This is a genomic window from Streptomyces sp. NPDC054786 (assembly GCF_053611685.1).
The window spans coordinates 1-111,498 of sequence record NZ_JBSHAW010000022.1 but is presented as its reverse complement, the minus strand read 5'-3'; the positions used below and the strand labels follow the sequence as shown (position 1 = coordinate 111,498).

The following is a 111,498-nucleotide window of genomic DNA, read 5'->3' as shown; positions in this document are numbered from 1 at the left end:
GTCGGCGGCCAGCAGCGTCTCATGCGTCCCGCGCTCCGCGATCTGTCCGCCCTCGACGACCAGGATCAGATCAGCGGCCCTCACGGTCGACAGCCGGTGGGCGATGACCAGTGCGGTACGGCCGTCCAGCGCCTCGGTGAGCGCCTCCTGCACCGCCGCCTCGGACGTGTTGTCCAGATGGGCGGTGGCCTCGTCCAGGATCACCACCCGGGGGTGGGCGAGCAGCAGCCGGGCGATGGTCAGCCGCTGCCGTTCGCCGCCCGAGAGGCGGTAGCCCCGCTCGCCGACGACGGTGTCCAGACCGTCGGGGAGCCCGGCGATCAGGTCTTCCAGACGCGCCCGGCGCAGCGCGTCCCACAGCTCCTCCTCGGTCGCCTCCGGCTTGGCCAGCAGCAGGTTCTCGCGGATCGAGTCATGGAAGAGGTGTCCGTCCTGGGTGACCATCCCCAGGACGTCGCGCAGCGAGGCGGCGGTCAGATCGCGGACATCCACCCCGGACAGTCGGACCGCACCGGCGTCGGTGTCGTACAGCCGCGGCAACAGCTGGGCCACGGTCGACTTGCCGGCGCCCGAGGAGCCGACCAGGGCGACCATCTGGCCCGGTTCGGCACGGAAGGAGATGCCGTGCAGGACCTCTTCGCCGCCCCGGGTGTCGAGGGTGGCCACCTCCTCCAGGGAGGCCAGCGAGACCTTGTCGGCGGACGGGTAGCCGAAGCGGACGGAGTCGAACTCCACGGACACCGGGCCCTCGGGGACGGCACGGGCATCCGGCTTCTCGGTGATCAACGGCTTGAGGTCGAGCACCTCGAAGACCCGCTCGAAACTGACCAGCGCGCTCATCACCTCGATGTGGGCGCCCGACAGCGCGGTCAGCGGGGCGTAGAGCCGGGTGAGGAGCAGGGCCAGCGAGACGATCGCGCCGGGCTCCAGCTGTCCGCGCAGGGCGAGGAACCCGCCCAGGCCGTAGACGACGGCCAGCGCCAGGGCGGAGACCAGGGTGAGGGCGGTGACGAAGTACGTCTGGACCATGGCTGAGCGGACCCCGATGTCGCGCACCCGGCGGGCCCGGGCGGCGAATTCGGCGGACTCCCGCACCGGGCGGCCCATCAGCTTGACGAGGGTGGCGCCCGGCGCGGAGAACCGCTCGGTCATCTGGGTGCCCATCGCCGCGTTGTGGTCGGCGCCCTCCCGGCGCAGATCCGCCAGCCGCCGGCCGACCCGGCGGGCGGGCAGCACGAACACCGGCAGCAGTACCAGTGCGATCAGGGTGATCTGCCAGGACAGACTGAGCATCACCACGAGGGTGAGCAGCAGCGTCACGATATTGCTGACGACCCCGGACAGGGTGTCGCTGAAGGCCCGCTGGGCGCCGATCACATCGTTGTTGAGCCGGCTGACCAGCGCTCCGGTGCGGGTGCGGGTGAAGAAGGCGATGGGCATCCGCTGGACGTGGTCGTACACGGTCGTCCGCAGATCCAGGATCAGCCCCTCACCGATGCTCGCCGACAGCCAGCGGGTCAGCAGCCCCAGCCCCGCCTCGGCGACCGCGATCACGGCGATCAGCCCGGACAGTTCGATGACGATGGACGCCGAGTCGCCGCCCACGATCGCGTCCACCACCCGGCCGGCGAGCAGCGGGGTGGCCACCGCCAGCATCGCGGTCACCGTGCTCAGCACGAGGAACCACACCAGGTGGCGGCGGTGCGGGCGGGCAAATGCCGTGATGCGGCGCAGGGTGCCGCGGGAGAAGCGGCGCCTGCCCTGCTGAGCGGTCATGCTGCTGTGCAGCGCATGCCAGGCGGTGACTTCCATGTCCATCGTGGCCTCCTGTGTGCCGGGGTCGTCACGGGATCGCCGTGCGTGCCCGGCGACATACAAGGAACGTAGGACCTCAACCAATGTTGAGGTCAAGTGATTCCGGCGCGATCACCCGCCCGGGCGTGCGGTGCACGGTCCGCACCACCCGTCGCGCGACGACGACCGGGCGGCGCACAGGGCATGGCTGTGGCGAGGAGGGGGCGCACCGATCTCCCGCCGTACGGCCGTATCGTCGGCACCCTGGCGGACATCGAAGCCAACGCGGCCCGGGCGGGCGGACGTTACCCGAGCGGCCCGGGACCCGCACTGGAGGCCGTGTTGCGCGCCGACGGCGGCGTGGCGTGTCCGGCGGTCCGGGATCTGCCGTTCGTCCGACCGGTGACCGGTGACCGGCCCGGCCCGGCCGGTGACCGCGCCCTACGGCCCGGGTCGTAAGGCGCTCAGGCTCCGGGCCCGCCGTGGAGCGGACGCTCCCAGGTCACGGGCCGGTCAGCGCTGTCCGGGCAGGTCACGGTCAGCCGTATCACCGGCCGACGCCCGGGGAGCGGGACGGTGAGGTCCACGGCGATCTCCACGCGGGTCGGCTGCGGCTGTGCCGACGCCGAGGCGGTCACTGCCGCCAGCGCCTCGCCGAGTGCGGCCAGCAGCTCACGGGCGCTGATGTCGTCGACCCGGGTATCGACCGGGCCGGTGAACTGGACCGACGGGCGGGTGCCGAGCGCCGCGGTGGCCGTGCCGGCCTTCCGCAGCACGCGGGTGCGCAGCCCGGCCGGCGCCTCGGGCGGTCCGGACAGTCCAATTCGCCCGAAAGGGTGTTATTGGGGCGCCCCCCTGGGTTGGGTCCGACCGAGGTATCCGGGAGGCGGTCGGCGGGCCGGTTGCTCCAGGGCACCCCGGCGCGCCGCAGCGGCCGACTCGCCGACGACGACATCGAGGCCGTGGTCTGCTGTGCGCCGGCCCGCCGGGGAGCAAGCCCGTGGCTACCTATCTCGGCCACGCGCGCAAGGGGCGACTTTGAGACAACCTGAAGCTCTGGCGTGCGCCGGGACTTTGAGGGCGCGGGCTGCGGGTAAGCCGTAGGCAACTACGGGTACAGCAGCAGAAACACAGGGGCACAGACGACACACCACGGCACTACCGACGACCCGGAAACGGGCCGACCCGCCCGGATCGCGCCGGGCGCCCCCCACACCTTCCGAACATCTCCGCCGCAGACGCGTGGCCGTATCCCGCGCCTCGGCACGAAAGTGGGCCGGGTCGATGGATGAAGGTCAGTACTACCCGAGACTCGTGGGGCCCAGCCGCGCGGCGGGCGGCACGACCGTACTGGAACTCCGCGGTGAGCTGGACATTCTCGCCGTGTCGGTGCTGTCCGACCGGCTGGACGAAATCACCGGCACCCAGGGCACCGACCTCGTGGTCGACGTGCGGGCGGTCACGTTCATCGACTGCGCCGGACTGTCCCTGCTCAGCCGCGCCCGCTACCGGACGCGGCAGCGGGGCGGCCGGCTGCGGCTGACCGGTGTCTCCGGCGGCGGGAGCGTCGCGCGACTGCTGCGGATGACCGGGCTGACCGGCACCTTCGAGATCGTGTCCGACGAGACCGGCGGCGACGACGCGGACGGCGCCGCCGGATCGGCCGGGGTCACGGACACCGCCGGCACCGCCGTCGCCTGACCGGCGCTCCCGCGCCGTCGCCTGACCGGCGCTCCCGCGCCGTCTGCCGCGCGCCTCTCGCGCCGTCTGCCGCGCGCCTCTCGCGCCGTCTGCCGCGCGCCTCTCGCGCCGTCTGCCGCGCGCCTCTCGCGCCGTCTGCCGCGCGCCTCGCAGGCGCCGCACGACTGCACCCCGCCCACCGGCCCGGCGGCAGGGCGCCGGGGCTCAGGCCGGCAGGGCCGCCTCGATGGCGGTGACCAGCTCCTCGGCCTCCGGCTCGGTGCGCGGCCGGAAGCGGCCCGCGACCTGGCCCTGGGGATCGATCAGGAACTTCTCGAAGTTCCACTGGACGTCACCGGACGCCCCTTCGGCGTCCTCGGTGCCGGTCAGTGCCGCATACAGCGGGTGCCGGTCCTCGCCGTTGACGTCTGCCTTCTCGAACAGCGGGAAGCTCACGCCGTACGTCGCCGAGCAGAAGGTGGCGATCTCCTCGGCGGTGCCGGGCTCCTGGCCCGCGAACTGGTTGCTGGGGAAGCCCAGCACACTGAAGCCACGGTCCGCGAAGCGCTGCTGAAGCCGCTCCAGACCCGAATACTGCGGGGTCAGCCCGCATTTGGACGCCACATTCACCACCAGCAGGGCCTTGCCCCGGTAGTCGGCGAGTGAAGCGGGCTCACCGGTCAGGGTGCGCAGTGGGATGTCGTACAGGCTCACGGTCATGCTCCTCGTCACGGGTCCGCGGATACGGACGGCCATCATCCGTCCCAACAGCGGTACCCGCCCTGATCTTCCCCGGATCGTCGACCGGCCAGGACACCACCGGCCGGATCTCCCCCGAGCGCCACTCCTTGAGCAGCTGGTCGAAGATCGGTGTCTCCTCCTCGGCCGGGCGGCGCGCCTGCGGGGCGGGAGGCGGCAGCGCCGGCGGCTGGTGGGGGAGGGAGATGCGCTGAAAGGGGTGCGAGGCGGGCTTCTTGGCGTCCATGCCCGGACTCAACCGGAAATCGGTCCCCGAGTTGCGGGACGCGGCCGGGGCGGTCCCGAGATGCCCCTGCGGTGGTGACGGGCAGAAGATACGTTCGCGCGCCGGAGGGGCCGGCGGATGTCCCACCGGTCCCTCCGTAATCAGCAGCCCCGTGCGTCTCTCACCCTGTCCCGGCCGTTCGAACGGCCGCGGGCGGTCCGGACGGGGTCAGCTCCGGCACAGCAGCGCTTCGAGGACCTCCCGGAGCGCCGCCTCGGGATCGGCCACCCGTCCCTCGGCCCGCCACGCCACGAATCCGTCGGGGCGCACCAGCACCGCGCCCTCGGACGTCGTCCCGTGCTTCTCCGCCCAGTCGGCGCCGTCCTCCGGAGCCAGATCGTCGTCCGGCCCGGTACCGATCAGGTAGCAGTCCAGCCCGAGGGAGAACTGCTCGTTGGCGCCCTTGGCCGCGGTGCGCCACATCTCGCCCTCGGAGCCGGTCAGCAGGACGAAGGACTTCTCGTACAGATCGAGGGTCGAGCGCCGTTCACCGCCGGCCTGCAGCCACATGTGCGGGGCCCGGGTGCCCGGTTCGCCGGTCAGCCGCATCTGGTCGGGCACCACCGGCAGCTCCGGGTCGGCGCCGACGACGGCGCCCTGCGGATAGCAGTACCCCAGGGCGACGGTGAGCACCCCGCGCTGCTTGCCGCCGCCCGCGCCGGGAGCCGGCGCATACCCAGGGTGGCTGTGCTCGGCCGAGCGCGCCGAGGCGCGGGCGCTGGTCTCCCGCGCCACCGGCTGCCGTTCCGCCTCGTACGTCGCCAGCAGCTCGGGGCCCGCCGAGCCGTTCAGCACCGCGGCGAGCTTCCAGGCCAGGTTGTGGGCGTCCTGGATACCGGTGTTGGAGCCGAACGCACCGGTGGGGGACATCTCGTGGGCCGAGTCGCCGGCGAGGAAGACCCGGCCGGCCGCGTACCGCTCCACGACCCGCTCGGCGGCGTGCCACGGGGCCTTGCCGGTGATCTCAACGTCCATATCCGGTACGCCCGTTGCCCGGCGGATGTGGTCGATGCAGCGCTCGTCGGTGAAGTCCTCCAGGGTCTCGCCCCGGTCGGGGTGCCAGGGGGCGTGGAAGACCCAGTCCGCCTGGTTGTCCACCGGCAGCAGGGCGCCGTCGGCCTCGGGGTTGGTCAAGTAGCAGGCGATGAAGCGACGGTCGCCCACGACGTCCGCGAGCTGCGGCGCGCGGAAGGTGATGCTCACGTTGTGGAACAGGTCGCCGGGCCCGGTCTGCCCGAAGCCCAGCCGCTCCCGGACCGGGCTGCGGGGGCCGTCGGCGGCGATGAGGTAGTCCGCGTGCACGGTGGTGAGCTCGCCGGTCTCCCGGTTCTTGAGGGTCGCCCGGACCCCCTGCGCATCCTGTTCGAAGGAGCTCAGCTCGGTGGAGAACCGCAGGTCACCGCCGTGCTCGCGGGCACAGCGCACCAGCACCGGCTCCAGGTCGTTCTGGCTGCACAGACACCAGGCGGACGGGCTGATACGGGCCAGCCCGCCGCCCGGGTCGATCTCCTTGAACAGCCACTCCTGGTCGTCGCCGGTGAGCGAACGGGCCTGCAGGATCCCGTGGTTGTCGGCCAGCACCGACGCGGCCTCGCGGATCCGCTGCTCCGCACCGGCCACCCGGAACAGCTCCATCGTGCGGACGTTGTTCCCCCGCCCGCGCGGGTGGCGGGAGGTGTCCGAGTGCTTCTCGACCAGCAGATGTCTGACACCCAGGCGTCCCAGGAACAGCGACGCGGACAGGCCGACCAGGGACCCGCCCACGACGAGTACCGGAACCCGGTCTTCGGCGGTGGGATTCATTGCGTGCTCCAGCTCCAGGGACGCTTACGGCAGATGGAGCACGAATGCCCGGCTGAGCCCGTGTTCGATCACGGTTCACCTGCATGGCTCACAGATCTCGCGCCACCCGTGCGTCCCGGCCACGATCGAATCCGGGACGCCCCCCGCGACACCGGGCAGGCCGCCCCCACCATCCGGCTCAGTCCCCCGGATCGCACCGGAACTGACGACGCACCACTGGGGCCATCGGGCCCCGAAGGAGATGCGTAGACGATGACAACGCTGTCGGAACGAATATCCCAGTCGGCCTTCGACGGCTCCCGGCTGCGGGTCGTGCTGCTTCTGGACCTCCACGACGGGGCCCAGCAGGACTTCCTCGAAGCCTACGAGCACCTGCGCAACCAGGTCGCGTCCGTCCCCGGACACATCACCGACCAGCTGTGCCAGTCCATCGAGAACCCCTCCCAGTGGCTCATCACCAGCGAATGGGAGAGCGCACCGCCGTTCCTGGCCTGGGTCAACAGCGAGGAACACGTGAAGATGGTCCAGCCGCTGCACGGCTGTGTCCGTGACACCCGGTCGCTGCGCTTCAGCGTCCTTCGCGAGACCTCGAACATCGCCAGCCTCGCGCCCGAGCCTCCCAAGGGCCGCCTGCAGGCCAACCCCCGCGTCGGCGACGGGGTGGTCCGGCACGCGCTGACCTTCACCGTGAAGCCGGGCAGCGAATCGATGGTCGCGGACATCCTCGCCGGCTACACCTCCCCGGAGGCCCGGGTCGACGACACCACCCGGCTCCGCCGCACCTCTCTCTTCATGCACGGCAACCGCGTCGTGCGCGCGGTCGAGGTACAGGGCGACCTCGTCGCGGCGCTGCGGCACATCTCCCAGCAGCCCGAGGTCCGGGCCGTCGAGGAAGCCGTCAACCCGTATCTGGAGCAGGACCGCGACCTCAGCGATCCGAACTCCGCCCGGGTGTTCTTCACCCGGGCCGCACTGCCCGCGGTGCACCACGTCGCGGCGGGCGGCGAGCAGCCCGACGGCATCAAGCGGCATGCGCTGTTCTACCCGGCCAAGGAAGGGTGCGGCATGACGCTGGCCCAGATGCTCGCCCGCCAGGACGAGCTGGCCGCGGACGATCCGGCCTGCCCCATCGCCGGCAGCACCATCTTCCAGCGCGACGACGTGGTCGTGCGGCTCATCGATCTCCGGATCCCGATCGACAGCGATCCCATGCTGGCGCTCGGCGTACGCGGCGCCCGTAAGACGGCCGTACTGCGGCGGCTGCTCGACACCGAACTGGCCGGCGGTCTGTCCAACGACCGAGAGCTCGCGCATTTCCTGGAGCGCGCCGACATGGCCCTCATCACCGATCGCCGGGCACCGGGCGTCTGACTGCGCCCGGTCGCAGCAGGTCTCTCACTCTCATTCAACCCCGGCCTCACGCCCCTGGAGGAAGCAGCCATGACCACGCACCGCCCACGCATCGTGGACCTCAGTGAGACCCAGCCCAACCGCCGGCGCGGAGGTGATCTGCGCGCCATGCTGACACCCAGCGCGGTGGGCGCCACGAGCGGCTTCATGGGCATGGCACTCGTGCAGCCCGGCGAGCGCATCGGCGAGCACTACCACCCGTACTCCGAGGAGTTCGTGTACGTCGTCCAAGGCGCGCTCGAAGTGGACCTCGACGGGGAACCGCACCCGCTGCGCCCGGACCAGGGGCTGCTGATCCCGCCGTACATGCGGCACCGCTTCCGCAATGTCGGAGACGTGGAGGCCCGTATGGTCTTCCACCTCGGCCCGCTGGCCCCGCGCCCGGAGCTCGGGCACGTCGACACCGAGGGCACGGAAGAGAGCACACCGGTCGCACCACCGGAACGCACGGAGCCGGTGTCATGACCCGCCGTGTGGCGGTCACCGGCGTCGGGATCGTCGCTCCGGGCGGTGTGGGCGTGGCCGCCTTCTGGGACCTGCTGTCCGCAGGCCGCACGGCGACCCGTGGCATCACCCTCTTCGACCCGGAGGGGTTCCGCTCACGTATCGCCGCCGAGTGCGACTTCGATCCCGCGGCCCACGGGCTGAGCGAGGAGCAGGTGGCCCGCTCGGACCGGTACATCCAGTTCGCGCTGGTCGCCGCGGACGAGGCGCTGCGCAACGCAGGCCTGGACACGGAGACCCAGGACCCCTGGCGTATCGGGGTGTCCCTGGGCACCGCGGTCGGCGGTACCACGCGCCTGGAGCACGACTATGTCGCCGTCAGCAACCACGGTGAACGGTGGGACGTCGACCACCGGCCGGCCGGCCGCCATCTGGAGCGGGCGTTCTCCCCGAGTTCGCTCGCCTCCGCGGTGGCGGAACAGATCGGCGCCCACGGCCCGGTGCAGACCGTCTCCACGGGCTGCACCTCCGGCCTCGACGCCATCGGTTACGCCTTCCACTCCATCGAGGAGGGCCGGGTCGATGTGTGCATCGCCGGCGCGTCCGACTCACCGATCTCCCCGATCACCGTGGCCTGCTTCGACGCGATCAAGGCCACGTCCGCGAACAATGACGATCCCGCTCACGCCTCCAAGCCGTTCGACGCCCATCGCGACGGATTCGTGATGGGCGAGGGCGGCGCCGTACTCGTCCTGGAAGAGCTGGAACACGCCCGCGCCCGCGGCGCGACGATCCACTGTGAGATCCGTGGTTACGCCACCTTCGGCAACGCGTACCACATGACCGGTCTCACCCAGGAAGGCCTGGAGATGGCCGAGGCGATCAACCGCGCACTCGGCCACGCCAGGATCGACGCCACCCAGGTGGACTACGTCAACGCGCACGGCTCGGGCACCCAGCAGAACGACCGGCACGAGACGGCCGCGGTCAAGCGGTCGCTCGGCGCACACGCCCGCAAGGTGCCGATGAGTTCCATCAAATCCATGGTGGGCCATTCACTCGGGGCCATCGGCGCGATCGAGATCGTGGCCTGTGTGCTGGCACTCACCCACCAGGTGGTGCCGCCCACGGCCAACTACGAGACTCCGGACCCGGAGTGCGACCTCGACTATGTGCCCAAGACGGCACGGGAGCTGCCGCTGCGTTCGGTGCTCTCGGTCGGCAGCGGCTTCGGTGGATTCCAGTCAGCGGTAGTACTGACCCGACAGGGTGGGAGGGCATCATGAGCTCCCCGAAGGAACGTCGTTCCGTCGTCACCGGTATCGGTGTCATCGCCCCCAACGGGGTGAGCACCGAGACCTTCTGGAAGGCGACCGTGGAGGGCATCAGTGTCCTCGACCACGTCACCCGTGACGGGTGTGAGCATCTTCCGCTCAAGGTCGCCGGCGAGGTCCGCGGGTTCGACCCGGCGGATCTGATCGAGGAGCGCTACCTCGTCCAGACCGACCGGTTCACCCACTTCGCCATGGCGGCGGCCAACCTCGCGCTGGACGACGCCCGTCTCGGCCGTGCCGACTACAACGACTCACCGTTCGCGGTGGGAGTCGTCACGGCCGCCGGATCGGGCGGCGGTGAGTTCGGCCAGCGGGAGCTGCAACGGCTCTGGGGTCAGGGCTCGCGCCATGTCGGCCCGTACCAGTCGATCGCCTGGTTCTACGCGGCGAGCACCGGACAGATCTCCATCCGCGGCGGTTTCAAGGGGCCGTGCGGAGTCGTGGCCAGCGACGAGGCGGGCGGTCTGGACGCCCTGGCGCATGCCTGCCGCACCATCCGGCGCGGCACCGATGCCGTCGTCGTGGGTGCCGCCGAGGCGCCTCTGGCCCCCTACTCGGTCGTCTGCCAGCTCGGCTACGACGATCTGAGCAAGCTCGACGATCCGGTCCGCGCCTACCGCCCGTTCACCAGCGGCGCATGCGGATTCGTGCCCGCCGAGGGCGGCGCGATGCTGATCGTCGAGGAAGAGGCGGCGGCCGTGAACCGTGGGGCGAGCGTCCGGGCCGAGTTGTCCGGGCACGCCGCGACCTTCACCGGAGCCTCCCTGTGGGAGGAGTCCCGGGACGGGCTCGCGCATGCGATCCGCGGCGCACTGGAGGATGCGCGGTGCGCCCCGGAGGAGATCGATGTGGTGTTCGCGGATGCGCTCGGCGTCCCTGCGGCCGACCGGGCCGAGGCGCTGGCGATCGCGGACGCCCTGGGCCGGCACGCCTCGCAGGTCCCGGTGACCGCACCCAAGACCGGCACCGGCCGGGCGTACTGCGGCGCCCCCGTCCTGGACACCGCGGCTGCGGTGCTCTCCATGGAGCAGGGCGTCGTGCCGCCCACCCCCAACGTCGTCGACGTCTGCCACGACCTTGACGTGGTGACCGGCAGGGCCCGCCCCGCCGAGTTGCGGACGGCGCTGGTGCTGAGCCGGGGACTGATGGGCTCGAACGCGGCGCTGGTGCTGCGGAAGGGCTCCCCGTCCCCCTCGTGAGAAGGAGAACCGCACATGAACGCTCAACTGACGCTCAATGAGCTGGCCGCGCTGATGAAGTCTGCCGCCGGGCTCACCGTCGACCCGAAGGAGTTGGCGAACCGGCCCGACGCGACCTTCACCGAGTTCGGCCTGGACTCGCTCGGCCTCCTCGGCATCGTGGGCGAGCTGGAGAACCGGCAGGGCCGGCCGATGCCGACCGACGCGGAGCGCTGCAAGACGCCGCGCGACTTCCTCGCCCTCGTCAACACCGCTCAAATCGCCCAAACAGCCCAAGATAACGTGTCTACGACAGGAGCCTGACATGCCTGGCCACACCGAGAACGACATCACCATCGCGGCGCCCCTCGACCTCGTCTGGGACATCACCAACGACATCGAGAACTGGCCGCAGCTGTTCAGCGAGTACGCCTCGGTCGAGGTGCTGTCCAGGGAAGGCGACAAGACCACCTTCCGGCTGACGATGCACCCGGACGACAACGGCACGGTCTGGAGCTGGGTCTCCGAGCGGGTCGTCGACCGCCGGAACCGCACCGTCCGCGCCCGCCGGGTCGAGACCGGTCCCTTCGCGCACATGGACATCCACTGGAAGTACGCCGAGATCCCGGGCGGCACCTCCATGCACTGGACCCAGGACTTCGCGATGAAGCCCGAGGCCCCGGTCGACGACAAGGGCATGACCGAGCTCATCAACCGCAACTCCCGGATCCAGATGGAGCTCATCCGGGACCGGATCGAACAGCGTGACCGCGAGCTCCGGTCCGCCGCCGTCAACTGACGGCCCGCCAGGTCGCGTTCGGACCGCCGCTCGGCGGCAACGAAGGGATCCCCCCGATGCATCATGCTCTGATCGTCGCTCGTATGGCGCCCGGTTCGGCTCCGGACATCGCCGAGGTCTTCAAGGCCTCCGACCGTACGGAACTGCCGCATCTGGTCGGCGTCTCGCGACGGACCCTCTTCCAGTTCGGTGACGTGTATCTGCACCTCATCGAATCCGACCGGCCGCCCGGCCCGGAGATCGCCAAGGTGACGGAACACCCCGAGTTCCGCGCCGTCAGCGACAAGCTGTCCACCTTCGTCAGCGCGTACGACCCGGAGACCTGGCGAAGCCCCAAGGACGCGATGGCCCAGCAGTTCTACAGCTGGCAGCGCGACGGCAGTGGCTGACGCGTACGCGGAGCCGAGGTGATCCCCTGGCTCCCGCGCCGTCCCGGACAAGGGCAAGGTCGCCCGGTGAGGAACAGTCTCCTCACCGGGCGACCTGCCGTGCCGGGTCCTTCTCATTCGGGGACGGTGCACTCGAACGCGTGCAGATACGGATTGACGACCAGGAGCTCGCCGACCTTAAGACCGGCTTCCGCCATGCGGCTGACCAGGCTCGCCTTGGTGTGCTTCGCGCCGCCGACGTTGAGGAGCAGCAGCAGGTCCATGGCGGTGGTGAACTTCATCGAGGGACTGTCGTCGACGAGATTCTCGATGATCACGACGCGGGCGCCCGGCCGGGCGGCCTTGACGACGTTGTGCAGCGTTCTGCGGGTGCTCTCGTCGTCCCATTCCAGGATGTTCTTGATGATGTAGACATCGGCCTGGACGGGGATGTCCTCGCGGCAGTCGCCGGGCACGATCCGTACCCGCGGGGCGAGCGGGCCGCCGTCGCGCAGCCGGGGATCCGAGTTCGCCACGACGGTGGGCAGATCGAGCAGCGTGCCTTCGAGAGCGGGGTACTTCTCCAGCAGGCTGGCCAGCACATGCCCCTGGCCGCCGCCGATGTCCGCCACCGACGACGCACCGGTCAGATCGAGCAGCTGCGCGATGTCCTGCGCCGACTGCTTGCTGGAGGTGGTCATCGCCCGGTTGAAGACCTCGGCCGAGTCCCCTGCGTCCTGGTGCAGGTACTCGAAGAACCCCTTGCCGTACAGGTCGTCGAAGACGCTGCGGCCGGAGCGGACCGCATCGTCGAGCCGCGGCCAGGCTTCCCAGGTCCACGGCTCCGTGCACCACAGCGAGATGTACCGCAGGCTGTTCGGGGTGTCCTCCCGCAGCAGCCGCGACATGTCCGTGTGGACGTACTTCCCGTCGTCGGTCTCCGCGAAGATCCCGTAGCAGGACAGGGCGCGCAGCAGCCGTTCCAACGGCCGAGGCTCGCTCCCCACCGCGGAGGCCAGTTCCTCCGCGGTGGTGGGCCGGTCGCCGAGTGCGTCGGCGACGCCGAGGCGCGCCGCCGCCCGTACGGCCGCCGCACAGGCAGCTCCGAAGACGAGCTCCCGGAGCCGCATGGCCGGCTGGGGGGTGGAGCTTACGGTGGTCATTCCGCCTCTATTCTCCGGTTGAAGGGTGCACCCCGTGCACCTCGTACCGTCGGCACAGACCGGCTGGCTTCGAGGTCCGGCACACGTTGTGGACGAATCGGTTTCCCTTGCCCTTGGGGTCCCGGTTGGCCAGGTCCACCGGCTTGTTGTGCAGCACGACGTTGTCGATGACGAGATTGCGCTCGCTGAGCGCCTTCACGAAGCTGGGGAAGAGGACGACGCCGCCGGAGAGCGGGGATTTGCCGACGTTGTCGCGGATCAGATTGCGTCGCACCAGCGTCTTCTCGGCGCCGGTGAGGACGATGCCGGACCCTTGGATGAACGGCAGGCGGCTGTTGCCGGCGCAGTACTTGTTGTTCTTGACGATGGTGTTGTTCCGGACCGTCAGCGCTCCCGCCCGGGGGCGGGATTCGTCGCCGACGATGAACACTCCGCCGCAGTTCCCGGTGATGGTGTTGTTGGCGACCGTCAGGTTTCTGACGCGCCGTACGGTGATGCCGATGCGGTTCTTCGCGAGATGGTTCTCGGTGACCGTGGCCCCGCGGGTGTTGGTGGCCCCGCCCTCCTCCTTGACCGTGTTCGCCAGGAAGATGCCCGAGTCGCCGTTGCCGGTGACGACGTTGTCCCGGATCAGCGCGCGGGTGGACCTCTCCTGGGCGATGCCCCACACGCCGTTGTGCCGGGCCGCCACGTGGTGCACGGTCAGCCGGTCGGTGCCGGAAGCCCAGATGCCGGACTTCTTGAAGCCCCGGACGGTCAGCGAACGGATGCTGACGTCCCGCAGCGGCCTGCCCGCCGTGCCGGTGACGCAGATGCCGTTGCCGCTGTGCCCGCAGGCGTTCTCGGCCCGCTTGCCGGACGGACTGATCACCGTCTTCCGGCCCGCACCGACGAGGTGCAGCCGCGACTTGCGGATCAGTACGCTCTCCCGGTAGTGGCCGGGCCGGATGATGACGGTGTCGCCCGGCCTCGCTCTGTCCACCGCCTGTTGGATCGACTCACCTGGGTGGACGACATGCCGTTCCCTTGCGTCGCACGGCGATGCCGCGCCGAGGCCGCCGATCATCATCGCGGCGACGCAGCTCATGTATTTCATCTGTCGTAGCGCCATGAGGCGAAGCTATGGGCGATCACTCCCGCTCGCCACATGTGGTGACCCGGCGATGACGGTGTGTGCACCCGCCAGCTTTCGACACGCCGTCAAGTCCGCTGCCCGGCAGTGCACCGGACTGCCGATCAGGGCCGGTCACAGGGCTTCTCCCGGTCCTCGTCGACGGCGCCGGCCGGGCCGGTGCACGGCCGGCAATCGGCCGGGCCGGAATCAGCTGACCGGGTATCGGACGGGGTGCCGGGCTGAGCGTCGGGCCGGATATCCGACGGGTCATCAGCCGGCCCGTCCGGCCACACCTCGGTCAGGAACGCCGCGAGGCTGGTCGGCAGAAACCACGGGCGGGCGCGGGGAACGGTCACGGAAGACCAACGCGCCAGGCCCGGCCGACGACACCCGCTCAGGGCGGCGAGCGCATTTGATCACCCCAACGGCCGCGGGGAGGCGGCCGCTGAACGGGCGTCGGCCGCCCCCCTCAGCGGCCGCGGCGGATCGCGCAGGGCTGAGGCCCGCGGGATCAGCCCGCCCGCTCGGCCGCGCTGCGCTCCACACAGAACTCGTTGCCCTCGATATCGGCCAGCGTCGCCCACCCGGTCCCGTCGGCCCGCCGATGGTCGGCCACCAGGGCCGCGCCGAGCGCCAGCAGCCGCTCGACCTCCTCGTCGCGGCTGCGGTCCTGTGGCTGCAGATCCAGATGCACCCGGTTCTTCCCGGCCTTGGCGTCGGGCACCGTGACGAACAACAGGGCGCCACCCGCGGCCGTGACCGTGGCCTCCGGGTCGCCCGGCAGATCGTCCTCGGCCAGCGTGCCGTCCAGTACCTGTGCCCAGAAGCTCGCCAGCCGGTAGGCGTCGGTGCAGTCGATCGTGGTGTGACGTACCAGTGAAGTCATGGGCGTCACTATGCGGTTGGGGGGCAGGGGGTTGTCCACCCACATCCGGTGTACGGGGCGGTGCCCGCGGTTCCGGCCCCGCGACCGGCGCCGGTACCGGACGTCCCGTCATCGGCGGCCCCCTGCCGGCCCCTACGGCAACTGTGTCCGTCCGCCGGGGAGTTCGTGACAAAACCGGCACCACGGTCCGGCGGCGGGCGGCGCGGTCCGGCGGGCCGTCGGCAGCGGGACGGGCGCGTGGGATGACCGCGCCCTGCATGCCCCCGGTTTGTCCGGCACACCCATTCAAGTCGCCCGCCCCGGTCGTCTACAGTTGCAGAATTCCGCAATTCAACAGATGACGCGATGGCCGGTCGGCCTGAACGCGGAGGACATGCGTGGGCGGTTTCGCCGAATCGGTACGGAAACGGGTGCGCGCGGCGCGGTCCGCGCCCGGTCCCGGGAGCGGGGCGCGGAGATGAACGGCGCCTGGGTTCCGCTCTGTCAGGCCAAGGCCGACTTCTTCCGGATGCTGGGTCATCCGGTCCGTATCCGGGTGCTGGAACTGCTCCAGAGCGGGCCGATGCCGGTACGGGGTCTGCTCTCCGCGATCGAGGTGGAGCCGTCCGCGCTCTCCCAGCAGCTGGCGGTGCTGCGCCGCTCGGGCATGGTGACGGCCACCCGCAGCGGCTCCACCGTCGTCTACGAGCTGGCCGGAGGCGAGGTCGCGGAGCTGTTGGGCGCCGCCCGCCGGGTCCTCACCGAGGTGCTCGCCGGGCAGCATGCGCTGCTCACCGAGCTGCGGCAGGCGGAGGCCGGCGTACTGCCGGCGGCCGACGGGGTGGGGGCGGTCTCGTGATCCGCCCACTGCGCCCCGCGGACGCCGGCCGGCCGGGCACGGACCGCTCGTTCACGACCGGAAAAGGGTGACGCTGATGTCCGGCGCACCGAGGCGTAAGGGGCCGCCGCCGTGGCGGGCGGTCCGCTCACGTACCTGCATACCCACGCCCTCCGGGCCGGGGACCGTACGGCCCTGCCGCGGGCGACCCCCCGGACGAGGACCGCTCCGCACCGCTCGCGGACACGGCCGTGCGTGCCCGGAGAACGCCGCCCGCCACCGCACCTCACCGCGCTGCGGCGTCCGGCGGGCCCGTACGACCGCGGTGCGCCCCGGGACACAGCTGGCCCGGCTGCCCGGTGCGGTACTGCTCACCCAACGGGCTCCACGGCGCAGCCTGTGGCGGCAGGTGCTGCTCTCCATCGTCGTGACCAATCTGCTGCTGGTCTTCCTGGCGCTGGTCATCTATCTGGGCCGGCACGCCGGGACGTGACGCGGAGGCCGGCGAGCGGGCCGACGTCCACCACCGGCGTCCTGCTCACCCCGCCCCCGGTCCGCCACAGCCACGCGACATCCCGTCCGAAGGACCACACGAGGAGCCCCAGCGCCACGGCCACCGCGGTGACCGCCGATGCCTGCGGCAGGATCCCGGTACCGGCCACGACCAGTACGACACCCTGCAGCGCCGCCACGGTCTTCCGGGCCGTGCTGGGCGGCAGGGCGCCGCGCAGCCACGGGAGCACCCAGGACGCCGCGACGAAGGCGTACCGCATGAGGCCGATGCTCAGCACCCAGCCGCCCAGCGGTACCGCGACATGGACACAGAGCACCAGGATCAAGAAGGCGTCGACCTCCATGTCGAAGCGCGCACCCAGTGGCGTCGCCGTTCCGGTGCGCCGGGCCACCTGCCCGTCGACCGCGTCCAGGACCAGCGCCACGGCGGCGAACGCGATCAGCACCGTGACCGGTACCCGCCGGGCGAAGGAGTCCGCGACCAGCGCGGTCACCCCGCCGACGAGAATGGTGCGGGCCAGAGTGACGCGGTTGGCCGGTCCGAACGACGTGGTCCACGTCCGGCGCAACGCGACGGTCAGCACGGCCCAGGTGGCCACGGCGAAGACGCAACCCGTGAGCCACCCCACGGTGCCCAGGCCGGCCACCCGGCACAGCACTTCCAGAACCAGCAGTTGCACACCCATACCGGCCGTAATGTCCGGTCCGAACGGCCTTGTGTCGTAGCGCTCTTGTACGGCCACCCTGCCTCCCGGGATGTGTAGCGGAGTCGATGGGCGCCGCGTAGGGTGACGGCGTCCTCATGATCCCCAGCATCGATGAACCATCGCCGTAGCGTCCAGGAGGATCCCGATGCCGCGCGTCGCTTGTGCCTTTTGGCTAAGCGCTCCAGGTCAGGGCGAGATCCGGACGGTACCCCTTCCGGAGCCCGCCGCCGACGAGGTCCTGGTGCGCACGATCTGCTCCGGAGTGAGCCGCGGAACGGAGACCCTGGTCTTCCGTGGCGGCGTCCCCGAGAGCCAGCACACCGTGATGCGGGCGCCGTTCCAGGAAGGCACCTTCCCTGCACCGGTCAAGTACGGCTACCTCAATGTAGGTGTCGTCGAGGAAGGCCCGCACGACCTGCTGGGCCGTACGGTCTTCAGCCTGTATCCGCACCAGACGCACTTCGTCGTCCCGGTGAGCGCCGTCACTCCGGTACCGGACAATGTCCCCGCCGCGCGTGCCGTGCTGGCGGGCACGGTGGAGACCGCGGTGAACGCCCTGTGGGACGCCGCGCCGCTGGTCGGCGACCGGATCGCGGTGGTCGGCGCGGGCATGGTCGGCTGCAGCGTCGCCGCGGTCCTGGCCCGTTTCCCCGGGGTCCGGGTGCAGTTGGTCGACGCCGACCCCGCGCGCGCCGCCACCGCCCGCGCACTGGGGGTGGACTTCGCGCTGCCCGCGGCCGCGCTGGGCGACTGCGACCTGGTCGTGCACGCCAGCGCCACCGAGCAGGGGCTCGCGCGCTCGCTCGAACTGCTCGTCCCGGAAGGCACCGTGATCGAGCTGAGCTGGTACGGAGACCGGCAGGTCAGCCTGCCGCTGGGGGAGGCCTTCCACTCCCGCCGGCTGGTCGTCCGCAGCAGCCAGGTGGGCACGGTCTCCCCGGCCCGGCCCCGCCGTACCTACGCCGACCGGCTCGCGCTCGCCCTCGACCTGCTCGCCGACCCCGCCTTCGATGCGCTGATCACCGGAGAGTCGGCCTTCGAGGACCTGCCGCGGGTGCTGCCCGAGCTCGCCTCCGGCGATCTGCCGACGCTGTGCCACCGCATCCGGTACGGGCCGGCGGACGACGGCTAGCAGTCCCGGGACCGCCCGGAATTCGCCCCCCGACGACACCGTCACTGAGACCGACATCACACCGGAGGAACGGCCTTGTTCAGCATCACCGTCCGCGATCACCTCATGGTCGCCCACAGCTTCCGTGGCGCGGTCTTCGGACCCGCGCAGCGTCTGCACGGCGCGACCTTCATCGTGGACGCGACCTTCCGCCGCGCGGAGCTCGACGCCGACAACATCGTCGTCGACATCGGCCTGGCCACCCAGGAACTCGGCGCCGTCGTCGGGGAGCTGAACTACCGCAACCTCGACGACGAGCCCGCCTTCGCCGGCATCAACACCTCCACGGAGGCCCTGGCCAAGGTCATCGCCGACCGGCTCGCCGACCGCATCCAGGCGGGCAACTTCGGCGAAGGCGCCCTCGAACTGGCGGGGATATCGATCACCCTGCACGAGTCCCATATCGCCTGGGCGACGTACGAGCGCACCCTGTGACCCCTACGGGCGCCACCGCGGCGACGGAGCGTGTGGTGCACTTCGTCCTCCCCGGTGACGTCGACGATCCGGCGGTACCCAGCGGCGGCAACACCTACGACCGCCGGGTGTGCCGCGACCTTCCGGCGGCGGGCTGGCAGGTGCGCCCGTATGCGGTGCCGGGAAGCGGGCCGCAGCCGGATGCCGCGGCCCGCGCGGGGCTGGAGCGGTATGTGGCGGCGCTGCCGGACGGCGCCGTGGTCCTCCTCGACGGGCTGGTCGCCTGCGGCGTCCCCGAGATCCTGGTTCCCGAGGCGGATCGGCTGCGGCTCGCCGTACTGGTCCATCTGCCGCTGGCCGACGAGACCGGGCTCGACCCCGCACTGGCGGCCGAGCTGGACGCCCTCGAACGCCGCACCCTGCACGCCGTGGGAGCCGTGGTCGCCACCAGCGAGTGGGCCGCCCGCAGGCTCGTCGCCCACCACGGGCTGGCGGCGGAGCGGGTCCATGTCGCCAGGCCAGGAGCCGATACCGCCCCCCTCGCACCGGGCACCGACGGCGCCACCGGGCTGCTGTGCGTCGCCGCGGTCACCCCGCGCAAGGGGCAGCACCTCCTGGTGGAGGCCCTCGCCGCCGTCACCGAGCTGCCCTGGAGCTGCACCTGCGTCGGAGGGCTCGACCGCGACCCCCGTTACGTCGCCCAACTGCGGCACCGCGTCACGGAGTCCGGCCTCGACGGCCGGATCGCCCTCACCGGACCGCAGGGGGGTGCCGACCTGGAAGCGCGCTATGCCGCCGCTGACCTGCTGGTACTCACCTCGTACGCCGAGACCTACGGCATGGTCGTCACCGAGGCGCTGGCACGTGGGGTTCCGGTGCTGGCGACGGAGGTTGACGGCGTTCCGGAAGCGGTCGGGCGGGCTCCCGACGGCAGTGTGCCCGGTCTGCTCGTGCCGCCCGGCCGGCCGTCGGCGGTTGCCGAGGCGCTGCGTGGCTGGCTGGGCGATCCGCAACTGCGTGACCGGTTGAAGAATTCGGCACGCGGACGGCGTGCCATGCTGGAGGGGTGGGAGATGACGTCGCACAGTCTGGCCGGAGCGCTGGAACGGCTTCGGAACGAGATCCGGAGCATACGGTGAACGTGACCGGCAGGCCCCGATTCGCCCCGCGGTGGCTGGAGTTGCGGGAGCGCGCCGATGCCGCCGCTCGCGCACCCGAGCTGCTGCATCCGCTGCTCGACCGGTTGTCCGCGCAGCCGGCGCCGGCCGGCCCGCCCGGGAGCCCCCGCGGTCTGGTGATCCGTGATCTCGGGTGTGGCACCGGCTCGATGGGGCGCTGGCTCGCCGTCCGGCTACCCGGCCCCCAGCACTGGATCCTGCACGACCACGATCCCCTGCTGCTCGAACACGCCGGTGCGCGGATGCCCGTGACGGCCGCCGACGGCACGCCCGTTGACGCCACGACCGAGCGCGGCGATCTGGCTGCCCTGAGCGCCGACGACCTGGCCGGCACCTCGCTGGTGACCGCCTCCGCGCTGCTCGATCTGCTCACCCGCGACGAGGTGGAGGCGCTCGCCGAGGCCTGTGTGGGCGCGGGCTGCCCGGCGCTGCTGGCGCTCTCCGTCGCCGGACGGGTCGAGCTGACCCCGTCCGATCCGTTCGACGCCGAGCTCGCCGACGCCTTTGACGACCATCAGCGGCGCACGGACCAGGGCCGCGGCCTGCTCGGGCCGGACGCCGTCGCGGCGGCGGTCGCGGCGTTCGAGCGGCGCGGGGCGACCGTGGTGGTGCGGCCCAGCCCGTGGCGGCTCGGCTCGGCGGAATCCGGGCTGATCGCCGAATGGCTGCGCGGCTGGGTCGGTGCCGCGCACGCCCAGCGGCCGGAGCTGGCCCCCGAAGCGGTGGCCTATCTGCGCCGGCGGCTGGAGGAGTGCGCGGCGGGGGAGTTGACCGTCGCGGTGCACCACACCGATCTGCTGGCGCTGCCCGGCCCCTCGTCCAGGAGCGCGGGATGAACCGGTCCCGCTGGGCGGCGTGGCTCAGGCTGCTCGCGGGAGTGGGCATCCTGGTGGCGCTGGTGTGGCATCTGGGATCCGACGCCTTCCTGGACGGTCTGCGCAGGATCGATGCCGCCACGCTGCCGGCCGCCCTCGCCATCGGCCTGCTCACCACGGTGTTCAGCGCCTGGCGGTGGTGTCTGGTGGCCCGCGGCCTCGGCCTGCGGCTGCCGCTGGGCGGAGCCGTGGCGGACTACTACCGGGCGCTGTTCCTGAACGCGGCGCTGCCCGGTGGCGTCCTGGGCGATGTACACCGCGCCGTACGCCACGGCCGTCACTCCGGTGACCTCGGCCGGGGCGTGCGCGCGGTGGTCCTGGAACGCACCGCCGGCCAGTTCGTCCTGCTCGTCGCAGGAGTGGTGGTGCTGCTCGCCCGGCCGTCGCCGGTGCTGGCGCCGGTCGCCCGCTTTCTGACCTCGCCCGGTGTCGCACTGGCCGCGGCCGCGGTGGGTGTGCTGCTGCTGGCGGTCGCCGTCCGGCTGCGCCGGCGCCGCGGTGCCTCGCGCGCCGAACGCGCCCTGCGCACCCTGCTGGCCGAAGCGCGCCAGGGCCTGCTCGGCCGCGGTGTCTGGCCCGGCGTCGCGCTCTCCTCGGTGGCGGTCCTGGCGGGCTACCTCGGGATGTTCGTGCTGGCCGCAAGGGTTGCGGGAGTCACCGCGCCGACAGCCGAACTGGTGCCGCTCGTGGTGCTGGCGCTGCTCGCGATGGCGCTGCCATTGAACGTCGGCGGCTGGGGCCCGCGGGAGGGCGTCGCCGCCTGGGCCTTCGGCGCGGCCGGGCTAGGCGCGGCGCAGGGACTCACCACTGCCGTGATCTACGGCGTGCTCGCCTTCGTCGCGAGCCTCCCGGGCGCCGCGGTGCTGCTCGTCCGCCGGTCCGCCGGACGGCGCACCGAACGCCCGCAGTTCGAGTTCGAAGAGCGTGTCCTCGCCGAGCGGGGCGCGACGCAGCGGCGGGCGTAGCGCCTCCCGCATCACCGGCGTGCCGGGAAACCGCAGACCGGGGATGCCGTCGCCGAGCAGGACCGGTGCGACGGTGACATACAGCCGGTGCAGCGCCCGCTCCTGCACAAACCGCGACACGGTGACTCCGCCGCCTTCGACCAGCACCCGGCCCAGGCCACGCCGCGCCAGCGCCGCCAGCAGGCGCTCCGGAGCGAACGCGTCCCGATCCGGCAGCACCATCACGTCGACGTCCGCGCCGCGGGGCACAGCCGCGACATCCGGCCCCACCACCCACAGCGTCGGCGCGGCACCGTCGGTGAACACCCCGCTGTGCAGCGGCACCCGGCCCCGGGGATCGACCACCACCCGCACCGGGTTGTCGCCCGTACAGGCCCGCACGGTCAGCCGCGGATCGTCCGCCACGGCGGTACCGGCCCCGACGACCACCGCATCGGCCAGCGCGCGCAGCCGGTGCAGATGGCAGCGGTCCTCCGCACCGGTGACATAGTCGGCATCGCCGGTACGGGTCGCGATGAAGCCGTCCAGACTCTGCCCGAGCTGCGCGAACGCGACCCGGGGCCCGGCCAGGCACAGCGGCAGATAGCGTCCCGCGAGCTCCACCGCCTCGGGTGTGGCGGGCCGCTCCCAGCACAGCCCGCCGTCCCCGTCCGTCACCATTCCGGCGGCCCGCGCCTCGTCCGCCGTACGGATCGTCCGCAGCCGCTCCCAGGCTGCTGTCGTGTCGAACACCTCAGCCATGGGCTTCCGTCCGTGCGCCGAACAGCGCGGCGTATTCGTCGAATGCCTCGACCAGGCCGGCCAGCAATTCCTTCCCCTTCCGGGCGGACGCCAGCGACGGCCGCCCGATGACCCCGGATTCGGTATACCCCGACATGCCGAGCGTCAGCAGGTGCTTCCGGTCATCGGCGACGCAATCCGCCGATTCATAGCCTTCCTTGACCAATTCGGGATGGGCATACAGGAGAATGGACGTCTCGGCCTCTCCCGCATGCATATCGGTGTGCCCGGACGTCTGCACCCCGGCGCGGGCGCGCGCCGCGTCCCAGTCGGCCGATCCGGGGAAGAGCGCCATCCGCACGCCGCTTCCGGCGGATTCCTGAACGACATTGCGCAGCACGTAATTTCCACCGTGCCCGTTGACCAGAATCAGGGTGCCGATACCGGACTTGCGGAGCGAATCAGCGATGTCCGTGACGACCGCATGCAGGGTAGGCGCCGAAATGCTGACGGTCCCCGGCCATGCGGCATGTTCGTGCGAACAGGACACGGTCAGCGGCGGCAGCAGCTGGACGGGACGGCCGGCCGCCACCTCCCGGGCGATGGTGCAGGCGATGACGGTATCGGTGCTCAACGGCAGGTGAGCACCATGTTGTTCGAAGCTGCCGATGGGCAGCACGGCCATCGTCGGCTGCCGTGCCCGTACGTCCTCGGTGGTGTCCGCCGGCAGCAGGCCGGGCGCCGAAGTCGGGTGTCCCGAAGCGGTCATCGTGTGCTGCGGCCTTTCGTCGCTGACTCACCGAGTCATGGTTGTCGCAGCATACTTGTTGTGTTCTGAGTGAGTCCCGGCGATCCATTCCTCCCGCGGGTACCATCGCGCCATGATGGACGCCGACGACGATGCCTGCCCCGACCTCCGTGTCGCAATCGATGATGCCCTCGGCCACAAACCGGGCGTGGAACAGGTGGTGACGGTCAGGCTGCCCACCACATATGGTGAATTTCTCGCCGTCGGCTATCTGGACCGGCGTAGCGGGATCGAGCAAGTGGCTCTGGTCCACGGCGATGTCGTGGGAGAGCCCGTGCTGACCCGGGTGCATTCGGAATGCCTCACCGGCGATGTCTTCGCCTCCTCCCACTGCGAATGCGGCGATCAATTGTCCGCCGCGCTGCGCGCGATCGTGGCGGAAGGACGCGGCATTCTCGTCTATCTCCAGGGCCATGAGGGCCGGGGGATCGGGCTGTTGGCCAAGCTCCGGGCGATGAAGCTGCAGGAGGGCGGGCTGGACACGGTCGAGGCGAATATCGCGCTCGGGCTGCCCGTCGACGCCCGTGAATACGGCGTCGCGGCGGAGATGCTGCTGGACCTCGGCGTCCGGTCGGTGCGGCTGCTGTCGAACAACCCGCGCAAGCGCGAGGCGCTGCTGCGGCACGGCGTCGCCGTCGCCGAACAGGTCCCGCTGCTGATGACCCCCCGTGCGGAGAACATCCGCTACCTCCGCGCCAAACGGGAGCGCCTCGACCACGATCTGCCGCATCTGGACGGTATCCCCGGTCTGTCCTGACGTGGGCGGGACGGCCCGCGAGGGCAGCCCCCGTACCACGAGGGAGGGCTCGCGACGCCGTACGTCGCGAGCCCTCCCTCGGTGGGCCGGGTCAGGAGGCGGCGGGCGCCGCCTCGGCCGCGGTGGCCTCCGACCGGGTCGGGACGACGCGCTCCGCGAGATGACCGAAGGCCAGCCCGAAGGCGGTCCACAGCACCAGTTGGATGGCGATCGCCGACAGCCGGAACTGCCAGAGCAGCGTGGGCGAGAAGCCGTGCGGCACCTCGTCGATGGCCGGCAGGAACGCATAGGCGAGGCCGATGGCGACCACGAACGCGGCGACGGCCGTGACCGTGGCGTACCAGTTGCCCAGCTTCGGAGCCAGCCGCCGCCCGAGGATCGTGGCGGCGACGGCCAGCAGGATGCCGAGCAGCATCATCAGGAAGTACAGGGCGGTGCGTTTGCCGATGGTGTCGGGGTCGCCGACGGACGGCGGGTTGGCCGGGTACTTCAAGAACGGTACGAGGTAGACGGCCAGCAGCGCCGCGCCGGAGAGCAGCGCGGCCGTGGCGCGGGCACCGAACCGGCCGATCCGCCCGAGGGCGAAGCAGAAGGCCAGCGCGGCGATACCGCCCAGCGCGACGCCGTAGACCAGTACGCCGGTGGCCAGCCCCGCTGTGGACTGCACACCGCGGCTGACGACCTCCATCTCGTGTTCGTGGCTGTGTGCTTCCTCGAACGCGATGGCGGCGTCCACCCGCGGTTCGCCCAGCAGATAGGCGACGACGAGGGCCAGGACGCCTGCGGCCAGACCGGCGAGCATCCCGCGCACCAGGAGGGCTCTGATGGTGACGGAGTTCATGGGTGCGCAGTCCGATCAGTGGCAGGGGAAGCCGAGGAGGTGGCGCCCGTCGTGGACCCACTCGTGGACCTCCGTGCCCGAAAGCACTGAGGTGGCGCCCTGCTCCGCGCCGATGAAGTACAGGAGAACGAGCATCAGGACGCCGAAGAACAGCGCCCACGGGGCAATTGCCTTGAGGGGGAGCGGGGCCGGGGTGACGGCGCCGGTGGCCGGGGGTGCGATGGTCTGGGCCATGGCAGAACCTCCTGTGCGGGGAACTCGCGTCCCTGGTCGTGGGAGTGCGTAACGACATGCCGGGTCTGGCTCGCCCGGTTCCGGCCCTGGCTGGGCTGGTAAAAACCGGACATACAGTGGCGCGACCGCGCCGGGATCCCACCGGCTTCCGTCATGTCGTCGTCAATATCATCGGGAAGGTACCGCGAACCGACCCCCGGGCCAAGGCCGCGAAGGGGGCGGAGAGGCGCAGGACCGGGCGCGTGGGCCGGACAACTCCCTTGTAAAAGTGAGGCGTTGCCGGTGCCGGCGATGAGGGGGAGAAGAGGGCATGACAACTCGGGTGATGTTGGTCTCACCGGCCGCGGGCGACGCCCAGCGCGAGGTGCGCTTCGACGACGACGGTCCGCTGAGCGAGGCCGGGCTGCGTCGCGTCCGGGCCGCGGCCGGAGCGCTGCCGGCCGCCGACCGGACCTTTGTCTCGCCCTCCGTTCGGTGCCGGAGCACTGCCGGGGAACTCGGGCTGTCGGCCCGCTCGATGCAGGAGCTGGCGGGCTGTGCGATGGGCGGCTGGCGCGGCCGGACGCTGGCCGAGGTCGCCGATACCGAGCCGGTCGCGGTGTCCGCCTGGCTCTCGGACCCGGACTTCGTGGGGCACGGCGGGGAGTCGCTGCGGCAGCTCTGCGACCGGGTCGAGGCCTGGCTGACGCGGATGGCCCTGGACGCGGGCCGGGTGCTGGCCGTCGTCGAGCCGGATGTCGTACGTGCGGCGGCGGTCTGTGCCCTCGGCGTTCCCGTGGAGGCGTTCTGGCGGCTGGATGTGCCGCCGCTGACGGTGACCGAGCTGAGCGGCCGCGGCGGCCGCTGGAATCTGGGCCTGGGGCGGGCGCCGGACCGCAGGTGACAGCGGTGCGGCGGTTTTACGGCGAAATTCACTTGCCACTTCATCTACACATAAAGGCGACATAAGCGCAGAATAAAGGTGCGTGGTTCGATGCCGCGCGGAACGGCCGGAATGCGAGCGAAGGAGGCGAGTCGCATGGCCGACGTCTCACACCACAGGGGAGATCTCGCAGGTCACCCCGATGCTTCTGAGATGCAGGCTCGATATGAGCGGGTGCTCGGCGGGCGTGACGTGGTACTCGTCGACGGTCCGGTGCTACTGGTCGGCCTGTACTGCGCCGTCTCACCATGGATCCTCCACTTCACCGCCGCACAGCCGGCGCTCGTGACGCACAACCTCATCCTCGGTATCGCGATCGCCCTCCTGGCGGTCGGATTCACCGTGACCCCTGAGCGGATGTACGGCCTGAGCGGCGCGATGTGCGCGATCGGCGCATGGATGATCATCTCCCCCTGGATCGTCGGCAGCGGCCCGGACGCCGGCGTCATCTGGAACAACGTCGTCATCGGTGCCCTGACGTTCCTGCTGGGCGCCATGTGTGTCGCCGCAGCGTCGAGGAGTCGCCGCGGCACGTGATGCGCTCTCCCTGCGGGGGAGTGAAAGCCGCTGACCGCCTGCCCTCCTGTGAGGGCGCGCCGGTTGGCGGCTGCGTGTGAGGGGGTACGGCGGTCGGTGCTCCGGCTGCTAACGGCGCGGGGCGCCGCCACCCGTGAAGGGCTGCCGCAGCAGCCCGGCCAGTACCAGCCCGCCCGCGAGCAGCAGTCCGTCGGCCAGCGCGATACCGGCGGCCAGACTGCCGACCGCGGCCGCCGGCGCCAGCCAGGCGAAACCGCGGTGGTACGGGCGTAACCGGACCCGGTGGCCGGCTGTCGGGGTGCGGGGGCGGGCGCCGGGGCCGGGGCCGGCGCCGTGCCGGAACGCTTCGGTGAGCTCGCCGAACGGGCCGTCGTCGTACGGGGGCAGCGTCGTCCCTCCTCCGGGTCGTGCGGACGACCGCGCCGTAGTGGCAGGGCGACGGCGGGCGGGGCATTGCTCCGGCGATCGCGCCTGGTTAGGGTTGCCTAACTAAGGCAGCGGGGATGGCGCCGTACAACGTCTTCGGCATTGTTGTGCCCTGCCCGGCCTTGTCCGTAACGCCGTTGACGAGAGGTGCCGCATCATGCCGCGCGAGAACCACCCCTCGCACAAGGACCGGGACACGCTGGTCCGGATCGCCTACGGTGCGATGGCCACGCACACGATGGGCGCCGCCGCCCGTCTGCGGATCGCCGATCTGATCGGCGACGGCGAGTGCACGGCCGACGAGCTGGCGGCCAAGTGCACGGCGCAGCCCCAGGCCATGGGCAGGTTATTGCGGGCGCTGACCGGTCTCGGGCTGCTCGACGAGCGGTCCCCGGGCGTCTTCGCCCTCACCCCGGTCGGCGCCCTGCTGCGCACCGACGAACCCGAGTCGCTGCACTCCTTCGTCCGGATGTTCAGCGATCCCACCCTGCTCAGGGCCTGGGAGCGGCTGGACGACAGCGTGCGCACCGGCGAGACCTCCTTCGACGCGGTCTTCGGCAAGGATTTCTTCGGCCACCTCGCCGAACGGCCGGACAGGTCCGCCGACTTCAACGCCGCGATGAGCCAGGCCACCCGCGACACCGCGGCCCTGCTGCCGTCGGCGTTCGACTTCGGCCGCTTCACGACGGTGGCCGATATCGGCGGCGGTGACGGCACCCTGCTCGCCGCGGTCCTGCGGGCCTTCCCGTCGCTCGACGGCATCCTCTTCGACAGCGCCGAGGGCCTGGCCCAGGCCGGTGCGAAGCTGGCGCGCGACGGACTGGACGGCCGCTGTTCCCTGGTGCCCGGGGACTTCTTCGCCACCGCTCCCGAAGGTGCCGATCTGTATCTCCTCAAGAGCGTGATCCATGACTGGAGCGACGCCCGGTGCGCGGACATCCTGGGCCACTGTCGGCGAGTGATCCCCGACGATGGCCGGCTGCTGCTGGTCGAGCCGGTGCTGCCGCCGGTCGTCGATCCGGCGGCGGCCGGTGTCGTCTACCTCAGTGACCTCAACATGCTGGTCAACGTCGGTGGCCGGGAGCGCACCCGGGACGACTTCGAGCGGCTGTGCCGCGCTGCGGGCTTCGCCGTCCGTACGGTCACCCGGCTCCCGAAGCCCAACCGCTTCAGCGTCATCGAGGCCGAGCCGGTGTGAGGCGGGCGACGAGGCGGACGGGGGCGGGCGACACCCGTGGACCCCGGGGGACGGATGCCTGCACGCATGCGATAACCGGGCAAATTCGGTTAAATCGGTTGCATGGGTCCGCCGACTGTGGCCCGCCGCCCCGGAGAGGGAGCGTTCCGTGACCGCTGCACCCGTGGATGACCACCAAGACTTCGCCGACGCCGACCGTGGCTTCATCGCCGCGCTCGACCCGCCCCAGGTCACCGCGGACGACGGCCGGGTCATCTGGGACGCCGAGGCCTACGGCTTCCTGGCCGGAAACTGCCCCGACACCGCGAGCGAGAGCCTGTGGCGGCAGGGCCGGCTGGTGAGCCGGCAGGGCCTGTACGAGGTCACGGAGGGCATCTACCAGGCCCGGGGTTTGGACCTGTCCAACATGACGCTGGTCGAGGGCGACCACGGCGTCATCGTCGTCGACCCGCTCGTCTCCGCCGAGACCGGCGCCGCGGCCCTGGAGCTCTACCGCAAATACCGCGGTGACCGGCCGGTCACCGGCCTGATCTACACCCACTCGCACGGCGAGCACTTCGGCGGCGGGCGGGGCGTACTGCCGCACGACCACCACCCCGTCCCGGTGCTCGCGCCGGCCGGCTTCCTCCGGCACGCGGGGCGCGAGGACGTCTACGCGGGTACCGCCATGACCCGGCGCTCCGTCTACATGTACGGAACCCGGCTGCCCAAGGGACCCGACGGCCAGATCGGCTGCGGCCTGGGTACCACCCGCTCCACCGGCACCATGACCCTCATCCCGCCGACCGTGGACATCACCCGCACCGGCCAGGAGGAGATCGTCGACGGCGTCCGCATCGTCTTCCAGCTCACCCCGGGCACCGAGGCACCCGCCGAGATGAACTTCTGCCTCCCGGCGCACCAGGCCCTCTGCCTGGCCGAGAACGCCACCCACACCATGCACACCGTCCTGCCGCTGCGCGGTGCCCCCGTCCGTGACGCCCGGGCCTGGTCCCGCTACCTGGGCGAGGCGCTCGCCCTGTTCGGCGACGAGGCGGAGGTCGCCTTCGCCTCCCACCACTGGCCCACCTGGGGCAAGGACCGCGTCAAGACCCTGCTGGCCCACCAGCGTGACCTCTACGCCTATCTGCACGACCAGACGCTGCGGCTGCTCAACGAGGGGCTCACCGGCACCGAGATCGCCGAGGAGCTCCGGCTGCCGCCTGCCCTGGAGCGGGACCCGTCCCTCCACGGCTACTACGGTGCGCTCAGCAACAACGTCAAGGCGATCTACCAGCGCTACCTGGGCTGGTTCGACGGCAACCCTGCCCACCTGTGGGAACACCCGCCGGTCGAGCAGTCCCGACGCTATGTGGACACCATGGGCGGCGTCGAGGCCACGGTGGACGCGGGCAAGCGGTACGCCGCCGACGGCGATCTGCGGTTCGCGGCCACGCTGCTCAACCATGCCGTCTTCGCGGACCCCCACAACCTCCGTGCCCGGCGCGAACTGGCCCTCGTCTACGAACGGCTGGGCCACGGCTGCGAGAACGGCACCTGGCGGAACTTCTACCTCACCGGCGCCATGGAGCTGCGCGGCACCCTCGCCGAGGCCCGCCCGGACACCGCGGACCCCGAACTCGCCCTGGCCCTGACCGTCGACCAGCTCCTCGACTCGCTCGCCATCCGCATCGACGGCCCCCGGGCCTGGTCCACCGCGCTCACCCTCGACCTCTACCTCCCCGACGAGGACCGGACCTGGCAGCTGACGCTCTCCCACGGAGCCCTCACCCACCTCAGCGCACCCGGCGCCCCCACTCCGTCCGGGGAACGCACCCCGGACCTCACGCTCACCCTCACCAAACCCCAGCTGCTCGACCTGCTCGCCGGCCGCGGTCCGGGCGACGCCGCACAGCACGGCGAGCCCGGGGCACTGAACCGGCTGCTGAGCCTCGTCCGCGCGCCGAATCCCACCTTCCCGGTCGTCACGCCCTGACGAGGACCGTCCGCCCGGCCGGCGGCCGTCAACCTCGCGCCCCGGACCGCTTCACCGGACGCCTGCCGACACCGCGGCTGGGGCAAACTGGGCCGGTGGCGAGCAACATTCCCGAGGAGTCGACCAGTTTCATCGGCCGACGAGCCGAACTGCGCGGGATCGACGACGAGTTGACGGAGCATCGGCTGATCACTCTGACCGGGCCCGGTGGTGTGGGCAAGACCCGGATCGCGATGCGGGCCGCACGCGCGGCGGCGGCGCGGTTCCCCGACGGGGTCTGCTGGGCCGATCTGTGGCCCCTGCACGACGCGGGGCGGCTGGTGGCCAGCGTCTGCGATGCCGTAGGGCTGGCCGACCACACGGCGCGGACACCGGTAGCGGTGTTGTGCGAGGGGCTCGCCGGCAAACGGCTGCTGCTGGTACTGGACTCCTGCGAGCATCTGGTCGATGCCTGCCGTGACCTGCTCGGGGACCTGCTGACCGCCGCCCCGGGCATGACCGTGCTGGTCACCAGCAGACAGCCGCTGGACATCGTCGGAGAATGGACCACCGAGATCGGCCCGCTGCCCTGCACCGGCGACAACGACGCGCTGGCCCTGTTCACCGCACGGGCCGGGGCCGCGGCCCCCGGGCTGCGGCTCACCACCCCACCGCATGCGACGGCCGCCGACGTCATCTGCCGCCGGCTCGAAGGCATCCCCCTGGCCCTGGAGCTGGCCGGCGCCCAGCTGGCGAACAGCTCCGTCGAGCAGATCGCCGAGCGGCTCACCTCCCGCTTCGACACCCTCGACGGCGACGGGCCCGTACGGCTGCCGCGGCACCGGACGCTGCGCTGCGCCATCGGCTGGAGCCATGAGCTGTGCGCACCGCTGGAACGGCTGCTGTGGGCCCGGCTGTCCGTCTTCCGCGGCACCTTCGACGAGGAGTCCGCGAGTGCCGTGTGCGCCGGTGGACCGCTCACCGGACCGGGGGTGCGCACCACGCTGGCCGCGCTGGCCGCCAAATCGGTGCTCACCCGCGAGGGCGCGCGCTACCGCATGCTCGACACGCTGCGCGAGTACGGCCGGATGTGGCTGGCCGAACTCGACGAGACGACGGCGCTCGCGGACCGGCACGCCGCACACTTCACCGCCTTCGGCCGCCGCGCCGAACTGGGCTGGCTGGGCCCCGAACAGGTCGGCTGGTACGACAGGGTCGCCGAGGCCCACGTCGACCTGTGCACCGCACTGGACCACCTGCTGGCCACCGACCCGGAGCGGGCCCAGGAACTCAGCGCCTCGATCGGCTTCTTCTGGAACTGCTGCGGCCATCTGCACGAGGCCCGCGACTACGTGGCCCGCGCCCTGGCCGCCCACCAGGACCCGGGCCCGGCACGCACCCGGGCGCTGTGGGCGCTCGGCGTCGCCGTACTGCTCCAGGGCGATCTGGCGCTGGCCGACTCCCTGGGCCTGGAGTGCTCCCGCGCCGCGCGGGCGTCCGACGACGCGGAGGCGGTACTCCAGGCCGGCTATCTCACCGGCCTCACCCATCTGATGGCCGGCCGCCCGAGGTCCGCGCACACCGTCGCGGAACAGGTGCTCGGCCCCGCGCCGTACACCCCCTTCGCCTCTCCCGGACGGCTGCGCTGCCATCTCGTACAGCTCTTCGCGCTCACCGGCCTGGGCAAGCTCACCGAGGCCCGCACCGAGGCGAGCGCGCTGCGCCGCGGGTGTGTGCAGCGCGGCGAATACTGGACCCGGTCCTATATCGATTACCAGCTCTCGCTGATCTCGCTGTTCCAGGGCCGGCCCGAGGAGTCGGCGGACCACGCCCGCGCGATGCTCGCGGCCAAGCAGGGCATCGGCGACAAGTTCGGTATCGCGCTCGGCCTGGACCTGCTCGCGGCCGCGGTGGCGGCCCAGGGCCACGGCGCGGCCGCCGCCCGCGTCTACGGAAGTGGCCAGGCCATCTGGCGGACCGTCGGGCACCCGCAGCGCGGCACCCCGGAGCTGCGCGCGGTACGCGAGGAGTGCGAGCAGCGGGCCCGCGCGGCGATCGGCGACGAGGCGTACGCGGACCTCTTCCGGCGGGCCAGCGAGGAGCGGCCCGGGACCTCGCTCGCCCGGATCCTGGCGGGCGACCTGTGACCGGCGGCGGTCACCGGCTCAGGCGGAGGAATCACCGGCCAGCGCGTACAGCAGCTCATAGGCGGTGGTGATCATCCGGCAGGTGCGGCCGCGGCGGGTGGCCAGTGCGGCCAGCCCGGTGTGCGACGCCGGGTGGTAGCCGAGGAACGCCTGCTGGCCGAAGGTCGCCCCGACGTGGAAGAGCAACGGCCCGCGCGGAGCCGGATGTTGATACCACGTCAGGGTGTGGGTGTGGCGTTTCCGCCAGCCGCGGCGCAGCAGCGGCACCTGGACGTCGCGCAGCGGCCGGGCCAGCGGCGTGTCGCCGGGGGAGAGGTGCGCCTCGAGGTAGCTGAGCAGATCGGCGGGGGTGGCACGGACCGACCCGGCGGCGACGAAGGCGCCCATGTCGGCGCTGTCCACCGGCGTCACCCCGTTCGTACGGTGGCCGATGGCGTCGGTGCCGGTGGTGCCGGGGCCCAATGTGGTGTCCGCCAGCCCGAGGGGCCGCAGCACCCGGTCGGTGAGCAGCGCGGGGTAACCGGCGCCCGCGGCCCGGGACATGGCCGGGCCGAGCAGCGCCAGCCCGAAGTTGGAGTACCGCCAGCGGGTGCCGGGACGGTGCCGCGGCCGGGTATGGCCGAAGGTGTGCAGCAGCCGCTCGGTGTCGTAACGGGCATAGCCGTTGGCGTACGGGTGCACCAGCGCGCCGGCGATCAGGTCGGCGGGGATCCGCGGCAGCCCGGAGGTGTGGGTGGCCAGATGCCGCAAGGTGATCAGGCGCGAGTACGGGTGCCGCAGCGGCAGCTCCGGCAGACGGTCGGCGAGCGGATCGTCCAGGGACAGCACATCGGCCCTGGCCAGTTCGGCGAGCAGCAGCACGGTGAAGGTCTTGGACAGCGACCCCAGCTCGTAGCGCAGCGCATGGCGGGGGGTGGGCGGTGCCAGCGCCGAGCCGCCGGTCATCACGGTCCGCCGGCCGTGCCGGGTGACCGCCAGCACGACGTCCGGCGCGTCGATCAGGGTGACCGCGTCCGCGAGACGGTCACCGAGCGCCGGTCCGGGGTCCTCGGGGGTCATCCGACGGCGGACAGGGCCCGGGAGGTGGCCATCGCGGAGGCGAACGCGGCGACCAGGGTGGGGTGGTGGACCAGATCGAAGACCCGCGCCGCGTCGCCCTGCGGCATCCGGCGCTGGATGGGCATCGCGCCGGTGGGCGTCTGCGCGGCGGCGTACCGTTCCCACAGCTCCGCGTCGAGCGTGGGCCGCGGCAGGCAGGCGTCGACGACGAGGAGTTCGCCGAGCAGATCCCAGTGTTCGAGGTCCGCCCAGTCCTCCATCCACGCGGGCAGGTACCGCGTGAGGTAGTCGGCGAGCGCCGGCGGGATGCGCTCTGGGGCCTCGCCCCAGTTGGTGAGGTGGAAGACGGTGTGGGTGAGGTCGTAGGCGATGTGCAGCTGCACCGTCCACGGTTCGGGCAGCTGCCCCAGCCAGGTGCGGCCCACGGCCTGGTCGAAGTCGCTGCTGGGCGGCAGACCGAGCTTGCGTTCCGCGTTGAGCACGCCGAGCCGCCGGTTGGGCATCATCTCCAGCGCCGTCCAGCTCGTGGTGCGCCGGCAGATCTCCAGCGCGGCCTCCAGTCCCGGGTGGCGGTGGCCGAGTTCGTGGAAGGTCGCATAGACCTCCAGCGGCACCGGGGAGAGCGGCTCGTCGTGCTGCAGCCGGGCCAGCACATTGCCGCCGTCCAGCAGCTCCCGCCAGGCGAAGTCCAGCAGCTGCCCGGCGCGGGCCTTCTGCCGGGACCCGGCCACACCCTCCCGGAACAGCACCTGCATATTGAGCGCCAGCTCCCCGATGGGCTTGAGCCGCTCGACGACCGCGCCGTTGCTGGCGAGGTCGTCGGGGGTCAGCCGGAAGTGCTCGCGGTGGTCGTCGAGCCAGCTCAGGGCCCGGTCGCCGACAGCGTGCAGCAGGGCGGGGGATGCGGCCGTCACGGTCACGGGGCTGTCTCGCTTTCGCAGGAGGTCCGCCCGCCCGCCGTCGCCGTATCACCGGCCGGGGGACCGGCCTCGGCCTCGTCGGAGGCGATACGGGCGAGGGTGGCGGCGAACGCGGTCACCAGGGTGGAGTGGTAGCAGGCGGTGAACGCCGCGGCCCGGTCGCCGGTGGCCGGCGCGGCACCGATCTCGGGCACGCTGCCGTCGGCCGTCTGGGCGCCGGCCAGCCGCTGCCAGGCATCCGGATCGTACGGGGCGCCGGGCAGGCAGGCCGTCACGGCCAGCAACTCGCCGGCCAGGTCCCACAGCTCTTCCTCCAGCCAGTTCTCCAGCCAGGAGGGGAGCCACAGCCGCAGATAGCCGGCGAGTTCGGGGGAGAGTCGTTGCCGGTTGCGCCCCCAGTCGGTGAGATGGAAGACGTCATGGGTCACGCCGTACGCCGTCTTGCGGTCCAGCGCCCAGGGCTCCGGCAGTCCGCCGAGGCCGGTCTGTGCCAGGACGGCGCCGAAGTCGGCGTGCTGCCGCAGCCCGATCCGCCGCTCCGCGTTCAGCACGCCGAGCGTACGGGTGTGATCCTCGCGCGCCACCCGCCAGCCACGCAGCCGCGTCGTGGTGTGCACCAGCTCGTCGACCTCGGCATGGCGCAGCCCGGCCTGGGCGAACACCCCGTACAGCTCGACCGGATAGGTGGCGAAGGGCTCGCCGCGGACCAGCTCGGCGAACAGCTCGCCGTCGCGGGTCTCGTTCCAGGCGAAGGCGAAGAGCCCGCGGGCCGTCTGCCGGATCTCTTCCCGCGGGTGCAACAGCCCGATCAACTGGGTCAGTTCGGCGAGTTCGCCCAGCGGTTTGAGCGTCAGGTTGGGGTCGGCGTCCGTGGTGACGTTCGGGGGCAGGCGGAAGAAGTCGCGCGCCTCCTCCAGCCACCCCAGGCCGCCCCGGACCATCCGGTCCAGGAGCCCGGGGTCGCCCCGGCCGCCGGTCACCAACCCCGTCCGTGGAATCGTCGGGCGGCCTCGGCATGCAGCGTCACCCGTGGGTCGCCGCCGCCCATCTGACGGACGAACGCCAGCCCGTTGTCGAGCCCCAAGGTCTGCGGTACGTCGGGCAGCCGGGCCAGCCAACGGCCCAGGCCCGCCGCCTGCAGCCAGTCCCGGCGGCGTACCGCCCGGACGAAACCGCGGGCCAGATCGTCGGTGCGTGCCGACAGCTGCTCGGCGAGGCCGGGCGCCAGCCCGGGCAGCGCGAGCGCGGCAAGCTGTGACACGCGATGGGAGAGCTTCGGCCAGGGGTCGGCCGTGACCCAACCGGCCGCGGCCGCCGGTGGTCGTGGCCAGTGCTGTGCGCTTCCGGGCAGAAACGCGTGCGAGGCCTCGACCAGGCCCCGGTAGGTCCACACCGACACCTCCGAGGCATCGGCTCCCGGCGGATAGGCCGTGAGCGCTTGCCGGACGACCTCCGTGTCGTCCGCGCCGACGGGCGTCCCGAGGCGGTCCATTGCGTACGGTGCGAGCGCATCGGCGCCGAGCACCCGGATGGCGGCCGGAGCCAGTGCATCGCTCTGCCGCAAGATGGCCGACAACGCATAAGGGTCGCCCTCACCCCGCAGGGCGAGGGCGACCCCGGTTGCGGCATCGGCAATCACAGCGCTCAGCGGGACTGCTCCCTGCGTCTGTTCAGCCAACGCTTTCCCCTCAGCCTTAGCGGACGTCAGTCTTGGGCCGGGGGGTGGGCGGCGAGATCAGGAGCAGCGCGGCCAGCAGCAGCGCACCTCCACACTCGCGGGTATCGCGGAAAACGCCGTCGGCCTCGGCGGGTTCAAGCAGTCCCTCGACCTCGGCGGCCAGGGTGGCCGTCTCGACCGGCGCTGTGCGATCCGTAACCATGCGATCAACTCCTTCGACGAATGGGATCTCAGATTCACATCGGCATATTTATGGCGCAAGGGGAAAGAAGCGACAAACATCAATCTTTCGGGTGGTGGTGATGGCCTCTCAGCGAGTTCCCTGAACGCCAACTGCCGTGTTCCGCACGGCCGATGGTGTTTCCTCCAGCGCGGCAGGCAGGTGTACCGCGCGATTGCTCCAAGGAGGACGGAGCCGCACCGATGGGGGATCGGACTGCTCTGTTCGGATGCACCGGGCGCGCAGAGGCCACGCGGCGCGCAGGCGCCGAAGGGAACGCCCCCGGGGCCGGAGCGCGAGCACGGCAAGCGGCACCACGGTCCGCACTGGCCGGTCCCCGCGCGGAGAGTTAGATTGGTTGATGTCAAGCAAGTAAATATCCCGGTGGGAGTGAGTGCCCCGTGGGAAGTACTGCTGCTGATTCCGGCGACCGCGCCGCTGCGGGCCCGCGGCCGCGCTCCGCGCCGGGCCCGGGCTACAAATGGGTCGCCCTGTCGAACACGACCCTGGGCGTGCTGATCGCGTCCATCAATATGTCGATCATGCTCATCGCGCTGCCCGACATCTTCCGGGGCATCGGTGTGGACCCGCTGCAGCCCGGAAATACGGGACTGCTGCTGTGGCTGATCATGAGCTACCTGGTCGTCACCGCCGTGCTGGTGGTCAGCTTCGGCAGGCTCGGCGACATGTACGGCCGGACCCGGATGTACAACCTGGGCTTCGCCGTCTTCACCGTCTTCTCCGTACTGCTGTCGGTGACCTGGCAGCACGGCACGGCCGGCGCCCTCTGGCTGATCGCCATGCGGGTCCTGCAGGGCGTCGGCGGCGCGATGCTGATGGCGAACTCCAACGCGATCCTCACCGACGCCTTCCCCGCCCACCGGCGTGGCCTCGCCCTCGGCCTGAACCAGGTCGCGGGCATCACCGGATCGTTCGTCGGGCTGGTGCTCGGCGGGCTGCTGGGCCCCGTCAACTGGCGGCTGGTCTTTCTGGTGTCGGTGCCGTTCGGGGTGTTCGGCACCGTCTGGGCGTATCTGAAGCTGCGGGACACCGGCATCCGCACCCCGGCCCGGCCCGACTGGTGGGGCAACCTCACCTTCGCGGCCGGCCTGATCGCCCTGCTGGCCGGGATCACCTACGGCATCCAGCCGTACGGCGGACACACCATGGGCTGGAGCAACCCCGCCGTGCTCGCCGCGATGGCGGGCGGGGTGCTGCTGCTGGTCGTCTTCTGCGTGGTCGAGACCAAGGTGGCGGCGCCGATGTTCCGGCTCGGGCTGTTCCGGATCCGCGCGTTCACCGCGGGGAACCTCGCCAGCCTGCTCGCCTCGCTCGGCCGCGGCGGCCTGATGTTCATCCTCATCATCTGGCTGCAGGGGATCTGGCTGCCCCGGCACGGCTACGGATTCACCGAGACACCGCTGTGGGCCGGTATCTACATGCTGCCGCTGACGCTGGGCTTCCTGGTGGCCGGGCCGGTCTCCGGATGGGCGTCGGACCGGTTCGGGGCGCGGACCTTCGCCACCGGCGGGATGCTGCTCGCGGCCGGGACCTTCGTGGCGCTGCAAGCCCTGCCGGTCGACTTCGGCTACCCGGGCTTTGCGCTGATCCTGCTGCTCAACGGCATCGGCATGGGCCTGTTCGCGGCCCCCAACCGGGCCGCCATCATGAACAGCCTGCCGCCCGACCAGCGCGGGGTGGGCGCCGGCATCAGCACCACCTTCCAGAACTCGGCCATGGTGCTGTCCATCGGCATCTTCTTCTCGCTGATGATCGCGGGCCTGGCCGGGTCCCTCCCACGGGCCCTCACCAGCGGTCTGACCGCCCAGGGCGTCCCCGCGGCCGACGCCGCCAAGGTCGCGGCGCTGCCGCCGGTGGGCGTGCTGTTCGCCTCCCTCCTGGGCTACAACCCGATCCGGACCCTCCTCGGGCCGCAGGTGCTCGACGCTCTTCCGCCCGGCCGTGCCGCGTACCTGACCGGCCGGGAATTCTTCCCGCAGTTGATCTCCCAGCCGTTCTCCGACGGGCTCGCCGTCGCCTTCGACTTCGCCATCGCCGCCTGTCTGATCGCCGCGGTCGCCTCGCTGCTGCGCGGCGGACGGTATGTCCACGACGAGGACCGGTTCCGTCACCAAACGGACGGGACGCCGACGCCGGTGACGGTCGCCGTGGCCGAAACGCCCGGGCCCGCCTCCGCGCCCGGCACCGGTACGGCCCCCGGCTCCGGTGCCTCCCCCCACACGGGTCCGCCCCCGCCCACGCCGCCCCCCAGGAGCCCGTGATGGAGCAGTCCGACGCCTCGACCGAGCATCCGTCGCCGCCTGGGACCGAACCGGCGGAGCTGGCCGGGCGGCTGCGCGCGGTGATCCAGCAACTGCTGCCGCTGCTCCGCGGCCAGAGCCGGCACCGCGATCTCACCCCCAGCCGTACGGCCGCCCTCGCGGCCCTCGCCGCCCACGGCCCGCTGCGCATCAGCGACCTCGCCGCGCGGATGAACATCGCGCTGTCCACCACCTCCCGCATGGTGGATCTGCTCGACAGCTTCGGCTGGATCGCCCGCCGCCCCGACCCCGCGGACCAGCGGGCCAGCCTGATCAGCCTCAACGACGACGGGCTGGCGCTGCTGCGTGCCGTACGCCGGGAGACCACCGGCGTGCTCTGCGAACGGATCGACCGGCTTGCCCCCGACCGGCAGCGGCTGCTGCAGGAGGCGCTCCCCGCGCTGGAGGAGCTGGTGGAGGGGGACAACTCTTAGGGGGTGTGACGACCCCTTAGAGTGCCAGCGTGCCGACATACAGCATTGGTCAGGCAGCTGGGCTGCTGGGCGTGAGTTCGGAGACCGTCCGTCGCTGGGCCGATGGCGGGCAGCTGGGGATGGACCGGGACGGCGTGGGAAACCGTGTGATCGACGGGGTGAGCCTGGCGGCGTTCGCCAAGGAGCGGGCCGAGGGCCTGCATCCGGTGCCGGGCGACGTGCTGACCTCGGTACGGAATTCCTTCGCCGGGATCGTCACCAAGGTGACCCTCGACGACGTGATCGCCCAGGTCGAGATCCAGTCCGGGCCGCACCGGCTGGTGTCGGTGGTCAGCCGGGAGGCGGTCGAGGAACTGGGGATCGAGGTCGGGGTGCGGGCCACCGCCCGGGTGAAGTCCACCAATGTGCACATCGACCGGGCGGGCGACCGGAGTTGAGCCGTACTTCCGGCCGGTCCCCGGTGCCCGCGGCCGGCCCAGGCGTTCCTCAGCGGCAGAGCAGCGCCGCCTGCAGATCCAGCTTGTGATCGAGCCGGGACAGATCGCGGCCGGTGAGCGTCTCGATGCGCTGGATGCGGTAGTGCACCGTGTTCACATGCAGATGCAGCGTCTCGGCGGTCCGCGCCCATGACCCGTGGTGGGCGAGGAAGGCCTCCAGCGTCTCCAGGAGCATCCGGTGCGAGGCGCTTCCGGCGCGCGCCAGCGGGCCCAGCACCCGGCTGCTGAAGGCCGCCCGGACATCACCGGGAACCCCGGCGAGCAGAGCGCCCAGAGTGCTCAGGTCCCCGACGGAGGTCGCCCGGGCACCGTCCGGGCGCTCGGCGCGCGCCGCCGCCGGTGCGTAACGTGCCTGGTCCAGCGCGGATTTGAGGCCCTCGGCGGCCGGTACCGGGCCGCTGACCCCGGCGTGCAGCGGAGTCTGCGGCCGGCAGGCGTGCACCAGGGGCCACAGTTCGCCGAGCGGGAGGTGGTCCTCGGTGTCGGGGTGGGCACGGACGACGGCGACCGCCTCGCCGCCGGGGAGCCGGCCCGCCGCGAACGGCACACCGGGGGAGTGCCGCAGCGCCTCCGCCAGCGCGCTCACCACCTGGCCGCCGTCCTCGCCGCCCGATGCGGCCACCACCCGGTACGGCCCGGTCGCCGGCAGCCCGCAGGCGTGCAGCGCCGCCTCCAGCGCGGCACCGTCCGTCGACCCGGACCCGGCGCGCGCGATCAGCTCGTCCGCCGCCCGCCGTTCGGCCGCCTGCCGGAGCCCGCCGATGATCTCGCTGACCGCCGCGCTCGACGGCAGCGTGCTGCTCCAGGCGCAGGACGGCTCGCTGCGCCGCACCAAGGCCGCGGACTTCGTCACCGGCGCGGGACGCAAGGACCTCGGCGAGGGCGAACTGCTCCGCTCGGTCACCCTGCCCGCCCGGTCCCTGGCGTGCCGTACGGCCTTCCGGCAGGCCTCCCTGTACGGCCTCGGCCGCTCCGGCGCACTCGTCATCGGCACCCTCGACCCGCTGGACGGATCGCTGGCCGTCACCCTCGCCGCCGCCACCGTACGGCCCTTCCGCCTCTGGTTCTCGCTGCCGCCGGACGTCGGCGCACTGCACGACACGATCGAGCGGACCGTCGCCGAGGGCGACCGGTTCGACGACGTGCACGGACTGCCGGTCTGGCGCCGGCACATGGCGCTGCGGCTGTCCGAGGAGATCCGCAGCGAACTGACCCAGGAGGTCGGGCAATGAGCTTTCAGATCCGTGTCAACGACAAGGCCTTCGACGCCGATCCCCGGCCGGGGCAGTGCCTTCGCACCTACCTCCGTGACCGCGGCTGGTTCGGTGTGAAGAAGGGCTGTGACGCCGGGGACTGCGGGGCGTGCACCGTCCATGTCGACGGTGAACCCGTCCACAGCTGCCTGTATCCGGCCGTGCGTGCCGAGGGGCGCTCGGTGACCACGGTGGAGGGGCTGGCCGACGCGAACGGCGAACTGCACCCCGTGCAGCAGAAGTTCCTGGACGCACAGGGCTTCCAGTGCGGTTTCTGCACGGCCGGATTCCTGATGACCACCTCGAAACTGGACGACGGCCAACTGGCGGACCTGCCGCGGGCCCTCAAGGGCAACCTCTGCCGCTGCACCGGCTACCGGGCGATCGAGGACGCCATACGTGGCGTCCGGCATGTCGAGGAGCCCTCGTCGATGACGGCGGCAAGGTCCTCACCCCCGCGTTCCGGCGCTACCGGCTGCCGGCCTACGCCGATGTACCGCGCACCGAGGTGCACTTCATGCAGACCTCGGACGCCATCGGGCCGCTGGGCGCCAAGTCGATGAGCGAGAGCCCGTTCAACCCTGTGGCACCCGCCTTCGCCAACGCCCTGCGCGATGCCACCGGGGTGCGGTTCACGGAGCTTCCGCTGCTGCGCGACCGGGTGTGGCTGGTTCTTGAGGAGCACCGCGCGGGCGGGGCGGTGCCGGGCCGGCCGACCGGGCGGCATCCGTCCCGCGAGGGTTCGGTGTGAGGCGGACCGTACGGCGACGGACCGTGCCTGGCAGGTTCCCGCCTCAGGACATGCCGCCCGCATGGCCCCTTTTGCCTCACATCAGCGAGGTAAAGATGCGGAGTTGGCTCGCATCCGTGGTTCAGAGGTGGGCCGGTCGGGCATCACAGGGAGGCAGCCGCCGCGCGGATCGCCTCAAGGGGGTCTCGAATGAGCCGACTCGGCCCGCCGTCCCGCACCACCGCCGTACGCCTGACGCCCGAGGATGTCGTACCTCCCGACCCCCGGCGCTTCCTGATCCGCGGTCAACTGCGGCGTCCGCTCGCGCTGACCGTCGCGGAGCTGCGGGAGCGGTGGCCGCAGCGGCGGGCCGAGGTGGTCTTCGACTGCGCCACGAACGGGCCGCAGCACCACACCTTCGAGGGGCCGCTGCTGCGGGAGGTCATCGACACGGCGGGACCGGCCTTCGACGCCCGGCGGCGCAAGGACCGCTCCCGCTACGTACTGGCGGTCGCCGGCCGGGACGGGCACCACACGGTGCTGTCCTGGGCGGAACTCGACGCCGACTTCGGCGATGCGCCGATCCTGCTGGCCACGGCCATGGACGGGCGGGCGCTCGACGCGGCGGGCAGCCAGCTCGTGGTCCCGTCCGACCGCTGCGGGGCCCGTTACATCAGCGCCATCACCGGCATCTGGTTCGGGACCTGCGCTCCGCCCGAGGCGGCGGGGGGCGGGTCCGGCGGGCCGGGGCCGGCCGCGTCCTGACCACCGCGGGAGAGTCCGAAGTCCCCCATGGTCCGGGGGACTTCGGCGGGGGACCGCGCTCAGACTGCGGCGAGCGCGACCTCGGTCGACTTGACCAGCGCCGTGACCTCGGCACCGGCGGCCAGGCGCAGGTCCTCGACCGCGTCCTTGGTGATCGCGGCGGTCAGCTCCCCGCCCGCGACGGCGACCTTGACGCCGGCCATCGCGCCGCCGGTGGTGACATCGGTGACGGTGCCGGGGATCCGGTTACGGATGCTGAGGCCCTCCACCGCGCCGGTGGCGAGCGCGACCTCGGTGGACTTGATCAGCGTGCGCACCGCGGAGCCCTCCTCGATGCCCAGCTCCTTCACCGCCTCCAGGGTGATCGCGGCGGTGATCTCCTGGCCGCCGTCCAGACGCACCTTGACGGTCGCCATGACCTCGCCGGGGGTGACGGAGAGAACGGTGCCGGAAATCTGGTTACGGATGCTCAGGCTCATGGAAATGCCTCACCGGGGGAGTGGAAAGCCGAGGATGGAATGTCGCTTTTTCCCTGCTCTGTCATCTGCAGCCTAGCCACACCCCACGCGGTCGGCCGGGCGTGCAGGGCAGCCGTCAGGGGGAAATGCGAATGCGTCCGCCGCGGCGAGGGCGGGGGGATTCGCTTTCGGTATTCGGGGCTGCGGCGGGCCGGGCGGCGGCCTTTCGTTCCTTCCTCCAGGGCGCCTGGCATCTGCCATATAGCTTCGACTGATGAATTGCAAATGCGAGCTGATACTGCATATCTTGTCGCACATGCAGTCCTATACGATCGGCCAGGCGGCGCGGCTGCTGGGCGTCAGCCCGGACACCGCCCGCCGCTGGGCGGACGCCGGCAAGGTCGCGACCCATCGCGACGACAGCGGCCGCCGCCTCATCGACGGCCGCGATCTGGCCGCCTTCTCCATCGAGGTGGCGCAGAGCGGCACCGGTGAGGACGACGCCTCGTACACCTCCGCACGCAATGCCTTCCCGGGCATCGTCACCGCCGTCAAGCTCGGCGATGTCGCCGCCCAGGTCGAGATCCAGGCCGGCCCGCACCGCCTGGTGTCCCTGCTGACCCGGGAAGCGGTGGAGGAACTGGGCCTGGAGGTCGGCATGCAGGCCACCGCCCGCGTGAAGTCCACCAGTGTGCACATCGACCGCACCTGACCCACCGCGGTAGCACCACAGCCGATCCGCAACCACCGTCCCCCACCGGCCGGCTGCCTCACACCAGCGGCGTCGCCCGTCCACGGCGCGGCTTTTCCCATCCGCTCGGACGACACCCGTCGTCCCGCGTTCCAAGGAGTCCCGCCCCATGTCCCAGCTCTTCACCGGGCGCCGCGCCGCCGCCGCGATCGTGACCGCCGCCCTCCTCGTACCGCTCGCCGCCTGCGGCAGCAACGACGACAGCAAGAAGGAGGGGGGCGCCGAGAAGTCCGGCAGCAGTTCCGCCCCGAAGGCGGACCTCACCGTGCTCGCCGCCTCGTCGCTGACCGATGTCTTCAAGAAGGCCGGTGCGGTGTACGAGAAGGAGCACCCCGGCACCAAGGTGAACTTCTCCTTCGCCGGTTCGCAGGAACTGGCCGCCCAGGTCAAGGAGGGCGCCCCCGCCGATGCCGTGGTCACCGCCGACACCAAGACCATGGACGGGCTGAAGGCCGACGTCGGTACGCCCACCGTCATCGCCAAGAACCGCCTGGTCATCGCGACCGGCGAGGGTAACCCGAAGAAGATCGACAACCTCAAGGCGCTCACCGACAGCAAGCTGAAGGTCGTCCTCGCCGCCTCCGAGGTGCCGGTCGGCCGCTACAGCAAGCAGGTCCTGGACGCCCAGAAGCTGAAGGTCAAGCCGGTCTCGCAGGAGCCCAACGTCCGCGCGGTGCTCAGCAAGGTCGAGCTCGGCGAGGCCGATGCCGGCATCGTCTACAAGACGGACGCCGCCACCGCACCGAAGAAGGTCGACGCCGTCGACATCCCCGACGCCCAGAACGCCGTCGCCTCCTACCCGGCCGCGACCCTGAAGGCCTCTCAGCACACGGCCGCCGCGGCCGCCTTCGTGAAGTGGCTGAGCACCCCCGAGGCGCAGAAGCTCCTGCAGCAGGCCGGCTTCCAGAAGCCGTGACCCGGCGCGGCGCGCACGGACCGGCCGGCTCGGAGAGCGGTGCGGACCGTGCGCGCCGCCGTACACCGGCCCGGCCCGCCCCGATCCCAGGAACCCGATGAGACGCCCCCGCACCCTCGCCCGGCCCCCGGGCAGGTTCCGCGCGCCCGGCAGCCGGACCCCCGTCGCGCTGGCCGTGCCCGCGCTGGTCGCCATCGCCTTCCTGCTGATGCCGCTGGCCGGCATCCTCGCCCGCACCACCTGGAGCGACCTCGGCACCCATCTGACCAGCCCGGGCGTCCTGGAAGCGCTCCGGCTGTCGCTGCTGGTTTCGTTCTGTGCGCTGGGGCTCTCGCTGCTGCTGGGGGTACCGCTGGCCTGGCTGCTGGCCCGGGTCAGCTTCCCCGGCAAGGCGCTGGTCCGCTCGCTGGTGCTGCTGCCGATGGTGCTGCCGCCGACCGTCGGCGGTGTCGCACTGCTCCTCGGCTTCGGCCGCCGTGGACTGCTCGGCCCCTGGCTGGAGGACACCTTCGGCATCGTGCTGCCGTTCCACACCTCCGGCGCGGTGGTCGCCGCCACCTTCGTCGCGATGCCGTTCCTCGTCATCAGCCTGGAGGGCACGCTCGCCGGACTGCGCCCGAGCTACGAGGAGACCGCCGCCTCCCTCGGCGCCTCTCCCGTACGGGTCTTCCGCACCGTCACCCTCCCGATGGTCGCCCCCGGCCTCGCCGCCGGCGCCGCGCTGACCTGGGCCCGCGCGCTCGGTGAATTCGGCGCGACGATCACCTTCGCCGGCAATCTGCCCGGCACCACCCAGACCCTGCCGCTCCAGGTCTATCTGCTGCTCCAGGGGTCCCCGGAGGCCGCCACCTCGGTCTCGCTGCTGCTGCTCGTCATCGCCATGGGCGTGCTGATCTGTCTGCGCGGCCGCTGGACCGGCGCCACCACCGCCCGCGCCGCCCGCACCGTGCCTGCCACCGACGACACCGACCTGGCGTCGCCGCCCGCCACCCGCATCGAGGAGCCCGTCACGACGCCGACGGCGCCCCGGGAGCGCTGGCCGCTGCACGCCGACGTCACCGGCTTCAACCAGCTGACCCTGGACGCCGATCCGGGCACCACCATCGCCGTCGTCGGCCCCAACGGCGCGGGCAAGACCACCCTGCTGCGTGCCCTGCTCGGCCTCACCCCGCGCGCCCGCGCCACGCTGCGCCTCGGCGACACCGACGTCACCACATTGCCCCCGCACCGCCGCGGCGTCGCCTGGGTCCCCCAGGACGGCGCGCTCTTCCCGCATCTGACGGCCCTGAGCAACACCGCCTACGGGCTGCGCGCCCATGGCACCTCTCGTGCCGAGGCCCGGCGCGCGGCACAGCTCTGGCTCGACCGGCTCGGCGTCGGCCCGCTCGCGCACCGCAAGCCCGCCCAGCTCTCCGGAGGCCAGAACCAACGGGTGGCCCTGGCAAGGGCGTTGGCCGCCCGCCCCCGCCTGCTGCTGCTCGACGAACCGCTCGCCGCGCTCGACCAGACCACTCGCGCCCATGTGCGGCACACACTGCGCGGCCATCTCGCCGGCTTCGGCGGCGTCTGTCTGATCGTCACCCATGACCCCGTCGAGGCGGTCTCACTCGCGGACCGGGTCCTCGTCCTCGACGACGGCCGCGCCCTCCAGGACGCCCCGCCCGCCGAGGTCACCCGGCACCCCCGCTCGCCCTGGGTGGCCCGGATGCTCGGCCGTAACGCCTGGCCGGCCATCGCCACCGGCGACGGCCTCGCCCTCACCGACGGCGGTCGTCTCGTCGCCGCCGACCGGCTCCCCGACGGCGCCCGGGCGCTGGCGATCATCGCCCCCGAGGCCGTGTCCCTGCACCTCGACAAGCCCACGGGCAGCCCACGCAACGTCTGGCCGGGCACCGTCCGGGAAATCACCTCGGCGGGCAGCCGGCTGCGGATCCTCGTCACCTCGCCCGAGGCCCCCGACCTGGTGGCCGAAATCACCCCGTCGGCGGCCCTCGAACTCGGCCTCGCGGACGGCGTGTCCGTGTGGACCAGCGTCAAGGCCACTGAGGTCTCCCTGGTGACGCTCTGAGCGTCACCAGGGCCCGGTGTCAGTGCGCCGTGGCCGCCGGCTCCAGGACGAACACCGGGATCTGGCGGTCCGTCTTCTTCTGGTAGTCGTCGTAATCGGGGTACGCCGCGACAGCGCGGCCCCACCACACGGCCTTCTCCTCGCCCGTGACCTCACGGGCCGTCATGTCCTGGCGCACCGGGCCGTCCTGCAGTTCCACCCGCGGGTCGGCCACGAGGTTGTGGTACCAGACCGGGTGCCGGGGTGCGCCGCCCATGGAGGCCACCACGGCGTACGTCCCCTCGTGCTCCACCCGCATCAGCGGGCTCTTGCGGATCTTTCCGCTCTTCGCGCCCCGGGTGGTGAGGACCACGACCGGCAGGTTCCGGATCGTCGTGCCTTCCGTACCGCCGGAGCCTTCGTACTGCTCGACCTGATCGCGTACCCACTGCTCCGGGCTCGGCTCGTACTCACCCTGAAGAGGCATGGTGTCCGTCCCCTCGACGTCGACAAGCGTGGTCGGCCGCACCCGGGCATCCGTGCAGCCCACGGCCGACATGACCTTCGCTGAACAACCGCAGCGGGGGTAATCTTCCCGGCTCCGCCGCCCGGTCGCCCGGTGCGGTCCGGCGGACGGGTGACACCGCGCCGGCCACCGGCGGCTGCCCGGTCGCCTCCTGGCGGAGGCCGGAACAGCCGGATCCGGTGGCCGACGCGCTCGGTCGGTTCCGGGCCGCACACCGGCAGTCCGGCGGGCGGCCCGGTCGTCAGGACACCAGCTCCGCCGCCCGCAGGCTACGGCGGTGCTGCTCGGCCCAGTTCGTCAGCGCGGCGCCACAGGCGTGGTCGAGATGGCGCAGCCCGCTCAGGTCGAGCTCCACATCCCGGTCGGCGGGCAGCGCTTCGAGCTGGTCGAGGATCTTGGGCAGTCGCAGGAAGGTGGCGTTGCCGACGGCATGTACCCGCACCGGCTCGTCCCCGTCCTCCGGGGTGTGGATGTCGAGGTGGACATGGGAGGTCTCCCAGGCCGTTTTCGCGACCGCCATCAGCAGACCGATGAGGACGCCCTCGAACATATTGACCGTCACGATCGCGAGGGCGGTGACCAGGAGCACCACGGCCTCACCGCGGTGCTCGCGCCACAGCGGCCGCAGCTCGCGCAGCGGGATGAGCTTCCCGCCCGCATGGACCAGTACGCCCGCCAGCGCGGCCACCGGCACCACACCCAGCGCGGCCGGGAACGCCGCGGCGAACACCAGCAGCCACACGCCGTGCAGCACCCGCGAGACCTTGGTCCGCGCGCCCGCCTGGACGTTGGCCGCGCTACGGACGATGACGGCGGTCATCGGCAGGGCACCGAGGATGCCGCACACGGCGTTGCCCGCGCCCTGGGCCATCAGCTCCTTGTCGTAGTCCGTGCGCGGCCCGTCGTGCAGCCGGTCGACCGCGGCGGCGCTGAAGAGGGACTCCGCCGACGCGATCAGCGCGAAGGCGAGGACCGTGCCGAGCACACCGATCTCGGTGAGCCGGCCGAGGTCGGCGAGGCCGGGCGGCTGGATCGCGTCCAGCAGCCCGTTGACCTCGACGCGTGCGACGGGCAGATCCAGCGCCCACACCGTGCAGGTGGCGAGCGCCACCGCGGCGAGCGGTGCGGGCAGGATCCGCGCGGCGCGCCGCCAGCGCGGCCACAGCACCAGGACGGCGATGGTGCCGGCACCGATGGCGAGCGCGGCCAGAGCCGTCCCCGACCCCGCGGTGGCGGTCACCAGGCCGGGCATACCGCCGAGGTTGGCGAGTCCGCCGCCCGGCGCCTTGGCGTCCGCGAGGGCGTAGAGCTGTCCGGCGATCAGGACCAGGCCGATGCCGGCCAGCATGCCCTGGACCACGGCGACCGAAATGGCCCGGAACCAACGCCCCAACTTCAGCGCTCCCATGGCCAGTTGCAGTGCGCCGGCCGCCAGTACCAGCGCGCCGAGCGCGCCGATGCCGTACTCCTTGACGGCTTCGAAGACCAGCACCGTCAGACCGGCGGCGGGCCCGCTGACCTGAAGGCTGCTCCCCGGGAGCAGGCCGGTGAGCAGTCCGCCGACCACGCCGGTGACGAGCCCCAGCTCGGCCGGGACCCCGGAGGCGACGGCCACCCCGACACACAGCGGGACGGCCACGAGAAACACGACGATGGAGGCGGTGAAGTCCGCCCGGAAGGAGGTGAATCGCTTCATGAGGTGCAGGCCCGCCTTCACAGAGGGAGGAACAGGTCGGAAGCCGGGTGGTGCGCGGCCACCATGCCGGTGTGCACTTCGTAGAACCACCCGTGCAGATTCACCTCGCCGGCGGCCAGCCGCTCCTGTACACAGGGGTAGCCGCGCAGCCGGTCGAGTTGTTCGCGCACATGCTGCTGGACCGCGGCGGCGACCGTCGGCTCCTCGTCCCTGGGCAGTTCGTCGGACAGTTGCTGCGCCAGCCAGTCCCGTACGGCGGGGGCGCCGGCCAGGTCCTCACCGCGGGCCTTGGCGCCGACCGCGCCGCAGTGCGAGTGACCGCACACCACGATGTCGGCCACGCCCAGGACGCGCATCGCGTACTCGATGGTGGCCGCTTCCGCGCAGGCCGCCATGTCCTCGCGGTAGACCGGTACGGCGTTGCCGGCGGTCCGCAGTTCGAAGAGTTCGCCGGGCCGCGCCCCGGTGATCAGGGACGGGACGACCCGCGAGTCGGAGCAGGTGATGAACAGGGCGAGGGGGGACTGTCCGGCCGCGAGCCGGCCGTAGGTCTCCTGTTCGTCCCGCCGGTCGGCGATACGGGCCGTCAGGCCCCGGGCATGCTGGATGAAGGTCTCCACGAGGAGGTCTCCTGCTGATGAGTGGTGCCACTGTGGGGTGGTGGCGGAAACGTGCATGGTGCGGGGGTGGGGCAGGCCACCACGCCGCTCTCAGCAGCGGAAGACGCAGTGCAGGACGGGGATTCCGGCCGGTCTGGACGCGGCCTTGGTGGAGCTGCCGGGCGACGGGACACCGGATGCCTGCGTCGCGGCGGGTGCCACGGCGCTGGCGCTGAACGGCGGTAGCGGCCGGCCGGCGTGCTGGGGAACGCCCACGGAGGTCCGGGCGGTGCGCCGGGGCTGGCCGCGTTCGGCCTCGCGCTTGGTCTTTTCCTCGTTGCTGTCGTAGCCGGGCTTGGCGGCCGGCGGGGCGCTCGCGGACTTCGCGGCGGACGAGGCGGTGAACGCGGCCTTCGCCGCACCGGGCGCCGTCGCCACTCCGCCCAGCAGGAACGCCAGGACCACCAGCAGGGCGGTCAGCGACATACGGCACAGGCGCAGCACGGTGATGCCCGGTACGCAGCTGTCCTTCCGCATCATCGCCCCCCGTGGTTCGTCCTCACGGCTCCACCTTCCCCTCACAGTGCAGCATCCAGGTTTCGGGCGGGATAACGAGAAATGACGCCAAGTTTCAAGATTTCCCGGAATCGGTGCCGGGAACATCCGTCCGGCGAAGGGGTGTTCATGCCTGCTCCGTTTCCGCAGGGGCAGCCGCGGGTGCGGTGACGGTGTGCGGTCGGCGGGCCGCCCACGCGAGGACGGGCACGACCGCCAGCGCGAGGATCCCGCCGGCCAGCGCCAGCGTCGGGTAGCCGCCGAGGACGACGACCAGACCCGAGGACATGCCCCCGGCGGCACCCGCGAGGGCGATGCCGACGTCCACCAGCCCCTGCGCCGACGCGCGGCGGGCGGGCGGCAGCGCGTCGGTGACCAGGGCGGTGCCGCTGACCAGCCCGAGGTTCCAGCCGATGCCGAGCAGTACCAGTGCCGTGGCGAGCGCGGGAACGGAGTGCGGTGCCGTGGCGGCGACCGCCCCGGCGGCCAGCAGGACCGGACCGGACGCGCCGGCGACCCACCGCCGGCCGACCCGGTCGACCAGCAGACCGGTGAGCGGGGAGGGCAGAAACATCGCTCCGACATGGAGGGCGATGACCCAGCCGGCCGCCTGCGTGCCATGGCCGTGCGCCCGCATGTGTACGGGCGTCATCGTCATGATGGCGATCATCACGAGCTGGGTGAGGACCATGACCGTGGTGCCGGTGACCACCCCGCGCCGGTCCGGCCGGGCATCCGGCAGCCCGCCGGCCTCGTCCGCGGGGCTCCCGGCCGCCACCTCGGCCCGTGCCGCGGCCAGCGTCTCGGCCAGCCGCAGCGGATCGGGCCGCAGCAGACCGGTCAGGACCACCGAGGCCGCCCCGAACGCGGCGACGGCCAGCAGAAACGGCCCGGCGAGACGGGGGATGCCCCAGGAGTGCGCGACCTCTCCCGTCAGCGTCACCAGGTTGGGGCCGATCACCACGCCGAGCGTGGTGGCGAAGAGCACGGTGCTCACGGCCCGTCCGCGCCGTGCGGGCGAGGCCAGATCCGCACCCGCGTATCGCGCCATCAGATTCGTCGCGGTGCCGGCTCCGTAGACCACCAGGGCCACGAACAGCAGCACCGCACTGCCGAGGGCGGCCGCCACCACGACCCCGAGGCTGCCGAGCGCCCCGACGGCGTACCCCAGCGCAAGACCGGGGCGCCGGCCGCGGCGCCGGCAGATCTGGCCGATGCCGACGGCGCCGAGCGCGGCCCCGGCGGTGAACAGCGCACTGGGCACGCCCGCCAGGCCGGTCGAGCCGAGCATCTCTTCGGCGAGCAGCGCACCGACGGTGATCCCCGCGGCGAGGCCCGCGCCGCTGAGGATCTGGGAGAGGACCAGGACAGCCAGGATCCGCCGCTGTTCCGGCGCTTCGCCCTCGGCCGGGGCGGCGTGGTGAGCCCTCATGATTCCTCTCCGTTCGAGCCGTCGGTCGCTACGCGGTCGTCATCGGTTCCAGCGCCGCGATCTCCGCGAGCGACAGCCCCATCTGCTCGTGCAGGAAGCGCACGATGGTCCAGTGCGGCAGCGCACCCTCGTCGAACGGGCCGAATTCCCGGCAGTACAACGGAATCCAGCGCAGCGCCTCTTCGAGTGCCCGCTCGCGGCCCGGCTCCTGCTGGTATTCCTCGTAGGCGATGCTGCGGTGTTCGATGAAGAAGTGTCCCGGCAGCCGTTCCTCGCACAGCGCCCGGTATTCGCGGGTCTGCAGGATGAGGTAGTGCCAGATCTCGTCGATGTCCTGCTCGACGGGCAGGAACAGTCCGCCGAGCCGGTCGTGGTGCCGGGAGACGAGGTAGAGATAGCGCAGACACTCGGTGACCTGGCGCTCCACGAACTCCCGTGGCGCGGCGCTCCGGTCGTCGAAATGCGTCACCACCTCGGTGCGCAGCGCGTCACCGAGCAGGTCTTCGAGCGCGTCGGGGGATACCCGCGGCAAGGTGGTCATGCTTCTCCTGTCCGGGTGGGGAAGACGTCCCGGGTGGGTCAGAGGCCGGTCGTGAGCCAGGCGTACTTTCCCGACCTCCCGATCGGGATGTGCGGACGGTGCGCGAGCCGGCAGCGCCGGCCGGTCAGTTCACCGATGCTTTCCTCCAGCGCAGCGGCCTCCGTGGGGTCGACGGGGGCGCCGCCGAACGTCGTGTACACCAGCCGCGCCCCGGAGTCGCCGGTCAGCTGCAACTGGTACACGAAGACGTGTGAGGACGTCTCGCTGATGCACCGGTCGAGGTCGCCCTGGGCGACGGGTCCGTGCGGAGTGCTGAGCAATTCCTTGTGACGCCCGCAGAATTGGGAGATCCTGCCGGGGTCCGGGGTGCCGTCCAGGGTGCGTACGCAGTCGCCCGAGCGGTACCGGACCAGCGGCATATAGGGATTGCGCACACTGGTGACGATGAGCTGGTAGATCGTGCTGCCGTCGGCGACCGGGTGGAGTTCGACGCTCATTTTGTCGAGATGCGGCCAGTAGCTGCCGCGGCGGTCGCTGAAGTAGAGATAACCGAGTTCGGTGCTGCCGAACAGGTCGATGACCGGGCAGGCGAAGTGCTGGTGCAGAAAACGCCGGACGTTCACCGGGGTGTATTCGTAGGCGTGGATGATGCTGGCGGGCGGCGGGAAGTCGTCCCACAGCCCCCACTCGGCGACCTTCCGCAGCAGATGCGCCAGGTGATATCCGGAGCAGTCGAGGTGGTACCAGCCGCGCGGGTGCGCTCGCGCGGCGGCCCGGATCTCCTGGAGCATCCGCACCACCTCGTCGCGCTCCCACAGCGCCGGGTCGAGCCGCAGATTGAGATAGCAGGTACGCGAATCGAGCCGCCGGTCCGCGAGGGCGGGCACCGGCTCGGGCGCGGTACCGCGCCGTGCCGCATTGACCCGCGCCACATGTTCCGTCGCCAGCACCGTGGTCAGCGAGACCCGCCGGCAGCCCGATGCCCAGGTGTCGGCGATATCGGGGTGTTCGCCCCACAGCCGGTAGTAGGAGTGCAGCAGGAAGTACGGGGGCCGGATGATCTGCATCCGGGCGTGGTGGGTGCCGGTGGAGAGGACGAACTCCGCTTCTCCGGATTCGAGCGCCGTGGCCAGCCGGGGCGTCATCCAGTTGTCGGGGAAGCCGCGCGCGATCTCCGGCTTGTCGAGCAGGGGGAAGTGGCCCTTCGCCAGCGACTCACGGTAGATCGGAATGTCGCGGATCTGCTCGATGACCTCGGCGGTCGGCTGACCATCCATGGATTCCTCGTCCTTGGTCGGAATGCGGTGCCCCGCACGGGAATTCGGGGTGCGGTGCACGGAACGGGCCGGTGGCCGGGACCGGGTCGGAACCCGTTCCCGGTGTGCGCCGGCCCGTTCCGGGCCCCTGGGGGCGCGAGGGTCAGGAGATACAGCCGGCCTTGGGCGCGGCGCTGATGCAGCCCGACTTCGGCGCCGCGCTGATGCAGCCGTCCTTCGCCGCCTGCTGTGCGGAGTTGGCGGCGAGCCAGTTCCGCCAGACCTGGTCCTGGGACATCTTCTTGATGAGCTGCTCCATGGGAACCTCCGATGAGAGTGCGGAAGACGAACTGGGCATACGGCGCTGACCTGCGCTGATGCCGCACCATCGAAGGTAAAAGTATGACCAAGTGAATGTCAATTAACGGCAATGTCGCGGTCTGGGGAAGCATGCCGGGCGCGCCAACTTTGGCGGGATTCCGTCGAGATGATCTACAACCGGAACTAAGTGACGAGCTGTCAGACGGCGCCCTGGCGGTCATTGGGCCGCACGGCGGCCGTCGATCGGGTGACCCGTAGCGCGGGTCCGGCGCCGGACGGCCGCCCGTGGGGAACGATCACGACCAGTTACCGCTGACCGGTTCCAGCTCCAGGGGAGTCCGCTGTGCGCATTCTGCTCATCGCCGGCGCGTTCAACAGCCTGACGCAGCGCGTATACGCGGAACTCGGCGAAAGAGGGCACCACGTCAGCCTGGAGCTGGTGACACGGGAGACGCCGCTTCCCGAGGTCGTACGCCGTCATGGCCCGGACCTGATCGTGGCACCGATGCTCAAGACGGCCGTACCCCGCGAGGTGTGGTCGGCGTGCACCTGCCTGATCGTGCACCCCGGCCCCGTCGGTGACCGTGGCCCGTCGTCGGTGGACTGGGCGGTGCACCTGGGCGCCGGCCGGTGGGGGGTCACGGTCCTGCAGGCCAATGACGAGATGGACGCGGGCGACATCTGGGCCGCGGCCGACTGCCCCGTCCCCGACGTGGGCAAGAGCGACCTCTACCGCAACGAGATCGCCGATGCCGCGATCGAGGCGGTCCTGTCGGCCGTCGCCCGGGTGGCGTCCGGCACTCACCGGCCGCAGCCGCAGGCCGCCCTGCCCGACGCCGCGAAACCCGGTCGCCCCCGGCCGCCCTTCCGCCAGGACCTGCGCCGGATCGACTGGCGGTCCGACCCCACCGACACCGTCGTACGCAAGCTGCGCGCCGCCGACTCACAGCCCGGCGTACGCGATGAACTCCTCGGGAGCAGCTGGCATTTGCACGGCGGCAACCCCGAGGACACCCTGACGGGCCGGCCCGGTGAGCTGCTCGCCACCCGATGCGGCGCGATCTGCCGGGCGACCGTCGACGGCGCGGTATGGATCCCGGAACTGCGGGCGCCCCGCGCGCCGGGGCAGCCCGGCACCCTCAAGCTGCCCGCCACCCTGGCACTGGGGGACCGCCTCCCGCCGCTCCCGGAGGTCCCGGCCCCGCTCGACCCCGGCGAGGGCCCCCGCACCTGGTCCGACATCCGCTACCGCGAGGACGGCCCGGCCGGTTTCCTGGAGTTCTCCTTCCCCGGCGGCGCGATGAGCACCGGCCACTGCCGGCGCCTGCTCGCCGCCTACCGCCACGCCTGCGCCCGGCCGACCTCCGTGCTGGTCCTCGGCGGCCGCCGGGACTTCTTCTCCAACGGCATCCATCTCCATGTCATCGAGGCCGCCGCCGACCCCGCCGAGGAGTCCTGGGCCAACATCAACGCCATGGACGACCTGGTGCACGCCGTCCTGACCACCACCGACCGGCTGGTGGTCGCCGCGCTCGGCGGCAATGCCGCGGCGGGCGGGGCGATGCTGGCCCTCGCCGCCGACGAGGTGTGGTGCCGCGCGTCCGTGGTGCTCAACCCCCACTACCGGCTGATGGGGCTCTACGGTTCGGAGTACTGGACCTATACGCTGCCCGGCCGGGCGGGTCCCGAGGTGGCCGGGCAACTCACCGCCCGTGCCCTGCCGATGACCGCGGCGGCCGGGGCGCGGCTCGGCCTGGTCGACCGGATCATCGACTGCACCGCGCAGGATTTCGCCGCACGGACCGCCCCTCTCGCGGTCCGGCTGGCATCGGCGCCCGCGACCCAGGCCCGTATCGCCACGAAGAAGGCCTCCCGGGAGCGCGACGAGGCGGCGCGGCCGCTCGCCGCCTACCGGGAGCATGAACTGGCCCGGATGCACCGCACCTTCTTCGACCCGGACGCGCCGTATCACGCCCTGCGCCGGGCCTTCGTACGCAAGGAACCCGCGGCCGGAACCCCCTCGCACCTGAACACCTCACCCGCCTGAGGCGCTGTGCCCCGGCCCGTGCGGTGAGCGCCGGAACGGCCGGTGGGCGAGGCATCCCCCCGGGCCGGTGGCCGACATCCGTCGTCCACCGGCCCGCTGCCGTGTGTGCCCACCGCGGCCTTGGCGCGATCGCGGCTGCGCGTCAGCCGCGGCCGTCGGCCTGCGGGGCCGGCTGGTACTTGTAGCCGATACCGAAGACCGTGCTGATGGTGTCGCGCAGGCCTGGGCCCAGACGTCGGCGCAGACGGGCGATGTGGACATCGACGGTGCGGTTGCTGGACTGGCAGCTGGGCCAGACGGCCGCCATCAGTTGTTCCCGGGTGAAGGCGCGCCGGGGATGCAGTACGAGATGAGCGAGCAGATCGAATTCCAGCCGTGGCAGATCGAGTTGGCGTCCTCTGATGAAGACCGTCCGGGCCGCGGTATCGATACGGATCGGCTCCGGCCGTGTCTGGCCGGCCGGAGGCTCGTCGGGGCGGGACGGTTCCTCGCCCGGCGGCGCCAGAATGATGTGGACCTCGTCGGACGGCAGCCGGTGCACCGATACGGGTTCCAGGTCGTGCAGGGTCAATTGCCACTTTCCGTCGGGTAGCCGGTCGACCGCCAGGGGTGGCCCTTCGCCGGGCCCGGCCATCAGCGGCCGGACGACATCGGCGTCCGGCCGCAAAGCAAGCGGGGTCGTCGAGGAGTTCAGAAACATGATCTGGGCCCATTCCTCTTGCAAAGCAGGCGTGTACGGACAGACATGGCGGTGCTCGACGTTCAAGGGTGCTGAGGTGCTACGCAGCGATCACGAGGTGGTCCGGTGGTGAGGCGGGGCGGCGGCCAGACACTTGTGGTGCAGGTGCGCCCATCGGGGGCGATCGCTCCGCTCGTACCTCAGGAACGCTCGCGCCCGTGCCCGTACCCAGCCATGACGTGGTGTGAAGTCACGGCCTCCGGTCCAGTCGAACGCTACATGTGATCGCGTGGTTCCGGAAAGTAGCGTCCGCTAATTCGGTTGCTCTTGAGCCGACTTCGTGTTTGCGCGGCGTCCACTCGGGCGGCGCGTAGGCCGCTTGCCTCCGGGCGTCCACCGTTCCGTTTCGCGGGTGCGTCAGGAATTCATTGAATGTTGTCGGTTCGGGTTGCTCCCGCGGCCTCGCAAGGGCACGGTGGCGACTTCACCGGTGACGGTGTGGGCCGCGGGGAACGGCTCGCGCCCCTCGGGGTGTGGGGGCGGTGTTCACCGGGACCCGCGTGCCCGCCCTTCCGGGCCCCGACGCGACTCCCGACCGGCATGGCTGGAAAGGGGCCTCGAACTGGCCGAGAAGGGTGAGTTGTTGCGGGGCGGGCTCGTCAGGGAGCGAGAGTGTCGCGGGCGTATTTGCCCTTCTCCGCCGGGGGGTGGCGGGGGTATGTCGCCACCCGGCGGTCGACGTGCCGAGGATCCGTGGAAGCGATGGATACGGAGGGGTAATCAGCAATGATGTCCAGTTGTGAAGGCCCCGCGGGCATGTGAATATGCCAAATAAATGCCCGGTGGGTGAACGGGGGCTGCAAAGTCATGGGGGTCGGCAGGTCGCGCAAGAAGTTGTTTCCCTTTCAATCTCATCGAGACTAAAAGGTGCGGAACCAGATATTCCAGGCGACTTGTTTTCGCGATGAGTTGAGGGTGAGTAGGGTGTTCCCGCTGTCACTTGACCGGTGGCAGGGATCCGGCTGAATTCGGCGCAGCTGGAATGCGGTGTGGGGGATGACGCCTTCGTGACCGGGAGGGGACCATGGCAGCCGACTCTTTCGAAGGACAGTACGTGTGGAGTCCGGCTGCCAATGACCGGGCGCTGGCGCGCGCGTGTATGGACGTACGGACCGGACGGTACCTGAGTGCGCACGAAGTTCTGCGGGAAGCCCGGGGGGATTTCGAGGTACGCGCCCACCGCTCCCTGGTGCTGGCGTCCGTGGCGGCCGACTCGGACCTGGCGGAACGCTGGCTGGCCGAAGAGCCGGGACCGGAGGCGGCATTGCTCTGGGCCCGGGTGGCCATGCTCCGCGCCCTGCGCATGGCCGATGCCGGTGACCGGCGGCAGGGCGCCCTGGCGCGGATAGCGCGATCGGCATGTGAGCGGGCCGCGAAGCTGCTCCCCGAGGACCCCACGCCCTGGGTCGCGCAACTGGCACTGACGCGCCTCGACCGTCCGCAGGACCCGGCGCCGAAGGGGCTGCTGACCGCTCCGGCCGGGCCCTGGTACCTCTTCGCCCACATCCTCCGGATCGACCCCTGGCACCGCGAGGCGCACCACCGCTTCCTGTCGTTCTACTTCACCCGCTACGGCGGTTCGTCCAGCGCGAGCTGGGACGTTGCCGCGTTCCTGAGCCAGCGGGCCCCGGCCGCCTCACCGCTGCGGCTGCTGCCGCTGGTGGCGCTGGTCGAGGACTACAACCCGTCCGAGCTGCTCGCGGACCGCACATGGGAGCAACCCCAGTGGATCACCGCCGCCATGGGTATTTACCGGAACTGGCTTCCGGAGGTGGCGGGTTACCGTTTCACGCCGGTGCTGGATCTGGCGTATCTGGCCCATGCGCTGTTCATGGCGAAACGCGAATTCGAGGCACGGGAGGTCTTTACCGCCATGGGGCCGTATGCCTCGCGCATGCCCTGGAGTGCATTCGGTGATCCCGAGGATCAATTGACCAGGGCGAGACGCTCGTGCGGGCTCCCCGTTCCGCATGACGGCTGATTCGCGATGAGGCCCGAGTTCCGTCGGATTCGGCACCGTAAAAGGCCCACTCATTCCGCTCCACCCGTTCGATCAGCTCAACCCGATCCACTCTCCCCCCGGTTCCCCAGAAAGGTTACGGTTGTGTCCGAGCGTACGTCCCCAGCTCGCTCGAAAAACCCCCACGCGGCGGATTCCGTCACACTCGACGATGACGCCACGCTCCATGCCATGGGCTATCCGCGGAAACTCACTCGCAGATTCCGCGCGTTCGACAATTTCGCCATTTCCTTCACCATCATCAACATCATCTCCGGGATCTTCTCCTCCTTCGGCTTCGGTATGAACGCCGGCGGCCCGCGAATTCTGATCTTCGGCTGGATCGGCGTCTCGGTCATGGTGCTCTTCGTCGGCGCCGCGATGGGTGAGATCGCCTCCGCCTACCCGACCAGCGGTGCGCTCTACTTCTCGGCCGGCAAGCTGGCCAAGCGGCACAAGGGCGCCTGGTCCTGGTACACGGGCTGGCTGAACTTCGTGGGCCAGGTGGGCGGCACGGCCGCCACCAACTTCGCCGCCGCCACCTTCATCCAGGCGTTCATCGCCATGCAGTGGCCGTCCTACGAGTCGACGCCGCAGCAGACGGTGGGCATCACCGCGGCCATCCTTCTCGTCCAGGGGCTGGCCAACACGTATACAGTGCGGCTGGTTGCGGTGGTGAACCGCATTTCCGTGTGGTGGCTGCTGATCGGCATGGTCGTGATCGTCGGTGCGCTGACCGTGATACCCGACCATCACCAGTCGCCTTCGTTCGCGACGCACTTCGTCAACAACACCGGCTTCACCCATGCGATTTACGGCGGAATGCTGGGTCTGCTCGTCACCAGTTGGACCTTCACCGGGTTCGACGGCAGTTTCCACATGTCTGAAGAAACGGTGAAGGCCACCGTCAACGCGCCCCGGGGCATCATGCGGGCGATCAGTTACTCCGCGATCACCGGACTGATCCTCATGCTGGCGCTGGTGTACGCGATCCGTGACTATGGCCACGCCGCGAGCGCCGAGGCGCCGCCGGTGCAGATTCTCATCGACGCGCTCGGCCAAAGCACCGCCAAGTTCCTGCTGTTGATCGTTATCGGTGCCATGCTCTTCTGCGGCCTCGCCAACATGACCAGCAATACCCGGCAGATCTTTGCCTTCTCCCGTGACGGTGCGATGCCCGGCTCCCGTTGGTGGCATTCGGTGTCCGCGCGCACCCGTACCCCCGTCAAGGCCGTCTGGCTCGCCGCGGTGTGCCCTCTGGTGCTGGTGCTGCCCGGCTGGTGGTCCCACACCGCCTTCACGGCCGTGGTGAGCGTCAATGTCGTCGGCCTGTTCCTCGCCTACGCCGTGCCCATCTTCCTGCGGCTGCGGCTCGACGACTTCCAGGCCGGGCCGTGGAACCTCGGGCGCTACGGCAAGCCCGTCGCGGCGATCGCGGTGGCCTGGATCCTGATCAGCGATGTGCTGTTCATGCTGCCCCAGGCGTCCCCGATCACCCCCGCCTCGTTCAACTACGCGCCCATCGCGCTGGCGGCGGTACTGGTCATCGCCACCGTCTGGTGGTTCGCCACCGCCCGACGGCGCTTCCAGGGTCCGGTCAGTTACGGCCGTCCCGACGAGGTCGCCGCGATGGACCTGATCTAGGCAGGAGCGTCGTCGGACTCCCTGGGACGCGTCGCCCGGATCACCCCGGGACCGCGCGGGAGGTCCGGCCGGCCGTACCTCCCGCCGGCCGGACCTCCCCGCCCACCGTCACCGGCCCCGCCCCTGCCAGCTTGCCCCCTGCCCCCACCAGAAGGGACGAACACCCGGCATGCCCCCCATCGGCAACGCCCCGGACCACCGGTCCACCACCGGCGAACTCACCGTCTCCACCGCCTCGTTGGAGGACTGGCACCAAGTGGCCCGGTGGGCCGCCGACGAGGAGTGGAACCCCGGCCTCGGCGACACCGCCTGTTTCCACCCCACCGACCCGGCAGGCTTCTTCCTCGGACGCCGCGCCGGACGGACCGTCTCCGCGGTCTCGATCGTCAACTACTCGGACGCCTATGCGTTCCTCGGCTACTACCTGGTCCACCCCGGCCACCGCCGGCAGGGCCTCGGACCTGCCACGTGGCGTGCCGCCTTCCCGCACGCCGGCGCCCGGACCGTGGGCCTCGACGCCGTCCCCGCCCAGCAATCCACCTACCGGCGCGCCGGGTTCACCCCCGCGTACGACACCATCCGCTACGGCGGACGCCCCCTTCGCCCCGGTACCCCGCCGCCGGCGGGGATCGTCCCCGTCACCCCCGCCCACCTCGACGCCCTCGCCGACTACGACCGGCGCTGCTTCCCCGCCGACCGCCGCGCCTTCGTCACCCGCTGGCTGACGGCCCCCGGCCACACCGCTCTCGCCGCTCTGCGCGAGGGCGCGATCGCCGGGTACGGCGTGCTCCGACCGGCCCGCACCGGCCATCGCATCGGCCCGCTCTTCGCGGACACCACCGAAGCGGCCGAGGCGCTCTTCGACGCCCTCACCGCGTCCGTCGCCCCGGACGCCGAGGTCTTCCTCGATGTTCCCGGGCCGCGGCAGACCGCCCACACCCTGGTCACGTCCCGCGGGCTGACCCCGCAGTCGCACACCGTCCGGATGTACACCGGCCCGGTCCCGCCGACGGAGCAGGAGCGGACCTTCGCGGTCACCAGCCTGGAGCTCGGCTAGGGCGTGTCGTTTGGATCAGGGCGGATCAGGGAGCGGGGTCTGGTTCGTGCGATCGCAAGGCGGAGGAGGGAGTCGACGCGGAGCGTCGGCGAGTGACGACAACGCGGCGAGCGTGCGTGCCAGACCCCGCGAGCCCGCCATGATCCAAATGACACGCCTTAGGCCCCCGGCAGGTGTCCAGGCCCCCGGCCGATGGCGGCCGGGGGCCCGCTCACGGGCCGACCGTGCCGTCGATGGCCTCGCGGAGGAAGTCCGCATGGCCGTTGTGGCGGGCGTATTCGTGGATCAGGTGCAGCATCACCAGGCGCAGGGAGACATGCTCGCCCCAACGCGGCTGGTAGCCCGTGACGTCGAGCGATGCGGCCTGCTGCTCGATGCGACGGGCGTGTGCCACCTCTGTCCGCCAGGCGTCGAACGCCTCCGCGCGGGTGGCGCCGGTCGCGTCGTACGCCACCTGGTAGTCGCCCTCGGCCGACCAGACGAGCGGGATGTCCTCGCCGTTGATCACCCGGCGGAACCAGCTGCGCTCCACCTCTGCCATGTGCCGCACCAGGCCGAGCAGGGACAGCGTGGACGGCGGGCTCGACTGGCGCCTGAGCTCCTCGTCGGAGAGGCCGTCGGTCTTCATGGCGAGCGTGGCCCGGTGGAAGTCGAGGTAGGACCGCAGGGTCTCCCGCTCGCCTGCGCGTACGGGCGGGGAGGTGCGTTCGGTGGTCACAGCGGATTCCTTTCCGCGACGAGTCCCCGGGCAGGACTCGGCCGGTGTGCTGTCAAGGTGCTGAGCGGTGTCACGGTGCGAGCCGCCTGCGGGGCTCAAGGGTCCGGGAAGAGCGGCCCGCCCCTGGAGCGGGACGAGCTCCCTGCGCTCCCCGGAGCGTGCCGCCGAGGCGGCGCGGCCGCGGTCGAGGGGATCTTCCCGAGTGCCGCGGGCCGCGGCAAGCGGTTTATCGAAAGCCGCGGTGGCAGAGGGCCGCATCACGGCGCGGGATCAGGGCCCAACTCCGCGCGGCGGAAGGCCTGTTGCTGTCCCCCTCCGCACGGCCGAAGTCCTGCTTACGGCGAGAGCGGCGGTGAGGCGAGCGGCGGTGAGGCGAGCGGCGGTGACGGCGTACGGGCGCGCGCGACAGCCCGTCCGCGGGCCGTGCGGCTGCGCGCACCGGCCCGCGGAACGGGCCGCCCTCCGTGCTCCCGGCCCGCTTGCTCAGCCGGCGGCCGTCACGGCAGATACCGCTCGATGGCGGGGCCGGGCCCCTCCTCGGCCATCAGACGCCTGGCCCATTCCAGGGTCGACGGGGTCGGTTCGCGCCCGGAGACCCTCACCAGGTCCTCCGGGTCGTAGGGCCGCTCGCTGCCGGTGTACAGCTCGACCGGGTGCCGCTCGGCCGACTTGTCCCTGCCATTGGTCGTCACAGGTCCTCCTCTTTCCGCGCCCGCCGAGTCGCCGGGACCTCGCTTGGTTCCATCATGGGACCGCCTCCGAACGCCCGCACGATATGCGCCGGACCCATCCGTGCCGCACGTTCACAGGACGGTCAGCCGGCCGGGCGCGGGGCCCCGGGATCCAGGCGCGGGGCCCCGGGATAGTGCGGCGGAAACGCCTGTTCCGTCCAGATCGTCTTGCCCTCCGGCGTGTAGCGCGTGCCCCAGCGCTGCACCAGCTGCGCGACGATGAAAAGCCCCCGCCCGCCCTCGTCGTCGCTGGCGCTGTGCCGCAGATGGGGCGAGGTGTGGCCGGTGTCCGACACCTCGGTCAGCAGGGTCAGATCGCGCAGCAGCCGCAGATGCAGCGGGCCCGTGGCATGCCGGACGGCGTTGGTGACCAGCTCGCTGACCACGAGTTCCGTCGCATACGACAGCTCCTCCAGACCCCACTCCCGCAGCTGCCCGGTGGCCAGCTCACGGGCCTTGCCCACCGCGGCCGGCTCCGCGGGCAGCTCCCAGGCCGCCACCTGCCGGGGGCCCAGCTCACGGGTGCGCACCAGCAGCAGCGCCGAGTCATCGACGGCCGGGCCGTCCGGGAGCAGCTCGGCCAGCGCTTGGTCACACAGCTCGTCCAGCGGCCGGCGGTGCTCGCTCAGCACCCGGCCCAGGATGTCCAGCCCCTCGTCGACGTCCCGGTTACGGGCCTCGACCAGCCCGTCCGTGAACAGGGCGAGCAGGCTGCCGACCGGCAGCTCGATCTCCAGGGATTCGAACGGCAGGCCCCCGAGGCCCAGTGGTGGGCCGGCCGGCAGATCCGGGAAGTACAGGCCGCCGTCCGCGTCGACGACGGCCGGCGGCAGATGCCCGGCCCGCGCCATGGTGCAGCGCCGGGACACCGGGTCGTAGACCGCGTAGAGGCAGGTCACGCCGGTGGCCACATCGTCCGTGCCGGCCGTGGCCGGCTGATCCTCAGCGGTCTGGCCCACCAGGTCGTCCAGCCGGCTCAGCAGCTCGTCGGGGGACAGGTCCAGCCGGGCCAGGGCGCGTACGGTCGTCCGCAGCCGCCCCATGGTCGCCGCCGCCTGGAGGCCATGGCCGACCACGTCCCCGACGACCAGGCCGACCCGGGTACCCGAGAGGCCGATGACATCGAACCAGTCGCCGCCGACCCCGGCCCGGTCGTCGCTCGGCAGATAGCGATAGGCAAGATCGACGGCGGACTGGGCCGGGAGGTTCTGCGGCAGCAGATTGCGCTGCAGGGTCAGTGCGGCGGTGTGCTCCCGGGTGAAACGGCGGGCGTTGTCCAGGCACACCGCCGTCCGGATGACCAGCTCGTCGGCGAGCTCGATCTCTCCCTTGTCGAAGACCGACGGGGTGGCGCGGAGGAAGGTGACCAGCCCCATCAGGGTGCCGCCGGCCCGCAGCGGCACGACCATGGTGCTCTCTTCGCGCACCATGCCGCCGGAGGACAGACTGCGGTACTGCAGCGAGCCGGGCGGGTACTCGACGCGGTGCGGGCCGGGCGGCGGGCCGTCCGGTGTGTGATCGGCGGTGCGGGTGGCCACCCGCACCAGGGTCGGCAGGGTGCCGTCGACCGGTTCCGGCTCCTCACCCTCCAGTACGCTCCGCACGAGGTCGACGGTGACCACGGAGGCAAAATCCGGCACCGCCACCTCCGTGATCTCCCGCGCGGTGACGGTCATATCGAGCGTGGTGCCGATCCGGGTGCCCGCCTCCACCAGCAGGTTCAGCCGACGCTGTGCCTGGTAGCGGCCGCTGATGTCGAAGGCGTCCTCGCACACCCCGAGCACCCGGCCGTAGGCGTCCTGCAGCCGGTAGTAGGAGCAGGACCAGACGTGATCGGCCCCCGGGTCGGAGGGCTGCTCGCCGACGAAGTGCAGATCGAGGATCGGCTCGCCGGTGTCGAGGACGTGATGCATCACGGCGTCGAGGGTGCGCGGATACCCCTCGGTGACAAACTCGCCGTCCGGGTACAGCTCATCGGCCCGGGCGCCGAGGAACTCCTCCACCGGCAGTCCGATCTCCCGGGTATACGCGGTATTCGCCCAGGTCAGCCGGAGCTCGGTGTCGTAGATCCCCAGGCCCACCGGAGACTGGGTGGCCAGCCCGTGCAACATCGCCTGGCGGGACTCCCACATCCGGTGCTCGTCCAGCTCGGCCGCCACCAGGACACGGGCCGCCTCCGTACCGGCGTCCTCGGACGTCTGGGCGAGGGGGCAGGTCGTCACGGCCATCCGCAGCATCCGGCCGTCCCGGTGCCGCAGCGTGTGTGCCTGGCTGCCGCTCAGCGTGCCCTCCGGTGCGTGCGCGGCGCCCGCGGAACCGGCCGGCAGCAGCGTCTCCAGGGAGGACCCGATGATCTCCTGCGGGGTGTATCCGAGGAGTCGCTGGGCCGCCGGGCTCCACCCGATGATCCGGTCCTGGGCGTCCAGAACCGCTGTGGCCGCCCTGGTGACGTCGAGGGGACCACGGAAGTCGGCGCTCTCCGCCGCGTTCCATGCGTTCATGGCATCAACCCAGCCCGGTTCAGTATCTACAGCATCGAGCCTGATCAAGACCGGCACAACTGCGCTGCTGCCGGGGGGACGCGCCCTTGGTGCGGCCCTGCTCCGTCGCTGGCAGAGTGGGAAGGGGCGCTGAGCAACAGGAGGCAGATGTCATGTCGGCCCATGGCCCGGCCACTCCGGTACGCGGCGCTCCGTGCTGGGTCAGTCTGATGGCTCGCGATCTGGAATCCGCGCAGAAGTTCTACTCCGCCGTCCTGGGCTGGCGGTTCCGCCCGGCCAGCCTCGGCGAGGAGTTCTCCGTCGCGGTGGCCGAAGGACAGCCGGTCGCCGGCATCGGTGCTCTTGCCCAGAGCTTCCAGGTCGCCGTGGCCTGGACCTCGTACTTCGCGGTGGAGAACGCCGACGAGACCGCGGACCGGATCCGCGAGCGCGGGGGGACCGTCGGTGTCGGCCCGCTCAAGCTGGGCCCCGGCCGCGCCGCCCTCGCCGCCGACGCCGACGGCGCCACCTTCGGCTTCTGGGAGGGCCAGACCCTGGCGTGGTCGGTCGGACAGGGTGCCGCACCCGCCCTGCTCGAACTCCGCACCCGGGACGCCTTCGCCGCCGCCATCTTCTATGCGGAGGTCTTCGGCTGGGCCTCCGGGGAGCCGGGCGGCTGCGATGTGACCTACGAACACGACCAGGTGATCGTCCGGGACGGGACACACACCGTTGCCACCCTGCGGGGCGGTGCCGTGGAGTCCGCCCCGGACCCGCGGGTCCGCCCCCGCTGGCACGTCCACTTCCCGGTCCGCGACATCGAGAAGGTGACGGCCGCCGCGGTGGCCGCCGGCGGAACCGTCACCCCCGTGACGCCGACCGCGGACGGCAAGGGCCGCCAGGCCGTCATCCGTGACCCCGACGGCGGCCTCTTCACCGTCACCTCGAACTGAGCGCCCTGCGTTCCCCCCCCGCACGCAAGGGACTTGCACCACTCATCGGCCCCGCCCTCCTTCGTCGGGAAGGGGACGGGGCCGATGGCGCAGAGGGATCCGGGGGAACTCCGGGTGGGTCAGTTCAGCGAATCGCCACTGCCCGCTCCGGAGTCACTGCTGCCGCCGGCTCCCGGGTCCTGGGCACCCGTACCGGGGTCCTGGGCACCCGTACCGGGGTCCTGGGCACCCGTACCGGGGTCCTGGGCACCCGTACCGGGGTCCTGGGCACCCGTACCGGGGTCCTGGGAACCGGCACCGGAGTCTCCCGCTCCGGCGCTTCCGGCTCCCGCGTCTCCGGCTCCGGCGCTACCGGCACCGGCGTCTCCGGCTCCGGCGCTACCCGCTCCGGCGTCTCCGGCTCCGGCGCTACCGGCTCCGGCGTCTCCGGCTCCGGCGCTACCGGCACCGGCGCTTCCGGCACCTGCGTCACCCGCACCGGCGCCGCCCGCTCCCGCGTCGCCGCCGCCCGCGCCGCCGGCGCCGATCTCGGCTCCCGTGGCCTTGAGCGCGTCGGTGACCGGCTGGAAGAAGGTCTCGCCGCCCGCGGTGCAGTCGCCGCTGCCGCCGGAGGTCAGCCCGACGGCCGAGTCACCGGAGAACATCGAGCCGCCGCTGTCGCCGGGCTCCGCACAGACATCCGTCTGTATGAGGCCGTTGACGATGTCGCCGTTGCCGTAGTTCACCGTCGCGTCGAGGCCGGTGACGGTGCCGTCGTGGAGGCCGGTGGTGCTGCCCGAGCGCTGCACCTTCATCCCGACGGCGGCCTCCGCGGCCTTGGTGATCTTCTGGGTGCTGCCGTCCCCCTTGTCGACCGCGCTCTCTGGCTTGGCGGCCTTGTCGTCGTAGGTGACCAGCGCGAAGTCGGTCTTCGGGAACTTGGAGTCGGCCACCGTGCCCAGCGGCTGGCTGCCGCCCTGGTCGGCCGTCCAGGTCTTGGAGTCGTTGCCGCAGTGACCGGCCGTCAGGAACGCCGGTGCGCCCTTGACCGTGACGTTGAAGCCCAGCGAGCAGCGTGCGTTGCCGCCGAAGATGGCGCTGCCGCCGACCGGACCCGCAGCCTGCCCGCCGCCGGCACCCCCGGCACCTCCGGCACCTCCGGCACCGGCCGATTCCCCGGCGCCGCCTGCGCCGCCGGCATCACCCGCGCCTCCGGCGCCTCCGGCATCACCTGCGCCGCCGGCGCCTGCGGCATCACCCGCGCCGCCCGCACCGCCCGCGGCCGCCCCGCCGTCGCCGGCCGCGCCCCCGGCCGCACTGCCGGCCGAGCCCCCCGCGGCACTCCCCGCGTCCCCGCCGTCGTACCGCTTGAACTCGCCCTGAGACCGCTTGACGGTGACCATGCCTGCGCCCATGCCACCCGTGGCCTTGTTGAGCGTGGCCATCTTTGCGCCGGTGACGGTTCTGTCGGCGAGCACCACGATCTTGTTGGTCTTCGGGTCGATCGACCACGCCGTGCCGGGCACCGAGGCGGAGTCGCTCAGGGTCTTCGCACCGGCCTTCAGCGCGGTCATGCTGTTGTGCACGACCTTGGCGACGGCACCCTTGGCCGTGACGCTCTTGGCGGCGTCCTCCGACAGAACGTTCATGACCAGGTGGCCGTTCGCGCTGTCCAGGTACCAGCCGGCCGTGTTGTCCCCCAGGTCCGCCTTCAGGGATGACGCCAGCTGCGTGGCCGAGTGGGCGCTGAGTGTCTTCAGGGCCGCCGGCTGGTCCGTGCTCGCGTTGGCGTTGGGGAGCAGGATCGCCGCGGCCGCGATGGCGGCCGCTGCGGCGCCGGCGATGGCGCCGGTCCGCTTGTTCACATGTCGGTGGCTCAATTCACTGACCTCCAGGGACGCACAGGAACGAGGCACACGGGCGACCGCGGTGCGTCGCGTCAGCACCCGTGTGTTGCTGCCACCCAGTCCTACGTAGCCCCGTGCACCCGGGTCTCACGGCCACTCAAGCTGTGATGAATTCCAACGCTTGCGGTGGCGAACGTTTACACTCCCGCACCGCCCGGCCGCCTACCGGCAGGGCCGGCCGCCCGTCCCCGGCACCTCGCACAGACCGGCGGCACGGTCCCCGAGCTGCGCGTCCGGCCGGTCTGCCGAGCCCGGTGAGCGGTGCGTGACCGCCCTCACCTCCGGCGCCGGGAGCCCGTTTCCTGCCGGGCGTAAAGAGCAACTGTGGCCGCGCTTAAGAAATCCTCGATGGACCGGGCGGCCGGGGTACGGAAGATTTCCTGACGAAGATCGGGCGCCCGGGGCGGGCCCCCGGCAGGTCACACCGACGTACGGGAGCCGATGCGGTGAAGGCACTGGTCAAGCAGAAAGCGGAACCGGGACTCCGGCTCATGGAGGTGCCGGAACCGGCCATCGGTCCGGGCGATGTCCTGATCAAGGTGCTGCGCACCGGAATCTGCGGCACGGACCTGCACATCCGGGCGTGGGACGGCTGGGCCCAGCAGGCCGTGGCCACCCCGATGACGATCGGTCATGAATTCGTCGGTGAGGTGGTGGAGACCGGCCGGGACGTCGCCGACATCAAGGCCGGTGACCTGGTCAGCGGCGAGGGGCACCTGGTCTGCGGCAAGTGCCGCAACTGTCTGGCCGGCCGCCGCCATCTGTGCCGCGCCACCGTCGGCCTCGGCGTCGGCCGGGACGGCGCGTTCGCCGAGTACGTGGCGCTGCCCGCCGGCAATGTGTGGGTGCACCGCGTCCCCGTCGACCTCGATATCGCCGCCGTCTTCGACCCGTTCGGCAACGCCGTGCACACCGCGCTCTCGTTCCCGCTGGTCGGTGAGGACGTCCTGATCACCGGCGCCGGACCGATCGGCATCATGGCCGCGGCCGTCGCCCGGCATGCCGGGGCCCGCAATGTCGTGATCACGGACGTCAGCGAGCCGCGTCTCGAACTGGCCCGCAAGGTCGGTGTCAGCCTCGCCCTCAATGTCGCCGGGACGACCATCGCCGACGGCCAGCGCGAGCTGGGCCTGCGCGAGGGCTTCGACATCGGACTGGAGATGTCCGGCCGGCCCGAGGCGATGCGCGACATGATCGCCAACATGACGCACGGTGGCCGGATCGCGGTCCTCGGCCTGCCTTCCGAGCAGTTCCCCGTCGACTGGTCCCGGATCGTCACCTCCATGATCACGATCAAGGGCATCTACGGCCGGGAGATGTTCGAGACCTGGTACGCGATGTCCGTGCTGCTCGAAGGCGGCCTCGACCTCGCGCCCGTGATCACCGGCCGCTACCCGTACCAGGACTTCGACGCCGCCTTCGACGATGCCGCCAGCGGCCGGAGCGGCAAGATCATCCTCGACTGGACCACCTGATTCCGGCGCGGCCGCCCCGACCGCGGCGCGCCCCTTCGGACCACTCGCCCGCTTCACCCCAACTCCTGGAGAAATCCCTGATGTTCGACTCCGTACGTGACGAACTGCGCGGCACCCTCGACGAGATCCGCGCCGCCGGCCTGCACAAGCCCGAGCGCGTCATCGGCACTCCGCAGTCCGCCACCGTCGCGGTCACCGCAATGGGGTCTCCCCTGCTCGAGCGAAGCCGAGAGCTTGGGGAAGGCAACCCCGGCGAGGTGCTCAACTTCTGCGCCAACAACTACCTCGGCCTCGCCGACCACCCCGAGGTCGTCGCGGCCGCTCATGAAGCGCTCGACCGCTGGGGCTACGGCCTCGCCTCGGTCCGCTTCATCTGCGGCACCCAGGAGGTCCACAAGGAGCTGGAGCAGCGGATCTCCGGCTTCCTGGGCCAGGAGGACACCATCCTCTACTCGTCCTGCTTCGACGCCAACGGCGGCGTCTTCGAGACGCTGCTCGGCCCGGACGACGCGGTCATCTCCGACGCCCTCAACCACGCCTCCATCATCGACGGCATCCGCCTGTGCAAGGCCCGCCGCTTCCGCTACGCCAACCGCGACATGGCCGACCTGGAACGCCAGTTGAAGGAGGCCGGCAGCACCGGCCGCAAGCTCGTCGTCACCGACGGCGTGTTCTCCATGGACGGCTATGTGGCGCCGCTGCGCGAGATCTGCGACCTGGCCGACCGCTACGGCGCCATGGTGATGGTCGACGACTCGCACGCGGTCGGTTTCGTCGGCCCCGGCGGCCGCGGCACCCCCGAGCTGCACGGTGTGATGGACCGCGTCGACATCATCACCGGCACCCTCGGCAAGGCCCTCGGCGGCGCCTCCGGCGGCTATGTCGCGGCCCGCGCCGAGATCGTCGCGCTGCTGCGCCAGCGCTCGCGCCCGTACCTCTTCTCCAACTCGCTCGCCCCGGTGATCGCGGCCGCCTCGCTGAAGGTGCTCGACCTGCTGGAGTCGGCCGGCGACCTGCGCGAGCGGCTGCACGCCAACACCGCGCTGTTCCGTTCCCGGATGACCGAGGAGGGCTTCGACATCCTCCCCGGCGACCACGCCATCGCCCCCGTCATGATCGGCGACGCGGCCGAGGCGGCCCGGATGGCGGAGCTGCTCCTGGAGCGCGGCGTCTACGTCATCGGCTTCTCCTATCCCGTGGTCCCGCAGGGCCAGGCGCGGATCCGGGTACAGCTCTCCGCCGCCCACTCCACCGAGGACGTCCACCGCGTGGTCGACGCGTTCGTCGACGCGAGGTCCGCGCTGGGGGACTGACGCCGCCCACGGGCGTCGCCTGAGAAACTGGAAACATGATCGAAGCACGCCGGCTGCACATCCTCCGTGCGGTGGCCGACCACCGCACGGTCACCGCCGCGGCCGCCGCGCTCTATCTGACGCCCTCGGCGGTCTCCCAGCAGCTGGCCGCCCTGGAACAGGAGACCGGCCACCGTCTGGTGGAGCGCAGCGCCCGCGGCGTACGGCTGACCGCCGCGGGCGACATCCTGCTCGCCCATGCCAATGCCGTCCTGGCCCAGCTGGAGCGCGCCGAGTCCGAGCTCGCCGCCTACGGCGCGGGCGAGGCCGGCACGGTCACCGTCGCTGCCTTCGCCACCGGCATCGGCCTGGTCGTCGCGCCCGCGCTCACCGCGCTCACCCGCACCGCGCCCGGCATCCGGGTCCGCGTCCAGGACGCCGAGGGCGACGCCAGCCTGCTCATGGTCCTGGACCGGCAGGTCGATGTGGCGGTCGCCGTCGAGTACCGGGGCGCGCCCAGCGCCGACGACCCACGGCTGACCCGGGTCCCGCTCTACGCCGAGCCGTTCGACGCGGTGCTGCCGCCCGGCCACCGCCTCGCCGACGCCGCGCAGGTGGCCGTGGCCGATCTCGCCGACGACCCCTGGATCGGCCCCTACCCCGGCAACCCCTGCCACGATGTGGTCGTCCTGGCCTGCGAATACGCCGGTTTTGAGCCCCGGCTGGAGCACTCCTCCGACGACTTCCGGGCCGTGGTCGCCCTCGCCTCGGCCGCCGCGGGGGTGGCCCTCGTCCCCCGCTCGGCCCTGCGCGACATGGACCTGACGGGGGTAGTGGTCCGCCCGGTCGACGATGTGGCCCCCACCCGCCGGGTCTTCGCCGCCGTACGCCGCGGAGCCGAGGAGCACCCCCTGCTCCGGCCGGTGCTGGCCGCCCTCCGGGAGGCGGCGGCGCCTCAGGGGTGAGGGGTGCTCGTCATGCCACGCTCGGTGCCTCGTCCATGGGGATGACCCGGGCCGTGGCGGCGGCGGTGGCGATGAGCCGCTCGTCGCCGTCGGCGAGGGCGGCCTCCAGGAAGGCGATATCGCCCACGCGGTGCACGATGCGCCCGGTGCCGATGAGCCGGCCGGGGCGGGTGGGCCGGAGGAACGAGGCCGTCAGCTCCAGGGTGGACTGGAACTGATGTCTTCTCTCCCTACCCCCGCCCGGCCCCGGTACGGGCCCGGTCCACCCGAATGGCCATGCCCCGAGGACGCGCCCGGCATGCCGGGCGGGGCCGGTCATGGCAGGCTCGGCACGGCGGCGGCGAGGGAGGCGAAGCGATGTCGGTCGGCTCCACCGGCGCGGGCGGCGCGGCGCCGGGCACCGTGCCCCAGGACCCCTACGCGCTGGTGCGCACCCGCGAGTATCTGAAGCTCCTGCTGACGGCGGCGCTGGTCGGCTTCCCGGTCTGTGCCGTCTCGTTCGGCTTTCTCGCGCTGGTCCACGAGCTGGAACCGCTGATCTACCAGGACCTGCCGCGGGCGCTGGGCTTCACCGGGCCGCCGATCTGGTGGCCGGTCCCGATGCTCGTGGTCGCCGGCCTCCTGGTCGGCCTGACCGTCCGTTATCTGCCGGGCCACGGCGGCCATGAGCCGGCCGACGGGCTGGCGCTCAGCGGCGCGCCCCCGCTCTCCGCGCTCCCCGGTATCGCCCTCGCGGCGCTGGCCTCGCTCAGCTTCGGTGCGGTGCTCGGCCCCGAGGCGCCGCTCATCGCCCTCGGCGGCGGGCTGGCCGCCGGCGCCGTACGGCTGCTGGGCCGGGATGCCGGCCCCCGGACCGTCGCCGCGGTGGGCGCGGCCGGCAGTTTCGCGGCGGTCAGCGCACTGCTCGGCTCCCCGCTGCTGGGCGCGTTCCTCTTGATGGAGGTGTCGGGCCTGGGCGGCCCGATGCTCGGGATGATGCTGGTGCCCGGTCTGCTCGCCGCGGGAATCGGTGCGCTCGTCTTCACCGGGCTGGGGGACTGGACCGGACTCGGTACGTACTCCCTCGCGCTGCACGACATCCCCAAGGCCGCCGAGCCGACGGTTCCGGAGTTCGGCTGGGCCCTGGTCATCGGAGTGGCCGCCGCCTTCCTCGCGGTCGGCGTACGGCGGCTCTCGCTGTTCCTCAAGGGGCATGTGGTTTCCCGTCGCGTCCCGGCCACGATGGTGATGGGCCTGGTGGTGGGCGCGCTGGCGGTGGCGTTCGCCGGGACCACCGGCAAGCCCGCCACCGAGATGCTCTATTCGGGCCAGTCGGCGCTGGGGTCGCTGTTCCAGGACAGTGCCGGCTACTCGGTGGCGGCGCTGCTGCTGCTCATCCTGTGCAAGGGCCTGGCGTACTGCGCCTCGCTGAGCGCCTTCCGGGGCGGCCCCATCTTCCCCGCGCTGTTCCTCGGCGCGGCGGGTGGTGTCGTGCTGTCCCACCTGCCCGGCCTGTCGCTCACCGCGGCCTTTGCGATGGGCGTCGGCGCCATGTGTGTGGCGATGCTCCGGCTGCCGATGATCTCGGTGCTGCTGGCCACCCTGCTGCTCGGCAGGAGCGGTCTGACCGTGATGCCGCTGGTGATCGTCGCCGTGGTCGTCGCGTATGTCGTGGCGCTGCGGCTCACTCCGGCCACCGCCGCGAGCGCACCCCCCGCGGCCGCACCCCCCTCGGCCGCACCGCACGCCGCCTGAGGCCCGTCAGCGCCGCGGCGTCCGGCCCGTCCGGGTCCAGGCGGCCAACTGGCGCTCCGTCCAGGTGTTGATGACCCGGTCGGCCGGTACGCCGCACTCCTCGGCGCGGGCACAGCCGTAGATCTGCCAGTCGAGCTGGCCCGGCGCATGGGCATCGCTGTCGATGGCGAAGAGCGTCCCTGCCTCCAGTGCCTGGCGGAGCAGCCGGCGCGGGGGATCGAAGCGGTCGGGACGGCAGTTGATCTCGACGGCCGTACGGTGCTCGGCGCAGGCCGCGAACACCTCCCCGGCGTCGAACTGCGACTCCGGGCGCCGCTTGCCGGTGATCTGCCGTCCGGTGCAGTGACCGAGCACGTCCACCAGCGGATTACGGACCGCGGCCAGCAGCCGCCGTGTCATCGGCGCCCTGTCCATCCGCAGCTTGGAGTGCACCGAGGCGACCACCACGTCCAACTGGTCCAGCAGCTCCGGCTCCTGGTCGAGGGTGCCGTCGTCGAGGATGTCGCACTCGATCCCGGTCAGCAGCCGGAACGGTGCCAGCCGCTGGTTCACCTCCGCCACCAGCGACAGTTGCTGCCGCAGCCGTTCGGCGGTCAGCCCGCGGGCGACGGTGAGCCTGGGGGAGTGGTCGGTCAGCACACACCATGCGTGCCCGAGGTCGCGGGCGGTCCGGGCCATGGTCTCGACCGGGCTGCCTCCGTCCGACCAGTCCGAGTGCAGATGGCAGTCGCCGCGCAGCGCCCGCCGGAGCCGCTGCCCCCGGTCCCCCTCGACCAGCGGACCGCCCGCCTCCTGTTCGAGAGATGACAGATACTCGGGCCGCGCCCCCGCGAGCGCCTCCTCGACCACCCGGGTGGTCTTCGGGCCCAGCCCTTTGACCCGCCCCAGCGAACCGTCCAGGGCGCGCCGGCGCACCTCGTCGGGGGACATGGCGCCGATCACCGTCGCGGCCGTACGGAACGCCTGGACGCGGTAGCTCACCGCCCCCTGCCGCTCCAGCAGAAAGGCGATCCGCTCCAGCGCCTCGACGGGGTCCACGGACGGCTCCTTCCCGGGGCGCGGCCCCGCAGCGTCCCTTCACGGTGCCGCACGCGGTGGGCGGCTGCCACCGGGGTGTCGGTGCCGCCCTCGGGAATCACCCATTACCGACGGGTCCGAGGCACGTCGTTATACGGTTATGTCCGTTCTCCGGATACTCGGTCCGTTTCCATGGGAATGGTGTACGGATAGTTCCGATGAATCCGTTCAAGGTGTTCAACTCGCCCGATGCCGCCCAGGAACTCCGGGCGAATCGGGCACATTTCATACCTCTGCAACATTCGGAGCGGTCCATCGTCAGTGCGCGCCGGAGTTCGGTGACCGTGCTGTGCTCAGGTGCCGTAAAAATTGGCGGTCTTCAAAAAATCTGCACACCGAATGCGCAGTCGGCACATGCTCTCCCGCGACGAACCCCCACGCTGACCTGCAGCTCAGCGGTTTGATGCGGGAATGTCCAGTTCGTCGAACGAGCGGTTACCGGTGCGTCAAAAGTGAAACTGGAGAAGTTGTGGAGAAGCTGCCACCAAGTCATGGATGCGCGTGCACTTCACGTAATTCGGCGAGGCGTTGGGGTCGAGATCGGTGGTTCTCCGATTAGCAGCGCAACGCGCCCGCATGCTTTGATCCTTCGCACCGCGGTAGTCACACCATCGGTGCCCGTTTGCGGGTACCGGACTGCCGCAGCCGCGGCCGGGCCACCCCACCGGACGGTTCGGGCGCAGCTTTTTCGAGATATTCATCCGAAGGGAAACATCATGAACTCCACCCCCCAGGTTCAGACCCAGGAAATCTCCGACGCCGACCTGGACAACGTGTCCGGTGGCCTCCTCAACGGCGCGGTCGGCACCGCCACCAACACCGTTGACTCCATCGCCCCCGTCTCGGGCGCCGTGGGCACCGCCACCGGCCTGGTCGACGGCGCCACCGGCGTCAACGCCTCGGGCGTCGTCGGCACCGCCACGGGCCTCGTCTCCGGTCTCTGAGTCGTCCCTGTGCCGCTGAGCGGTACAGCCGGCTTTGAACGGTGACAACGGCAGGTCGGCGCCCCCTCCTTGCCGACGTGCCGGGCCGAGTGCCCCGGATCCCTGGCTGTGCCCGGGACCGGGGCGCACGGCCGCCATCCGTCTGAAACAGACCATTGCAGTTGAGGGAAGAGTGTCGTGGAGTTCCGCCAACAGGCCCTTTCCAAGCTGCAGTCGCCCGAAGAAATCGACGTGCCGGTGCGCTTCGCCCGGCCCCAGGGCCTGCTGGTGTTGATCGTCACGGTCCTCTTCGTGATCGCCGCGTCCCTGTGGGCGGTGACCGGCACCGTGTCGTCCACCCTCAGCGCACCCGGAATCCTCACCCACGGCCAGGGCAGCTATATCCTGCAGAGCCCCGTCGCGGGCCAGGTCACCGCCGTACTCGCCGAAGAGGGCAAGCGGGTGGCCGCCAACACCCCGGTTCTGAAGGTTCGCACCGCCCGGGGCACCGCCGTCGTCCGCACCCTCGCCGCCGGCCGGCTGACCACGATGGTCGCCACGATCGGATCCGTCGTCACCACCGGCGCCGATGTGGCCTCCGTGGAGCGGGTCGCCCATGCCGGCGACCCCCTGACGGCAACGCTGTACGTACCGGCCGAGAGCGGCGCCACCGTCCCCGTCGGCGCCTCCGTCGACCTCACCGTCCAGTCCGTGCCGAGCCAGCAGTACGGCGTGCTGCGCGGGCGGGTCAAGGCCGTCGGCAGGACCGCGCAGACCCGTCAGCGGATCGGCGCCTACCTGGGCAACAGCCAGCTCGGCGAGCAGTTCTCGCAGCACGGCCAGCCCCTCGCGGTCCTGGTGAAGCTCGATGCCTCCCCGCACAGCGCGTCCGGCTACGCCTGGTCGACGTCCGGCGGCCCGCCGTACGCCGTCGACTCCATGACGCCGGCCACCGGCGCCGTTCATCTGGCCGCGCAGCACCCGATCGATTGGCTGCTGCCATGACCGCCACCGAAGACTCCGCAGCCGCGCAGCAGCAGCTGCCGCCTCCGGGCCGCGGCCGGCACCGTCCCGAGCCCGCGCCCGGCGCCCGCCGCACCCGCCGTGCGGCGCCGCCCGCCCCGAAGCCCAAGAAGACCAAGGCCGTACGCACCCCCACCGTCCTCCAGATGGAGGCCGTGGAATGCGGTGCCGCCTCGCTTGCCATGGTGCTGGCCCACTTCGGACGGCATGTACCGCTCGAAGAGCTGCGGATCGCCTGCGGTGTCTCCCGCGACGGCTCGCGCGCCAGCAATCTGCTCAAGGCCGCCCGCAGCTACGGCCTGCAGGCCAAGGGCATGCAGATGGAACCGTCCGCGCTCGCCGAAGTGCAGGCGCCGGCCATCCTGTTCTGGGAGTTCAACCACTACGTCGTCTACGACGGCACCGGCCGGCGCTTCGGCCGCCGCGGCGTCCGCATCAACGACCCCGACAAGGGCCGCCGCTTCGTGGCGACGGAGGACTTCGACACCAGCTTCACCGGTGTCGCCCTGGTCTTCGAGCCGGGCGAATCCTTCCGCAAGGGCGGCCGTAAGCCCGGCGTCCTCGGCGCGGTGCCCGCCCGGATGCGCGGTACCACCGGCACCCTGCTGGCCGCGCTGCTGGCCAGTCTGCTGCTGGTCGCGGTCGGTGCGGCGGTGCCAGCCCTGAGCCGTACGTACATCGACATGTTCCTGATCGGCAACCAGACCTCGCTGCTGGGGCCGCTCTTCGCTTCGATGGCCGCGATGGTGGCGCTGACCGCCGTACTGACCGGTCTGCAGCAGGCGAATCTGCTGCGCGGCCGCATCATCTCCTCCACCCTGACCAGCGCCCGCTTCCTGCGCCATCTGCTCAGACTCCCGGTCACCTTCTTCGCCCAGCGCAGCCCGGCCGACCTGGTCCAGCGACTGCAGTCCAACGACGCGGTGGCCGAAACCCTGGCGCGCGACCTCGCCGCCGCGGGCGTGGACGGCATCGTCGTCATCCTCTACGCCGTCCTGCTGTGGACCTACGACCCCCAACTCACGGTCATCGGTGTGGGCATCGCCCTGCTCAACGTCGTCGCCATGCGGATCGTGATCCGGCTGCGGGCCACCCACACCCAGAAGCTGCGCGCCGACACGGCCCGGCTCACCAACACCTCCTACACCGGTCTCCAGCTCATCGAGACGATGAAGGCCACCGGCGGGGAGAACGGCTACTTCCGCCGCTGGGCCGGACAGCACGCCACCACGCTGGAGGTGCAGCAGCGCCTCGGTGTGCCGAGCGCCGTGCTGGCCATGGTCGCGCCCACTCTGGCCACCCTCAACAGCGCACTGATCCTGTGGATCGGCGGACTGCGGGCGGTCGAGGGCCATATCTCCATCGGTCTGCTGGTCGCCTTCCAGGCGCTGGTGACCCGCTTCACCGCACCCATCACCCGGCTCAACGGAGTGGCGGGCCGAATCCAGGACTTCGCCGCCGATGTGGCCCGCCTCAAGGACGTCGAGAGCTTCCCCGTCGACACCCTCTACTCGCGCCCCGAGCCGGACGCCGACACCCGCAGGCTCAAGGGCCATGTGACGCTGGAGGAGATCAGCTTCGGCTACAGCCCGCTGGACAAGCCGCTGCTCACCGGCTTCTCCCTGGCCGTCGGCCCCGGCCGGCAGGTCGCCCTCGTCGGCGGATCCGGCAGCGGCAAGTCCACCGTCTCCCGGCTGATCTCCGGGCTCTACAGCCCCTGGGAAGGCACCATCCGCATCGACGGACAGCGTCTGGAGGACCTCTCCCGCAGCGCGCTGGCCGCCTCCGTGTCCTTCGTCGACCAGGACATCTTCCTCTTCGAGGGCACGGTCCGCGACAACGTGGCGCTGTGGGACCCGTCGATCCCGGACGACGCGGTCATCACCGCCCTCCAGGACGCCGCGCTCTACGACGACGTGATCGCCCGTCGCCCCGACGGCATCCACAGCCGGGTCGAACAGGACGGCCGCAACTTCTCCGGCGGGCAGCGGCAACGCCTGGAGATCGCCCGCGCACTGGTCCGGCGCCCCAGCATCCTGGTCCTCGACGAGGTCACCAGCGCCCTGGACGCCCAGACCGAACAAATCATCATGGACAACCTGCGGCGGCGCGGCTGCGCCTGCGTCGTCATCGCCCACCGGCTGAGCACGGTCCGCGACAGCGACGAGATCGTGGTCCTCGACCACGGCGTGGTCGTCGAACGCGGCCGGCACGAGGACCTGGTCACCGCCGGGGGCCCGTACGCCGAGCTGGTCAAGGAGCACTGACGTGTCATCCGTACCCCCGCCCGCGGTCGTGGGACCGGGCGACACCGATGCGGTGACGCAGGCGCTGGGCAGCCTCGGCACGCCCGTCGACTGCACCGGGCTGCGCAGCGTTCCCCTGGAGGGCCCGCATGTGCTGTGGCTCGTCACCGGCGGAGCGCTGGACCTCTTCGCGGTCGACGCCGCCCAGGAAGGGCACTGGCACTTCCTCGGCCGGCTCGAAGCGGGCACCCTGCTGCTCGGCCCGGTCGCCGGCCCGCACCACACCCTGCTCGGCCGGCCGTCGCAGGACTGCCTGCTGCGCCGGATCCCGCTGCGCGAGCTGCCCCGGTACGAGTACGGGGACTTCGGCGACACCGGGTCGTATCCGCAGTACGGCGCGCAGGGCGGCTATGGCTACGACCCCGCGTACGGCGGCCAGGGCGAGGCACCCTCCGCGCTGGAGCACGCCTTCGCGCTGGGCACCGCCCGCAGCCTGGGTGTGCTGTTCGAGGCCCCGCTCGACGGCCGGCCCGCCGACGAGGCGGTGGCCGACGACGACATCCTGTGGATGCCGGTCCCGCCCGGCAGCGTGCAGTACGGCGCCTCCTACAGCGCGGAGGCGGCCGGCGATCTGCTGGTGGACCCCGCGCTGTGGCAGCAGATGGTCAATCAGCAGTACCGGCTGCTGTCCGCCGTCGACCGCTGGATCGAGCAGCTGGAGCGCGCCCACGAGGACCGCACGGCGGCCGGCATCAAGGCGGGCGAGGCTGTCCGCGAGCGGGCCGACCAGGCGCTGATCGCGTCCATCGGCCGCCAGGACCGGGGCGGGCGGGGCAGCGCCGAGAGGGACCGGGCCGGCGACGACGCCACCTTCGCGGTCTGCCGCACGGTCGCGGAAGCGGCCGGGATCACGCTCACCGAGCCGCCGAAGGGCGGCGCCGCCAACGACCGCATCACTCCGGTCGAACGGATCGCGGTCAGCTCGCGGATCCGGACCCGGGCGGTCCGGCTCCAGGGCCGCTGGTGGCGGACCGACACCGGACCCCTGGTGGGCCACCGCGCCAAGTCCGGCGCCCCCGTGGCGCTGGTGTGGCGCCGGGGCCGCTACGAGGCGGTCAACCCGGCCTCCGGGCTACGGATGCGCATCGGCAAGGACAACGCCGATGAATTCGAGCCCCGCGCCGTCATGTTCTACCGCCCGCTGCCGGAGCGGTCCATGAGCCTGTGGCGGCTGATGCGCTTCAGCCTGCGCGGTACGCGGATGGACCTGCGGAATCTGGCCCTCGCCGGGCTGGTGACGGTGGGTCTCGGTGCCCTCGTCCCCCTCGCGACCGGCAAGGTGCTCGGGGAGTACGTCCCGAGCGCCGACCGGAGCCTGATCGTCCAGGTCTCCCTGGCCGTCATCATCACCAGCGTCGTCTCCGCCGCCTTCATGCTGCTGCAGAACCTCACCGTGCTGCGGATGGAGGGCCGGATCGAGAGCGCGCTGCAGCCGGCCGTGTGGGACCGGCTGCTGCGGCTGCCGACGAAGTTCTTCACCGAACGCTCCACCGGCGAGCTGGCCAGCGCCGCGATGGGTATCAGCGCCATCCGGCGGGTGCTGTCCGGACTCGGCCCGGTGGCCGTGCAGGCCACGACGGTCGGCGCGATGAACCTGGTGATGCTGCTCCTGTACAGCGTGCCGCTGGCGCTGGCGGCCATCGCCATGCTGATCGTCATCGGTGCGGTGTTCCTCGCCATGGGCCTGTGGGAGCTGCGCTGGCAGCGACGGCTGGTCAAGCTCGGCAACAAGCTCAACAACCAGGCGTTCCAGACCCTGCGCGGTCTGCCCAAGCTGCGGGTCGCCGCGGCCGAGAGCTTTGCGTACGCGGCCTGGGCCCGGGAGTTCGCGCGCTCCCGTGAACTCCAGCAGAAGGCCGGCCGGATCAAGAACCTGACCACCGTCCTCAACGCGGTCTATCTGCCGCTCTGCTCGCTCACCATGTTCATGCTGCTGGCCGGACCGGCCCGCGGCAGCATGTCGGCCGCCTCGTTCCTCACCTTCAACACCTCGGTGACCATGCTGCTGACCTCGGTCACCCAGATCACCGGCGCCTTCGTCTCGGCCGCCGCCGCACTGCCGATGTTCGAGCAGATCCAGCCGGTGCTGGACGAGAAGCCCGAAGTGCGCGGCGCCAGCGCCCAGCCCGGCGCCCTCTCCGGCGGCATCGAGGCCAAGAAGCTGTCCTTCCGCTACACCGACGACGGCCCGCTGGTCCTCGACGATGTCTCGCTGCGGGTCCGGCCCGGCGAATTCGTGGCCGTCGTCGGCCCGAGCGGCTGTGGCAAGTCGACCCTGCTGCGGCTGCTCATCGGCTTCGACAAGCCCACCTCGGGCCATGTGCTCTACGACGGCCAGGATCTGGCCGCCCTGGACCAGGCGGCGGTGCGCCGCCAGTGCGGGGTCGTGCTGCAGAACGCCCAGCCCCTCACCGGATCGATCCTGGACTGCATCTGCGGCGCCGAGTCCTTCACCCAGGAAGAGGCCTGGGCGGCCGCCGAGATGGCGGGCCTGGCCGAGGACATCAAGCGGATGCCGATGGGGCTGCACACCATGATCTCCGGTGGTGGCGCCATCTCCGGCGGCCAGCGGCAGCGGCTGATGATCGCCCAGGCGCTGGTCCGCCGTCCGCGGATCCTGTTCTTCGACGAGGCCACCAGCGCCCTGGACAACGAGACCCAGCGCATCGTCATCGACAGCACCCGCAAGCTGAGCGCCAGCCGTCTGGTGATCGCGCACCGGCTGTCCACGGTCATGGACGCCGACCGCGTGATCGTCATGGCGGACGGCCGAGTCGTCGAGCAGGGCGCCCCGGCCGAGCTGCTCGCCGACACCGGCGGTTGGCTGCACGACCTGGTCCGGCGTCAGCTCACCTGAGCCCGCCGGTGGTCTGCCGCACCGCTGCCCTGCCCGGCCGAGCCTCCCCGGAATCCCCGTAAAGCACCGCATATCGTGCAGGTAGCGAGCGGAGGATGCGATGGCCAACAGCAGAAACCTGTTCCATGCGATGCCGCCCGACCGGCGTCGGCGGCTGACCGATATCGCCGTCGAGGTGTCGATGCCGCGGGCCACCCGCCTCTTCGAGGAGGGCCGGCGGGCGGACCGTTTCTGGATCATCCACAGCGGTCAGGTGGCGCTCGATCAGCGGGTCCCCGGGCGCCGGGCGGCGGTCGTCGAAACGCTCGGCCGGGGTGAACTGCTCGGCTGGGCCTGGCTGTTCCCGCCCTACCTGTGGCACCTGGGAGCGCAGACCGTCGGCCCGGTGGAGGCCGTGGAGTTCGACGCCAGGGTGGTCCGCGACCTGTGCGAGTCCGATCCCGTCCTCGGCCGGGCGATGTACCGCTATGTGGCCGAAACCGTGGCCGACCGGCTGCACGGCACGCGCGTCCGCCTGCTGGACCTGTACGGCCCCCAGGGCAGCGGCCTCGACCCCTGACCGTCGCGCGGGCGCCGGCTTGTGACGGATGACTGCCGACGCTGTGTCCGCTCACCATGAACCCGAGCCGCCGGCCGCACCACAATCGCCTCCATGAGCACTGCGGACATCAGCGAGCCGACCGCCCACCACGACCAGCCGCCCGCCCGGGACGACGCACAGGACCTCGCCGACGCCGACCGCGGCTTCGTCGCCGGTCTCGACCCCTGTGTCGTCCGGGACGCGGACGGCCGGGTCGTCTGGGACAACGACGCCTACGCCTTCCTGGCCGACGAGTGCCCGCCCACCGCGCACCCCTCGCTGTGGCGTCAGAGCCGGCTCGTCGCCCGGCAGGGCCTCTACGAAGTGCGGCCGGGCATCTACCAGGTACGCGGCCTGGACCTGTCCCACATCACCTTCGTCGAGGGCGAGCGCGGTGTCCTCGTCATCGACCCGCTGATCAGCGCCGAGGTCGCGGCCGCCGCCCTGGCCCTGTACCGCGAGCACCGGGGGGAGCGCCCGGTCACCGCCGTCCTCTACACCCACTCGCACATCGACCACTTCGGCGGCGTACGGGGCGTGGTCGACGAGGCGGACGTGGCCGGCGGCCGGATTCCCGTGATCGCACCGGCCGGCTTCCTCGCCCACGCGGTGAGCGAGAACGTCTTCACCGGCCCCGCGATGGCCCGCCGGGCCGGCTACATGTACGGCGCGCTGCTGCCCAAGGGCCCGGCCGGCCAGATCGGCTGCGGCCTGGGCCAGACCACCTCGCTCGGCTCCATCGGCCTGATCGCCCCCACGCTGCACATCACCGGGACCGGCCAGGAGGAGGTGATCGACGGCATCCGGATGGTCTTCCAGCTGACGCCCGGCACCGAGGCCCCCGCCGAAATGAACTTCCACCTCCCCGACCTGCGGGTCCTGTGCGTCGCCGAAAACGCCTGCCACACCCTGCACAACGTCCTCACCCTGCGCGGTGCGCTGGTCCGCGACCCCAGCGCCTGGGCCCGCTATCTCACCGAGACACTGCGGCTGTTCGCCGGCACCACGGACATCGTCTTCGCCTCCCACCACTGGCCCACCTGGGGCCAGGAGCGTGCGGTCCGCTTCCTGGAAGAACAGCGCGACGCCTACGCCTACTTGCACGACCAGTCCGTACGGCTGATCAACGCCGGGCTCACCGGATCCGAGATAGCCGAGGAGCTGCGCTTCCCGCCCGCGCTGGAACGCGCCTGGCACACCCGCGGCTACTACGGCACCCTCAGCCACAACGCCAAGGCCGTGTACCAGCGTTACATGGGCTGGTTCGACGGCAACCCGGCTCATCTCTGGCAGCACCCGCCGGTGGCCGCGGCCACGCGCTACGTGGAGTACATGGGCGGCGCGGACGCCGTACTGGCCAAGGCCCGCACGGCATGGGAGGCCGGCGACCTGCGCTGGGTGGCCGAGGTCGTCCACCACGTCATCTTCGCCGAACCGGACAACGCCGAGGCCCGAGCGCTCCAGGCCGATGCCCTCGAACGGCTCGGCCACGGTGCCGAGTCCGGGCCCTGGCGCAACTTCTACCTGATGGGCGCCGCCGAACTGCGCGAGCACACCACCGGCACCCGCACCCCTGCCGCAGGGCGCACCCGCATCGCGCCCGACCTCCTCGCCGCCCTCACCCCCGAGCAGATCTTCCAGTCGATGGCCGTCCGCATCAACGGCCCCCGTGCCGGCGACCAACGCCTCCTGCTGCGCTGGGAAATCGCCGCCCCTCCGGCCGGCACCGACGGAGCCGACGGCCTCGCCACCCCGGAGACCTGGACCCTCCTCCTCTCCAACGGGGCACTCACTCCCATGCCCGGCGACGCCCCGCGCGGCGAGAAGCCCCACGCCACCCTGCGTCTGGCGCGCACCACGCTGAATGCCGTCCTCAGCGGTGCCACCACCTTCCCTGAGGAGATCGCGGCCGGAACGGTCACCCTCGACGGCGACCCCCAGGCCCTCCTCACCTTCAGCGCCCTCCTGGACAAGCCCGACCCGGCCTTCCCGATCGTCACGCCGTAGGGGGCGTCGTCACACTCCCCGGCGGACCCCGGAAGCCGGCCGGCCCGGCTCCTCGGCGTCGCGGAGCAGGAGCGCGGCGAGTGCCAGCGCCGTGCCCCGTGGCGTCGAGAGGTCGAGCCCGGTCAGCGTGGCGAAACGGGCGAGGCGGTTGTCGACGGTGTTGGGGTGGAGGGTGAGCAGCCGGGCCGTGGCCCGCCGGTCCTGTGCCTGTTCCAGATGGGTGCGGAGGGTCTCGATGAGTTCGGGCCGGTCGGCGACCGGGTCGAGCAGGGCGGCAATCCGGTCGCTGCCGGCGCTGGGACGGGACAGCTGGTATTCGAGCAGCACGTCATCGAGCCGGTGCAGCCCGGCGGGGTGTCCGCAGGCGCGGGCCACCCGGACGATCCGTGCGGCGGTGCGTGCCGCCTCCGGGATCTCCGTGCCGTGTTCCGCGTGCACGGCAGCGAACCGTACGCCCGGACCGCAGACCCCGTCGAGCAGCTCGGCGAGTACGGGCGGCGGCTGTACCCGGCCGGGCACGATCGCCCGGCCCCCGGTGCCGTCGAGCAGGGCGGGCACCTCCCTGCCGAAGGCGCGGTCCAGCGCCGCCTGCAGCCGTCGCACCACGCGCCGTGCGGCGACCGGGGCCCGGGGACCGTCCGGCAGCTGTACGGAGAGGACCAGCGACGGCCCGTCGAGGCCGCTGCCGGCCGGAGGAGGTGCGGTGCCCTCCAGCAGCCCGCGTACCAACGAGCGGCGCTCTGCGCGCCGTTCGGAGGCGAGGGCGGCCTGCTCGTCGAGGTAGGTCTCGGTGACCGTGCGCACGATCCGCTGCTCGGCCCCGAACAGCCAGTCGGCCAGCTCGACCAGCGCGGCGTCCTCGCCCGGCCGGGCGGCGTCCCGCAGCGCCTGCCACAGCACCCACACCCCCACGCAGTGCGTGGTCAGCAGCAGATGCAACGGCATGCCCTCCTCGGCCCGCTGGGCGGCGCGCTCGCGGAAGACATCGAAGTCGCCGGGGACGGTCCGGGGATCGCGCACCACCCGGTCCAGGAACAGCCGCAGTCCGTGCCGGGCGGTCGCCGCGATCTCCACATCCTTGACGTCGGCGGGGAGTTCGGCATAGCCGGGCAGCTGCTCGAAGACGTCCCGGGACATCAGCCGGGCGAGTGCGTTCACCCGGGGCGCACAGCGCGCCGCCAGCGACCGGGCGGTGTCGGACAGGGCCGGGACCGCCGAGTCCGGATCCGTCACGTCGGACGCACCGGACGCACCGGACGCAGCGGAGGCATCGGACGCAGCGGAGGCATCGTTCACACCAGCCCCACCGGTCGTACCGGCCCCATCGGCCGTACCGGGCACGCCCGTCGTCATCAACCGCCTCCCGGTGCCGCTGTGACGCGCCACCCTAGCCCGGCCGGCTTCCGGCGGGAAAAGAGCGCTGCCGTCCGGAACCGCCCCCGCCACCCGGCCGACTACCTGTGCCGGGTCGCGCCTGCGGCCCGTCGGCCGCTGCTGCGGCGGGTGAGGCGGCCGGGTGCACCGGCTGGTGATGCGTAGGGGAGAAGCGCCATGCGTTCTGGGAAGTTGTGCGGTGCCGCGGTGGTGGTCGCGCTGGCCGCCACCGCGTGCGGCGGCAGTGGGGGAGACGGTGGCAGGGACACGGCCGGGGGCGCCCACGGGCCGGGCTTCCCCGTGCGGATCGCCGACTGCAAGGGTGCCACCACCACCTTCCCGGCCGCGCCGCGCAAGATCGTCACCAGCAACGCCGCCGCGCTGGAGATGCTGCTGAGGCTGGGGGCGGGCGACCGGGTCATCGGGACCGGATTCCCGCCCGGCAAGGGCACCTTGCCCGGCGCCCTGGGGGCGCAGGCCCGGAAGGTGCCGGTGCTGGGGAAGTCCGTGATTCCCAAGGAGAAGCTGCTCGGCTCGGGTGCCGATCTCTACATCGACACCTTTGCGTCGATGAACTCGATGGGCCGTGCCGGTGACGCGCCGAGTGAGGAGGAGTTCACGGCGGCGGGCATCAAGCACCTCTACCTGGCGTCCACCGCCTGCGCCCCGATGGCCGGGAAGGCGCAGCGCGATCTGTCCGGTGTGGAGGGCGACATCAAGCGGCTGGGCGCGGTGACCGGCACCAGGGAGCGGGCGGACGCGCTCGTGGCGGGGATGCGGAAGAAGACCGACAAGGTGCACCGGGCGGTGGGCGGCATCGCCCCCGCCGAGCGGCCGACGTACTTCTTCTTCGACTACGACGCGGGCACCAAGCAGCCGGTCGCCGTCTGCCGCAAGCAGGTCGCCAACGCCGTGATCGGCCAGGCCGGGGCACACAATGTCTTCGAGGGCTGCGACGGCGACTTCAAGCCGGTCTCCTGGGAGGAGGTGGTCGCCAAGAATCCGGACTGGATCCAGCTCGGGGTGCGTCACCGCGGTGACGCGGCGGCCGACGCCAAGGCGTACGACGAGGCCGCCGCGTTCCTGAAGAGCTTCCCCGCCACCAAGGGGCTCGCTGCCGTGCGCAACGGCAAGTTCCTGCGGATCGGCTCGGAGCGCACGACGATCGCCGGTGTCGGTAACGCGGACACCGTCGAGGAGATCGCGCACACCGTCCATCCCGAACGGTTCAAGGCGGCCCGCTGATGGCTCCGGTGGTCTCCGGGCCGCACGATTGCGAGGAGCGGACCGAGCGCTACGAGCGCCGCACACCACCCGCCGGACCGCTCGCCGTGGGGCTCGGCCTCGCCGTGGTGGTGGCGCTGACCGCCGCGGTCTGCCTGGGCTCCACCGATATCGCGCCCGCTCACGTCTGGTCGGTGGTGTTCCGGCGGCTCGGCGGTGCGCCGCCCCGGCCGGGCACCGACGACCTGATCGTGTGGCAACTGCGGGTCCCCCGGGCACTGTTGGCGGCTCTGGTGGGTGCGGGGCTGGGGCTGGTGGGAACGGCGACCCAGGCGCTGGTGCGCAATCCGCTGGCGGACCCGTATCTGCTCGGCATCTCCAGCGGCGCCTCACTCGGCGCGGTCGCCGCCATCGTGCTGGGCGCCGGCGCGGGCGGAGTCCTGGGGCTGGGGCTGTCGGCGGCGGCGTTCGCCGGAGCGCTGGCCTCGTTCGCGCTGGTGTGGTGCATGGCCCGGCGCGTCGGGGGCTTCTCACCGCTGCGTCTGGTGCTGGCCGGCGTCGGCATCGGGCAGTTCCTGTCCGGCCTCACCAGCTACCTCGTGCTCCAGGCCGGCGATGAACAGCAGACCCGCAGTGTGCTGTTCTGGCTGATGGGCAGCCTGAGCGGGGCCACCTGGAATGTCCTGTGGCTGCCGGTACTCGCCGTCGCCGCCGGGCTGTTGGCACTCCAGGCGCGGGCCCGCGCCATGAACGCCCTGATCATGGGCGATGAGACCGCGGCCGGCGTGGGCGTGGACGTCACCCGGCTGCGCAGGGAGCTCTTCGTGGTGACCGGTCTGCTGACCGGCGTACTGGTCGCGGTCTCCGGAGCCATCGGCTTCGTGGGCCTGATGGTGCCGCATCTGTGCCGGCTGGTCATCGGCGGCGACCACCGCCGGCTGCTGCCGCTGTCCGCGCTGACCGGTGCGTTGCTGCTGGTCGTGGTGGACATCGTGTGCCGTACGGCGATGGCCTCCCAGGAACTTCCGGTAGGAGTCGTCACCGCGATGATCGGGGCGCCCGCGCTGCTGTTCATCCTGGACCGGCGGATGGGGGCGGGCCGGTGAACGTCGAGATCGAGGATCTGCAGGTCGGCTACGCGGGCCGGAATGTCGTGGCCGGAGTGCAGCTGATGGCGGCCGACGGCGAGATCGCCGGGCTGGTCGGCCCCAACGGCAGCGGCAAATCCACCGTGCTGCGGACCGTCTACCGGCATCTGCGGCCCACCGCCGGGCGGGTGCTGCTGGCCGGGGCCGACATCCGCACGCTCACACCGGGACAGACCGCACGCCGGGTCGCCGCGCTGCCGCAGGAGCGCGGCAGCGATTTCGAGCTGACCGTGCGCGAGGTGGTGACGATGGGCCGTACGCCCCACAAGCGGGCCTTCGCGGGCGAGGACCACGCCGACCGGGAGAGCGTGGCCCGCGCGCTGGCCGCCGTCGGCCTGGCCGGGCAGGGCGCCCGCCGGTTCTCGACCCTGTCCGGGGGCGAGCGTCAACGGGCCCTGCTGGCAAGGGCGTTCGCCCAGGACCCGGCGGTGCTGGTACTGGACGAGCCCACCAACCACCTCGATGTCCGGCATCAGGTGGAGCTGCTGACGCTGCTGCGGGCGCAGCGCCGTACGACGCTGATCTCGCTGCACGATCTGAACGCCGCGGCGTCCCTGTGCGACCGGCTGCATGTGCTGCACGCCGGGCGGGTGGTGGCGTCCGGCACGCCCCGAGCGGTGCTGACGCCGTCGCTGCTGGCCGAGGTGTTCGGGGTGCGCGCCGCGGTGACCGAACATCCGCTCACCGGCGACCCGTTGATCGCCTTCGATCACCGGGAGGCGTTGCCGGCCGGGGACGGGTGACGGTCGCCGCGCCCGGGCAGCGGCGGGCACCCCGCCCCCTCACCCGGCCACGAAGTGGCTCGGCCGCCCCCGGTGGAACATCAGCCGGCCGAGCCGTTCGGCCTTCGCGCGGTGCAGCAACTCCCGCCGCCCGTCGCCGTGTTCGAGCACGCAGGAGTGCCAGGGCGTCATCCACACATCGGGCGTATCGAGCAGCCGTATGCCGAACTTGGCCGAGCCCTGCGGCTGCGGATGGATGGAGAGCCGGAACGCGCCCGGGTGGTACGCGCCGACCAGCTCGCCCCAGGCGCGGCTGCGCTGCATCACCCCGTAGGCGCGGCGGCGGCAGTCGCGCTGCAACGCCGAACGGGTGCCCGGGAACGAGGCGGAGTCCTCGAAGAGGAAGCGGGTGATGCCCTGGTACAGGCGGCGCGTCGGTTCGTCGCTGCGCGTCAGGGACCGCAGGGCCTCCAGGGCCGGTGCGTAACGCTCGTGGACCAGGGCCCGTTTGGCGTCGTGCGACAGCCGCTGCCCGTACACCTCGCGCAGGTCGAAGACGTCCAGCCGGGTCAGTCCCTCGTCATGGATCAGGGCGCGCAGCGCGTCCGCGTAGGCATCGATGTCCCGGTCGGACACCTGGATGAGATCGCTGAAGACATGCCCGTCCGAGCAGATGACCACCCGCGCACCGGGCGGGTGGACGGCCTCGATCCGGGCACACAGGGCGTCCAGGAAGCGCAGTGCCAACCGTTCGCCCTCGTCGGGGAGGTGGCCGAGCACCTTGGCGGGGTTGGGCGACTTGCACGGGAAGCCCGGCAGGGTGAACACGATCGGCTCGCCCGCCGCCACCGGAGCGGCGAGCTGCCGCAGTTGGGCGGGGAAGGCGTCCGGGGTGTCCCCGTGGCCGGTGTCCAGCGTGCGGCGGTGGGGCAGGAGCTCGGCGAGCACCGCCGTGCAGCCGGCCGGGTGGCCGAGGGGCACACCGGGTCGCGGCCGGGCCGGGCTGGTCAGCACGCGGCATCCGGCCCGCCCGCGCCCGGACAGGCGGCCGGCGCGCCGTAGGTCACCGGCAGCCGGTCGACCCCGCGCGCCAGTACCGCCGGGATCCAGCCCAGCTCGCCGTCCGGGACGGCCGGCCGCAGGTCCGGCAGCCGTCTCAGCAAGGTGCCCAGGGCGATGTGGAGTTCGATACGGGCGAGTGCGGCGCCGGGGCAGAAGTGGATGCCGTGGCCGAAGGCGAGGTGCGGGTTGGGGGCGCGGTCGAAGTGAAGGGCGTCGGCGTCGGGGAACTGCCGGGCGTCGCGATTGGCCGCACACAGCGACACGATGACGGAGTCGCCCGCCGGGATCCGCGTCCCGTGCAGATCGGTGTCCTCGGCGAAGAACCGCCAGGTCGTCAGCTCGAAGGCGCTGTCATAACGCAACAGTTCCTCGATGGCACGGGGCAGCAGCTCCGGACGGCCGGCCAGCGCCGCCAGGTGGGCGGGATGGCGCAGCAGGGTGACCAGGGCCGTGCTGATCTGGTGGGTGACCGGTTCCTGTCCGGCGACCAGCAGCTGGAAGATCATCGAATCGAGCTCTTCCCGGCCGAGCCGGCCGTCGTCGCGCGCGGCCACCAGCCGGGAGAGCAGATCCTCGCCGTGCTCCCCGCGTTTGTGGACCACCAGATCGGCGATGTACTGCTGCAGTCCGCGCAGCCGCGCCTCGTACGCCGGACGGCCGGGGTCCGCCGGCCCCACGGGCTGGACCACCTTGCCCCAGTCGCGGTCGAAGCGCGCCGCGAACTCCCCCGGCAGCCCGATGACTTCGGCGAGCACCTGAAACGGGAAGCGCCCGGCGAACACCTCGACCAGATCGGCCTCGCCGGCGTCCGGGAGGCCGTCGAGCAGGGCGTCGGCCATCGCCTGGAAGCGGGGGCGGAGCCCCTCGACGCGCTGCGGCGCGAAGGCGTCGGTGATCAGCCGGCGCAGCGCGGTGTGCCGCGGCGGGTCCTGGTGGAGCAGATGCACCTGGAGCTGGGAGTGCTGGGGCTCGGGCATGATCGAGGCGCGGGCCCGCCAGGCCGCGTTGCCACGCGAATGGTGTTTGCCCAGCCGGGTGTCGGTCAGCGCCTGATGGGCGGCCTCGTAGCCGGTGACGAGCCAGGCGCACACCCCGCTGGGGAAGCGCACCCGGTGGACCGGGCCGCGCGCCCGTAGCTCGGCGTACAGGGGATAGGGATCGCGGGTGTACTCCGGCCCGTACAGCTCTACGGGGTCGGGCGGTGTGGACAAGGTGTCCTCCTCGGCGGTGCCGGTCGGTGACGAACCGCGCCCGGACGGCACGGCGTTGGAGAGGTCGTGCGCGGGGCGCGTCGAGTTCCCGCCGGGGACGGTGATTTCGGCCGGGCGGGCGAGCGGGGTGGCGAAGTGGGCGGCCGGGAAGTAACCGAAGAGGATGCCGAAGCAGAGGATGCCGAAGCCGACGTCGAACCGGACCCGGGGGCACCGAAGCGAACGCCGAAGGGGCGCCGAAGCGGACGCCGAAGGGGCGCCGAAGCGGACGCCGAAGGGGCGCCGAAGCGGACGCCGAAGGGGCGCCGAAGGGGACGCCCCACAAACCCAGTTAGTCGGCGCCGGAGGCCGCCGAGTTCCGGCGCGGGAACAGGACAAACCTCACCCTCCGCCGAGCCCCCGATGGCCCGCTCGGCACCGCCTCCACCTGCCACGATGACGCGATGTCCCGCTCTTCGGCCGACCGTAGTCGGCCCCCTCTCCGTCAGGCCGTCCAACGGCTGCTGCCCGCACGGCCGGTCATCGGCTTCCTCGTGCTGCTGGCGCTGCTCGGCACGCTGTCGTACGCGGCCGGTGCCGTCGCCGGTCCGGTGGCCCCGGATCTGCGCCCGGCCGGTGATGCCCGTACGGGAGGCGGCCCGCCCGCCGATGACGGGGACATGGGCGGTATGCACGGCATGGGCGGCGCGGACCCCCGCCCGGTGACGGGGGGAGTGCCGCGATGATGCCGCAGCCCCGGCCCGGACCCCCGTCATCGCCCCCGCTGGCGGCCTCGGCCCCGCCCGGCACCACCACCCTCACGATCGGTGGGATGACCTGCGCGGCCTGTGTGGGCCGGGTCGAGAAGAAGCTCGGCCGGCTGGACGGCGTCGCCGCCACGGTGAACCTCGCCACCGGCCGGGCAACGGTCAGCCACCCCGCGGCGGTCTCCGTCACCGACCTCGTCAGCACCGTCGAGGCCGCCGGGTTCACCGCACAGCTCCACGGGCCCGCCCCGGCGCCGGATGCGGAAGACCGGCCGTCGCTCGCCGGCCGCCCGGACGACCGGGACGACGGCGCCCGCACCGAGCGGCACCGGCTGCTGGTGACCGCGGTGCTCTCGCTCCCCGTCCTGGTCCTGTCGATGGTGCCCGGCTGGCAGTTCCGCGACTGGCAGTGGCTGTGCTTCGTGCTCGCCGCGCCCGTCGCCGTATGGGGCGCCGCCCCCTTCCACGCCCGCGCGCTGCGTGGTCTGCGGCACGGCGCAGCCACCATGGACACCCTGGTCTCGCTCGGCGTCGTCGCCTCCTTCACCTGGTCCGCCTATGCGCTGTTCCTCGGCGGAGCCGGGGCACCCGGAATGACGATGCCGTTCAGCCTGCTGCCCGCCGCCGGCGACGGGGCCGCGCATCTCTACCTGGAAGCCGCCGTCGGTGTGCCGCTGTTCGTGCTGGCCGGGCGGCGGATGGAGGCCAGGGCCCGGCGCGGCACCGGGGCCGCCCTCCGCGCCCTGGCCGAACTCGCCGCCAAGGACGTCGAGGTGCGCACGGCCGACGGCACGGGGGGCGCCCCGGTCAGGCGCATCCCGGTGGACCGGCTGCGGGCCGGCGACCGTTTCCTGGTCCGGCCCGGGGAACGGGTCGCCACCGACGGCACCGTCGTCGAGGGCAGTTCCGCCCTGGACCTGTCCCTGATCAGCGGGGAGAGCCGCCCCGTCGACGTCGGTCCGGGGGCGGCGGCCGTCGGCGGTGCGGTCAACTCCGGTGGTCTGCTGGAGGTACGGGCCGACGCGGTGGGCGCCGACACCCAGCTCGCCCGGATCACCCGGCTCGTCGAGGACGCCCAGACCGGCAAGACCAAGGTCCAGCGGCTCGCCGACGCGGTGGCGGCCGTTTTCGTCCCCGCCGTCCTGACCGTCTCGGTCACCGTCCTGGGCTTCTGGCTCGGCGCCGGGGCCGACCCGCAGGCCGCGGTCACCGCGGCGGTGGCGGTCCTCGTCGTCGCCTGCCCCTGCGCCCTGGGGCTGGCCACCCCGACCGCGCTGCTGGCCGCCACCGGCCGGGGCGCCCAGCTCGGGATCCTGGTCCGCGGGCCGGAGGCGCTGGAGCGACTGCGCCGCATCGACACCGTCGTCCTCGACAAGACCGGCACCCTCACCACGGGCCGGATGAGCGTCACCGCCCTCACCGCGCGCACCGGCGGCCTCGAATCCGCGGCGGTGCTGCGGCTGGCCGCCATCGTCGAGCAGGGCTCCGAACATCCGCTGGCCCGCGCGATCGGCGCGGCCGCCGACGCCCGCCTCCCGGGCCAACCGCTGCCGTCCGTAACGGACTTCGGCGCCACACCCGGGCACGGCGTCCACGGCACGGCCGACCGGCACCGGGTGGAGGTCACCCGGCCAGGCGACCTCACCGGCCTGCCGGCCCCGCTGCCGGAAGCGGTGCACACCGCGGAGGCGGCCGGTCACACCGCCGTCCAGGTCACCGTCGACGGCACCCCGGAGGCCGTCATCGCGGTTGGCGACGCCCTCCGCCCCGACAGCTACCGCGCCGTCGACCACCTGCGCCGCCTGGGGCTGCGGCCGGTCCTGGCCACCGGCGACCGTGCCGCCACCGCCCGCGCGGTGGCCGGCCATCTCGCCATCACCGAAATCCACGCCGGGGCCCGGCCCGAGGACAAGGCCGCCCTCGTCACCACCCTTAGGGAGCAGGGCGCCCGGGTCGCCGTCGTCGGCGACGGCGTCAACGACGCGGCGGCCCTTGCCCTCGCCGACCTCGGGATCGCCATGGGCAGCGGCACCGATGCCGCGATCGGCGCCGCCGATGTCACCCTCGTACGCGAGGACCTCCAGGCCATCCCTGACGCGGTACGCCTGGCCCGGCGCACCCTGGGAACCATCCGCAGCAATCTCGTCTGGGCCTTCGGCTACAACCTCGTCACCGTGCCGCTGGCCGCCGTCGGCCTGCTCAGTCCGATGCCGGCGGCCGCCGCCATGTCCGCCAGCTCCCTCCTCGTCGTGGGCAACAGCCTGCGGCTGCGCGCCTGGCGGCCGGCCGGGCCCGGTAATCCGGTCCGCCGCCCCCACAACCGCCGGACACCGGCCGGCCGGGAGACCTCATGAAACGGCTGTCCGTCCCGTCCGCCGCCGTCCCCTTGCTCACCTGTCTGGCGACCCTCGGCACCCTCACCGCATGGACCGCCACCGGCCATGCGGGCCGCCCCGCGGAACTGAGCGTCCCCGAGGGCCGGGTGCTGATCCCCTCGGGATCCGAGGCCACCGCCGCGTTCTTCACCCTCCGCAACACCGGCGGCGCCGATGACGTCCTGACGGGCGTCACCGGCCCGGCCGGCCACCGCGCGATGCTCAGCCGCACCGTCGACCTCGGGCACAACGCCCGGAGCATGACGATGGTCCGGGCCGCCACCGTCCCGGCGGGCGGCGCGCTGACCATGACGCCGACCACCCTGGACGTCATGGTCAGCCCGCCGCCACGGCTCGCGCCCGGCGACCGGCTCACCTTCACGCTGCACTTCCGCCACGGCCCGCCCCGGACCGTACGGGCCCGCGCGGTACGTCCCGGCCGGTGAACCCGCCGGGCCCCCGACGCCACGGGGCTCATGGACCGGCCTTCGCCCGCCCATGAGCCCCGTCACTCGCCCGATTGCGCGGCCCGTCAGGCCAGGGCGTCCGCGTATACGCGTGGCCCGTCGGCCGGTTCGGGGCGCTCCGCCTCCGTCAGCAACGCGACCAGCGTCTCCCGGGCGCGCGCCACCCGGGACCGCACGGTTCCCACGGGGCAGCCCATCACCCCGGCCGCCGCCGCGTACGGCAGCCCGAGCAACTGCGTGAGCACGAACGCCTCCCGCCGCTGTGGCGCCAGCGCCGCCAGCAGTTCGGCCAGCGCGACGCCCTCGTCGAACCCCGGCACACCCCGCGGCTGCACCCGCTCGGCGGCCGTCTGCCAGTCGTCGGTCGCGGCCAGCCGGGGCCGCACCGCGTGGGACCGGATGCGGTCCGCCACGACCCGCCGGGCGATGGTCAGCAGCCAGGTCCGCGCCGACGACCGGCCCTCGAACCGCGGCAGACTGCGCAGCGCCCGGACATAGGTGTCCTGCACCAGGTCGTCGGTCGCTTGCGGATCACCGCTGAGGTGCGCCACATAGCGCCGCACATCGAGCTGGGTGGCCCGCACGAACTGCTCGACGGCCCGTTCGTCACCGGTACGGGCGGCCAGCGCCCAGCCCGTCACCGCCTCGTCATCCCGCATACCGCGACCGCCCCTCGCCGCCCGGTCGCGCTTCGTGGAGGATGGACGCATGCTCTGCTCGCGCATCCGTACGGCACTCTCCGCCCGCCTCGACGGCGAGGAACTGCCACCCGAGCTCACCCCCGGCCGGCTCGACGACCACCTCGCCGACTGCCGGGACTGCCGACGGTGGGACGCGCAGGCACGTGCCCTGACGGCAGGACTCGACCGCGCCGTCGCGCACCCCGAGGACGACCCGACGGCCGCCGATGCGCTGCTCGCCCGGCTGCGGCCGGCCGCCGCACGGCCGGGGGTACCTCCCGGCTCGGCGGACAGCGGCGGCACCCGGGCAGGTTGAGGCGGGGGACGCGGTGGCCCGCGGGCGCCCGCCCCCGTCGGCCGGTGCGCCGGGAACGGACGCCGGCAGCAGCGCCACCGGCATCCGGACAGGAATCATCATCTGGAGTCCTTCGCATGATCCGGTCGCCGCGCGGCGGGGACCGGTGAAGTCGGAGCCGGGACCGTCGGCGGGTGCACTCGGCGCCCGCCCGTCCGTCGGCTCAGGAATTCGACTGTGCTGTCAGCAGACAGCCGGCTCATGCGGCGGACCCCGCAACGACCTCGTATACGCCAGCAGCAACTGCCGCACCGCACGCCGCGGCTCCTGACGGGCGGCGCGGACGGCGGCCCGCGGCTCGGGCAGCAGAACCCGCAGGACGAGCACCAGCGGCGCGAACAGCCGGGCCGACACGGTCCGTACGAGCCGGAACGCCGCCCGTTCGCCGCCCCACAGCCATCCGGCGCTGAGCAGTGCGACCAGCAGGTGGGCGGCCAGCATGCCGGTCGCGCTGCCGTGCATCCCCGGCATCTGATCCGGGTGGGCCATGCTGCCCATGTGCCCCATGCCGCCCATGTCTTGCACATGGCCCGCATGGTCCATCGAGGGCATGGCCGCCATCTGCTGATGCATCAGCTGCTGCAGCTGTGCGCCGTCCCGGCCGGAGAGCCGCATCCCCTCCGCGCCGCACAGCCAGTTCTCCGCCCACTGGCGTGCGAGCGACCGCTCGCCGCCTCCCGTACGGGCGACCGCCTGGCCGAGCGAGAAGGCGCTGTGCAGGGCCGCCTGGGTGCCGACGGTCAGCAACCCCACCCACAGCGGCCCGCGTTCCCGGCCCGCACAGCACCAGGCGCCGGCCGCGGTCCCCGCCCCGGCGACGAGCAGCATCCACACGGGTACCACGGCATCGGACATCACCATGTGCCCCAGCGCGGCGAGCAGCACACAGACCGCCGCGAACACCGCCGCGCGTAGCCCCCTGAGAACCTGCCCCGCATCCATGACAGGCCCATCGTCGCACCCCTGTTCCGCAGCGGAACGAGAGGGGCCCCGGCCTGCCGCGCCGGCCGGACCCACGCAGAACCGGCAACGGGGCGTGGCCGCCGCCACGCCCCGTCGTCGGTTGTCGCCGCTCTTGCCGTACCTAGGGCCGGGGCCCGATGACCTTCTCGCCGTCCCGGACGGTGATGGCGACGGCCGGGCAGATGTCGGCGGCGTCCAAGGCGCGCTCGTCCTCGTCGATCCGCTCGTTCAGCGGACGTGCGTGCGCGCCGTCCAGGGCGAAGAGATCCGGCGCGATGGCGGCGCAGGATCCCGAGGCCATGCACTGCTCGGGGTCGATCTCCACCTTCCAGCTCATCAGCTCACCACCCCACCGGCATGACCCGCGGACCGCGCACCAGCATCTGGCTCTTCCACTCCACGTCGCCCGCCAGTCGCAGCTCAGGGAACCGGGTGATCAGGGCGATGAGCGCCTCCTGAAGCTCCAGCCGGGCCAGCGGTGCGCCCAGGCAGTGATGGACACCGTGACCGAACCCGAGGTGCTGGGTTCCGCCCCGGGAGATGTCCAGCGTCCCCGGTGCGTCGAAGCGCAGTGCATCGCGGTTGGCCGCGCCCACCGCCACCAGGACCGGGGTGCCGGCCCGCACCAGCGTCCCGCCGACCTCGATGTCCTCCGTCGCATAGCGCGGCTGGCTCGCGCCACTGCCGAGCGGCACGAACCGCAGTAATTCCTCCACGGCCCCGCCGATCAGCTCCGGCTGTTCGCGCAGCAGGGCGAGCTGGCCCGGATGATCCAGCAGCGCAAGAACGAAGTTGGGGATCTGGGTAGCGGTGGTCTCGTGCCCGGCGACCAGGATCCCGACGCACAGGTCGACGAGTTCGAGTTCGGACAGCCGGTCGTTGACGTCCCGGGCATCGATCAGCGCCGTCATCAGATCGTCCTGAGGCGCCCGCCGGTGCTCCTCGATCAACTGCCGCATGTAGGAGCGGAGTTCTTCAAGGTTGGCGTCGAACTCCGCCGCCGTGAGGGAACTTGTCGACAGAGCGGCGTCACTCCACACCCGGAACCGCGGCCGGTCCTCGGCCGGCACGCCGAGCAGCCGGCAGATCACCGCGACGGGGATGGGCAGCGCATAACGGTCCACCAGGTCGGCGGGTGGCCCGGCCGCCGCGAGCTCGTCGAGCAGCCCGTTCGCCAGCTGCTTGACCTGCGGCCTGAGCTTCTCGACCTGGCGGACGGTGAACGCCTTGGCCACCAGCGTGCGCAGCCGGGTGTGATCGGGCGGGTCCATGCCCAGGATGCCGCTGTCGCGGCGCCCTTCGGACTGCCGGGGCTCGTCGTGCCGGACGCCCTCGGCACGGCTGAAGCGCTGATCGCCGAGGACGAACCGGGCCTCGGCGTACCGGGTCACGAGCCAGGCCGGCTCGCCGTACGTCATCCGCACCTTCAGCAGTCCCGGGCGGTTGCGGGCCTGCTCGTACTCTTCGGAAAGCTCAAGGCTCTCGGGGACATTGAAGGGGTAGGAAAGGGGTGCTGTGTCGGCTGTGGTCACGGTGACCTCCCTTGTGTAAGCACCTGCTTACATAAGGTAGGCCGCCCCCTCGGGGCGGTCAACGACGCATTGTGGCCGTCATCGTGACGGGCCAACGGAGAGGAGCGTGGCGATGGCGGAGTCCCCGCAGCACGACGTGCCGAGCACCTACCGCCGGGACGCACAGGGCACGCGACTGCGGTTGCTCGACGCCGCGTCGGAGCTGTTCGCCGAGCGTGGCTACGAGCGGGCCACGGTGCGCGACATCGCGGCCCGCGCCGGGGTCAACCAGGCCCTGCTGTTCCGCTACTTCGGCTCGAAGAAGGCCCTGTTCGGGGAGGTGATGGCGCATGGCGGCCACGAGCAGCTGCGCACCACTCCCGCCGAGCGGCTGTTCGAGGTCGCGCTGCGCGGCATGCTGGCCGGCGGCAGGGAGGGCGCCGACCGCTCGCTGGAGGTGTGTCTGCGCTCCATCGGCGGCAGCGACGAGATCGCGGATGCGCTGCGGGGGCTGGGAGAGGAGTATGCGGCGGTGCTCGCCACGCTCTCCGAGTCCGACACCGGGACCCTGCGCGGGGATCTGGCGCTGTCCTGGCTGCTGGGAATTGGCCTGATGCGTGTGGTGGTCGGCAAGGAGCCGCTGGCGAGCGCCGATCCCGACACGGTGTGCCGGCTCGTCGTGGGCGCCCTGGGGGGTCTGCTGGAGGGCCTGCCGCAGGGTGCGGGGACCGAAGGGGAAAGCGGCCCGATTCCGGAGTGAACAGGCGGGTCGTGGCGTGGCCTGCTGCAGTTCGTGCTGCGTTCCAGTGACTCTGCGGCGGGTCGCGAGTCGATGGACAAAGCCACCCTTATTGTCGGTTTTGCAGAGAATATTCCTTTTCTGCAGAGTCGAGTGAAGGTGGAAACATGCTCCGTTCGATCCCTCGCGGCCTTGCAGTGGCCGGCCTGGCCGCGGCTGCCCTGGTGGTGCCGACGGCAGGCGCCGCCACCGCCGCAACCCCGGTGCCCAACAGCTCACAGACCGCCAAGTGCTACTCGCACCACTGCGACAGGGGCCACTACGGCGACCGGTACCACAACCGGCATCACAACCGGCATCACAACCGACACCACGGCCACAGCCACGGCCGCTTCGGGCACGGCGGCCACGACGGCTACGACGGCTACGGCCGTGACAGCAGCCGCCGCGACGGCGTCGGCTCCGGCCGTGACGGCGGCTACGAACGCGACGGCTTCGGGCGCGACGACGGCTTGGGGCGCGACGGCGCCCGCGAGGGCGGCCGTGACGGTAGCGGCCTGGGCCGGGACGGGCTGCTCGGCCTCGGGGTGCTCGGACTGCTCTAGAACCTGTCAGGTAGCCGTACAGGGGGCCCGGGACGATGCATCCCGGGCTCCCTCTGCATGCCGTGGCATGTGCCGGGCCGCTGGTTTCCGTGGCGTCAACAGGGCCGTGGTGCCGGTATCCGTACGGCCCCGGCCGGACCGACCGGTTAACAGGAGGATTGCATTCCGCCGAGTCGCCCCGCCACATTTCACGTTTCAACGTTTTTTGGATTCAGGTGAATCGTTGTCACGGGGCTTGCGGGATGGCAGGATTGCCCTGTCGCATCGTGAATGGGGGATTTGCGGCCAATGGGGGACGGGGGAAAGGGTCCCTTCTGCGTAGCGCGCACCTGACCCGTGCGCCGACCATCAAGCCCATGGGTATCTCGCTCGAGCGAGTGCACTTGCTTTGCGCTGCCCATTTTCAACGGTTTGGATTCTGGTGATAGCGGAAGAAGTTTATGATCTTGTGCTGGATGATCTCTTCATCCGGCTTGACCAACTGGTTCCGGGGAGTTCGGTCTTCCTCAAGCTGGAGGGTCTCAATCCTGCCGGTTCGGTAAAGCTCAAGACCGCCGTCGCGCTCGTAGCGGCGGCCGAGGATTCCGGTCGCTGCTTTCCGCGGACCCGGCTGATCGAGTCGACGTCGGGAAACCTCGGCGTCGCCCTGGCAATGGTGTGTGCGGCAAAGGGATACCCGCTGACCTGTGTCACGGACCCCAACGCCACCGTCCAGTCGAGGCGCCTGATGGAGGTCCTCGGCGCCGAAGTGGTGGTCATCGACGTCCGGGACGCCCAGGGCGGCTATCTGCAATCGCGCATCGATTACATCGGCGAACGGCTGCGCCGCGATCCCGATCTCCACTGGCTGAACCAGTACGCCAACCCGGCCGGACCGCAGGCGCACCGGGATCGCACCGGCCGTGCGATCTTGGAGGAGATCGGCCATATCGACTACGCCTTCATCGGGGCCGGTACGACGGGAACGCTGATGGGCTGCGCGGAGTACCTCCGCCGGCACAGCCCCGCCACCCGGATCATCGCGGTGGACGCCGCGGGTTCGGTGACCTTCGGCGGGCCGGCCTCCCGGCGGCACATTCCGGGCCTGGGGACGAGCCGGCGCCCGGAAATACTGGACACACGGAATATCGACGACGTCGTGCTCATTCCCGAAGCGGATTCCGTCGAGATGTGCCGGACGCTGGCCGAAGAACGCGGACTGCTCCTGGGCGGGTCGTCCGGAACGGTGTTGTGCGCCGTGCATGATGCGGCCAAGAACATCCCGGACGGAAGTGTCGTGGTGGCGATTTCACCGGACTTCGGCGATCGCTATCTGGAGACCATCTACAACGACGCATGGGTGGCCGAACGCTGGCCCGAGATAGCCGGCCACAAGATATCTCAGGCACCGGCCTGAGACGGGGGGAAGATTTATGTTCAACTTCGAGATAGTCGCCGGAGAAACGGTGCGCCAGGTCCTCGACGACAAGCGCGGAGACGTCCTCGGCATTGTGCGCAGCGCCTACCGGGCGCATGAGTCCGGAGACTCCATCAATCCGGACAGCTACTTCCTCCGCTTCCCGGACAAGCCGGATTCCCGGATCATTGCGCTGCCCGCGTTCCTGGGCGCCGACGTCCAGCTCGCCGGCATCAAATGGATTGCGAGCTTCCCGGGCAACACCCGCATCGGAGCCCCGCGGGCATCGGCCGTCCTCCTTCTGAACGACTACGAGACCGGCTACCCGATCGCCTGCCTGGAAGCCGCGAGCATCAGCTCGGCCCGTACCGCCGCCTCCGCGGCCGTCGCGGCCACCGCGCTCCGCCCGGACGGCTTCGCGGGGACCCGGATCGCCGTCGTGGGCGGGGGAGTCATCGCGCGCAACATCTGCGACTACCTGGCCGTCGCGGGCTGCGTCCCGGACTCGTACCTCGTCCACGACCTCGACGAGGCCTCCGGACAGGCCCTGGCCGAGCATGTGCGCACCACCCAGCACTGTGCGGCCACCTTCACCGCCGACCTCGATGCCGCACTGCGGGCCGACACCGTCGTCTTCGCCACGACCGCGCTGGAGCCCTACGTCAGCACGCCGTTCAAGCCCGGCCAGCTCGTGCTCCATGTCTCCCTGCGTGACCTGGCCCCCGAGGTGGTCCTGGCGGCGGACAACGTCCTCGACGACATCGACCACTGCCTCAAGGCGCAGACCTCACCCCACCTCGCCGAGCAGCTGTCCGGCTCCCGCGAGTTCGTCAACGGGACCCTCGCCGGAGTGCTGAACGGCGAGGTGACGCTCTCCCCGGACCGCCCGGTGATCTTCTCGCCGTTCGGCCTGGGTGTGCTGGACCTGGCCGTGGGCGCGTTCGTCCTGGGCGAGGCCCGCAAGGACGGCACCGCCATCGAGGTGCCCAACTTCTTCGGGGAGACCCGCCGGTGGTGAACCACATACCCCGCTCCGTCGCGATCGTGGGCGCCGGATCGCGCGGCCTGGGCATCTTCGAACGGCTGGTCGCGCACTGCCTCGACCGGCCCGCCCCGCTCACCGTCCACCTCATCGACCCGCAGCCCTTCGGCGCCGGATTCCACCTGCCCGGCCAGCCCGACCACCTCCTGCTCAACACCGTCTGCGCACAGCTGACGGCCTTTGCCGACGCGGACATGGTGGACGGCCCCGTACCGTTGTCCGGCCCCTCGCTCCACGCATGGTGCCGACAACGGGATCTGCGGCTGGCGGACGACGGTTATACCGTGCGCGCGGGAGAGGGACGGGAGATCCGGCCGAACGACTTCCTGCCGCGCAGGCTCCTGAACGAATATCTCGTCTGGGCGGCGGAGGAGATCGCCGAGGCGGCGCCCGAGACCCTCACACTGGTCCGGCACGGTACGACCGCCGTCGACATCCTCCCCGGGGCACCGGACACCGAGACGGTGGTCCTCGCCGACGGCACCCGCATCGAAGCCGATGCCGTCTTCGTCACCGTCGGGCACCACACGCTCTACCGGCCCGCGGCGCCCGCCCCCGATCCACGACTGGTCACCCGCCCCTACCCGCTGCCCGCGGCGCTCGACAGTATCGGAGCGGGTGAACGCGTCGCCGTCCTCGGCGCGGGGCTGACCGCCATGGACGTCATCGCCACGCTGACGCTCGGACGCGGCGGCAGGCACACGACGGGCGCGGACGGAATGCGCTACCTCCCCAGTGGGCGGGAGCCGTCGATCGTGCTCACCAACCGCTCCGGGCTGCCCTCGCGCAGCCGCCCCCGCCTCCACCCTGGACGTGTGCGCTTCGCGCCGCTGGCGCTGACCACGGACCGTCTCGACGCGCTCCGCACCCACCGTGCGGAGGGACGGCTCCGCTTTGCCGACGATGTCCTGCCGCTCGTCGAGGCCGAGATGGAACTCGCCTACTACCGCGCGCTGCTGGCCCGGGAGCTGGGCGACGCCATGAGCGCGGGGCTGGAACTCACCAGGCGCTGCGCCAGGGCGGGGCACGAGAGCGTACTGGCGGAGCTGCGTGCCCGGTTCGGCCCCGGCCCGGTGCCCGGGATCCTGTCCGCTGACCTCACGGACCGGCAGTGGACGGGGTACGACGCCTACCGTGACTGGTTCACCGCCGAGGTCACCGCCGATCTGGCCGAGGCCAGGGAAGGCCTCGGTGTGAGCCCCCTCAAGGAGGCCCTGGAGGTCCTCCGCGACCACCGCGATGTCCTGCGGGCGGTCATCGACCCGCCCGGCGTCGACGACGCGTCCCTGGCCACGTTCTTCGGGGAGTTCGCTCCCGCGGTGAACCGGCAGGTGATCGGCCCGCAGCTCGACCGGTCGGCGGAGCTGCTCTCCCTGATCGCCGCGGGGATCGTCCGGCTCGGCCCCGGCCCGCAGCCGAAGGTCGTCGCACCGGCCGGAGCGGGCCCCTGGCGACTGGAATCCACCTGTCTGGCCCAGCCGTTGAGGATGGAGGTCGACCACGTGGTGCAGGCGCATGTGGCCGAGCCCGGCGCGGACCGGGTGCCCGGGTCGCTGCTCGGCACGCTCGTCGCCGCGGGCCGCCTCCGTACCCTCGCCCACCGCGGAGGCACGGTGCACGGGCTCGACGTCACCCGGCAGGGCCAGGGCATCGACCGTACGGGCGCCGCGCAGCCGCGTCTGTTCCTCCTCGGCCCGCACACCGAGGGATCCAGTTACTACAACCACTATGTGCCCTCGCCCGGCGCGCCCTCCCGTGCACTGCTGGACGCGGAACTCGCCCTGGGCACTGCTCTGCCGGAACTGATGACGAGGAAGCGATGAACAACAGCGAGACCTTCACCCCGTGGACGCAGGAGTACCGGCCCGAGACGCGCGCCGCGCAGGGCGACGGCTGGCGCTGCCCGACCACCGGCGCCGTGCCGCCCCCGGTCGGGCTGGGCGCCACCTACGCGCGCGACAACGCATACCGGTCGCCCGCCGGACTGGCGTACCTCCGGGACCAGGGGACGCCGGGGTACGAGCAGGTCGAGAACGTGGTGGCGGGTCTGGAGGGCGGCTCGGACGCGCTCGTCTTCTCGTCCGGTATGGCCGCCGCCACCTCCGTCTTCCAGGTACTGCCCGCCGGCGCGCGGGTCGTGGTCCCGCAGACCATGTACTTCGGACTCACCAAGTGGCTGCGGGAGTTCGGCCCCCAGCGCGGCCTGGACGTCGTCCAGGCACCCATGAACGACCTGGACGCGGTGGCTGCCGCCGTGACCGCTGCCCCGACCGCGCTGGTGTGGGCGGAATCCCCGGCGAACCCCACCTGGACGGTGACCGACCTCGCCGCGTGCGCCGAGATCGCGCACCGGGCCGGCGCCTTGTTCGGCGTCGACAACACCGTCCCCACCCCGGTGCACTCCCGGCCGTTCGCACTCGGCGCCGACCTGATCATGCATTCCGGCACCAAGTACCTCAACGGCCATACGGATGTCGTCGCCGGACTGCTCGTCAAGGCGCCGGAGAGCACGGAGGCCCGGGACGCGATCTGGGAACGGCTGCAGCTGCACCGCCGGCTGACCGGCCCGATACTCGGGCCGCTGGAGACCTACCTCCTCATGCGGGGCATCCGCACGCTCTTCCCCCGTATGCGCCAGATCTCGGCCACCACGATGGCAGTGGCCGAGCACTTCGCGGAACACCCCCTCGTCCGCCGCGTCGCCTACCCGGGACTGCCCACCGACCCCGGACACGAGATCGCCGCCCGCCAGATGACCGGGGGATTCAGTGGCATGCTCTCCCTGCACGTCGACGGCGCATGGCAGCAGTCCCTGCGTACCGCGAACCACTGCGAACTCTTCATCCGCGCCACGTCGTTGGGCGGCGTGGAGAGTCTGATCGAACACCGCTACACCTTCGAAGGGCCGGGTAGTACCTCGCCGAAGGACATGCTGCGCCTGTCCATAGGTCTGGAGAGCCCCTCAGACCTCGTCGCCGACCTCGAACAGGCCCTTGAAAAGGCCGCTAAGGAAGACCGTTGAGTTCCAAGACCCCCACTCCCCACTCCGAAGCCGCCCCGCCGGACTCCTCCGCGCCGGCGGGCGCCGCGGCATCGGAAGGCGCCGGCCCGCCCTCGGCCGCCGGGCCGGGGCGCCGGCCCGGCTTCCTGCGTGACGCCTCACTGTCCGCGGTACTGGCGGGCTTCGTCGCCGTCGTCGTGTCCTACTCGGGTCCGCTCGTCATCGTGCTCGCGGCGGCATCCGCCGGGCACCTCGACACCGCCCAGACCAGCTCATGGGTATGGGCCATCTCCATCGGCAGTGGTCTGACCTGCATCGCGCTGAGCCTGCGCACCAAGATGCCGGTGATCACCGCATGGTCGACCCCCGGTGCGGCCCTCCTGGTCACGAGCCTGGGGGCCTACTCCTACGCGGAAGCCATCGGGGCCTTCCTCATCACCGGACTGGTGATCACCCTGGTCGGTCTGACCGGGGTGTTCGGGTGGCTGATGCGGCAGGTGCCCACCGCCGTCGTCTCCGCCATGCTCGCCGGCATCCTGTTCTCGTTCGGCACAGGAGTCTTCACCTCCCTCAAGACCGCACCGTTCATTGCCGGTTCGGTACTGGTCGCCTACCTCCTGGCCAAGCGCTGGCTGCCCCGGTACGCCGTACTCGTCGCCCTGGCGGCGGGCGTCCTCGCCAGCGCGGCCAGCTCCCGGCTGGACATCCATCTGGACCGGATCGAGCTGGCCAAGCCGGTCCTGACGACCCCGGACTTCTCGCTCGCCTCGCTCATCGGCATCGCGGTGCCCATGATCCTGGCGACCCTCGCCTCGCAGAACGCACCGGGCATGGCGGTGCTCACCGCGTCCGGCTACCAGCCCAAGGACCGCCTCCTGATCGGTTCGACGGGCCTGGTCTCCACGCTGCTCGCCCCGTTCGGCTCCCACGCCATCAACCTCGCGGCGATCACGGCCGCCATCTGCACCGGCCCCGAATCCCACCGCGACCCCCGGCGCCGATACGTGGCCGGAGTCTCCTGCGGAGCGTTCTACCTCCTCATCGGGGCGTTCGGCTCGACGCTGGTGGTGCTCTTCGCGGGACTGCCCAAGGAACTCGTGGCGGCGGTCGCCGGTGTCGCGCTGCTCGGCGCCCTGGCCGGCGGCCTGACCGGTGCGGTGAAGGAGGAGAAGGACCGCGAGGCGGCCCTGATCACCTTCCTCGCCACCGCCTCCGGCGTCACCCTCTTCGGCATCGGATCCGCCTTCTGGGGACTGCTCTTCGGGGTCGTCGCCCACCTCGTCCTGACCCGCTGGCGCGGTACGCCCAAGGAATCCGCCGCCTGACCTGATCCGCCGTTCGCCGACGGCGGACCCGGCGCCGCCGGGCCGCCGGACACCTTCCGTGTCCGGCGGACCCGGCGCTGCCCGTCAGGAGTTCCCTGTCCTGTCCGGCCGGCCCGGCCTGCCATCTCGCGGGTCTCGCGGGCGGGTGACGGGAACGGTCAGGAGGAGCCGGATCCGGCGCCTTCCCGGTTCAGATTCGTCACCTTCTGCGGCACCGGCCCCGCACCGTCGGCGAGCGGGGGAGCGGAGCCGGACGTGGTGGTCCCCTGCTTGAGGCTGTCGAGAATGGCCAGCCCCTGGCCGACGATGCCGGAGGCGATCTCGTTCACCCCGTCGGTGCCGTTGAGCACCGTCAGCCGGGAGCCGGAGAGGCCCTCGGCCGCGGCCTTGGCGAGGGCGGGGAGGTTCTCGATGGTGCGGTTGGCGGCGATCAGCTCCTGGTTGCCGTCCCGCAGCGAGCCCGCGAGGGCCGTGTTCGCATCGGCCCGTGCCTGGGCGACGGCCCGCTCGCTGTAGGCGCGGGCATCCGCCTCGAAGCGGACCTGGTCACGCTGTGCCTCCGCCAGGGTGCGCAGCCGGTAGGCCTCGGCGTCCGCCGGGCGGCGCACCTCGGCCTCCAGCCGCTGGGCGGCGAGCGAGGCCTGCCGCTGGGCCAGCGCGGTCTGCTCCTCGATGACCTCCTGCGAGGCCCTGGCCTGCGACAGCGGGCCGGCCTGTGCGGCGCGGGCGTTGTACTGCTCGGTCTCGGCGAGGAAGCCGGCCCGCTTGATCGCGGTGTCCCGCTCGTACTCGGCCTTGAGTGCCGCCGCCTGCTGTTCCCGCTCGGTGGCTTCCTGGTCGGCCTTGGCCTGTGCGATCCGCGCCGCGCTGGCGACCGCCGCGGCGTGCGGGGCGGCGAGGTTGGTGATGTAGCCGGAGGTGTCGGCGATCTCCTGGATCTGCAGGGCGTCGACGACGATGCCGAGCTTCTCCATCTCGGAGTGGCTGCCGTCCTTGACCTCCTGGGCGACCCGGTCCCGTTCCCGGATGATCTGCTCGACGGTCAGCCCGCCGACGATCGACCGCAGGTGACCGGCGAAGATCCGGCCCACCAGCTCTTCCATGGTGGTCTGCTCGTCCAGGAACCGGCGCGCGGCGTTGGCGATCGAGGTCTGGTCGTCACCGACCTTGAAGACGGCGACCGCGCGGACCCCGATCCGGATGCCCTGCTGGGTGACGCAGTCCTCGGAGATCTCCGCCTCCCGCAGCGAGAGCGCCAGCAGGCTCGCCTTCTGCTTGACGGGCATGACCCAGCAGCCATGGCCCGTGACGATACGGAATTGGGCGTCCCCGGTCCGGCGCTTCGAGCCGGAGATCAACAGCGCCTCGTTCGGCGCAGGAACATGCCAGAACAACATCGAAAGGCTCCTGGTCCGTTGCGACCGGCCTCGGTGGGTGTGCGGGGACGGCTGCGGGAAAGGCAGTGCTCGGGCGGCCGGCCACGGTCTTCGGACGGCCGGTCACGTGGGCAGCGGCGCGACGATCACCGACCGCGCCGAGGTGTGGTCCACCACGATGACCTGTGTATGGCGGGCGATGGGCTCGCGGGACCAGGCGGCGAAGGCCTCGGTCCCGCCGCGTACGGGCAGCAGCACCTCGCCCGGCCCGTCGCTCGGGATCGAGACGGTCACTCGCCCGATCACCCCGATCGGGCTGAAGTCCGTGTCATCCGTTGCGCTCACCCGGGCTCCGTCGCTGGTCAAAGCCGCTGTCGGCGCAGGAGCCGGGCAGCGGTAAATCCTCGACAACTCAACGGTACTCCGGCCGGGGCGCCGCTTCAGTCCGCGAGCCGGCGCCCGCCGGCGCACACCGGGTTCAGGCGTCCAGCCGGGCCGTACGGGCCGCGGGGACGTGCTTTCTCGGCGGCAGCACATCGGGCGCGCGATGGGGCCGGAGAGCCGTCAGGGCCGTCTCGGTCTCCTCCATCAGTGCGCGGTAGGAGACCAGCCGCTGCCACTCCGGATCGGCAACCCCGGGTACGGTGGCGGCGCGCTCCGTCCACTGCTTGACCAGCCCGGCGTACACCGGTGTCTGCCTGATGATCTCCGCGGTGATCCACCGTGGTGTGTGCCCGGGGCGGGGGAGGGGGGTCTGTCCGTGACCTGCGACGGTGCCGGAAGAGGGGTCGCTCATGGCCGTAGAAACGATTCTTCCGCCCTGGGGTCACTGCGTATTTTTGCAGGAGTCCGTACTTCCGCCGCGGAGGCAAGGACGTATCTCTCTCGAATATCACCTTATGCAGTGATCTATAGCCGGGAAGCAGTCCAAGTACCGGCGAAGAAACGTTGACGCAGTCATGGAACCGAGGGAGTTGTGGGAGCGGCATGCCGTACTCGCACAGGCGTTTTGCAGCAGCGATGACGAGGTCCGCCGGACGCAGGGACTCCTCGACGAGGCCGAGGCCCGCCGTTCGCGGACCCTGGCCGCCTTCGCCGTGACCGTCGGCAGCGACGGGGTGGTGGCGGAGCTGCTCGGCCTGGACGAGCGCGAAGTGCGCCTGGCCCGCCGCACGGTGGGCAAGGACGACGCCCGCGCGGTCGCCAAGAGCCTACTCGCCCAGAACACCTGCGAGCAGCCGCCCGCCCAGCAGACCGCCACACCCCCCGCGGCACACTCCACGACGCCCCCCGCGGCGCACTCCACGCCGCACTCCACGCCGCACCCCGTGGGCCCGGCAGCGCCGGCGACGGCCCACGCCCCCGCCGCCCCCCAGCCCGGCGAACCGGCCTGGGCGCCGGCCCTGGACGCGGTCCTGATGAGCAGCTGGCACAGCGGAGTTGACCTCACCGCGCTGGCCACCGAACTCGGACTCGATGTCCGGCTCCTTGTGGCACGCGCACAACAGCTCGCCGCCGAAAGCCGCCCGACCCAGGCGCCGCCACCGGACCGCACGGGCCGGCATCGCCGGATGGCCAATCTCCCGCCTTCCCCACAGCACGAGAGCGCCCATCTGACCTGGCGCGAGCGCCCACCGCAGCCGACGCGCGAGTCCTACGAGCACGATCCCTGGAAGCAGCAGCAGTACCAGAACTACCCGGATCAGCAGGAGTACCAGGAGTACCGGGTCTACGAGGAGCACCCACAGCAACACCCACAGCACCAGCAACAACACACACAGCACCAGCAACAGCATCCACAGCACCAGCAGTATCAACAGCCTTCCCATGCCACCTGGGATGCCAGTGCCATCACCGCCGCGCAGCACGACTGGGACGGCATCCTCAGCCACTGGGAAGCCACCAGCTCCACCACGCCGCCGCTCTCCGCCCCTGGTCAAGGGGGTGTGTGACGAGCCCGGTCCCTCGGGCACCCGCCCGGCCGTTGAGGGGCTCGACGCGCGTGACGGAGTAGATGCCGGGGACCTCCTCCAGGGCTTCCGGGCGTCGATTACAGTGGGCGCCGGGCCGTGACTGGCGCTTGGGTGGAGTACCACCGGGGAGCGGCTCGGCCACTTCTGGCCAGTGCCGCGCGCCTGGGCGATCCGACACGACGCTCAGGAGCACACCATGTCCCGGACCGCACGCCTCATGGACGGCAGCACACTGGCCCGCCGCATCGTCGAACAGGCCGCGGAGCGCGCGGCGGCCCTCACCCGGCAGACCGGAACGTCCCCGTGTCTGGCGACCGTACTGGTGGGCGACGACCCCGCCTCGGCGACGTACGTCCGCATGAAGCGTGCGCGCTGCGAGAAGGCCGGGATCCGCTCCCGGCATATCGCGCTCCCCGCCGCCACCACGACCGCGGAGCTGGTCGACACGATCACCGCACTGTCGGACGACCCCGACGTGCACGGCATCCTGCTCCAGCACCCGGCCGGCCCGCACATCGACGAGCGTGCCGCCTTCGAGGCCATCGCCCCCGAGAAGGACGTCGACGGCGTCACCTGCCACTCCTTCGCCGCGATGAGCTTCGGCCTGGACGGCTTCGCCTCCTGCACGCCCGGCGGCATCCTGCGCCTCCTGGATCACTACGACGTCGACCTGGCCGGCAAGCACGCCGTCGTGGTCGGTCGCAGTGCGATCCTCGGCAAGCCCGTCGGGATGCTGCTGCTCGCGCGCAATGCCACGGTCACCTACTGCCACTCCCGCACCACCGACCTCGCATCGATCACCAAGGACGCCGATGTCCTGGTCGCCGCCGTCGGCCGTCCCCGGTTCCTGAGCGGCGAGCACCTCAAGCCCGGGGCCGTCGTGATCGACGCCGGCTCCAACCCCGGCAACGTCGGTGACGTGGACTTCGAGTCGGCGTGCACCCGTGCCTCCCTGATCACCCCGGTCCCCGGCGGCGTCGGTCCGATGACCATCGCCACCTTGCTCACCCAGACCGTCGATGCCGCCACCGCCCAGCTGAAGGCGGGCTGATCGCCGTGCGTTGAGATTCCGTCATGGTTGTGAAGGCGCGCGCCCGGCTTGCGGTGGTCGTCCGTATGATCGCGAGAGGGAGAGCTGACCACCCCCGGAGGCTTGAACACACATGACGGAACGGCGAGTTGTCCTCGTGGCGGGCGGTGGGACGGGCATCGTCGCCGCCCCGCGCGGCCGCTGCGGGCGGCCGGGTGTGCCGCGCTTGCCTTCCGTATCGAGGCCCACGACGGCGCGAGAGGCTGAGGACGGACGATGACAGACACCCTCTACCGGGACCGTTGGATCGAGTGCACCGCCGATGCTCTGCGCATCCGCGGCTACTACTTCCCGTGGGGTACGAAGACCGTCCGCTACGCCTCGATTCAGGCGGTCCGGCGGGTGGAGATCGGCGCCTTCAGCGGTCAGGCCCGGATCTGGGGGACCGCCCACCCGCGCTACTGGGCGAGTCTGGACCCGGGGCGGTTCTCGAAGAAGGACGCGCTGATCCTCGATCTGGGCCGCTTCGTCCGTCCGTTCATCACGCCGGACGACGCCGAAGCCGTGGCGACGATCCTGCGCGAACGCGCACCCGCGCCGCCCGGGTGATCCGCCCGCCCCCCGGGGGCACGGGCTACTTGCCGGTCCTCAGCACTCGATGATGTTGACGGCGAGGCCACCGCGTGCGGTTTCCTTGTATTTGACGCTCATGTCGGCGCCGGTGTCCTTCATGGTCTTGATGACCTTGTCGAGGGAGACGTGGTGGCGGCCGTCGCCGCGCAGGGCCATGCGGGCGGCGGTGACGGCTTTGACGGCGGCCATGCCGTTGCGTTCGATGCAGGGGATCTGGACGAGGCCGCCGACGGGGTCGCAGGTCAGGCCGAGGTTGTGTTCCATGCCGATCTCGGCGGCGTTCTCGACCTGTTCGGGGGAGCCGCCGAGGACCTCGGCGAGGCCGCCGGCGGCCATGGAGCAGGCGGAGCCGACCTCGCCCTGGCAGCCGACCTCGGCGCCGGAGATGGAGGCGTTCTCCTTGAAGAGCATGCCGATGGCGCCGGCGGCGAGCAGGAAGCGGACCACGCCGTCTTGCTTGTCTCCTGCAGAGGCACTACCGGCCCCGAAGTTGATGTAGTAGTGCAGGACGGCGGGGATGATGCCGGCGGCGCCGTTGGTGGGGGCGGTCACGACGCGGCCGCCGGCGGCGTTCTCCTCGTTGACGGACATGGCGTAGAGGGTGGTCCACTCCATGGCGTGGGCTTCGGCGTTGCCTTCGGAGCGCAGCTGGCGGGCGGAGTGGGCGGCGCGGCGGCGGACCTTGAGGCCGCCGGGCAGGATGCCCTCGCGGGACATGCCGCGGGTGACGCAGGACTGCATGACCTGCCAGATCTCCAGGAGTCCGGCGCGGATCTCGTCCTCGGTGCGCCAGGCCTTCTCGTTGTCCAGCATGAGGGCGGAGATGGACAGGCCGGTGTCCTGGGACAGGCGCAGGAGTTCGTCGCCGGTGCGGAAGGAGTGGGTCAGTGC

107 protein-coding genes, 3 pseudogenes and 1 riboswitch (1 of these 111 only partly in view) are annotated in these 111,498 nt (G+C 71.7%); of the genes and pseudogenes, 65 read left to right on the top strand and 45 right to left on the bottom strand.

Annotation, left to right across the window (positions count from 1 at the left end; genetic code table 11):
• Positions 1-1,818, bottom strand: partial view of an ABC transporter ATP-binding protein gene (locus tag ACWGI6_RS19930; RefSeq protein ID WP_453268728.1) — the 5' portion only. The gene continues 126 nt to the left of window position 1, outside the view; 1,818 of the gene's 1,944 nt are visible here — the first part of the coding sequence; it begins with the start codon at positions 1,816-1,818; its stop codon lies off the left edge, out of view.
• Between the two features lie 180 nt (positions 1,819-1,998).
• Here ACWGI6_RS19930 and ACWGI6_RS19925 point away from each other — a divergent pair, with 180 nt between their 5' ends.
• On the top strand, positions 1,999-2,253 hold the full coding sequence (locus tag ACWGI6_RS19925; protein WP_453268727.1) for a hypothetical protein: 255 nt from the start codon (positions 1,999-2,001) through the stop codon (positions 2,251-2,253).
• Between the two features lie 5 nt (positions 2,254-2,258).
• Here ACWGI6_RS19925 and ACWGI6_RS19920 read toward each other — a convergent pair whose 3' ends face one another.
• Positions 2,259-2,570, bottom strand: coding sequence for a hypothetical protein (locus tag ACWGI6_RS19920; protein WP_453268726.1), 312 nt, complete (start codon positions 2,568-2,570; stop codon positions 2,259-2,261).
• A gap of 508 nt (positions 2,571-3,078) precedes the next feature.
• On the opposite strand from ACWGI6_RS19920, the gene ACWGI6_RS19915 reads away from it, so the two are divergent.
• Positions 3,079-3,495 carry an STAS domain-containing protein gene (locus ACWGI6_RS19915; RefSeq protein WP_453268725.1) on the top strand — a complete coding sequence of 139 codons (417 nt, stop codon included), beginning with the start codon at positions 3,079-3,081 and terminating at the stop codon, positions 3,493-3,495.
• Positions 3,496-3,699: 204 nt separating this feature from the next.
• On the opposite strand, the gene ACWGI6_RS19910 is transcribed toward ACWGI6_RS19915, so the two are convergent.
• From ACWGI6_RS19910 to ACWGI6_RS19900, 3 genes are all read right to left on the bottom strand, one after another.
• Complete coding sequence (locus tag ACWGI6_RS19910; RefSeq protein WP_453268724.1) at positions 3,700-4,188, bottom strand: glutathione peroxidase; 489 nt, start codon at positions 4,186-4,188, stop codon at positions 3,700-3,702.
• Positions 4,148-4,459 carry a hypothetical protein gene (locus ACWGI6_RS19905; protein WP_393908914.1) on the bottom strand — a complete coding sequence of 104 codons (312 nt, stop codon included), beginning with the start codon at positions 4,457-4,459 and terminating at the stop codon, positions 4,148-4,150. The genes ACWGI6_RS19910 and ACWGI6_RS19905 overlap by 41 nt, the downstream gene beginning before the upstream one ends.
• A gap of 207 nt (positions 4,460-4,666) precedes the next feature.
• On the bottom strand, positions 4,667-6,301 hold the full coding sequence (locus tag ACWGI6_RS19900) for an FAD-dependent oxidoreductase (RefSeq protein WP_453268723.1): 1,635 nt from the start codon (positions 6,299-6,301) through the stop codon (positions 4,667-4,669).
• Between the two features lie 252 nt (positions 6,302-6,553).
• Here ACWGI6_RS19900 and ACWGI6_RS19895 point away from each other — a divergent pair, with 252 nt between their 5' ends.
• The 7 genes from ACWGI6_RS19895 (at position 6,554) to ACWGI6_RS19865 (ending at position 11,855) form a co-directional block, all read left to right on the top strand.
• Positions 6,554-7,672: a SchA/CurD-like domain-containing protein gene (locus tag ACWGI6_RS19895; protein WP_453268722.1), complete on the top strand. Its 1,119-nt coding sequence runs from the start codon at positions 6,554-6,556 to the stop codon at positions 7,670-7,672.
• A gap of 69 nt (positions 7,673-7,741) precedes the next feature.
• The gene (locus ACWGI6_RS19890; protein ID WP_393908917.1) at positions 7,742-8,176 is read left to right on the top strand and encodes a cupin domain-containing protein; all 435 of its coding nucleotides are present in this window, start codon (positions 7,742-7,744) and stop codon (positions 8,174-8,176) included.
• Positions 8,173-9,441, top strand: a complete 1,269-nt coding sequence (locus ACWGI6_RS19885; protein WP_453268721.1) for a beta-ketoacyl-[acyl-carrier-protein] synthase family protein — start codon at positions 8,173-8,175, stop codon at positions 9,439-9,441. The genes ACWGI6_RS19890 and ACWGI6_RS19885 overlap by 4 nt, the downstream gene beginning before the upstream one ends.
• On the top strand, positions 9,438-10,688 hold the full coding sequence (locus tag ACWGI6_RS19880; RefSeq protein WP_453268720.1) for a ketosynthase chain-length factor: 1,251 nt from the start codon (positions 9,438-9,440) through the stop codon (positions 10,686-10,688). The genes ACWGI6_RS19885 and ACWGI6_RS19880 overlap by 4 nt, the downstream gene beginning before the upstream one ends.
• A gap of 15 nt (positions 10,689-10,703) precedes the next feature.
• Positions 10,704-10,991: an acyl carrier protein gene (locus ACWGI6_RS19875; protein WP_393908920.1), complete on the top strand. Its 288-nt coding sequence runs from the start codon at positions 10,704-10,706 to the stop codon at positions 10,989-10,991.
• A gap of 1 nt (position 10,992) precedes the next feature.
• Entirely contained in the window at positions 10,993-11,466 is a 474-nt protein-coding gene (locus ACWGI6_RS19870; protein ID WP_393908921.1) for an SRPBCC family protein, read from the top strand.
• A gap of 56 nt (positions 11,467-11,522) precedes the next feature.
• Entirely contained in the window at positions 11,523-11,855 is a 333-nt protein-coding gene (locus ACWGI6_RS19865) for a TcmI family type II polyketide cyclase (protein ID WP_453268719.1), read from the top strand.
• 113 nt (positions 11,856-11,968) lie between these two features.
• Here ACWGI6_RS19865 and ACWGI6_RS19860 read toward each other — a convergent pair whose 3' ends face one another.
• The 3 genes from ACWGI6_RS19860 to ACWGI6_RS19850 all read right to left on the bottom strand — a co-directional run bounded on the left by ACWGI6_RS19860 (position 11,969) and on the right by ACWGI6_RS19850 (position 14,997).
• Positions 11,969-12,997 (bottom strand): methyltransferase, encoded by a 1,029-nt coding sequence (locus ACWGI6_RS19860; protein WP_453268718.1) that lies wholly within the window; start codon positions 12,995-12,997, stop codon positions 11,969-11,971.
• Between the two features lie 7 nt (positions 12,998-13,004).
• Positions 13,005-14,108, bottom strand: coding sequence for a right-handed parallel beta-helix repeat-containing protein (locus tag ACWGI6_RS19855; RefSeq protein ID WP_453268717.1), 1,104 nt, complete (start codon positions 14,106-14,108; stop codon positions 13,005-13,007).
• Positions 14,109-14,622: 514 nt separating this feature from the next.
• Positions 14,623-14,997: a VOC family protein gene (locus ACWGI6_RS19850; protein WP_393908925.1), complete on the bottom strand. Its 375-nt coding sequence runs from the start codon at positions 14,995-14,997 to the stop codon at positions 14,623-14,625.
• A gap of 457 nt (positions 14,998-15,454) precedes the next feature.
• On the opposite strand from ACWGI6_RS19850, the gene ACWGI6_RS19845 reads away from it, so the two are divergent.
• Both ACWGI6_RS19845 and ACWGI6_RS19840 read left to right on the top strand, forming a co-directional pair.
• Positions 15,455-15,835 (top strand): ArsR/SmtB family transcription factor, encoded by a 381-nt coding sequence (locus ACWGI6_RS19845; RefSeq protein WP_453268761.1) that lies wholly within the window; start codon positions 15,455-15,457, stop codon positions 15,833-15,835.
• Positions 15,836-16,139: 304 nt separating this feature from the next.
• On the top strand, positions 16,140-16,307 hold the full coding sequence (locus ACWGI6_RS19840; RefSeq protein ID WP_393908926.1) for a hypothetical protein: 168 nt from the start codon (positions 16,140-16,142) through the stop codon (positions 16,305-16,307).
• Here ACWGI6_RS19840 and ACWGI6_RS19835 read toward each other — a convergent pair.
• A complete protein-coding gene (locus ACWGI6_RS19835) occupies positions 16,276-17,070 on the bottom strand; it encodes a CDP-alcohol phosphatidyltransferase family protein (protein WP_453268716.1) in 795 nt (264 codons plus the stop codon). The genes ACWGI6_RS19840 and ACWGI6_RS19835 overlap by 32 nt on opposite strands.
• 109 nt (positions 17,071-17,179) lie before the next feature.
• Here ACWGI6_RS19835 and ACWGI6_RS19830 point away from each other — a divergent pair, with 109 nt between their 5' ends.
• The 5 genes from ACWGI6_RS19830 (at position 17,180) to ACWGI6_RS19810 (ending at position 21,637) form a co-directional block, all read left to right on the top strand.
• Positions 17,180-18,166 carry a zinc-dependent alcohol dehydrogenase gene (locus tag ACWGI6_RS19830; protein WP_453268715.1) on the top strand — a complete coding sequence of 329 codons (987 nt, stop codon included), beginning with the start codon at positions 17,180-17,182 and terminating at the stop codon, positions 18,164-18,166.
• A gap of 75 nt (positions 18,167-18,241) precedes the next feature.
• Entirely contained in the window at positions 18,242-18,640 is a 399-nt protein-coding gene (locus ACWGI6_RS19825; protein WP_453268714.1) for a 6-pyruvoyl trahydropterin synthase family protein, read from the top strand.
• Positions 18,637-19,758, top strand: coding sequence for a glycosyltransferase family 4 protein (locus ACWGI6_RS19820; protein WP_453268713.1), 1,122 nt, complete (start codon positions 18,637-18,639; stop codon positions 19,756-19,758). Before ACWGI6_RS19825 ends, ACWGI6_RS19820 begins: the two co-directional genes overlap by 4 nt.
• Entirely contained in the window at positions 19,755-20,633 is an 879-nt protein-coding gene (locus ACWGI6_RS19815) for an SAM-dependent methyltransferase (protein ID WP_453268712.1), read from the top strand. The genes ACWGI6_RS19820 and ACWGI6_RS19815 overlap by 4 nt, the downstream gene beginning before the upstream one ends.
• A complete protein-coding gene (locus ACWGI6_RS19810; RefSeq protein WP_453268711.1) occupies positions 20,630-21,637 on the top strand; it encodes a lysylphosphatidylglycerol synthase domain-containing protein in 1,008 nt (335 codons plus the stop codon). The genes ACWGI6_RS19815 and ACWGI6_RS19810 overlap by 4 nt, the downstream gene beginning before the upstream one ends.
• Before the next feature lie 108 nt (positions 21,638-21,745).
• Here the strand turns inward: ACWGI6_RS19810 and ACWGI6_RS19805 are convergent.
• Positions 21,746-22,297 (bottom strand): annotated as a pseudogene (locus ACWGI6_RS19805) (RibD family protein); the annotation flags it as partial.
• 73 nt (positions 22,298-22,370) lie between these two features.
• Positions 22,371-23,126 carry a creatininase family protein gene (locus ACWGI6_RS19800; protein ID WP_453268710.1) on the bottom strand — a complete coding sequence of 252 codons (756 nt, stop codon included), beginning with the start codon at positions 23,124-23,126 and terminating at the stop codon, positions 22,371-22,373.
• 112 nt (positions 23,127-23,238) lie between these two features.
• On the opposite strand from ACWGI6_RS19800, the gene ribA reads away from it, so the two are divergent.
• On the top strand, positions 23,239-23,922 hold the full coding sequence (ribA, locus tag ACWGI6_RS19795; RefSeq protein ID WP_453268709.1) for a GTP cyclohydrolase II: 684 nt from the start codon (positions 23,239-23,241) through the stop codon (positions 23,920-23,922).
• Between the two features lie 91 nt (positions 23,923-24,013).
• Here ribA and ACWGI6_RS19790 read toward each other — a convergent pair whose 3' ends face one another.
• Positions 24,014-24,763 (bottom strand): CbtA family protein, encoded by a 750-nt coding sequence (locus ACWGI6_RS19790; RefSeq protein ID WP_453268708.1) that lies wholly within the window; start codon positions 24,761-24,763, stop codon positions 24,014-24,016.
• Between the two features lie 15 nt (positions 24,764-24,778).
• Entirely contained in the window at positions 24,779-24,997 is a 219-nt protein-coding gene (locus ACWGI6_RS19785) for a CbtB domain-containing protein (protein WP_129292739.1), read from the bottom strand.
• 310 nt (positions 24,998-25,307) lie between these two features.
• Between ACWGI6_RS19785 and ACWGI6_RS19780 the strand changes: the two genes are divergently transcribed.
• The 6 genes from ACWGI6_RS19780 to ACWGI6_RS19755 all read left to right on the top strand — a co-directional run bounded on the left by ACWGI6_RS19780 (position 25,308) and on the right by ACWGI6_RS19755 (position 32,181).
• Positions 25,308-25,880: a histidine phosphatase family protein gene (locus ACWGI6_RS19780; protein ID WP_453268707.1), complete on the top strand. Its 573-nt coding sequence runs from the start codon at positions 25,308-25,310 to the stop codon at positions 25,878-25,880.
• Between the two features lie 135 nt (positions 25,881-26,015).
• A complete protein-coding gene (locus ACWGI6_RS19775; RefSeq protein ID WP_393908937.1) occupies positions 26,016-26,456 on the top strand; it encodes an SPW repeat protein in 441 nt (146 codons plus the stop codon).
• Positions 26,457-26,552: 96 nt separating this feature from the next.
• Positions 26,553-26,729: a hypothetical protein gene (locus ACWGI6_RS19770; RefSeq protein ID WP_453268706.1), complete on the top strand. Its 177-nt coding sequence runs from the start codon at positions 26,553-26,555 to the stop codon at positions 26,727-26,729.
• Between the two features lie 310 nt (positions 26,730-27,039).
• Positions 27,040-28,080, top strand: a complete 1,041-nt coding sequence (locus ACWGI6_RS19765) for a methyltransferase (protein ID WP_453268705.1) — start codon at positions 27,040-27,042, stop codon at positions 28,078-28,080.
• Positions 28,081-28,228: 148 nt separating this feature from the next.
• Positions 28,229-30,055: an alkyl/aryl-sulfatase gene (locus tag ACWGI6_RS19760; RefSeq protein ID WP_453268704.1), complete on the top strand. Its 1,827-nt coding sequence runs from the start codon at positions 28,229-28,231 to the stop codon at positions 30,053-30,055.
• 95 nt (positions 30,056-30,150) lie between these two features.
• Positions 30,151-32,181 carry an ATP-binding protein gene (locus tag ACWGI6_RS19755; RefSeq protein ID WP_453268703.1) on the top strand — a complete coding sequence of 677 codons (2,031 nt, stop codon included), beginning with the start codon at positions 30,151-30,153 and terminating at the stop codon, positions 32,179-32,181.
• Between the two features lie 18 nt (positions 32,182-32,199).
• Here ACWGI6_RS19755 and ACWGI6_RS19750 read toward each other — a convergent pair whose 3' ends face one another.
• From ACWGI6_RS19750 to ACWGI6_RS19730, 5 genes are read right to left on the bottom strand one after another with little or no spacing between them, the layout of a single operon-like run.
• Positions 32,200-33,240, bottom strand: a complete 1,041-nt coding sequence (locus ACWGI6_RS19750) for a serine hydrolase domain-containing protein (protein ID WP_453268702.1) — start codon at positions 33,238-33,240, stop codon at positions 32,200-32,202.
• Positions 33,237-34,160, bottom strand: a complete 924-nt coding sequence (locus ACWGI6_RS19745; RefSeq protein WP_453268701.1) for a DUF6895 family protein — start codon at positions 34,158-34,160, stop codon at positions 33,237-33,239. Before ACWGI6_RS19745 ends, ACWGI6_RS19750 begins: the two co-directional genes overlap by 4 nt.
• On the bottom strand, positions 34,157-35,140 hold the full coding sequence (locus ACWGI6_RS19740) for a DUF6895 family protein (RefSeq protein WP_453268700.1): 984 nt from the start codon (positions 35,138-35,140) through the stop codon (positions 34,157-34,159). The genes ACWGI6_RS19745 and ACWGI6_RS19740 overlap by 4 nt, the downstream gene beginning before the upstream one ends.
• Entirely contained in the window at positions 35,137-35,838 is a 702-nt protein-coding gene (locus tag ACWGI6_RS19735; protein ID WP_393908944.1) for a hypothetical protein, read from the bottom strand. The genes ACWGI6_RS19740 and ACWGI6_RS19735 overlap by 4 nt, the downstream gene beginning before the upstream one ends.
• Before the next feature lie 16 nt (positions 35,839-35,854).
• A complete protein-coding gene (locus ACWGI6_RS19730) occupies positions 35,855-36,040 on the bottom strand; it encodes a hypothetical protein (RefSeq protein WP_030411128.1) in 186 nt (61 codons plus the stop codon).
• 419 nt (positions 36,041-36,459) lie between these two features.
• Between ACWGI6_RS19730 and ACWGI6_RS19725 the strand changes: the two genes are divergently transcribed.
• The 3 genes from ACWGI6_RS19725 to ACWGI6_RS19715 are packed head-to-tail and all read left to right on the top strand — an operon-like array spanning position 36,460 to position 39,250.
• Positions 36,460-38,340, top strand: a complete 1,881-nt coding sequence (locus ACWGI6_RS19725) for an MFS transporter (RefSeq protein ID WP_453268699.1) — start codon at positions 36,460-36,462, stop codon at positions 38,338-38,340.
• Positions 38,340-38,813, top strand: coding sequence for a MarR family winged helix-turn-helix transcriptional regulator (locus ACWGI6_RS19720; protein WP_453268698.1), 474 nt, complete (start codon positions 38,340-38,342; stop codon positions 38,811-38,813). The genes ACWGI6_RS19725 and ACWGI6_RS19720 overlap by 1 nt, the downstream gene beginning before the upstream one ends.
• A gap of 29 nt (positions 38,814-38,842) precedes the next feature.
• The gene (locus ACWGI6_RS19715; protein WP_393908947.1) at positions 38,843-39,250 is read left to right on the top strand and encodes a TOBE domain-containing protein; all 408 of its coding nucleotides are present in this window, start codon (positions 38,843-38,845) and stop codon (positions 39,248-39,250) included.
• A 49-nt stretch (positions 39,251-39,299) separates the two neighbouring features.
• On the opposite strand, the gene ACWGI6_RS19710 is transcribed toward ACWGI6_RS19715, so the two are convergent.
• Positions 39,300-40,142, bottom strand: coding sequence for a PucR family transcriptional regulator (locus ACWGI6_RS19710; RefSeq protein ID WP_453268760.1), 843 nt, complete (start codon positions 40,140-40,142; stop codon positions 39,300-39,302).
• Here ACWGI6_RS19710 and ACWGI6_RS19705 point away from each other — a divergent pair.
• The 4 genes and pseudogenes from ACWGI6_RS19705 to ACWGI6_RS19690 all read left to right on the top strand — a co-directional run.
• Positions 40,069-40,542: pseudogene (locus ACWGI6_RS19705) on the top strand (FAD binding domain-containing protein); the annotation flags it as partial. The gene ACWGI6_RS19710 and the pseudogene ACWGI6_RS19705 overlap by 74 nt on opposite strands.
• Positions 40,539-40,988 (top strand): annotated as a pseudogene (locus ACWGI6_RS19700) ((2Fe-2S)-binding protein); the annotation flags it as partial. The pseudogenes ACWGI6_RS19705 and ACWGI6_RS19700, both read left to right, overlap by 4 nt.
• Before the next feature lie 92 nt (positions 40,989-41,080).
• The gene (locus ACWGI6_RS19695; RefSeq protein ID WP_453268697.1) at positions 41,081-41,314 is read left to right on the top strand and encodes a hypothetical protein; all 234 of its coding nucleotides are present in this window, start codon (positions 41,081-41,083) and stop codon (positions 41,312-41,314) included.
• Between the two features lie 189 nt (positions 41,315-41,503).
• Positions 41,504-42,058 carry a molybdopterin-dependent oxidoreductase gene (locus tag ACWGI6_RS19690; RefSeq protein WP_453268696.1) on the top strand — a complete coding sequence of 185 codons (555 nt, stop codon included), beginning with the start codon at positions 41,504-41,506 and terminating at the stop codon, positions 42,056-42,058.
• 59 nt (positions 42,059-42,117) lie between these two features.
• Here the strand turns inward: ACWGI6_RS19690 and ACWGI6_RS19685 are convergent, their stop codons facing one another.
• On the bottom strand, positions 42,118-42,537 hold the full coding sequence (locus ACWGI6_RS19685) for a TOBE domain-containing protein (RefSeq protein ID WP_453268695.1): 420 nt from the start codon (positions 42,535-42,537) through the stop codon (positions 42,118-42,120).
• Between the two features lie 295 nt (positions 42,538-42,832).
• Between ACWGI6_RS19685 and ACWGI6_RS19680 the strand changes: the two genes are divergently transcribed.
• The 3 genes from ACWGI6_RS19680 to ACWGI6_RS19670 all read left to right on the top strand — a co-directional run bounded on the left by ACWGI6_RS19680 (position 42,833) and on the right by ACWGI6_RS19670 (position 46,251).
• Positions 42,833-43,228 carry a TOBE domain-containing protein gene (locus ACWGI6_RS19680; RefSeq protein WP_453268694.1) on the top strand — a complete coding sequence of 132 codons (396 nt, stop codon included), beginning with the start codon at positions 42,833-42,835 and terminating at the stop codon, positions 43,226-43,228.
• Positions 43,229-43,376: 148 nt separating this feature from the next.
• Positions 43,377-44,183, top strand: coding sequence for a molybdate ABC transporter substrate-binding protein (gene modA, locus ACWGI6_RS19675; RefSeq protein ID WP_453268693.1), 807 nt, complete (start codon positions 43,377-43,379; stop codon positions 44,181-44,183).
• A 97-nt stretch (positions 44,184-44,280) separates the two neighbouring features.
• Positions 44,281-46,251, top strand: coding sequence for an ABC transporter permease (locus ACWGI6_RS19670; RefSeq protein ID WP_453268692.1), 1,971 nt, complete (start codon positions 44,281-44,283; stop codon positions 46,249-46,251).
• A gap of 19 nt (positions 46,252-46,270) precedes the next feature.
• Here ACWGI6_RS19670 and ACWGI6_RS19665 read toward each other — a convergent pair whose 3' ends face one another.
• The 8 genes from ACWGI6_RS19665 to ACWGI6_RS19630 form a co-directional block, all read right to left on the bottom strand.
• Positions 46,271-46,717 (bottom strand): nitroreductase family deazaflavin-dependent oxidoreductase, encoded by a 447-nt coding sequence (locus tag ACWGI6_RS19665; RefSeq protein ID WP_453268691.1) that lies wholly within the window; start codon positions 46,715-46,717, stop codon positions 46,271-46,273.
• A 280-nt stretch (positions 46,718-46,997) separates the two neighbouring features.
• Positions 46,998-48,452, bottom strand: a complete 1,455-nt coding sequence (locus ACWGI6_RS19660; protein WP_453268690.1) for a SulP family inorganic anion transporter — start codon at positions 48,450-48,452, stop codon at positions 46,998-47,000.
• A 17-nt stretch (positions 48,453-48,469) separates the two neighbouring features.
• The gene (locus ACWGI6_RS19655) at positions 48,470-49,072 is read right to left on the bottom strand and encodes a carbonic anhydrase (protein ID WP_393908954.1); all 603 of its coding nucleotides are present in this window, start codon (positions 49,070-49,072) and stop codon (positions 48,470-48,472) included.
• Between the two features lie 90 nt (positions 49,073-49,162).
• A complete protein-coding gene (locus ACWGI6_RS19650; RefSeq protein WP_453268689.1) occupies positions 49,163-49,591 on the bottom strand; it encodes a hypothetical protein in 429 nt (142 codons plus the stop codon).
• 142 nt (positions 49,592-49,733) lie between these two features.
• On the bottom strand, positions 49,734-51,038 hold the full coding sequence (locus tag ACWGI6_RS19645) for an MFS transporter (protein ID WP_453268688.1): 1,305 nt from the start codon (positions 51,036-51,038) through the stop codon (positions 49,734-49,736).
• 28 nt (positions 51,039-51,066) lie between these two features.
• Positions 51,067-51,579 carry a hypothetical protein gene (locus tag ACWGI6_RS19640; protein WP_453268687.1) on the bottom strand — a complete coding sequence of 171 codons (513 nt, stop codon included), beginning with the start codon at positions 51,577-51,579 and terminating at the stop codon, positions 51,067-51,069.
• A 38-nt stretch (positions 51,580-51,617) separates the two neighbouring features.
• Complete coding sequence (locus ACWGI6_RS19635) at positions 51,618-52,856, bottom strand: hypothetical protein (RefSeq protein WP_453268686.1); 1,239 nt, start codon at positions 52,854-52,856, stop codon at positions 51,618-51,620.
• Positions 52,857-52,998: 142 nt separating this feature from the next.
• Positions 52,999-53,154, bottom strand: coding sequence for a hypothetical protein (locus ACWGI6_RS19630; protein WP_453268685.1), 156 nt, complete (start codon positions 53,152-53,154; stop codon positions 52,999-53,001).
• Positions 53,155-53,499: 345 nt separating this feature from the next.
• Here ACWGI6_RS19630 and ACWGI6_RS19625 point away from each other — a divergent pair, with 345 nt between their 5' ends.
• Entirely contained in the window at positions 53,500-55,203 is a 1,704-nt protein-coding gene (locus tag ACWGI6_RS19625) for a hydrogenase maturation protein (protein WP_453268684.1), read from the top strand.
• Positions 55,204-55,345: 142 nt separating this feature from the next.
• Here the strand turns inward: ACWGI6_RS19625 and ACWGI6_RS19620 are convergent, their stop codons facing one another.
• Positions 55,346-55,903: a winged helix-turn-helix domain-containing protein gene (locus ACWGI6_RS19620; RefSeq protein ID WP_453268683.1), complete on the bottom strand. Its 558-nt coding sequence runs from the start codon at positions 55,901-55,903 to the stop codon at positions 55,346-55,348.
• Positions 55,904-56,966: 1,063 nt separating this feature from the next.
• On the opposite strand from ACWGI6_RS19620, the gene ACWGI6_RS19615 reads away from it, so the two are divergent.
• The 3 genes from ACWGI6_RS19615 (at position 56,967) to ACWGI6_RS19605 (ending at position 60,642) form a co-directional block, all read left to right on the top strand.
• A complete protein-coding gene (locus ACWGI6_RS19615; protein ID WP_453268682.1) occupies positions 56,967-57,923 on the top strand; it encodes a hypothetical protein in 957 nt (318 codons plus the stop codon).
• 210 nt (positions 57,924-58,133) lie between these two features.
• A complete protein-coding gene (locus tag ACWGI6_RS19610; RefSeq protein ID WP_453268681.1) occupies positions 58,134-59,585 on the top strand; it encodes an amino acid permease in 1,452 nt (483 codons plus the stop codon).
• Between the two features lie 169 nt (positions 59,586-59,754).
• The gene (locus ACWGI6_RS19605) at positions 59,755-60,642 is read left to right on the top strand and encodes a GNAT family N-acetyltransferase (RefSeq protein WP_453268680.1); all 888 of its coding nucleotides are present in this window, start codon (positions 59,755-59,757) and stop codon (positions 60,640-60,642) included.
• 211 nt (positions 60,643-60,853) lie between these two features.
• Here the strand turns inward: ACWGI6_RS19605 and ACWGI6_RS19600 are convergent, their stop codons facing one another.
• From ACWGI6_RS19600 to ACWGI6_RS19590, 3 genes are all read right to left on the bottom strand, one after another.
• Entirely contained in the window at positions 60,854-61,360 is a 507-nt protein-coding gene (locus tag ACWGI6_RS19600) for a DinB family protein (protein WP_453268679.1), read from the bottom strand.
• Positions 61,361-61,857: 497 nt separating this feature from the next.
• Positions 61,858-62,052, bottom strand: coding sequence for a hypothetical protein (locus ACWGI6_RS19595; RefSeq protein WP_393908966.1), 195 nt, complete (start codon positions 62,050-62,052; stop codon positions 61,858-61,860).
• A 122-nt stretch (positions 62,053-62,174) separates the two neighbouring features.
• On the bottom strand, positions 62,175-64,592 hold the full coding sequence (locus tag ACWGI6_RS19590) for a SpoIIE family protein phosphatase (protein WP_453268678.1): 2,418 nt from the start codon (positions 64,590-64,592) through the stop codon (positions 62,175-62,177).
• Positions 64,593-64,744: 152 nt separating this feature from the next.
• Between ACWGI6_RS19590 and ACWGI6_RS19585 the strand changes: the two genes are divergently transcribed.
• The gene (locus ACWGI6_RS19585; RefSeq protein ID WP_393908968.1) at positions 64,745-65,524 is read left to right on the top strand and encodes a VOC family protein; all 780 of its coding nucleotides are present in this window, start codon (positions 64,745-64,747) and stop codon (positions 65,522-65,524) included.
• A gap of 119 nt (positions 65,525-65,643) precedes the next feature.
• Here the strand turns inward: ACWGI6_RS19585 and ACWGI6_RS19580 are convergent, their stop codons facing one another.
• Positions 65,644-67,368, bottom strand: a complete 1,725-nt coding sequence (locus ACWGI6_RS19580; RefSeq protein WP_453268677.1) for a S1 family peptidase — start codon at positions 67,366-67,368, stop codon at positions 65,644-65,646.
• A gap of 488 nt (positions 67,369-67,856) precedes the next feature.
• Between ACWGI6_RS19580 and tdh the strand changes: the two genes are divergently transcribed.
• The 4 genes from tdh (at position 67,857) to ACWGI6_RS19560 (ending at position 72,876) form a co-directional block, all read left to right on the top strand.
• Positions 67,857-68,885 (top strand): L-threonine 3-dehydrogenase, encoded by a 1,029-nt coding sequence (gene tdh / locus ACWGI6_RS19575; protein ID WP_453268676.1) that lies wholly within the window; start codon positions 67,857-67,859, stop codon positions 68,883-68,885.
• Positions 68,886-68,965: 80 nt separating this feature from the next.
• Positions 68,966-70,198: a glycine C-acetyltransferase gene (locus ACWGI6_RS19570; RefSeq protein WP_453268675.1), complete on the top strand. Its 1,233-nt coding sequence runs from the start codon at positions 68,966-68,968 to the stop codon at positions 70,196-70,198.
• Positions 70,199-70,233: 35 nt separating this feature from the next.
• Entirely contained in the window at positions 70,234-71,142 is a 909-nt protein-coding gene (locus ACWGI6_RS19565; RefSeq protein WP_453268674.1) for a LysR substrate-binding domain-containing protein, read from the top strand.
• Positions 71,143-71,499: 357 nt separating this feature from the next.
• Positions 71,500-72,876, top strand: coding sequence for a chloride channel protein (locus ACWGI6_RS19560; protein WP_453268673.1), 1,377 nt, complete (start codon positions 71,500-71,502; stop codon positions 72,874-72,876).
• 6 nt (positions 72,877-72,882) lie between these two features.
• Here ACWGI6_RS19560 and ACWGI6_RS19555 read toward each other — a convergent pair whose 3' ends face one another.
• Complete coding sequence (locus ACWGI6_RS19555) at positions 72,883-73,914, bottom strand: PHP domain-containing protein (RefSeq protein ID WP_453268672.1); 1,032 nt, start codon at positions 73,912-73,914, stop codon at positions 72,883-72,885.
• Between the two features lie 755 nt (positions 73,915-74,669).
• On the opposite strand from ACWGI6_RS19555, the gene ACWGI6_RS19550 reads away from it, so the two are divergent.
• The 6 genes from ACWGI6_RS19550 (at position 74,670) to ACWGI6_RS19525 (ending at position 83,649) form a co-directional block, all read left to right on the top strand.
• Complete coding sequence (locus ACWGI6_RS19550) at positions 74,670-74,897, top strand: type A2 lantipeptide (RefSeq protein ID WP_453268671.1); 228 nt, start codon at positions 74,670-74,672, stop codon at positions 74,895-74,897.
• Between the two features lie 177 nt (positions 74,898-75,074).
• Positions 75,075-75,881, top strand: a complete 807-nt coding sequence (locus ACWGI6_RS19545; RefSeq protein ID WP_453268670.1) for an HlyD family efflux transporter periplasmic adaptor subunit — start codon at positions 75,075-75,077, stop codon at positions 75,879-75,881.
• Positions 75,878-78,166 (top strand): NHLP family bacteriocin export ABC transporter peptidase/permease/ATPase subunit, encoded by a 2,289-nt coding sequence (locus ACWGI6_RS19540; protein ID WP_453268669.1) that lies wholly within the window; start codon positions 75,878-75,880, stop codon positions 78,164-78,166. Before ACWGI6_RS19545 ends, ACWGI6_RS19540 begins: the two co-directional genes overlap by 4 nt.
• A gap of 1 nt (position 78,167) precedes the next feature.
• The gene (locus ACWGI6_RS19535; protein WP_453268668.1) at positions 78,168-81,062 is read left to right on the top strand and encodes an NHLP bacteriocin export ABC transporter permease/ATPase subunit; all 2,895 of its coding nucleotides are present in this window, start codon (positions 78,168-78,170) and stop codon (positions 81,060-81,062) included.
• 100 nt (positions 81,063-81,162) lie between these two features.
• On the top strand, positions 81,163-81,621 hold the full coding sequence (locus ACWGI6_RS19530) for a cyclic nucleotide-binding domain-containing protein (RefSeq protein ID WP_453268667.1): 459 nt from the start codon (positions 81,163-81,165) through the stop codon (positions 81,619-81,621).
• 93 nt (positions 81,622-81,714) lie between these two features.
• The gene (locus ACWGI6_RS19525) at positions 81,715-83,649 is read left to right on the top strand and encodes an alkyl/aryl-sulfatase (protein ID WP_453268666.1); all 1,935 of its coding nucleotides are present in this window, start codon (positions 81,715-81,717) and stop codon (positions 83,647-83,649) included.
• A gap of 9 nt (positions 83,650-83,658) precedes the next feature.
• Here the strand turns inward: ACWGI6_RS19525 and ACWGI6_RS19520 are convergent, their stop codons facing one another.
• A complete protein-coding gene (locus ACWGI6_RS19520; protein WP_453268665.1) occupies positions 83,659-84,882 on the bottom strand; it encodes a PucR family transcriptional regulator in 1,224 nt (407 codons plus the stop codon).
• A gap of 318 nt (positions 84,883-85,200) precedes the next feature.
• Between ACWGI6_RS19520 and ACWGI6_RS19515 the strand changes: the two genes are divergently transcribed.
• From ACWGI6_RS19515 to ACWGI6_RS19505, 3 genes are read left to right on the top strand one after another with little or no spacing between them, the layout of a single operon-like run.
• The gene (locus ACWGI6_RS19515; protein ID WP_453268664.1) at positions 85,201-86,268 is read left to right on the top strand and encodes an ABC transporter substrate-binding protein; all 1,068 of its coding nucleotides are present in this window, start codon (positions 85,201-85,203) and stop codon (positions 86,266-86,268) included.
• The gene (locus tag ACWGI6_RS19510) at positions 86,268-87,353 is read left to right on the top strand and encodes a FecCD family ABC transporter permease (protein WP_453268663.1); all 1,086 of its coding nucleotides are present in this window, start codon (positions 86,268-86,270) and stop codon (positions 87,351-87,353) included. Before ACWGI6_RS19515 ends, ACWGI6_RS19510 begins: the two co-directional genes overlap by 1 nt.
• Positions 87,350-88,138: an ABC transporter ATP-binding protein gene (locus ACWGI6_RS19505; RefSeq protein ID WP_453268662.1), complete on the top strand. Its 789-nt coding sequence runs from the start codon at positions 87,350-87,352 to the stop codon at positions 88,136-88,138. The genes ACWGI6_RS19510 and ACWGI6_RS19505 overlap by 4 nt, the downstream gene beginning before the upstream one ends.
• 39 nt (positions 88,139-88,177) lie before the next feature.
• Here ACWGI6_RS19505 and ACWGI6_RS19500 read toward each other — a convergent pair whose 3' ends face one another.
• Together ACWGI6_RS19500 and ACWGI6_RS19495 are read right to left on the bottom strand one after the other, a co-directional pair.
• Complete coding sequence (locus tag ACWGI6_RS19500; RefSeq protein WP_453268759.1) at positions 88,178-89,128, bottom strand: L-tyrosine/L-tryptophan isonitrile synthase family protein; 951 nt, start codon at positions 89,126-89,128, stop codon at positions 88,178-88,180.
• On the bottom strand, positions 89,125-90,390 hold the full coding sequence (locus tag ACWGI6_RS19495) for a cytochrome P450 family protein (RefSeq protein WP_453268661.1): 1,266 nt from the start codon (positions 90,388-90,390) through the stop codon (positions 89,125-89,127). Before ACWGI6_RS19495 ends, ACWGI6_RS19500 begins: the two co-directional genes overlap by 4 nt.
• 443 nt (positions 90,391-90,833) lie before the next feature.
• Here ACWGI6_RS19495 and ACWGI6_RS19490 point away from each other — a divergent pair, with 443 nt between their 5' ends.
• The 3 genes from ACWGI6_RS19490 to ACWGI6_RS19480 are packed head-to-tail and all read left to right on the top strand — an operon-like array spanning position 90,834 to position 93,957.
• Positions 90,834-91,115 carry a hypothetical protein gene (locus ACWGI6_RS19490; protein ID WP_393908985.1) on the top strand — a complete coding sequence of 94 codons (282 nt, stop codon included), beginning with the start codon at positions 90,834-90,836 and terminating at the stop codon, positions 91,113-91,115.
• A complete protein-coding gene (locus ACWGI6_RS19485; protein ID WP_453268660.1) occupies positions 91,112-93,490 on the top strand; it encodes a heavy metal translocating P-type ATPase in 2,379 nt (792 codons plus the stop codon). Before ACWGI6_RS19490 ends, ACWGI6_RS19485 begins: the two co-directional genes overlap by 4 nt.
• Entirely contained in the window at positions 93,487-93,957 is a 471-nt protein-coding gene (locus ACWGI6_RS19480; protein WP_453268659.1) for a copper chaperone PCu(A)C, read from the top strand. Before ACWGI6_RS19485 ends, ACWGI6_RS19480 begins: the two co-directional genes overlap by 4 nt.
• 86 nt (positions 93,958-94,043) lie before the next feature.
• Here ACWGI6_RS19480 and ACWGI6_RS19475 read toward each other — a convergent pair whose 3' ends face one another.
• Positions 94,044-94,637 (bottom strand): sigma-70 family RNA polymerase sigma factor, encoded by a 594-nt coding sequence (locus ACWGI6_RS19475; protein ID WP_453268658.1) that lies wholly within the window; start codon positions 94,635-94,637, stop codon positions 94,044-94,046.
• A 49-nt stretch (positions 94,638-94,686) separates the two neighbouring features.
• Here ACWGI6_RS19475 and ACWGI6_RS19470 point away from each other — a divergent pair, with 49 nt between their 5' ends.
• Positions 94,687-94,974 carry a zf-HC2 domain-containing protein gene (locus ACWGI6_RS19470; protein ID WP_453268657.1) on the top strand — a complete coding sequence of 96 codons (288 nt, stop codon included), beginning with the start codon at positions 94,687-94,689 and terminating at the stop codon, positions 94,972-94,974.
• Between the two features lie 222 nt (positions 94,975-95,196).
• On the opposite strand, the gene ACWGI6_RS19465 is transcribed toward ACWGI6_RS19470, so the two are convergent.
• The 3 genes from ACWGI6_RS19465 to ACWGI6_RS19455 all read right to left on the bottom strand — a co-directional run bounded on the left by ACWGI6_RS19465 (position 95,197) and on the right by ACWGI6_RS19455 (position 97,508).
• Entirely contained in the window at positions 95,197-95,955 is a 759-nt protein-coding gene (locus ACWGI6_RS19465; RefSeq protein ID WP_453268656.1) for a PE-PGRS family protein, read from the bottom strand.
• A 142-nt stretch (positions 95,956-96,097) separates the two neighbouring features.
• The gene (locus ACWGI6_RS19460) at positions 96,098-96,313 is read right to left on the bottom strand and encodes a ferredoxin (protein ID WP_453268655.1); all 216 of its coding nucleotides are present in this window, start codon (positions 96,311-96,313) and stop codon (positions 96,098-96,100) included.
• Between the two features lie 4 nt (positions 96,314-96,317).
• The gene (locus tag ACWGI6_RS19455; RefSeq protein ID WP_453268654.1) at positions 96,318-97,508 is read right to left on the bottom strand and encodes a cytochrome P450; all 1,191 of its coding nucleotides are present in this window, start codon (positions 97,506-97,508) and stop codon (positions 96,318-96,320) included.
• 112 nt (positions 97,509-97,620) lie between these two features.
• Between ACWGI6_RS19455 and ACWGI6_RS19450 the strand changes: the two genes are divergently transcribed.
• The 7 genes from ACWGI6_RS19450 to ACWGI6_RS19420 all read left to right on the top strand — a co-directional run bounded on the left by ACWGI6_RS19450 (position 97,621) and on the right by ACWGI6_RS19420 (position 105,595).
• Entirely contained in the window at positions 97,621-98,247 is a 627-nt protein-coding gene (locus tag ACWGI6_RS19450; protein ID WP_453268653.1) for a TetR/AcrR family transcriptional regulator, read from the top strand.
• 146 nt (positions 98,248-98,393) lie between these two features.
• Complete coding sequence (locus tag ACWGI6_RS19445; protein WP_453268652.1) at positions 98,394-98,831, top strand: hypothetical protein; 438 nt, start codon at positions 98,394-98,396, stop codon at positions 98,829-98,831.
• 421 nt (positions 98,832-99,252) lie between these two features.
• The gene (gene sbnA / locus ACWGI6_RS19440) at positions 99,253-100,227 is read left to right on the top strand and encodes a 2,3-diaminopropionate biosynthesis protein SbnA (RefSeq protein WP_453268651.1); all 975 of its coding nucleotides are present in this window, start codon (positions 99,253-99,255) and stop codon (positions 100,225-100,227) included.
• Between the two features lie 16 nt (positions 100,228-100,243).
• Positions 100,244-101,245 (top strand): 2,3-diaminopropionate biosynthesis protein SbnB, encoded by a 1,002-nt coding sequence (gene sbnB, locus ACWGI6_RS19435; protein WP_453268650.1) that lies wholly within the window; start codon positions 100,244-100,246, stop codon positions 101,243-101,245.
• Positions 101,242-103,092: an FAD/NAD(P)-binding protein gene (locus tag ACWGI6_RS19430; RefSeq protein ID WP_453268649.1), complete on the top strand. Its 1,851-nt coding sequence runs from the start codon at positions 101,242-101,244 to the stop codon at positions 103,090-103,092. Before sbnB ends, ACWGI6_RS19430 begins: the two co-directional genes overlap by 4 nt.
• Positions 103,089-104,291 carry a trans-sulfuration enzyme family protein gene (locus tag ACWGI6_RS19425; RefSeq protein WP_453268648.1) on the top strand — a complete coding sequence of 401 codons (1,203 nt, stop codon included), beginning with the start codon at positions 103,089-103,091 and terminating at the stop codon, positions 104,289-104,291. The genes ACWGI6_RS19430 and ACWGI6_RS19425 overlap by 4 nt, the downstream gene beginning before the upstream one ends.
• A complete protein-coding gene (locus ACWGI6_RS19420) occupies positions 104,288-105,595 on the top strand; it encodes a benzoate/H(+) symporter BenE family transporter (protein ID WP_453268647.1) in 1,308 nt (435 codons plus the stop codon). Before ACWGI6_RS19425 ends, ACWGI6_RS19420 begins: the two co-directional genes overlap by 4 nt.
• A 158-nt stretch (positions 105,596-105,753) precedes the next feature.
• On the opposite strand, the gene ACWGI6_RS19415 is transcribed toward ACWGI6_RS19420, so the two are convergent.
• From ACWGI6_RS19415 to ACWGI6_RS19405, 3 genes are all read right to left on the bottom strand, one after another.
• Positions 105,754-106,992, bottom strand: coding sequence for an SPFH domain-containing protein (locus tag ACWGI6_RS19415; protein ID WP_453268646.1), 1,239 nt, complete (start codon positions 106,990-106,992; stop codon positions 105,754-105,756).
• A gap of 102 nt (positions 106,993-107,094) precedes the next feature.
• A complete protein-coding gene (locus ACWGI6_RS19410; protein WP_393909001.1) occupies positions 107,095-107,316 on the bottom strand; it encodes a hypothetical protein in 222 nt (73 codons plus the stop codon).
• A gap of 133 nt (positions 107,317-107,449) precedes the next feature.
• A complete protein-coding gene (locus ACWGI6_RS19405) occupies positions 107,450-107,767 on the bottom strand; it encodes a hypothetical protein (protein ID WP_453268645.1) in 318 nt (105 codons plus the stop codon).
• Positions 107,768-107,930: 163 nt separating this feature from the next.
• Here ACWGI6_RS19405 and ACWGI6_RS19400 point away from each other — a divergent pair, with 163 nt between their 5' ends.
• From ACWGI6_RS19400 to ACWGI6_RS19390, 3 genes are all read left to right on the top strand, one after another.
• Positions 107,931-108,923, top strand: coding sequence for a hypothetical protein (locus ACWGI6_RS19400; RefSeq protein ID WP_453268644.1), 993 nt, complete (start codon positions 107,931-107,933; stop codon positions 108,921-108,923).
• 107 nt (positions 108,924-109,030) lie between these two features.
• A riboswitch (ZMP/ZTP riboswitch) is annotated at positions 109,031-109,119 on the top strand.
• A 21-nt stretch (positions 109,120-109,140) separates the two neighbouring features.
• Positions 109,141-109,995 carry a bifunctional 5,10-methylenetetrahydrofolate dehydrogenase/5,10-methenyltetrahydrofolate cyclohydrolase gene (locus ACWGI6_RS19395; protein WP_453268643.1) on the top strand — a complete coding sequence of 285 codons (855 nt, stop codon included), beginning with the start codon at positions 109,141-109,143 and terminating at the stop codon, positions 109,993-109,995.
• Between the two features lie 255 nt (positions 109,996-110,250).
• Positions 110,251-110,583 (top strand): PH domain-containing protein, encoded by a 333-nt coding sequence (locus tag ACWGI6_RS19390; RefSeq protein WP_393909005.1) that lies wholly within the window; start codon positions 110,251-110,253, stop codon positions 110,581-110,583.
• Positions 110,584-110,622: 39 nt separating this feature from the next.
• Here ACWGI6_RS19390 and ACWGI6_RS19385 read toward each other — a convergent pair.
• Positions 110,623-111,498, bottom strand: an 876-nt coding sequence (locus tag ACWGI6_RS19385) for an L-serine ammonia-lyase (RefSeq protein WP_453268642.1), incomplete at its 5' end; no start/stop codon positions are given.

Coding starts and splice junctions, on each gene's coding strand:
- ACWGI6_RS19515 (WP_453268664.1), top strand. CDS start 85,201: ATGCGTTCTGGGAAGTTGTGCGGTGCCGCGGTGGTGGTCGCGCTGGCC.
- ACWGI6_RS19395 (WP_453268643.1), top strand. CDS start 109,141: ATGTCCCGGACCGCACGCCTCATGGACGGCAGCACACTGGCCCGCCGC.
- ACWGI6_RS19865 (WP_453268719.1), top strand. CDS start 11,523: ATGCATCATGCTCTGATCGTCGCTCGTATGGCGCCCGGTTCGGCTCCG.
- ACWGI6_RS19870 (WP_393908921.1), top strand. CDS start 10,993: ATGCCTGGCCACACCGAGAACGACATCACCATCGCGGCGCCCCTCGAC.
- ACWGI6_RS19665 (WP_453268691.1), bottom strand. CDS start 46,717: ATGCCTCTTCAGGGTGAGTACGAGCCGAGCCCGGAGCAGTGGGTACGC.
- ACWGI6_RS19925 (WP_453268727.1), top strand. CDS start 1,999: ATGGCTGTGGCGAGGAGGGGGCGCACCGATCTCCCGCCGTACGGCCGT.
- ACWGI6_RS19810 (WP_453268711.1), top strand. CDS start 20,630: ATGAACCGGTCCCGCTGGGCGGCGTGGCTCAGGCTGCTCGCGGGAGTG.
- ACWGI6_RS19450 (WP_453268653.1), top strand. CDS start 97,621: ATGGCGGAGTCCCCGCAGCACGACGTGCCGAGCACCTACCGCCGGGAC.
- ACWGI6_RS19635 (WP_453268686.1), bottom strand. CDS start 52,856: ATGGATGGTCAGCCGACCGCCGAGGTCATCGAGCAGATCCGCGACATT.
- ACWGI6_RS19670 (WP_453268692.1), top strand. CDS start 44,281: ATGAGACGCCCCCGCACCCTCGCCCGGCCCCCGGGCAGGTTCCGCGCG.
- ACWGI6_RS19650 (WP_453268689.1), bottom strand. CDS start 49,591: ATGATGCGGAAGGACAGCTGCGTACCGGGCATCACCGTGCTGCGCCTG.
- ACWGI6_RS19720 (WP_453268698.1), top strand. CDS start 38,340: ATGGAGCAGTCCGACGCCTCGACCGAGCATCCGTCGCCGCCTGGGACC.
- ACWGI6_RS19765 (WP_453268705.1), top strand. CDS start 27,040: ATGCCGCGCGAGAACCACCCCTCGCACAAGGACCGGGACACGCTGGTC.
- ACWGI6_RS19585 (WP_393908968.1), top strand. CDS start 64,745: ATGTCGGCCCATGGCCCGGCCACTCCGGTACGCGGCGCTCCGTGCTGG.
- ACWGI6_RS19915 (WP_453268725.1), top strand. CDS start 3,079: ATGGATGAAGGTCAGTACTACCCGAGACTCGTGGGGCCCAGCCGCGCG.
- ACWGI6_RS19525 (WP_453268666.1), top strand. CDS start 81,715: ATGAGCACTGCGGACATCAGCGAGCCGACCGCCCACCACGACCAGCCG.
- ACWGI6_RS19390 (WP_393909005.1), top strand. CDS start 110,251: ATGACAGACACCCTCTACCGGGACCGTTGGATCGAGTGCACCGCCGAT.
- ACWGI6_RS19630 (WP_453268685.1), bottom strand. CDS start 53,154: ATGGAGCAGCTCATCAAGAAGATGTCCCAGGACCAGGTCTGGCGGAAC.
- ACWGI6_RS19855 (WP_453268717.1), bottom strand. CDS start 14,108: ATGGCGCTACGACAGATGAAATACATGAGCTGCGTCGCCGCGATGATG.
- ACWGI6_RS19885 (WP_453268721.1), top strand. CDS start 8,173: ATGACCCGCCGTGTGGCGGTCACCGGCGTCGGGATCGTCGCTCCGGGC.
- sbnB (WP_453268650.1), top strand. CDS start 100,244: ATGTTCAACTTCGAGATAGTCGCCGGAGAAACGGTGCGCCAGGTCCTC.
- ACWGI6_RS19775 (WP_393908937.1), top strand. CDS start 26,016: ATGGCCGACGTCTCACACCACAGGGGAGATCTCGCAGGTCACCCCGAT.
- ACWGI6_RS19900 (WP_453268723.1), bottom strand. CDS start 6,301: ATGAATCCCACCGCCGAAGACCGGGTTCCGGTACTCGTCGTGGGCGGG.
- ACWGI6_RS19830 (WP_453268715.1), top strand. CDS start 17,180: ATGCCGCGCGTCGCTTGTGCCTTTTGGCTAAGCGCTCCAGGTCAGGGC.
- ACWGI6_RS19905 (WP_393908914.1), bottom strand. CDS start 4,459: ATGGACGCCAAGAAGCCCGCCTCGCACCCCTTTCAGCGCATCTCCCTC.
- ACWGI6_RS19590 (WP_453268678.1), bottom strand. CDS start 64,592: ATGAACGCATGGAACGCGGCGGAGAGCGCCGACTTCCGTGGTCCCCTC.
- ACWGI6_RS19685 (WP_453268695.1), bottom strand. CDS start 42,537: ATGAGCCTGAGCATCCGTAACCAGATTTCCGGCACCGTTCTCTCCGTC.
- ACWGI6_RS19540 (WP_453268669.1), top strand. CDS start 75,878: ATGACCGCCACCGAAGACTCCGCAGCCGCGCAGCAGCAGCTGCCGCCT.
- ACWGI6_RS19660 (WP_453268690.1), bottom strand. CDS start 48,452: ATGAAGCGATTCACCTCCTTCCGGGCGGACTTCACCGCCTCCATCGTC.
- ACWGI6_RS19400 (WP_453268644.1), top strand. CDS start 107,931: ATGGAACCGAGGGAGTTGTGGGAGCGGCATGCCGTACTCGCACAGGCG.
- ACWGI6_RS19460 (WP_453268655.1), bottom strand. CDS start 96,313: ATGAGCTGGAAGGTGGAGATCGACCCCGAGCAGTGCATGGCCTCGGGA.
- ACWGI6_RS19615 (WP_453268682.1), top strand. CDS start 56,967: ATGGCAGCCGACTCTTTCGAAGGACAGTACGTGTGGAGTCCGGCTGCC.
- ACWGI6_RS19800 (WP_453268710.1), bottom strand. CDS start 23,126: ATGACCGCTTCGGGACACCCGACTTCGGCGCCCGGCCTGCTGCCGGCG.
- ACWGI6_RS19475 (WP_453268658.1), bottom strand. CDS start 94,637: ATGCGGGATGACGAGGCGGTGACGGGCTGGGCGCTGGCCGCCCGTACC.
- ACWGI6_RS19730 (WP_030411128.1), bottom strand. CDS start 36,040: ATGGTTACGGATCGCACAGCGCCGGTCGAGACGGCCACCCTGGCCGCC.
- ACWGI6_RS19845 (WP_453268761.1), top strand. CDS start 15,455: ATGAACGGCGCCTGGGTTCCGCTCTGTCAGGCCAAGGCCGACTTCTTC.
- ACWGI6_RS19510 (WP_453268663.1), top strand. CDS start 86,268: ATGGCTCCGGTGGTCTCCGGGCCGCACGATTGCGAGGAGCGGACCGAG.
- ACWGI6_RS19695 (WP_453268697.1), top strand. CDS start 41,081: ATGCAGACCTCGGACGCCATCGGGCCGCTGGGCGCCAAGTCGATGAGC.
- ACWGI6_RS19750 (WP_453268702.1), bottom strand. CDS start 33,240: ATGACCCCCGAGGACCCCGGACCGGCGCTCGGTGACCGTCTCGCGGAC.
- ACWGI6_RS19620 (WP_453268683.1), bottom strand. CDS start 55,903: ATGTTTCTGAACTCCTCGACGACCCCGCTTGCTTTGCGGCCGGACGCC.
- ACWGI6_RS19445 (WP_453268652.1), top strand. CDS start 98,394: ATGCTCCGTTCGATCCCTCGCGGCCTTGCAGTGGCCGGCCTGGCCGCG.
- ACWGI6_RS19860 (WP_453268718.1), bottom strand. CDS start 12,997: ATGACCACCGTAAGCTCCACCCCCCAGCCGGCCATGCGGCTCCGGGAG.
- ACWGI6_RS19645 (WP_453268688.1), bottom strand. CDS start 51,038: ATGAGGGCTCACCACGCCGCCCCGGCCGAGGGCGAAGCGCCGGAACAG.
- ACWGI6_RS19530 (WP_453268667.1), top strand. CDS start 81,163: ATGGCCAACAGCAGAAACCTGTTCCATGCGATGCCGCCCGACCGGCGT.
- ACWGI6_RS19790 (WP_453268708.1), bottom strand. CDS start 24,763: ATGAACTCCGTCACCATCAGAGCCCTCCTGGTGCGCGGGATGCTCGCC.
- ACWGI6_RS19605 (WP_453268680.1), top strand. CDS start 59,755: ATGCCCCCCATCGGCAACGCCCCGGACCACCGGTCCACCACCGGCGAA.
- ACWGI6_RS19465 (WP_453268656.1), bottom strand. CDS start 95,955: ATGGATGCGGGGCAGGTTCTCAGGGGGCTACGCGCGGCGGTGTTCGCG.
- ribA (WP_453268709.1), top strand. CDS start 23,239: ATGATGGACGCCGACGACGATGCCTGCCCCGACCTCCGTGTCGCAATC.
- ACWGI6_RS19875 (WP_393908920.1), top strand. CDS start 10,704: ATGAACGCTCAACTGACGCTCAATGAGCTGGCCGCGCTGATGAAGTCT.
- ACWGI6_RS19570 (WP_453268675.1), top strand. CDS start 68,966: ATGTTCGACTCCGTACGTGACGAACTGCGCGGCACCCTCGACGAGATC.
- modA (WP_453268693.1), top strand. CDS start 43,377: ATGTCCCAGCTCTTCACCGGGCGCCGCGCCGCCGCCGCGATCGTGACC.
- ACWGI6_RS19895 (WP_453268722.1), top strand. CDS start 6,554: ATGACAACGCTGTCGGAACGAATATCCCAGTCGGCCTTCGACGGCTCC.
- ACWGI6_RS19680 (WP_453268694.1), top strand. CDS start 42,833: ATGCAGTCCTATACGATCGGCCAGGCGGCGCGGCTGCTGGGCGTCAGC.
- ACWGI6_RS19880 (WP_453268720.1), top strand. CDS start 9,438: ATGAGCTCCCCGAAGGAACGTCGTTCCGTCGTCACCGGTATCGGTGTC.
- ACWGI6_RS19470 (WP_453268657.1), top strand. CDS start 94,687: ATGCTCTGCTCGCGCATCCGTACGGCACTCTCCGCCCGCCTCGACGGC.
- ACWGI6_RS19640 (WP_453268687.1), bottom strand. CDS start 51,579: ATGACCACCTTGCCGCGGGTATCCCCCGACGCGCTCGAAGACCTGCTC.
- ACWGI6_RS19550 (WP_453268671.1), top strand. CDS start 74,670: ATGAACTCCACCCCCCAGGTTCAGACCCAGGAAATCTCCGACGCCGAC.
- ACWGI6_RS19405 (WP_453268645.1), bottom strand. CDS start 107,767: ATGAGCGACCCCTCTTCCGGCACCGTCGCAGGTCACGGACAGACCCCC.
- ACWGI6_RS19780 (WP_453268707.1), top strand. CDS start 25,308: ATGACAACTCGGGTGATGTTGGTCTCACCGGCCGCGGGCGACGCCCAG.
- ACWGI6_RS19560 (WP_453268673.1), top strand. CDS start 71,500: ATGTCGGTCGGCTCCACCGGCGCGGGCGGCGCGGCGCCGGGCACCGTG.
- ACWGI6_RS19785 (WP_129292739.1), bottom strand. CDS start 24,997: ATGGCCCAGACCATCGCACCCCCGGCCACCGGCGCCGTCACCCCGGCC.
- ACWGI6_RS19690 (WP_453268696.1), top strand. CDS start 41,504: ATGAGCCGACTCGGCCCGCCGTCCCGCACCACCGCCGTACGCCTGACG.
- ACWGI6_RS19415 (WP_453268646.1), bottom strand. CDS start 106,992: ATGTTGTTCTGGCATGTTCCTGCGCCGAACGAGGCGCTGTTGATCTCC.
- ACWGI6_RS19480 (WP_453268659.1), top strand. CDS start 93,487: ATGAAACGGCTGTCCGTCCCGTCCGCCGCCGTCCCCTTGCTCACCTGT.
- ACWGI6_RS19485 (WP_453268660.1), top strand. CDS start 91,112: ATGATGCCGCAGCCCCGGCCCGGACCCCCGTCATCGCCCCCGCTGGCG.
- ACWGI6_RS19425 (WP_453268648.1), top strand. CDS start 103,089: ATGAACAACAGCGAGACCTTCACCCCGTGGACGCAGGAGTACCGGCCC.
- ACWGI6_RS19890 (WP_393908917.1), top strand. CDS start 7,742: ATGACCACGCACCGCCCACGCATCGTGGACCTCAGTGAGACCCAGCCC.
- ACWGI6_RS19850 (WP_393908925.1), bottom strand. CDS start 14,997: ATGACTTCACTGGTACGTCACACCACGATCGACTGCACCGACGCCTAC.
- ACWGI6_RS19565 (WP_453268674.1), top strand. CDS start 70,234: ATGATCGAAGCACGCCGGCTGCACATCCTCCGTGCGGTGGCCGACCAC.
- ACWGI6_RS19490 (WP_393908985.1), top strand. CDS start 90,834: ATGTCCCGCTCTTCGGCCGACCGTAGTCGGCCCCCTCTCCGTCAGGCC.
- ACWGI6_RS19610 (WP_453268681.1), top strand. CDS start 58,134: ATGGGCTATCCGCGGAAACTCACTCGCAGATTCCGCGCGTTCGACAAT.